This window comes from Mesorhizobium sp. M0159 (assembly GCF_040322295.1).
Taxonomy (GTDB): domain Bacteria; phylum Pseudomonadota; class Alphaproteobacteria; order Rhizobiales; family Rhizobiaceae; genus Mesorhizobium.
In genome coordinates, this window is the sequence record NZ_JAMYTF010000001.1 from 55,669 (window position 1) to 170,349 (window position 114,681).

Sequence of the window (114,681 nt, forward strand, 5' to 3'; positions counted from 1 at the left end):
ACCGCATTTTCGTGCCGCAGCCAGGTCGTCATTATGCGCGGCGACTAACACGGCCTCCGAAGGTCGCACCACCAGGATCTCCACTGCGCGGAGATAAGCCTGCGGCGCAGGCTTGTAGGTGCCGAACACATCCGAGCCAAGGACGGTGTCCCAAGGCAGGCCGGCGCGCTTGGCCATATCCAGCAACAGCCGGGTATTAGCCCCTGACAAGGGCACGATGATGAAGCGTTCCTTTAGCCTCGCAAGGCCTTTCAGCGAATCGGGCCACGGCTCCAGCCGGTGCCAGGCGAGGTTGAGTTCCTCAAGTTCGGCGGTCGGCAGCTCGGATGGGGCCAGCCCGAACTGGACGAGGGTGGCGTCCAGATTCTCCCTGTTGATCACGTCAAGTGAAACGAAAGGGCGGTGCCCCGTCCGCACCGCCTCGGTCGAGGCGTCATAGCGCGACGCCCACGCATCGGCGAATTCACCGGGATCGACCTGCTCTGCACCAACTCGCGCGAGGAAGGCGCCGGCCTCCCTTGCGATGCCGCTGCGCCAGTCAACGACGGTTCCCAGAACATCGAAGAATAGGACTCGAGTGGCGGTCATATTGAGCTTTCCGGTCGGGTTGCGGTGGCTGTCCTGCCGCATCAGTCGCGATAGGACGGATCGACCTCGTCGAGCTGCTGATCAGATAGTCGAAATGTTTAAAAGCCTGATCGCGAAGGTGGTTCCCCCGGGGCTCATTGAAACGTCGTCGATGCCAACCCATATGCAATTCGCGTCGGATGTTTCCTCCCATTCGTTCGGCGCGTTCCCCTCTGAAGGTTTCGACCTTCACATCTTGGCCGGGCTTTTCAGCCCGGCCTTTTTTCTAGGGTGGATCAGCGAGCCGAGATCACGGCGCAGGCGTGCCCAGCGTATCGATGCGTTTCGCCAGCTCCGCGGGATCGCCAAGCACGCGCAGCGTCTTCAGCCGAGCGGTGCCGCCGGCGACGATCGAGACGGCCGAAGCGGCCACGCCAAGCGCCTTGGCGACCAGCCTTTCCAGCGCTCGATTGGCGGCGCCGTTTTCCGGCACGGCGCGGACGCGAGCCTTCAGATGGCTTCGCCCATCCGCGGTCGTTTCGGGCCCCTCGAGCCTGTCCATCGCTGATTTCGGCGTCAGCCGGACGAACAGGTCGATGCCGTCGGCGCGAAGTCGAAAGAAACGGTTCGTCCCGTGACTCACATCGATCCGATACCGAACATCGGCTGAACGGTCGTGTCTAGGAACACGCTGATAAATGTCAGCGCAAGCAACAGGATGATCGGCGAGATATCGATCCCGCCAAGGTCCGGGAGGACGCGGCGGATCGGCCGCAATGCCGGCTCGGTCAGCCGATAAAGCATGTTGCCAAGAGAGTCGACAAGCTGGTTGCGCGAGTTGACGACGTTGAAGGCGTAAAGCCACGAGAAGATAGCCGCACCAATCACAATATACCAATAGATATTAATCGCGGCATGCAGCGTATAAAAGACTGCGATCATCGGTTGCTCCTTGCGAACGCCCGACATGTAGCCACTGTAGGTGAAAGCGGCAAGAGCCGCCTTCCGCCGCATGGCGAAGCCGGACGAACGGCCGAACGGCATTTCGGCAGCACGCGCAGCCTTGACAGGAAACCGCAGCGGCCGATAAAAGCCCCATCCGCTGGACGGGGCTGTAGCTCAGCTGGGAGAGCGCGTCGTTCGCAATGACGAGGTCAGGAGTTCGATCCTCCTCAGCTCCACCAGCGGATTTTTTCGCACCCTTTGCCTGGATGAATTCCAAGGAAATCCTCCTTGGTTCACGGCGTCTCTCAGATGAAGCTCGCGAACGCATTGCAGCCTGCTGGCGGCTTGGCACTATCGTTGCCGGGTGGATTCACATCGGCGACGTAAAGACCCTCTACACCAGTAGCGTATGCGGCCTATTGCCACTGCGCCTCGTCCTTGCCAGACTTGGTCCGTCTTCAAAACCGAGGGGAATTCACCATGACCAGCGCGACAAGGCGTGATTTTGTAGGTCTTACAGGAATGGCAGCGACTGCCCTGGCCGGTGCTGTTGCAACACGAGCTACCGCTGCGGAAAGCGACGTATCGCCATCGTTCGATGAGGTTCTTCAAGAGTACAATCAAAACAACACAGAAAGGACCAGATCAAAGCTGGCGATCTATGTGGTGCTTTCTCATCTGCACGCCAGCCTCGAGGACGAATTTAGTGACCTTGGGCTAGAGCTGCCTTTAGGAAAAAAGGCCTTGCCATCGAATCTGCCGGCCAATTTCGAGGACGCGCAGGTTGCACCCCTTCCTTGGCTCTTCAAGCCCTCGGAAGTTACCGACCACGAACGAAACGGCTATGCGGCGATTGCAATGCGAATGAACGCAGTGATGGCAAGACACACCGCCGACGTGAGTGTCGGGGTTTCGCATATCATGTCGCACAAGGGATAACCGCGACCTTGCCGGCGAGCACGGCACGTCAGGCGAGCACAACGCCGGCCGGCGATTTGTTGTTGCGGGCGAACCGATTACCTGTTTTCGCGAGGCGACTGCGCTGCGAGAGTCCTCACAATGGATAAATCCTTCCGGGACGCGCCGCGCGAGATAGCAAAGCTCTCGGCACCCCGGCCAGTGGGAATTGTCAGCCGTCCGCGCGTAGTGGCGCTGCTTTCGCAGGCCCTCGACAGTGGTGCATGCTGGCTGGCTGCGCCTGGTGGATACGGCAAGACGACCGCGGTGATCGACTTTCTGGAACACGGCGGGCTGGAACAAGGCGGCCTGAAGCAAGGCGAATCGGCGTATAACTGGTATCGGGTCGACACCGAGGACCAGGACGTTGCGCGCCTTTTCCACTATCTGACGCTGTCACTCGACGGCAGGCATGCCGGCATGCCGGTCTTTGGTCCGGAATATGCCGACAATTCCGACGATTTCGCGCGGCTGTTCTTCCGCACCTATTTCTCGCGGCTTGATCCGGGCACGATCCTGGTCCTCGACGATCTGCATCGTGCCGATGCGCCAGGCTTTCGCCGGACGCTGGCGATCCTGTTGCGCGAACGCCCCAACACCGTCCGCTGCATCTGCACATCGCGGATGCTGCCCGAGGGCGATGTCGCCGACCTCGTGCTGTCGGGACAGTTGCCGGTGCTCAACCAAACGCTGCTGGAGTTTTCGCCTGCGGAGGCTCGCAACCTCGTCACCGCCCGCTCGCAATCGCCGTCCGAGGTCGGCGACATTTCGGAGGCGCGCGGCTGGGCGGTGGGCCTTCTCCTGCTGGCCAACGCCGGAATGTACTACCCGCTTTCGCAGACCGGCCTTGCCGGAGGCGCCGGCCTTCGGGAGATTGTCGGACGTTATTTCCTGCGCGACATCGCGCCGGAGGACCAGGATCTGCTTATCAGGCTCAACGTTCTGCCGGAGATCAGCACGGAGCTTGCCGATGCGTTCCTGGGCTCGCCGCAGGCTGCTCGCCTGCTGGTGCGGCTGCAGCATCGCCAGCTGCTGATCACGCGCGACGGTCCGGGCGGCGCCGCCTTCCAGCTGCATGACTTGTTGCGCGAATACCTTGCCGGCCTACTGGACCGGCGCGTGACGGAAGCGGACCGTTCCAGGCTGCGCGAGCAGGCAGCAAAGGTCCTGCACGAGGCAGACAAAACCGACGCGGCAATCGTGCTGGCGTTGCAGGCGGGCGCCTGGCCGCTGGCACGCCAGCTCATTCTGGAGTGCGCTAACGGCGTTCTCTCGCAAGGGCGCAGGGCCAGCTTCGTCGAATGGTGCAACAGGCTGCCCCCCGACCAGATGGACGGGTGGGTCCATTATTGGCTGGGCGTCGCCTTCGCATCGGCCGATGCGAAGGCCGAACCGCACTTCTCCAAGGCATGGCAAGCATTCGAGAACACCGACATGCGCGGCCAATGCCTGACGGTCGCGCGGGCGGTCGTAGTCAAGACCGCCAGCTGGCGTACGCATGAGGGGCTGGCGGATTGGACGCGCCGAGCCTCACAGGTTCTTGCCAAGGGATTGCCGGAGTTGGATCCGGAGGAACTCATGATGGTCAGGCTCGGCATCCTGCGGGCCGTCGATTTCGCCGAACCTGGCGAATTCGACGCCCATGACGCGAAGCGCCTCGTGAATGATATCCAGCAGCGCCTGACACATCTGCCGATCGAGGATTCGGTCGAGTTGCGCCTGCTGGCAAGCGAAGCGCTCATCGACTACGCGACCTCGTCGGGGCAGCGCGACATTTTTGCCAATGCCGTGGACAGCGTTGCCGCCGATCTCGAACATCCGGATATCCCGCCGCTGGTGCTCGGCATGTGGCTGGTGTCCTTTGGCTCGGCCAGCGGCCGTTACTTCCCCTATTCGCGGCGCGGTTTTGTCTATGCCTCGGCCGAGGATGCGTTGCGACGCGCAACGGCGATAGGCGAGCAGCACGCCTTACGGGGCGTCGAGTTCAGCGCCCTCTATCAGCTTCAATTGCTGATGAAGCTTCACAACAGGTTCTCGGAATTCAATGCGCTCGTCTCCCGGCTGGGCGAGATCGCGGACAGCAGGTTCACAACCCAGGTCGCTGTAGTCGCCGACTGCCACGCGGCGATGCACACGCGCAACGGCGACTTCGTCAAGGCTTATCTCGACTGCGATGCCTTCATGGATGCGATCGAGCGGGCGAATGAGCCGATGATCGAACGCTGGCCGCATTACGTCACCAAATACCAGGTCCTGCTGGCCGATCGGCGTCCAGCGGAGGCCATTGCGCTACTCCAGGAGATCGTCGAAAGGCTGAGCGGCGGCCCTCGCCAGCGCGTCGAACTCAACATTCTGGCCGCTCAGGCCCTGGAGCAGAAGTGGAACGGCGGCGCGTCCTATGGCAGTCGTCTGGCTGAATTCATGGAGGCGTTGCGCCAGGTCAACCCCTCCGCAATCCTGCTCAACCTGCCGGACCTAGTGGCCGATCTGGTCGCCGATGCGCTGGAGCGAAAGATCGACGTCGATCTCTGCCGCCGCGTCGTTCGGGCGCGATATCTGGTCCCGCCCGCTGGCCGACCCGCCCAGTGGCCTTGGCCGCTCAGGATCCACTTGATGGGAGGCTTCCGCCTCGAGATCGATGGCGCCGAGGTCGCGCCCGGTGCCAAACCTACCCGCGCTCTCGACATATTGCGCATTATCTGCCTGTCGAGGGACCAGGTCTGTTCGGTGGAAACCCTGCAGGATTGGCTCTGGCCCGACCTCGACGGCGACCAGGCCAAAGCGGCCTTGGAGCAGGCGCTGCATCGTCTGCGCAAATTGCTCGGGCAAGGCGAACTCGTAACGCTGAGAGAAGGCCGTTTGCGGCTCGCTGCCGACAAGGTCTGGATCGATCTGCAGGATTGGGAAGACCGGCTGAAACCCGTTCTGTCGGGCCAAAGAGACAGCGCAATCGAGGAGCAGGAGATGCTGCTGGAAGGCTTTGTCGGCCCGCTTTTCTCGAATGGCCCGACGCCCGCCTGGTCGAACGCCGCGGCCGACCGGGTGCGGGACGGGTTGGTGGAGCTTGCCGTGCGGATCGCCAAACACTGGCAGAGCCAAGGCAACGCGGATCGGGCACGCCAGGCGTGCCGGCGTGCGCTCGATTTCTACCCGGAATCGGCCAAACTCCATGGCACGCTCATCCAGGAGAGCCTCTCCAGGAACGACCATGCCGGCGCCATCGAGGATTACCGGCGCTATGAACGCGCGCTCGCTTCGACCGGCGATGACGAGCCCTCGCCTTTGCTGCGTTCGCTCGTGCGCCCGTTTCTCTAGACCGGTTCATCGTTTCACGGAAACGCCGAACCGCTCTATCTCTTTATTTTTGCGCAATTCCGGACGGAAAACCGTTCCACACTTTTCCTGGAATTGCTCTGGCGCAGCTCGGAACTCCGTAAGCCGTCCGTAAGTCGCGGTCTGGGAACCTCGGCCCGTCGATCAAAACCGATCGCCGGAGGCCTGAAGCCCCCGATACCAACACTCACAGGAAGGAAAAGGTCATGCCGTATACTGCCAGAGCAACTTCGAGAATGCGTGCCGGCACCATCCGCGCTGGAGCCACAAGACTTTCCGACCAGCTCAGGATCGGGCCTTGGTCGCTCCTCTCGCCCGAAGCTGTCATACAGCAAAAGTACAACTCCCTTGGAGGCGCCGGCTTCGCCGAGATCGACAGGAAGGACACTGGAAAAGCCTGGTATCTCAAGTACGGCTCATGCATTTGTTACAACGATGCCATGCACGACGCCTTTGAGATCCATGGCGAAATCTACAGGAAGTGGATTGCGCTTGGCGGTCTCGCGTGGGGCATTCCCTGCACCGACGAAACCGGCACTCCCGACGGCGTCGGCCGATACAATCACTTCAACAACAATACCGCTTCGATCTACTGGACACCGAACACCGGTGCTCAAGCGATTTGGGGGGCAATTCGCGGCAAATGGGCAGCAATGGGCTGGGAGCGCTCGGTTCTCGGCTATCCGGTCACCGACGAAACCGGAACTCCCGACGGCGTCGGGCGCTACAACCATTTTGCCAATGCCGGCTCGATCTACTGGACACCGAACACAGGAGCCAACGTGGTGTACGGTGACATCCGCAAGAAGTGGGAGAGCCTGGGCTGGGAACAGTCATATCTGGGCTATCCCACGACCGACGAGACCGAATTTGCCGAAGGAGGCCGCGCCAATCTGTTTGAAAACGGCGGCATATACTGGTGGCCCGACACCGGCGCGATCGACCTTCGAGACGTCGTCGTCCACTATACCGGCCTCCATTGCTTCGGCGAGACCGACTGGGATCAGGGGCCGGGTGGTGCGGACGAGCCCTATGTCATCGTCAGCGTGGCAACGCCGCGGATCGCCGACACCAAGCGCAGCCAGGTCTATGGCGACGTCGATGCGGGAGATACGAGACCCGACCTGATGGAGGTCTATCGAGGTAAGCCCTACGGCATCAATATCGGTACGGTGCTGATGGAAAATGATTTCGGCGATCCGAACAAGTACAAGGACGAAGTGCAGAAGGTCGTGATGGGCGTCCATACGGCGGGTACGCTGGCTTTGGGCCTCATTCCGGTGGCAGGACCTATCATTGCCGCGATAGCCGGCCCGGCCCTGGGATCCTTGATGCCATCGATCGGCGGCGCCATCAGCGATCTCTTCGATTGGGGCGATGACAGGATCGGGAGCGCGACAGTGACCATCTCCGCAAAGCAGATGGTGTTGCTCGCGGCACGTACGAACAATACCACCTTCAGCGGGATTGGGTTCAAAGTGGAAACGCCCCTGATTTCCGGCGAGGGGGCTTCCTACAAAGCCTATTTTGGCTTTGTGCCTGCCTAGGCCAATCGCCCCGGCAAAAAAGCTTGCCGGGACAATCAACTTACCAGCCCCGCCTCCGTTGGCGGGGCTGACGTTCGCGACTGAGAGATTTATTTCCGTAGCGGTCGTCGCAAGGCGCGGTCCGGATGCGGCAGCGGCCGATCAGCATAGCGGGCAAGCTGTCGTTGCCTACCCCCGCACAGCCCGTAGCGCCGCCATGAACGCGGCTCCTTCGGCCGGAACGATGGAGACCGCATTAAGTGCAGTCACCTCAACGACGCGGCCGCAGCCAACGAGGCCGAACGGGACCGGCGGAAACCGGATCAGGCGGTGCGCAACCCGCCGCCATGACAGCCGAGATCAATCAGGATGGAAAGAGAACGGTGACAAGAGCGGGCATGCATCACACCAGCCCGCGCTTGGCCATCATCGCTTCCGGGGAAGGCATCTTGCCGCGGAAGGCGGTGTAGAGTTCTTCCGGGTCGTTTGAACCGCCGGCGGCGTAGATGTTCTTGCGCAGCCGCTCGGCCAGCGCCGGATTGAAGGGATCGCCTGTTTCCTCGAAGGCGGCGAACGCATCGGCGTCAAGCACTTCCGACCACATGTAGGAGTAATAGCCGGCAGAATAGCCATCGCCGGCAAAGATGTGGCCGAAATGCGGGGTGCGGTGACGCATGGCGATGGTGTCGGGCATGTTGAGCTTTTCGAGCGTTTCGGCTTCGAAACGAAGCGGCTGATCCGCCGCGTCCGGCCGCGCGTGATAGGCCATGTCGACCAACGCCGAGGCCGTGAACTCGACCGTGGCGAAACCGGCACCGAAGGTGCGCGCCGCCAGCATTTTGTCGACCAGCGCCTTTGGCATCGGCATGCCGGTCTTGACATGCAGCGCATGTTTTTCCAGCACCGCCGGCACCGTCAGCCAGTGCTCGTAAAGCTGCGAGGGCAGTTCGACGAAATCGCGGCTGACCGACGTGCCCGCGACCGACGGCCAAGTGACGTCGGTCAGCATGCCGTGCAGGGCATGACCGAATTCGTGGAACAGGGTCTTGGCCTCATCGACCGACAGCAAGGCGGCCTCGCCGGCCGGCGGCTTGGCGAAATTCATGATGTTGTAGATGACCGGCTTCGAGCCAGGGCCAAGCCTATAACCGGATTTCAGCGCGCTCATCCAGGCGCCGGAGCGCTTCGAGGGTCGCGCGAAATAATCGGCGAGGAACAGGCCGCGCTCGCTTCCGTCGGCATTCTTCACCACGAAAACCCGAGCGTCCGGGTGCCACGTGGCAATGCCCTTCTTTTCCTCGAAAAAAATGCCGAACAATCGTGTTGCAACGTCGAAACAGGCCTCGATGATGCGGTCGAGCTGCAGGTACGGCTTCAGCTCGGCCTCGTCGAAGGCGAATTTCTCTGCGCGCAGCTTCTCCTGATAGAAGCGCCAGTCCCAGGCAGCGAATTTCTCGTTGCTGCCGGCTTCGGCCGCCAGCCGCTGCAATTCGGTTTGGTCGCTTGCGGCCTTTTCCACCGCCTTTTCCCAGACCGGATCGAGCAGCGCGTGCACCGCCTCCGGCGTCTTGGCCATGGTATCGTCGAGCTTCAATGCGGCGTAGGAAGGATAGCCGAGCAGCTTCGCCTTCTCGGCGCGCAGGCGCAGCATGTCGCGCACCACTTCCGTGTTGTCGGTGGCGCCGCCATTCTGACCACGCATGATGAAGGCGCGAAACGCCGTCTCGCGCAGATCGCGGCGTTCTGAGAAGGTCGAGAACGGCTCGTAGATCGAACGCGACAAAGTGACGGCGTAGCGGCCCTTCTGGCCGCGCATCTCGGCGGCTTCCGCCATCGAGCTTTTCAGGAATTCCGGCAGGCCGGCAAGGTCGGCCTCGTCGAGGAACAACGCCCAGTCGCGCTCGTCGGCAAGCACGTTCTGGCCGAAATTGGTGCCGAGCGACGACAATTCCTCGTTGATCGAGGCCAGCCGCTTCTTGCCTTCGGCGTCGAGCCTGGCGCCGGAGCGGACGAAGTTTTTCCAGGTCTTTTCCAAGACCCGCAGCGTTTCGGCATCGAGCTTCAAAGCATCGCCGCGCTGATAGAGGTGGTCGATGCGGGCGAACAGGCGTTCGTTCATCGAGATTGCCGAGAAGTGCCGCGACATCTTTGGCGAGATGTCGCGCTCCAGCGCCTGGATCGCCTCATTGGTGTGGGCGCCGGCGCGGCACCAGAAGATCGAGGAGACATGGTCGAGCGCCTCGCCGGCAAGCTCGAGCGCGGCAAGTGTATTGTCGATGGTCGGCGTCCCGGTGTTGCCGGCAATCGCCTCGATCTCGGCCTCATGCGCCTTGAGGGCCGCGTCGAAGACCGGAGAAAAATCGCCGTCGCCGATGCGCGTGAAATCGGGCAGGCCGAGCGGCCCTTGCCATGCGGTCAGCGGATGGGCGGCGAGGTCGACGGTGGACGGCATGGGCAAACTTTCGCTGAGTGGCGGGAGGAGGCGGATCGTCACCGATGTAAGGCGCCGGCCGGTTGCGCGCAACAGCGCGGCTGGTTAACACTGATGCGTGCCCACGACTCGTATGCGAACCAGGATGCCCACTCGCGCGCAGCGCAGCAAAAAGTGCACTGTAACGGTAATTCCCATCTATAATAATCTAAAATCCATGGTCTCGTTGTAAAATTCAGGCATCATTTCGTTTCCGAGATAGATAACGCTTCCGTGACTATTTCTAATTTTATTTAGGTTAGATTTAGACAACTTGAAAACACGACTAAAGTATGCGTCGTATTCTTTCCTCATATCGCCTTCCGACCAGTCTAAATTATAGTACATTCTGCCAGGCAACATTACATCGCCGCGCCACAGATTTATATCATATTCAATTACCGGAGATAATCTTGAACTAACTTGCAAACATTTATTTTCAGCGTCACGCTCAAGGACTATGTTGTTTAAAAAATCCTTTGACGATATCAGAACTCTTCTGTTTTTAAAAGACCGTTCTTCTTCTCGGATGGGCTCCCAAAAAATGGGGGTATCGCCATCTTCGATGGACGGCTTGACGAATACTATATTCTCAACACCCTTGGACAAGGCATGGTTGAAAACGATTTCATCTCTGTGCGACAGGAAAAGATTGAATTGATTGCCCATCATTGCCCTCCAACACATAAGATTTCGAATTCCGGTAACAGTGCACTTTTGTAGGGCGCGACCGTCGTTGTGAGTGGATTGACCGCATGGCTTGTCGCATTGGCGTTCCCACCTGCGTAACCACGTGACGTGGACAGGTCCGAATTGACGCCGGCAATTCCAGCGCCTATCCCCCGAGAAGCTCAAGACCAAATTTCGTCAGTAGCCGTCGCAGTTTTCGGCGATCGCGGCTTGCGAACTGGCGCTGATCTGGTCGTTGGCGATCGCGAAAGTCTCCTGCATCAGCATGTCGTTACTGGGAAAATCATAGCAGGCGATCACAGTGGTGACGCCGCCCTCCGTCTTCTCGATCCGATGGCGGATTTCGGCCCCGGCGACGGCGTCCTGCCACTCGGCGATCGAGGCGATGAATTCCTGCTTGCTTTGCACGACGCCGAGGTCGTCGAGCTTGATGCGGACGTTGTCGGCAAGCAGGTCCGACAATTCGGTGCGGTCGGCGACCAGCAGTGCCGAATACCAGCGGTCTATGATCGCGCTATCGTCGGCGCGGGCGATATTTGCCGAGCACAGCAGCGCTGCCGCCGCGAACGCGAACCGAGCTCGCATCATGCCTCGTCTCCTACTCCGTCTCCGGCCGCTCGAAATCGCCTGTGTCCTTGTTCATCACCCAAAGCTCGCCGGTCGAAATATCGAACCAGGCACCGTGCAGTGACAGTCGCCCCTTGCCTTCGAGGATCGAAACACAAGGGAAGGTGCGCAGATTGGCTATGGAATAGCGGATCGAGATGCGCTCCAGCGCCGTCTGGCGCTCGGTCGCCGTCATGAAGGTGCTCGACGACACGGTCTCGGCCGCCGGCGCGATCAGGCTCATCCATTTGCCGATGAAATCGCCCGGCGACAATGGGGCGGCCGTGGTGTCGAGCGCTGCGCGGATGCCGCCGCAGCGGCCGTGGCCCATCACCACGATGTTCTTGACCTTGAGGCTCTGCACCGCAAATTCGAGCGCCGCCGATGTCGAGTGGAACTGATCGTCTGGCGCATAGGGCGGCACCAGATTGCCGACATTGCGCAGCACGAACAGCTCGCCCGGCCCGGCATCGAAGATCGCTTCGGGCGCGGCACGGGAATCGCAGCAGGCGACGATCATCGTTTCCGGTGCCTGGCCCTCTCGCGCCAGCGAGCGATAACGCCCGCTCTCGGTGAGATAGCGGCCATTCATGAAATTGCGGTAGCCGGTGAGAAGATGCTCGGGAAGATGGGGCATGGGCAGCGGTGGGAGCCTTTCCGGGTTAAAGGCACGGTTCAATCCCGAAAGGCTCTAGCGCATCGGCCTGAAAATCGGAACCGATTTTCGGAAGGCGGGATGGCGTGGTTTCGAGGTGGCAGCCCGTATTTTGACACAGGTGAACGAACGCCGCCATTAATCGGCCTCAGAACCGCAGATTGGCGCCGGCGCGCAGTAGGAGCCAGTAGAACAGGCCGGTCGCGCCAACCGCCAGCAGCATCGCCAGGAAGAAGCCGCTGGGACTCTCGGCAAATGGCAGTCCGCCTGTGTTCATGCCGAAAATGCCGACGATCAGGGTTCCTGGCAAAAGCAGCGCGCTCATCACCGCCAGCGCCTTGAGGCTACGGTTCGATTCGTCGGCAAGCTCAGCCGCAAGCTCCTCCTGCAGCAGCCTTGCCCGGTCGTTGATCATGACGACCTCGCGGTCGAGCCGTTCAAGGCGCGCAGCAAGCCGGCGCAGAACTTCATGTGCGCCGGCGGAAAGGTTCCAGGCGGAACGGTCTTCGTCCTGGAAAAGCGCTGCCAGGGCCGAGATCGGCCGATGCAGGGATACGGCAAGGCGGCGCACATCCTTCAGCTGCCGTTTTTCGTCGGCAAGCCGCTCGGTCACGAGATGATCCTCGACTGCATCCAGCCGCTTCGTTGCCGCGGCGAGCCGCAGGCTGGTGGTCTTGCAAAAAGCCATGACTAGCATTTCGAACAGCTCGAATGCCGTGGCCGGCCGCAGCCCCGCGGCAAGGGCCGTGTGCACTTCCTCCACTGCCGCCAGCGGATGCCGGCGGCCGGTGACCAGCAGCCGTTCCGAGACCGCAAAATGCAATCTGCCGATGGTCGTCGACTGATGGGTGATCTCGCCATGCAGATCGGCCGAAATGCCGTGGACGACGCCATTCTCATGCGCCAGCACTAGGCTGTCCTCATGTCCTTCGAGGATTGCATGAGCCGACGCCGGCAGCGCGCAGGCATGGCTGACCCAGGAATGGGCGCGCCGGTCGACAAGGTCGACATGCAGCCAGACCCAGCCGCCCGCTGAGGCCAGCGCGGCCTCTATGTCTCGGGGCGCCAGCGGTTCGGGAGCTTTGCCGGGAGCGGCATGATAGGCCCAGACCAGCCCGGGAGCATGATGCTGGTCGTCCGCGGCAAGCAATGTCAGATGCGATGCGTCATTCATGGCCGCCGCCGAAACGATGCACGTTCAGGTGATCAGGGCGGCGCCGGGGCCGGTGCCGCGACATTCTGGTCAAACCCTGCCCCCGCTCAGAACACCTGGCGGAAGATGACGAACAACACGAAGGCAAGACAGATGGAGACCGGAAGGGTCAGTATCCAGGCCATCAGCATGTTGCGCACCGTCGACCATTGCAGGCCCGAGCCGTTCGCCGCCATGGTGCCGGCAACGCCCGAGGACAGCACATGGGTGGTTGAGACCGGCAGGCCGAGATAGTCGGCCGATGCGATCGTCGCCATCGCGACAAGCTCGGCGGACGCACCCTGACCGTAGGTCAAATGGCTTTTGCCGATCTTCTCGCCGACGGTGACGACGATGCGCTTCCAGCCGACCATGGTGCCGAGGCCGAGCGCCAGCGCGATGGCGACCTTGACCCAGAGCGGGATGAACTTCGTCGCGTTGTCGACCGCCTTATGGTAGGTCGTCACCGCCTTCAGGTCGTCTGCCTCCATCGGCAGCAGCTTCTTCTTGTCGATCAGCTTCAGCGCTTCACCGATAAGATAGATGTTGTTGCGGGCGTTGCTGACCAGCGTTGTCGGCAGCTTTTCCACGGACGGATAGGGCGACAACATGGCGCTGGTGTCGTGGATGAAGCTCTGCAGGGCAGGCGTGGTCTCGTCCTTCCAGGTCTTGGTGCGAACGGCGTTGCCGACCACGGTTGCCGCATCGGTCACGGCGACGCCGGGCTTGACGTATTTGCCGAGTACCGTTTCGACCTGCGTCGCCGCCGATTTGTAAGCTTCGAGATAGTTCACGTCCGGTGTGCGGTTGAGCGCGAAGGCGGTCGGCACGACGCCGATCGGGATGAGCATGATGAGGCCCATGCCCTTTTGCCCGTCATTGGAGCCGTGGGCAAAGCTGACGCCGGTGCAGGTGAAAATAAGCAGCGCCCGAATCCACAGCGGCGGCGGCGCGCTCGACTTGGGCGCCTCGTAGAGCTCGCGGTTCCTGACCAGCAGCTTCATCACCAGAAGCAGCAGTGCAGCCAGGCCAAAACCGACCAGCGGCGAGATCAGGAGCGACAGGCCGACATTGGACGCCTGCGACCAGTCGACGCCGCTGGTGACGGAGCCGGCCGGGGCCATGAACTGGTTGGCGAGACCGACGCCGATGATCGAACCGATCAGCGTGTGCGAGCTCGAGGCCGGCAGGCCGAGATACCAGGTTCCGAGATTCCACATGATCGCTGCGACCAGCAGCGCGAAGACCATGGCCAGCCCCGCGCTCGATCCGACCTGAAGGATCAATTCGACCGGCAGCAGCGATATGATGCCGAAGGCGACCGCCCCGCTGGCGGTAAGCACGCCGAGGAAGTTGAAGAAGCCGGACCACATCACTGCAAGCTCGGCCGGCATGGAATGCGTGTAGATCACCGTTGCCACCGCATTGGCAGTGTCGTGAAAACCGTTGACGAATTCGAAGCCGAGCGCGATCAGCAGCGCCAGCCCAAGCAGGATCCACGGCACCGCGATGGTGCTGGTCAGGTCCTGGCTGAGCGCGTAGCCGACATAGGCAAGGCCGCCCAGAATGATGACGGCAAAGGCCGGCAGAAACCATTTACCGGTGTCGTTTGGCCGGTCAAGCGGATGCTCCGGCCTTGGAATTCCTGCCTCGCTTGAAACAATATCGACCACACCCCACTCCTCCTGCGTTGCAGCAAAGAATGGGAGGACGCTATGTCGGCACGATGAAGCCTGTGTGACGGCAGGCACTTTGGGTTGACGCAACGGGCGATCGACGCGACCGAGGCAGTTGAACCCGGCCAGCGCATTCCTAGACTATTCCGCGATCTCCAGCAGGGTCGATATCAGCAGCCGGCGCTCTTCGGCGGAGAGAATGTCCGAACCGAACAGGTTCATGCTGCGAAGCCCTTCGATGGCGAGATAGCAGACCAGCAGCGCCCTAAGGTTCGGCGTTTCCTGCTTCAGCCGCTCGAACAGCTGCCGCCTGAACGATTTTATCGGGGTCAGGAAATCGGGATCCTCGGCAATCGCCGAAAATATCCAGGATGCCGACGGTTTCGATTCCTCGGCATGCTCGGCCGACAGCTTGATATAAGTTGCAAGCGGGCTTTCGCCGTTGACGCCGGCCGTGCGGGCGGACTCCAGGGCCTGCTCGAAGGCGCGCAGGTAATCCTCTACCAGCGCCTGCATCAATTTCGCCTTGGTCGGGAAATTGTAGAGAAGACCACCCTTCGACACGCCGGCACGGCTGGCGACCGCATCCAGCGACAGGCTGCCAGGACCCGTCTCGCGCGCCACGGCGGCGGCGGCGGCGAGAATCTTCTCGCGCGAATTTGCTCTGCGGGCCTTCATCAAGCGTTCCCCATTCATTAGCTTAGGCGGAATTGACAAGACCGTCCAGACGGTACAGTAAGATCGCCGTCATTTGAAATTGGGACCAGTCACAGGTATGTGTTCCGGTCGTCCGACCGTTATGCTGGGCCGTGGCCGAGGGGACTGTTCGTGATCAAGCGCTTCATCATCGCCTTCATTCTGCTCGTGCTGGTGTGCGGCGGCATCGTCGGCTTCAACCTGTTTCACGACATGGCAACCAAACAGTTCTTCGCCAGCATGAAGCCGCCGGCCGCGACCGTGTCGACGGTCATCGTCAAACCGATGTCCTGGACGCCCGGCATCGAGGCGATCGGCACTGTCAGTGCCGTACGCGGCGTCGACCTCACCGTCGAAACCGCGGGCATCGTCAAGGACATCCTGTTCCATGCCAATCAGAAGGTCGCCGCCAACGCCGTGCTGCTTCAGCTCGACGATGAAGTCGAGCGAGCCGACCTCGTGGCATCGAAGGCGCAAGCCACATCCGACCAGACGACGCTGATGCGCGCTCTTGAGCTGCAGAAGCGCGGGGTCGGCACCGACGCTACGCTCGACACGGCGCAGGCAGCAGCATCGGTCTCCGCAGCGCAGGTAAACAAGCTGCAAGCGGTGCTCGACCAAAAGCAGTTGACGGCCCCTTTCAAGGGTACCGTCGGTATTCCGAAAATCGACCTTGGCCAGTATCTCACACCCGGCACCGCTGTGGTGACCTTGCAGGACATGGATACGATGCGTGTCGATTTCACCGTGCCGGAGCAGCAGCTTCCGCAGCTGAAGATCGGACAGACGGTGCGGTTGGGCGTCGGCGGCGGCGACATGCCGTTCACCGGCAGCATCCGCGGCATCGATCCGAAGATCGACCCGACCAGCCGGCTGGTGACCGTGAGGGCGGAGGTCGGCAATCCCGAAGGCAAGCTGACGCCCGGCCAGTTCGTCCAGGTGCGCGTCGAACTGCCCGAGGAGAACGACGTGCTGGCGCTGCCGCAGACGGCGCTGACTTCCAGCCTGTACGGCGACTTCGTCTTCGTGGTGCGCCCGGCCAAATCCGCCGAAGCCAACGGCGCGGCGCCCGAGGCAAAGCCGGAAGAAAAGCCGGCTGCAGATGCTGCCAAGCCCGCGGCCGAAGCACCCGCGGCAAAACCCGACGAAAAGCCGGCTGCTACCCCAGCCAAACCGGCAGAGGAGGCCAAGCCGGCAGCGGAAGAACAGAAGCCGCAGCTCGTGCTCGCCCAGGTGTTCGTCAAGCCAGGCCGCCGCAACGCCGGCCTGGTCGAGATCCTGGAGGGCATCGCGCCCGGCGACGAAGTCGTTACCGCCGGCCAGAACCGGCTCTCCAACGGCATGTCCGTTGCCGTCGACAACACGATCGATCCGAGCAAGCCGGGGAACCAGCAGGCAGCCCAGCAATGAGCTTTTCCGACCTCTTCATCCGCCGCCCGGTCCTTTCGACCGTGCTTGCCTGCATGATCCTGCTTCTGGGTTTCCAAGGCATCTTCAACCTTTCGATCCGGCAGTATCCAGAGGTTGAAGAAACGGCCATCACCATCACCACTGCCTATCCCGGCGCCAGCGCCGACCTGATCCAGGGGTTCATTTCCGCGCCGATCGCGCGTGCCGTCGCGTCGACCGAAAACATCGATTATGTCACGTCGGCGAGCCGGCCGTCATCCAGCACCGTGACAGTGCAGATGAAACTCGGCTCCGACCCTGACGTGGCGCTGAACGAAGTCTTGTCGAAGGTCCAGAGCGTGCGCGGCGATCTGCCGGACGAAACCAAAGACCCGGTGATCGTCAAGGGCACCGGCCAGCAGTTCGCGATGATGTACATCTCGATGCAGAACCCGAACATGACGCCGGAACAACTCACCGAATATATCGAGCGCGTCGTGCGGCCGCGTATCTCGACGGTCGAAGGTGTTGCCGACGTGCAGATTTTCGGCGCCGCCGAATACTCGATGCGTGTCTGGATCGACCCGATCAAACTGGCGGCGCGCGGCGTGACGGCGGCGGAAGTGCTGACCGCCATCAACGAATCGAATTTCCTCTCCGCGCCCGGCGATACCGAAAACGAATATGTGGCTTCCTCGATCACGGTTCGCTCGACCCTGCAGACGCCGGAGGCTTTCGCTGCCCTTCCGCTCCGCTCGAAGGACGGCAATGTGGTGAGACTGCGCGACGTGGCCCGCGTCGAGCTCGCCGCGGCGAACACCGACACCAGGGTCACCTTCAACGGCAAGCCCGGCATCTTTCTCGCCATCTTTCCGACGCCGGCCGCCAATCCGCTGACCACCGCGGCGGCAATCCACAAGATCGTGCCGACCATCCAGGAGACGCTGCCGCAAGGCATGACGATGGAGATCGTCTACGATTCAACCGAGCAGATCAGTGCGTCGATCGAGGAGGTGTTCAAGACCATCGGCGAGGCGGTCGCCATCGTCATCGTTGTTATCCTGCTCTTCCTCGGCTCGTTCCGCTCGGTGCTGATGCCGATCGTGACCATTCCGCTGTCGCTGATCGGCGTCTGTTTCCTGCTGTTTTCGGTGGGCTATTCGATCAATCTTTTGTCGTTGCTGGCCATGGTGCTGGCGATCGGCCTCGTCGTCGACGATGCCATCGTGGTGGTGGAAAACATCCACCGCCACATGGAGGAAGATGGCTTGTCACCGATGCAGGCAGCCTTCAACGGCATGCGGGAGATCTCTTCCGCCGTCGTCGCCATGACGATAACACTGGCCGCCGTGTTCGCGCCGCTGGCCTTCACCGGCGGCCTGACCGGCGCGCTGTTTCGCGAATTCGCGGTGACGCTTGCCGGCTCGGTGGTGCTTTCGGGTGTCGTCGCCCTCACCATCACACCGATGATGTCGGCACGTATCCTGAGGTCCGGGTCGCACAGCCGCTTCCAGCGCATTGTCGACAATACGTTCGGGCGCGTCGAACACATCTATGAGCGGCTCGTCACCGGTTCGTTGAACTATCGCCCGGTGACGCTGATGATCGTCCTCGCGCTGGTCGCCACGACCGGTTTCATGTTCACCAAGACCTCGAGCGAACTGGCGCCGGAAGAAGACCAGGGCTTCTTGCTATCTATTGTGAACGCGCCGCGCTATGCGACCTCGGACTACACCGAGACCTATGTGAACCAGATTCTCGGGCTGGTGAATGATATCCCCGAAACCAGGGCGCGGTTCTCCGCCGTCGCGTTCCAAGGCCCGACGAACAGCGCTTTCGTCGGCTTTGCGTTCAAGGACTGGGCCGAGCGCGCGCGCAGCTCGAAGGAACTTCAGGAAGACATCACTGCCCGCCTTGCCAAGGTGGCAGGCGTCGATGCTTTCGTCTTCGCGCCGCCGACGCTGCCCGGATCGGGCGGCGGCCTGCCAATCACAATGGTGGTGCGCTCGACCGGCGAGGCCTCCCGAGTGTACGAGGCGGCCGAGGACATCAAGAACAAGGCGCAGGCCTCCGGTCGCTTCCTCGCCGTGCAGAATTCAATGTCCTATGACGCGCCGCAAGTGACGGTGACGATCGACCGCGACCGCGCAGCCGCGCTCAACCTGCCGATCGCCGACATCGGCCGGACGCTGACGCTTCTGGTCGGTGGTGCCGAGGTGGCGCAGTTCGACCGCGAATCAAACAGCTACGACATCATCCCGCAGGTGCCGCAGAGCTTTCGCGACAACCCTGAAAAGCTGGGCGAGTATTTCGTGCGCAGTGTGTCTGGCGAGATGGTGCCGCTCTCGGCGGTGGTGAAGATCTCGACCAACGCGTCGCCTGCTGTGATCGAGCAGTTCAATCAGTTGAATTCCGCAACAATTTCCGCCCTGCCGCTGCCTGGTGTCACCACCGGCGACGGTTTGAAAGCAATCGAGGATATCGCCAAGGAGAGCCTGCCGGACACTTTCTTTATCGATTATTCCGGCCAATCGCGCCAAGAGAAGGAACAGGGCAACACCATCCTGATCGCCTTCGCGGCGGCGGTGCTGGTCATATACCTGGTGCTGGCCGCGCAGTTCGAAAGCTTCCGCGATCCGCTGATCATCATGATGTCGGTGCCGCTCTCGATCTTCGGCGCCATATTGCCGCTCAACATGATTCCGAATCTCAATTTGATTTTCATGATCAGCGGCTTGCAGTTCAGCATTCCACCCGCGACACTCAACATCTACACGCAGGTTGGCTTGATCACGCTGATCGGCCTCATCACCAAGCACGGCATCCTCCTGGTCGAGTTCGCCAACCAGCAGCGTGAAATGCACGGCATGCGGCGCCGCGATGCGATCATCGCGTCGGCGAGGGTGCGGCTGCGGCCGATCCTGATGACGACGGCGGCGATGGCGCTCGGCGTGGTGCCGCTGATCATCTCCAGCGGCGCGGGTGCCGCGGCACGCTATTCGATGGGCCTGGTGATCTTCACCGGCATCCTGGTCGGAACCATGTTCACGCTGTTCGTTGTGCCGATGTTCTACACCTTTATCGCCAGCAAGGACCTGCCGCATCACGCCGAAAAGCCGGATCCGAACCTGATGCCGGTGATGCCGGATTAGACTGCACTAATAAAGAGGGCCGGATTTCCGGCCTTTTTGTAAGTGATGAGAGCAGCATCGCTCACTTGACGATGACGATGCTGGTGTTGGCCGGGCCGAAGACCTCGACGAGCTGGTAGAAATCGGCGGCGTTGTCCGGATGCAGACGCACGCAGCCATGCGAGGCTGGCTGGCCGAGGCGCTTGATGGCGCTTGTCGCATGTACGGCGTAGCCGCCGCTGAAGAACACCGAATGCGGCATCGGGGCGTTGTCGTATTTCTTCGAATACCACATTTCATGCATGCGGGTCGGCTTGAACGAACCGGTCGGCGTGACGTGCGTCCTGTCGCCGGTCGAGACCTTCCAGGCGAATGTCGGCCGGCCGTCGACCAGGATTTCCATGGTCTGCTGCGATAGCGACACACGCGCGACGATCTTGTTGGCGGCGGCGTGGGCTGCGCCGTTGCCGGCACTGACAAGCAAGGCAGTACCGGTGATCACGGCGGCGGCGATGTTGATGAGCTTGGCGGAAATGGCAGTGTACATGATGTCTCCCCTATTCTGCCGGTCCGGGCCGGCTCAATTCGATGACCGGCTTATCGGGGCGTCATGTTTCAAGCCGATTTCGCTACGTGCTCGTTTGTGTTTCGATTCTGTTTCCTCTGGTTAACAGAAAAGGTCCGTGCAAAGCGGCTTGCAGTTGCACAACGTCGTCTTGGCGGTGGCGTGTTTGCCTAAGCAGATCGGCCAAACCGCGGCGCGAATACGCGATTGCCTTTCGTTTGATAGGAATTCACCTGACTGCGAAACCGAGCTGCAACAAAGCGCAGCCTCGGCGGCATGATCCGGATACAGCGAACAGGCAAAGTTGACCTAACGAAAACAGCGGTCAACGAACGATCGGAAGACAACACTGTTTTCGCTACGGTCTGGATTGGTCTGGACAGTTTCCAGCCTGCGCGTCGACCGGCTCAAGCCCCTCTGGCGGGGGCGGCTTAGGGCCGTTGAGGATGCGCGGCGCCTCCGGCAACTTGCAGCCGAGAGGACCGAAGGCCCGCGCCGCAACGGGGGGCTCCGCTGGCGGCGCGGGCGCTTCGGGGGTTCCCCTGAAGTGCCCGTAAATTCCAATTTTGAGGAACGAACAGGATGAAAACGAAATTCGCCGCTTCCGTGCTTTCCGCCCTGCTTTACGTCCAGGGCCTGCTCGGCATTGCCGGCCTCGCCACCGTGCTGCTGAAGGAACGTGCCCATGCCGGCGAGGTCAGTACGAACAGTGACATGCTGTCCGGCCCGTCGCTTCTCGTGGTGCGCTGAAGAGCATCGGACCCCAAAGTGGAAACCGGTTTTGGGAAAACCCGATGCTCAAGACAAAAGGGTGGCCGTCCTGCCTTCAATCGGCGAATTGCGTGGGCGGATCGAACCGGTAGCCCGCACCCCGTATGGTGGTGATGGTTTCGGTATCGAGCTTGCGGCGCAGCCTCACGATGCGCGAATCGATCGACCGATCGAAGGCTTCGGCATTTTCGGCGGGCGCGGCGGCGATGATGTCGTCCCGCGTCAGCACCTTGCGCGGGCTGGCCAGGAACAGCCTGAGCAGCGCCACCTGCCCGGGGGACAGCTGTTCTTCCGTGCCCGAGCGGTGCATGACGATGGCCGATCGGAGATCGACGGTCGCGTTCTCCAGCACGATCAGTTCCCCGGCGCTCCTGCCGCGCCGAGCCAGAAGGCCGCCTACGCGAGCGGCAAGCTCCCTGACATTGAGCGGGCTTTCGACGACGTCGGCGGCGCCGAGTTCGAGCGCCAAAACCTTGTCGACCAGATCGGCCGGGCGGCAGATCAGGATGAAATCCGGTCCACCTTCGCCGCCATGTCGCCTGAGCAGGTCGCGCCCCTCTGCCTGGCTGACGCTGTCGCCGACAACCACGACATCGATACCCTTTTCCGAAAGCAGCGATTCGGCCTCCCACGGCTGTCGCGCCGCGCGGACGTCATGACCGCGCCGCTCGAGATGATCGGCGAGATCGGTCGCAATTACTTCAGCGACGGAAACAAGCGCGATAACGGATCGTGCAGCCATGTTTTTCTACTCCGCATACGGCAACCCAAGAAGAGTGCTGGACATCATGTTTATACCCAATCTACTTTCCGCTGAAAGCGGGAGCGAAAGCATCGTGCGGGCACGAATTGTCATTGTCGAGGACGAGCCCGACCTGAGGGATGCGGTCGCCGAGTATCTCGGCGCCAGCGGCTATGATGTGGCCACGGCCGAAAGTGCGGCGGCGGCGCGCGACCTTTTGGAAACCCAGTCCTTCCATCTGGCCATTCTCGACATCGCCATGCCGGGCGAGGACGGCCTGTCGCTCGGCCGCTGGATGCGGTCGAAAATGCCGATCGGCATCATCTATGCGACGGCGGCCGGTACCGCGCTGGACCGCATCGTCGGACTGGAGCTCGGCGCTGACGACTACATCGTCAAGCCTTACGAATTGCGCGAAGTGCTGGCCAGGGTGCGCAGCGTGCTGCGCCGCGTTCCGGAGCCGACCGAGCCACAAAAGGCCAAGGCTGAAACATCCGGCGGCCGCCGGTCCGTGAGCTTCGGACCCTTTCACGCCGATCTCGACGGCAGGCTCGTCACCGGCGCCAACGGCGCGGTCATCGACATGGCCAAGAGCGAGTTCGACGTGCTGGAGGTGTTCCTGACGCGCGCCAACCGGCTGTTGACGCGGGCGGCGATCTCCGAGGCGATCGGTTTCGTCGAGGACCCGGAGTCGTCCCGCGCCGTCGACATCCGCATCATGCGGCTGAGAAAGAAGATCGAGGCGGATCCGGCCAATCCGAAATTCCTGCGCACGGTGCGCGGCGAAGGCTATATCTTCTCGCTGCCAGTCGGGGAAAACAACTAAGGCCCGGCGGCTTGAGCAAGCCACGGCCAGGAAATGACGGCTGACCATGACGGCTGAAACAACACGCGCGGACATGCAGGGCGCCAGGCAGGGCGCGGCGATGGCGGCCGTGCATGTGGTTCGCCGGCTGCGCGAAGCCGGCGACTGGCAACGCGAAATGGAGGGTATTCTCCAGACGCTTTGCGAAGCCATGGATTGTCACCGCGGCATCCTGTTTCGCCTGCGCGAACTGCCCGGCCAGGGCTTCGCCCAGTCGGTCGCCGCTTATTGGATCGCTCCCCGGTTTGGCGGCGAACTGGCGTCACCGACCGTCATCATGCAGTCGGTCGTCGATTCGGACCCATTGCTGGAACGGCTGGCGGAGGACGAGCGTCAAGGCAAGATCTTCGCCGGGCACACACGCGATCTCGAAGGCTTTCTGCGGACCGATTTCGAAAAGCAGAACATCAAGTCATTCCTGTCGGTGTCGGTCTTTTCGCACGGCAATTTGTGGGGCACGCTGGCGGTCAACGACTGCATCCACGAACGCGAATGGACCGACCAGGAAGAGGCGGCGCTGCACATGGTGGCACTCGCCATCGGCGATGCCATCGAACGGTCGCCCTCCGACGCGCATGCCAGCGACGTCATTCGCCGCACCATGCTGCAGGCCTCTCTCGACGCCATCATCGTCATCGACGAGACCGGCTCGATCATCGAATTCAATCCGGCCGCCGAAAAGATGTTCGGCTATCGGCGCAGCGATATCCTCGGCAAGGACCTGCTCGACACGGTCGTGCCGGAATATTACCGCAAGGGCTATGCGTCCGGCGCCGAATACATGTCGGGCCGCGGCGCGCCGATGGTCGGCCAGCGGCTCGAAACGGTCACCCAGAACGCCGCCGGCGAGGTTTTTCCGATCGAGCTGACGGCAACCGAGATGCGGGTCGCCGATCGCCAGCTGATCTTCGGCTCTATCCGCGACCTGCGCGACAGATTGCGCGCCGAGGAGGAAATCAACCGCCAGCGCGAAAAACTGCACCAGAACGAGAAGATGGCGGCAATGGGCTCGCTGCTTGCCGGCGTTTCGCACGAGCTCAACAATCCGCTGGCCGTGGTTGTCGCCCAGTCGACGCTGCTGCACGAATTCGCCGCCGATCCGCAGACCAAGGTGCGCGCCGAAAAGGTGCGTGCCGCTGCCGAGCGCTGCGGCCGTATCGTCAAGAGCTTCCTGTCGATGGTCCGCCTGCACCCGGCCGCACAGGCCGAAACCGACCTCAACCAGGTGATCCGCGCCGCACTCGAAGTGACCGCCTATGGCGCACGGTCGAGCGGCATCATCATCGACACCGATTTCGCCAGCGGCCCGCTGCTGGCCATGGCAGATGCCGACCACGTGACGCAGGTGGCCGCCAACTTCCTCATCAACAGCCAGCACGCCTTGGCCGGCGTTGCCGGCGACCGTCGGATCAAGGTCCGGACGTTTCGCAGCGACCGCGGCAATCCCGGATTCTCGGTCGAGGACAACGGGCCAGGCGTGCCGGAAGCGATACGCTCACGCATATTCGAATCCTATTTCACCACCAAGCCGGTCGGTGTCGGTACCGGCATCGGCCTGTCGATCTCGAAATCGATCATCGAGCGGCACAATGGCAATATCTGGTTCGAGGAGGTTTCGCCGAGAGGTGTGCGTTTTGTCGTGCAGCTGCCGGCGATCGCTGCCGGCGCGGCCGCCGCCGGCGAAGCTCCGTCGCGGTCGAGCGGCTTGCGTCACGCGCTGATCATAGACGATGAGCCGGATGTCGCCGCGTCGCTGTCCGATATTCTGGAGCTGATGGGCATCAAGTCGCGGGTCGTGCCGGCCTGGGTCTCGGCCGCCGCGACGCTGAGCGGCCATGTGCCGCCGGACATCGTGTTTTCCGATTTGCGCATGCCCGGCACCAGCGGCATAGCCGCCTATCGCGAGCTACTCGCCGAAATGCCGGGTGTGGCGCGGCGCTTCGTGCTTGTCACCGGCGATCTGATCGGCGCGAAAGGCGAGATCGAAGCGCTGCCGGCGCAGCAGCGACCGCCGATCCTCGAAAAACCGTTCAGCACGCTGGATGTGCGCGGCGTGCTCTCGGCCATTGCCGAGCAGGCCGCTCTGGGCGGCTAGACTCCGCGATCTCGCCCCGGAAGAAAAAGGCTCCCGGCCGACATTGCGGCGGGAGCCTGACTGGAGTGCTGGAGGGCGCTCGCAAAAAAATCAAAAAACGTTCGGCGTATCAGCCAGCGGGGCGGCATTGGCGATCATGCGGACCGGTCGTGCCTTGCCCGACTGGGCAGCGATGACGCGTAGGCATTCCAGGCTCTCGGCGCCCCAGGCCTGCCCCTTGCAGGCAAAATCGATCTCCGGAATCGGCAGGCGCGCCGTCTTGGTGGTGGTCGTCGCGCCATCGATGAGGTTGGCCGGCGGGTTCAGTGAGGCGAAGGCCGGACCGACCGTCGGCGTCAACGCCATGCCGGCAAATGCGGCAGCCGCCAGCAGCATGAACATCGCCATTGGATGATCACTGGCGCGCTGGCGCAGCGCCAGCTTCGGGCGCCGGTCGTTACGCTGGGGACCCTGCTGGCGAAGGTCGGTATCGGTGATCTGGATTTTCGTACGCATCGTCGTTTCCTTCGGTCTTCTTCTTTTCTCTGTTGAAACGAACCTAATCGCACCTTGTAACCGGCCAACGATGATGAATTAACGATTGTGTAACCGGCATGAAACCAAGCCCGCAGCCATTCCTGGGCAAACCGATCAGGCGTAGCTGGCAGCACCGGTGGCATTCTCGTTTTCCGCTACCCACGGCACCAGATCCACGTCGCTTTTCCAGGCCCACAGAGCGTCGGGCGCTCAACACGTGTAAGGGGATTAACGTCTGGAATTCCCGGGATTTTCCCGGCTTCGATCATTCGGACTGGGCTCTCGAATCCCGCTCGATTTCCCGTAAAGAATTCGCCCCATTTTCCCAAGCCATTGCATTTCAACGGAAAATATGCTTTTATTGAACGAGCATTCAATAAATAAAGAGCCTTTTATGAACCCGCATCTGCGTGACGTGGCAATCCCCAACGATTGGGATCGGCGGGGGCTGCCGGGCTGGAGCTATCATTCCGACGCCTTGCTCGAACTCGAGAAAGAGCACGTCTTCCGCAACCATTGGCAGATCGCCGGCCATGTCTGCGACGTGCCGAACGCCGGCGACTATCTGACGATGGATGTGGTCGGCGAGCGGGCGCTGATCGTGCGCGGCAAGGATGGCGTTGTGCGCGCCTTCAACAATATGTGCCGCCACCGCGGCAGTCGCGTCGTTGCCGACAGCCAGGGCACTTGCAAGAATGCGCTGGTCTGCCCCTTTCATGGCTGGGTCTACAATCTCGACGGCACGCTGCGCGGTGCTGCCCGCCCCCGTTCCTTCCCCGACCTCGACAAGACCGAATTCGGCCTGATGCCGCTCGAGCTCGAAATCTGGATGGGCTTCATCTTCATCCGTTTCCGCAAGGGTGGGCCGCAGCCATCGGTGGCCGAGCTGTTGAAGCCGATCGAAGCCGAGATTGCCCATTACGGCGTCGCCGAGATGGTGCCGTCCTGGGGCATCTGGACCCAAAAGACGCCGGTCAACTGGAAATCGGTGAGCGATGTCGACAATGAAGGCTACCACGTCGCCATGGCGCATCCGGCGCTGCAGGACCTTTACGGTGCGACCTATTTCGACGAGCCGTTCGTCAACGGCGTGTCGCGCTCGTTCGCCACCTACAATCCGTATGCCGGACGGCGCTGGAGCGTCGCGCAATACATCAAGCTCGCACCCGAGGCGAAGCACCTGCCGGAACACCTGCGCAAGGCCTGGATCTACTACGGCATCTTCCCGAACAACGCGCTGTCGATCATGCCGGAATCGGTGCAGTTCTATCAGGAATTTCCGCTGTCGACGGGTGAGACGCTGCTGCGCGGCGCCATCTACCGCTATAGCGACGAGACCAGGCGACAGGCGGCAGCCCGCTACCTATCCTACCGCATCGACCGCGACACGTTGGCCGAGGACGTACAGCTTTCGATATGGTCCAACGAATCCATGCTGTCCGAAGCCTTCGGAGGTTTTTACCTCTCCGATCTCGAATATGGCGTGCGCACCCACCACGACCATTTGCGCAAGCAAGTTCCCGTGCTCGGATTGGAGACCGCGCCCGAGGAGAAGGATATGTGGGCACTCAACGAGGCGCTCAGATCACGCTCCTGACGCATGCCGCCCAAAATGTTGGCCCTGGTCCTCAGGCCCAGATGGCGACGGGAATGCCGAAACGATCGGCGAGGGGCGGATCCGGAAACGGCATTGCCTCGCCTTTGACGATGCGGCCGGCAACCAGCATCATCGCAGCGGCATCGAGGAAATCGTCGGCGGCCGCGCCGCGCGGCGGCGTCTGGTCGAGAAAATCCTCGCTATAGCCATGCCGGGCAAGCAGCGCCTTGCGTTCGGCCATGCCGGCCGGATTGATGTTGCCCCTGATCTTCTTTGGCAGGCGCATCGCCCGGTCGCCGTTCAGTTTGCAGAAGGCAACTTCCGGATGCGATTCGAACACGCGGCTGCGTAGTTCGGGGCGCGCGATCAGCAGCGAATCGATCTCACGGATCTTGGCGAAGATGCCGAAGGCCTGGATCGAGACACCGCGCGGCGGATCTGAGGTCGTCTTGGCTACCTCACTTGCCTTGCGATGTGCGGCGTACCAGGCGTCGACCGTGGTGAAGGCTTCGATCTCCGCGTAGAGCGCGGCGCGGGAGGGGATGGCAAAGACACTGGACTGCCGGGCCCCAAGCAGCGGCCGCACCAGCGTCTCCGGGCCGCGACCGCCTCTTTGGGAGAAATCGGGCAGGCCGATTGGCATATCGACCGCTACCAACGAGTCGGCGGGCAGTCGGTCGAGCAACGCCGCGAAGCTTGGGAAAACGGCTGTCGACGGTGCCGCACCGGGATCGCGGCGGACGGCTATCCAGCCGGCCTTGCAACCGTCGACGCCGACAAGCACAACATCCCAGGGCATAACATCGTCTGGCGCAACATCCTTGGGCGCATCATCCTGGGGCACGGCGTCTTCGGCCTGCTTCACGCCCGGCGGTCCCGTTCCGGATGCAGGAGATGGCGAAGCTGCACCATCGCCATCGGGTGCGACAGGCTCTGGGCATCGGTCTCGAGCTGCAACTCGTCGCCGCCGCGCTTGGCGGTCCGCGCCAGGATCTCGTAGACCGCCGCCGTGGTCGATTGCAGCGCCTTGGCGGCCGGCTGGCCGGACAGGATCCGCGCCAGGTAGACGGCCGCCGTTAGGTCGCCGAGCCCATTCGGCGGCTTGTCGATGAGCCGGTGTTCGGCAAGCAGTGCCTCTCTGCCGGCGAGCAGTAAATTGCCGGTGCCGCCGGCCATCATCGCCGGCGCCGATGTGACCAGCATGGCCGGTGGGCCGGCCTGCAGGGCTGCAGCCATTGCCGATTTCAAGTCGGGCAGCGGCGCTCCGGCCATCCATTCCAGCTCGTAGCGGTTGGGCGTGGCGATATCGGCGATCGGCATCAGCCGGTCGCGCATGGCGATTGCGGTCGGCTCAGGTACGTAGAGCCCGCCCGAATCGCCCATCACCGGATCGCAGATATAGAGGGCGTCCGGCGTCTTCGCCTTGACCGCGCCGACCAGCGAAGCGACGGCTTCGGCCTGGCCAGCCTCGCCGAGATAGCCGGACAGCACGGCGCCGACCTCGCCCAGCCACGGCGCGCGCTCGAGGTCGGCCATCAGCGCCTTGAACTGGTCCAGCGGCGGCACGATGCGGGTGGCCCGGCCATGGCCCGGATGCCAGGGCAGGATGACAGTCGGCACCGCCCAAACCGGAAAGCCGAGCGTCTCCAGCGCAAAGACAGCGGCACGGTTGCCGACCGAGCCACGGGCGACATGGCTGGAGACGACGATGACCGCGCGCGGCGCGTCGGTTTTTTCGGCACTCATTGATTTTCCTAACTGCCCCTGGTGACGAAAAGCACGAGCCAGATCAACAGGCCGATGGCAATAAGCAAGCCCGCTGCCCGACCGATGCGGGTGCCCCAATATTCGATCGGGTCCGACCGGTCGGCATCGGCCGCGGTGACGTGGTCGCGCGCGCCTTTAGTGGTTCGTGCAAGGAACGAGGTGCCCCCCGGGTCGGTCTCGCGCGCCACCCGTTCGATGATGCGGCGCGATTCCGCGTCGCTGTCGTGGCGTTTCGCCATGGTGATGTCCCGTTTTATGCTGAGCTTAACCCGTTCGCCTCGTCTGTCACAGGGCCCGACGGCGAATGGCAGAAACCAGTAACACTTCTCGGCCGAAGTCATTTTCTTACGCAAGGATTGTGCTAATGCTTCGCCTGCCAATGCTATCGAGGGGACTTATCATGCTTGCCCAGCGCCTTTCTTCGCCGCCAATCTTTCGTAATCTAGCTACGTTCCTGGTCATGGCCGTCATGCTGCCGCTGCTTGCCGGCTGCGGCTACAACACCATTCCGACGGCTGAGGAAAACGCCAAGGCCGCATGGAGCGAGGTGTTGAATCAATACCAGCGCCGCGCCGATCTCATCCCCAATCTGGTCAACACGGTCAAGGGCTACGCCGCGCACGAGAAGGACACGCTCGATGCCGTGGTCGAAGCACGCGCCAAGGCGACGCAGGTGACCGTGACGCCGGAAACGCTGAACAATCCGGAAGCCTTCAAGAAATTCCAGGACAGCCAGGCCGGCCTGACCAGCGCGCTGTCGCGCCTGCTGGCGGTGGTGGAGAACTATCCCGATCTCAAGGCCAACCAGAACTTTCTGGCGCTGCAAGCACAACTCGAAGGCACCGAGAACCGGATCACGGTCGCCCGCCGCGACTATATCCAGGCAGTGAGAGAGTACAATCTGACGCTGAGGACCTTCCCGTCGGTGATCTGGGCGACCTTGTGGTTCCGCGGCAACCAGCCGTTTGCGAATTTCACCATCGAGGAGGATAAGATGCAGCCGCCGAAGGTCGATTTCGGCACCAACACCACGCAAGGCGGGTGAACGGCGCCTGTTGAGCCTGGGCCTGTTGGCCTTGTATTCCGTCGCGCCCCCCTCTGTCCTGCCGGACATCTCCCCCTCAAGGGGGGAGATTGGCAGCTTTGGCCTCACCGCCCATCCTGCAACGTTGGAGATTGGCGAAAACAGCCGTGACAGCCGATCTCCCCCCTTGAGGGGGAGATGTCCGGCAGGACAGAGGGGGGCGCGACAGAACGCCAGCCTGGCCTTCCTGCTCGTCTTCCAAAGCCTTCTCCTCCTCCCTCTCATCGCCTTCGCCGCCGACCTGCCAACCCTCACCGGACGGGTCGTCGACAATGCAGGCATCATCGATGCCGCGACCGAGGCGGCGCTGACGCAGAAGCTTGCCGCGTTCGAGACCAAAGGCTCCGACCAGATCGTCGTCGCGACCATCCCCAGCCTCGACGGCGAGGAGATCGAGCCTTACGCCAACCGGCTGTTCCGCGCCTGGAAACTGGGCCAGGCGAAGGAGAACAACGGCGTCCTGCTTCTGGTGGCGCCGAACGACCGCAAGATGCGCATCGAGGTCGGCTATGGGCTGGAAGGCACGCTGACCGACCTGCACACCAAGCTGATTATCGAAAACGACATGGTGCCGGCCTTCCGTGCCGGCGATTTCTCAGGCGGCATCAGCAAGGCCGTCGACGACATGATCATGGTGCTGGAAGGCAATCCCGAAGAACTGGAGGCGCGCGGCGAACGCAACCAGCAGCCGCCGTTCAACAGCGACGATCTGTTCTTCACGATCTTCATAGCCATCTGGGCAATCATCTTTTTCGGCGGCCTCGCAGCCTCCATCCTGCCGCCGATCTTCGGCCAGAAGATCGGTCCCGGCCGCTATCGCTGGCTGGGCATGACCTTCGAGCCAAACCGGCGGTCGTCCGGCGGCTGGTCGGGAGGTTCCGGCGGGGGATGGTCGTCGGGTTCAAGCGGTGGCGGGTTTTCCGGCGGCGGCGGTTCGTCCGGCGGCGGCGGCTCCTCGGGAAGTTGGTGACGAGATGACAAGACACGCCATCAGCCCGGTGGAATCCGGCCGTTTCATCAAAATGATCGGCACCGCGCTGTTCGCCATGGCGGTGCTGCTGGTCGGCTTCGCGGCCTTCGCCGCCGCACTGCCGGCGCTGACCGGACGGGTCGTCGACAATGCCGGCATCATCGATGCCGCGACCGAGGCGGCGCTGACGCAGAAGCTTGCCGAGTTCGAGACGAAAGGGTCCGACCAGATCGTCGTCGCGACCATCCCCAGCCTCGACGGCGAGGAGATCGAGCCTTACGCCAACCGGCTGTTCCGCGCCTGGAAACTCGGCCAGGCGAAGGAGAACAACGGCGTCCTGCTTCTGGTGGCGCCGAACGACCGCAAGATGCGCATCGAGGTCGGCTATGGGCTGGAAGGCACGCTGACCGACCTGCACACCAAGCTGATCATCGAAAACGACATGGTGCCGGCCTTCCGTGCCGGCGATTTCTCCGGCGGCATCAGCAAGGCCGTCGACGACATGATCATGGTGCTGGAAGGCAATCCCGAAGAACTGGAGGCGCGCGGCAAGCGCAATCCGGCGAATGACAATCCTGTCGATCCCATCTTCATGCTGTTCATTGTCCTGTGGGCGACGATGTTCTTCGGCGGCTTGGCAATGGCGTTCCTGCCGCCGATCTTCGGCACGAAACTGTCGCCGGGCGTGTACAAGTGGCTGGGCATGACGTTTCGCTACGGCCGTGGGCCAGCTTCGTCATCCTCCGGTGGCGGTGGCTGGACGTCGGGGACCTCGTCCGGCAGTGGCTGGTCGTCTGGAAGTTCCGGCAGCAGTTGGTCGTCCGGAAGTTCCGGCGGCGGGTTTTCAGGCGGCGGCGGTTCGTCCGGCGGCGGCGGTTCTTCAGGAAGCTGGTGAGACATCAATCATGGCAACACGACCGATCAGCCCCGAGGATCATGAGCGCATCGCCGATGCGATCCGCGCTGCCGAATCAAAGACCGACGGCGAGATCTACTGCGTCGTGGCGCATGCCAGCGACGGCTATTTCTTTCCGGCCGCTTTCATGGCGATGCTCGGCATGCTCGTCGTCAGCCTCGCCGTCGGTTATGGGCTGGAAGCCTGGTGGCTGTCGATCCGCTTGCCGCATTTCGTCATCGCCGAGCTTCTGGCGCTTGCCAGTGTGCTCATCCTGTTGTGGGCATTGCCGGCATTGCGCATCCATTTGGTGCCGAGGCGGCTGCGCTACCAGGCCGCCCACGCCAATGCGATGAAGCAGTTCCTCGCCCGCAACGTCCACCGCACCACGGCGCGCACTGGCGTGCTGGTGTTCGTCTCGATTGCCGAGCGCTACGCCGAGGTGGTCGCCGACAGCGGGATCGATTCTTGTGTCGGCCAGCATGTCTGGGACGGTGTCGTCCGCGACCTTACGGCGCATGCCGGCGACGATCGGCTTGCCGAGGGGTTCGTCAAGGCGATCCAAGCAGTCGGTGCGGTACTGGCCGAGCATTTTCCGGTCTCGACCGGCGACAGCAACGAACTGGACGACCATCTGGTCGAGATTTGATCTCGCCAAAGGCGGTTTCGCAGCGTCTCAAGGACGCACCGTCCGGCTGTGTGAAAGCATCGCGGCGGTTGACCGGACTCTTGCAATCGGGCGCAGCGGGTTTATGGTTAACCAATCATGAATACGCTGAGCATCGACATCAGGAAAGCCGAACCGCGCGATGCAGCCGCCATCGCCGACGTGCATCTCGAGGCCTGGCGCGGCGCCTATTCGGGCATCATCCCGCACCGCACGCTGACATCGATGATCAACCGCCGCGGCGCCGACTGGTGGGCGAATGCCATTCGCCGCGCTGCCACCGTCCTGGTCGTCGAAATCGGCGGCAAAATTGCCGGCTATGCGACGATCGGCAAGAACCGCGCCCGCGAACTCAGGCAGCAGGGCGAGATCTACGAACTTTACCTGCGGCCGGAATATCAAGGCATCGGGCTCGGCAGCCGGCTGTTCTCGGCCGCGCGGGCACGGCTGGCCGACCATGGCCTGAAAGGCATGGTGGTCTGGGCGCTGGAAGACAATCAGAACGCACTTGCCTTCTATGCCGGCGCCGGTGGCCGCGATGTTGCCGAAGGCGTCGAGATATTCGAGCAGAAGGCGCTGAAGAAGGTCGCTTTCGTCTGGGAATGACGGCCAGCGCATGATCCGGCCGTTTTTCGGTTCGGACGATCTCCCGTACCATTCGCCGCATTGCACCATTCGCCGTCGCCCGCTATCGATCTCCAATCGAGAGAGGGATAAAGCGATGCGTATCGAAGCGATTGCCAGCGGAAAGAACCCGCCCGAGGACGTCAACGTCATTATCGAGGTGCCGATCGGCGGCGAGCCGATCAAGTACGAGATGGACAAGGAAGCCGGCACCCTGTTCGTCGACCGCTTCCTTCACACTTCGATGCGCTATCCCGGCAATTACGGTTTCGTACCGCACACGCTGTCGGGCGACGGCGACCCGATCGACGTGCTAGTCTGCAACACGCGCGCGCTGGTGCCAGGCTGCGTCATCAATGTGCGGCCGATCGGCGTGCTGGTGATGGAGGACAATGCGGGCCAGGACGAGAAGGTGATCGCGGTGCCTTCGCCCAAGCTGACCTTGCGTTACGAGGACGTCCACGAATACACGCAATTGCCCGACATCACCCGCCAGCAAGTGCAGCACTTTTTCGAGCACTACAAGGATCTCGAACCCGGCAAATGGGTCAAGATCGAAGGCTGGTACGATGCGGCCTATGCCAAGAAGATGATCGTCGAGGCAATCGAGCGGGCCAGGCGCAAGTAATTGTCGGGCGCAAATAATCAGTTGTCGACGCGGCCGAAAGCGGGCGCGTCGCCAAGCACCTCACGCTTGTCCTTGCCGCAGGCGAAGGTGCGTGCCTTCTCGTCGGCAAGCTTGCGCGCCTGATCGTTGGCGGCGGGATTGCCGGTGGCGAGCACAAGGCCGATCGTGCAGCCTTCGTGGGCGTCAGGCTGGGCAACCTTGGCGACGATCAGCACTTCCGTCGACTTGTTCTCGCCCTCGGTATCGCTGATCGAGCGACGATGAATGACGGCGAAGGGAATGGCAGTTTTGCCGTTGGTTTCGATCCGCCATTCGACTTTGGGTCCAGCCGAATTGAGGCCGGAAAAGCTTTCCCAGACCGTGGTCATATCGCCAGGTGGAAAGCCGTAGAACAGCGATTCCCGCGCATCGTCGTAGGAAACCAGCACCGGGTAACCGCGGTAGCCCGAACAGGCGAGATCGGCCCAGTCCCCGTCGCCTTCTTCCGCGTGGGCATAGGTGACGCAGTCCTTCTCCCAATCGAGATCGGTATAGACGCTGGATATGTCGCCGGCCCGGGCCGCCTGGCAGAAACCGGCGAGGGCAAGCGGGATCCAGAGAGCGCGCATGGCGGAACAACTCAGTTCGGGGGGCGCAGCGTACCGTCAAATTTAGCAGCAGCCTAGAGGAAGTCAGGCTGCGCACAGTGGTCTGGTAAAACGGAACACTATCTCTTCAAACTTGCCTCTATCAGAAGATCGGCGTTGCGGGCCACCGACTGCGCCGGTCCGCCGGCACCGAACAGCTGGCCGCTGATATAGGCGCCCTCGATCAGCAGCAGCAGCCCGTCGCCCAGCGTCTCGGCGTCGCCGGCGCCCATCGCCGCCGCCATGGCACGCAAGCGCCGGCGCAATTCCTGCTTGTTGGCCTCGCTCACGACGCGGGCCGGATGGCCAGGTTCGGGATATTCGACCGCGGCATTGGTCATGCCGCAGCCGCGATAGTCGGGCTTTTGCGTGCGCTTGCCGACACGCGTCAGGAAAGCGACGATCTGCGCGCGCGGATCGCCGGGATGGGCATCCACCGCCTCGTCGAAACGCTCCCAGAATTCGAGGTCATAGTGCCGGAGGTAGGATGCGGCCAGCTCGTCCTTGGACGGAAAGCTGCGGTAGAGGCTGGGCTTGGTGACGCCGGCACGCCGCACGATCTCGTCGACGCCGATCGCCCTGATGCCTTGCCGGTAGAACAGGTCGCGCGCGACCTGGAGAATCCGTTCGGCGGCGCGAGGCGGCGGTGCGTCATTCGCCTTGATCGTTGGTTCAATGCTTTTCATGCCTGGTCTGCCGGTTAGCTGGTTGACAATGTTACCGGTCGGTACGTATGTTTCGCGCTCCTGCAACGTACCGGTCAGTAACATGATAGCTCAATCCCGCCCGTTTGGCCAGCGCTACGCTTTCGTCGTGGTCGCCGTCATCTTCCTCTGCCTGCTGATCGCAGCGGGCCTGCGTTCGGCGCCGGCAGTCATGATGCTGCCGCTGGAGAACAGTTTCGGCTGGCGGCGCGACGTGGTGTCGCTGGCGGCGGCCACCGGCATCTTCCTCTACGGCCTGACCGGGCCGTTTGCCGCGGCGCTGATGGAGCGGATCGGGCTGCGCCGCACCTTGCTTGCCGCGCTGCTGTTGATGTCGGGATCGACCGCGCTCAGCCTGTTGATGACCAAACCGTGGCATCTGCTCCTCACCTGGGGCGTGTTTTCCGGCGTCAGCTCGGGCGCCGTCGCCACCGTGCTCGGCGCGACCATCGTCAACCGCTGGTTCAAGACCAATCGCGGCCTGGTGATGGGACTGATGTCGGCGTCCAGTGCCACCGGGCTGCTGGTCTTCCTGCCGCTGCTCGCCTCGCTCGCCCAGTCGGGCGGCTGGAGGCCGATTGTCATCGCGGTCTCGGTTGCCACCGCCTGCCTGCTGCCGCTGGTCTGGCTGCTGGTGCCGGAGCGGCCGGCCTCCATCGGCATGGTGCGCTATGGCGCCGAGCTCGACGACGTGCCGCCGTCACCACCTGCCGCGCAAGGCAATTTCCTCGCGCATACGATGAGCACGCTGCGCCGCGCCGCCGGCACGCGCGTCTTTTGGTATCTGTTCGCCACCTTCTTCGTTTGCGGCTTCACCACCAACGGGTTGGTTGGCACGCACCTGATCGCCTTTTGCGGCGATATGGGCATCGGCGAAGTGCAGGCTGCAGGCCTGCTCTCGATGATGGGCATCTTCGATCTTATCGGCACAACGCTGTCGGGCTGGCTCACCGACCGTTTCGACCCGCGCAAGCTGCTCGGCGTCTATTACGGTATTCGCGGCCTGTCGCTGATCTATTTGCCCTATTCCGGCTTCTCGGCGACCAGCCTGATCATCTTCGCCGTGTTTTACGGACTGGACTGGATCGCGACGGTGCCGCCGACGCTCAGGCTTTCCAACGAGGCGTTCGGCGACCGCAGCGGGCCGATCGTCTTCGGCTGGATCGTCGCCGGCCATCAGGTGGGTGCGGCAACCGCCGCTGCCTTCGGTGGCACCATGCGTGAGCTTCAGGGCAACTATCAGCTTGCCTTCCTGATCGCCGGCATGACGGCAATAGCCGCCGCCTGCATCTCGCTGCTGATCAACACCAGCCGCCCGGCGTTTGATCCGGAACCGCAGGCGGCGTAGGGCGCAATCGGCCGTGCTAATCTCCCCCCTTGAGGGAGATGGCCGCGAAGCGGCCAGAGGGGGTCGGTCCGACTGGGCTCGGCCCCTTATCGCCGATGCAAGAGGTCGGTGCTCCATGCGAGACGACCCCCTTCTGTCGCCTTCGGCGACATCTCCCCCTCAAGGAGGGAGATTCGCCAGCCTGTTCACTGTTATCAAACCTTCATCGTTTCGAAATTTGCCTGAAACATTGAAGCTGGAGCTTGGCGGCGACGTTCAATGCCATCCAGGAGACAGCCATGAACAAGATTTCGATGACGCGACGCGCTTTCGTCACGTCGGCCAGCGCCGTTGGCCTGGTCGGCGCCTCGGGCCTCGCCCTTCCCTATTACTCGCGCGCCAATCAGCGCCCGGCTTTCACCCATGGCATCCAGTCCGGCGACGTCGACGCCACCAGCGGCATGGTCTGGACACGCACCGACCGGCCGTCGCGCGTCATGTTCGAGGTGTCGCCGACCGAAAGCTTCACCAATGCCGTCCGCCTGGCGCCGCTCGATACCTCGCCGGCCAGCGATTATACGGTGAAGCGGCTGCTTACCGATCTCGCCTCCGACCAGGACATCTTCTACCGCATGGTCGCGGCCGATCTTGCCGACATCAACGCCGTTTCCGAGCCGGTCGTCGGCCGCTTCCGCACGGCACCTGCCTCGAAGCGCGACATTCGCTTTGCCTGGTCGGGCGACACCGCCGGCCAAGGCTGGGGCATCGACGAGACCGGCATGAAGACCTACGCCACCATTGCCAAGCACACGCCCGACTTCTTCCTGCATTCGGGCGATACGATCTATGCCGATGGTGCGATGAAGGACGAGGTCGACCTGCCCAACGGCGGCAAGTGGAAAAACAAAGTGCTGATCGACGAGAAGCGCAAGGTTGCCGAGACGCTGAACGAATACCGGGCGCAGTGGAAATACAACATGATGGACAGGCATTTGCTGGCGCTCAGCGCCATCTGTCCGACCTTCTATCAGTGGGATGACCACGAGGTGCTGAACAACTGGTCGGAATCGAAGGACCTGAGCGCCGACGATCGCTACACTGAAAAATCCATCCATGTGCTGGCGGCACGTGCGGCGCGCGCCTTCCACGAAATGACGACGATCCGTTACGAGCCGTCGGAGCCGGGCCGCGTCTACCGCAAGATCGCCTATGGTCCGCTGCTCGACGTGTTCTTCCTCGACATGCGTTCCTACCGCGGCCCCAACGGTCCGGATATGCAGGAGACGATGACGCCGCAATCGCGCATCCTCGGTGAACAGCAGATCAAGTGGCTGAAGCGTGAACTGGCGAATTCCAACGCAACCTGGAAAATCATCGCCGCCGACATGCCGCTCGGCCTCGTCGTCTGGAACGACGGCACCAAGAAGGTAGGGGCCGAGGCGGTCAGCAATGGCGACAATGGCCCGGCCAAAGGGCGTGAGCTGGAAATTGCCGACCTTCTTCGCTATATAAAGAATGCGGGTATCAGCAACACTGTCTGGCTCACCGCAGACGTGCATTACACAGCCGCGCATTACTACAATCCGGACAAGGCGCAGTTCCAGGACTTCAATCCGTTTTGGGAATTCGTTTCGGGTCCGATCCATTCCGGCACGTTCGGGCCTAATGGTTTCGATATGACATTCGGCCCGGAGCTGAAGTTCATAAAGGCACCAACTGCCGAACAGGGTCAAAACCTGGCGCCTTCGGCCGGCCTGCAGTTCTTCGGGCTCGTCGAAATCGATGGCGCCACCGAGCAGTTGACGGTGCGGCTGATGGATCGCGACGACAGCGAACTCTACAAGGTCACGCTCGATCCGGTGCGGTCGGCGTGAGCGACGGCGCCACTACCCTCGGGCCAGCCCGAGGGTAGGACGTATATCAATCGGGATAGCAGACGACGGGAATGTTGGGCCAGACGGCGCTGTCGCATCCGGCATTTTGCTGCCGCTGCTTGAAGGCGGCGCTGACCGGCCCGGTCACCACCGGATCGACGCCATCGGGAGCATCGGCAAAAAGCTGCTCCGCCGACGGCTTGTCGGACGGCAAAGCAGACCGCGTCTCCTTGAACGACGCCGCCGACTGCGCCGCGCCGGCCGCGAGGAGGACGGCGAGCGCGGTACATGCCAAAATCGGCCGGAGTTTGATGCCTATCTCGATCATGAAATTCGAACTGTCCGGACCATGAAAGGTTCCGCCTTGGTTAATAATTCCACTTCACACCAAGACATTTAAGATTTGGTGACTTTATTTGGTGGCTCGCCTCCTCTTTCGCAATTGCGAAAAACCCTGTATGAGCCGCCCAACCGAAAGAGGCAGCGCCTTTTGGCCTGCTGCCTGCAACGCTCCCGAGACCGAAACATGAAAATCCGCAATATCGCGATCATCGCGCACGTCGACCATGGAAAAACCACCCTCGTCGACCAGCTTCTGAAACAGTCTGGCTCGTTCCGCGACAACCAGCGCGTCGCCGAGCGCGCCATGGATTCGAACGACCTCGAAAAGGAACGCGGCATCACCATCCTGGCCAAGGCGACCTCGGTCGACTGGAAGGACACCCGCATCAACATCGTCGACACGCCCGGCCACGCCGACTTCGGCGGCGAGGTCGAGCGCATTCTGTCGATGGTGGATTCGGCCATCGTGCTGGTCGACGCCGCCGAGGGGCCGATGCCGCAGACCAAATTCGTGGTCGGCAAGGCACTCAAGGTTGGACTGAAGCCGATCGTCGTCATCAACAAGATCGACCGGCCAGATGCCCGCCACGTCGAAGTGGTCAACGAGGTGTTCGATCTTTTTGCAGCACTTGACGCTACCGACGAGCAGCTCGACTTCCCTATCCTTTACGGTTCAGGCCGCGACGGCTGGGTCTCGGAAAACCCCGAAGGTCCGAAGGACCAGGCTCTGGCGCCGCTGTTCGACCTCGTCATCAAGCACGTGCCAGCGCCGACCGTTCATCCCGGCCCGTTCCGCATGATCGGCACCATCCTGGAAGCCAATCCGTTCCTCGGCCGCATCATCACCGGCCGTATCGAATCCGGCACGCTGAAATCCAACCAGGCGGTCAAGGTGCTGCACCATGACGGCACCCAGGTCGAAACCGGCCGAATCTCGAAGATCCTCGCTTTCCGCGGGCTCGAGCGCCAGCCCATCGACGAGGCGCAGGCGGGCGACATCGTCGCTATTGCCGGTCTGTCGAAGGGCACCGTCGCCGACACGTTCTGCGACCCGTCGGTGACGGAACCGCTGCATGCGCAGCCGATCGATCCGCCGACCGTGACGATGTCGTTCCTGGTCAATGATTCCCCGCTGGCCGGCACCGAAGGCGACAAGGTGACCAGCCGCGTCATCCGCGACCGCCTGCTGCGCGAGGCCGAAGGCAATGTCGCGCTGAAGATCGAGGAATCGCCGGACAAGGATTCGTTCTTCGTCTCCGGCCGCGGCGAATTGCAGCTGGCCGTGCTGATCGAGACGATGCGCCGCGAAGGTTTTGAGATCGCCGTGTCGCGGCCGCGCGTCGTCATGCAGAAGGGCGACAGCGGCGAATTGCTGGAGCCGGTCGAGGAAGTCGTCATCGACGTCGACGAGGAGCATGCCGGCGTCGTCGTGCAGAAGATGTCGGAGCGCAAGGCCGAGATGGTCGAGCTTCGCCCTTCGGGCGGCAATCGCCAGCGCATCGTCTTTCACGCACCGACGCGCGGCCTGATCGGCTACCAGTCGGAACTGTTGACCGACACGCGCGGCACCGCTGTGATGAACCGGCTGTTCCATGCCTATGAACCTTACAAGGGTGAGCTGCCGGGCCGTACCAACGGCGTGCTGATCTCCAATGAACAGGGTGAATCGGTGGCGTACGCCATGTGGAACCTGGAAGACCGCGGCCCGATGGTCATCGACCCCGGCGTCAAGGTCTATCAGGGCATGATCATCGGCATCCATTCCAGGGACAACGACCTCGAAGTCAACGTGCTCAAGGGCAAGAAGCTGACCAACATCCGCGCCGCCGGCAAGGACGAGGCGGTGAAGCTGACACCGCCGATCCGCATGACGCTGGAACGCGCGCTGGCCTGGATCCAGGACGACGAGCTGGTCGAAGTGACGCCGAAGACCATCCGCCTGCGCAAGCTCTATCTCGATCCGAACGAGCGCAAGCGTTTTGAGAAGTCGGCGAAAGTGGTCGGCGCGGCATAAAGGGCAATACCGCGCAATGAGCGGTAAACTCGTCACGGCTGGCATATACGACAATCGACCCGAGGCCGAAGTTTGCGTGTCGATGCTCGACGCGTATGGAATTTATGCTCTCGCGAATTATCTTCTCGACACGGGCAGGCTTGGCTTGATCCATGTGCAAGTCGCCGACAGCGATCTCGATGCGGCCAAGGGTTTGATTGGCTCGGCCTCCAAAGAGGGCGACTGACCCTGGCCGTAACTGTCTCTGATTACGGATTCCCTTGCCGTCGCCTCATCCACCGGCAGCCGAGATGATGGCTTCCCGGTCGGGCTCGCCGACGAGATAGACGCGGATCGTCGTTCCCGCTCGAGCCGGCTTGCGCAAGGCTTTGCCCCCGTCCGGACCAATGACCAGCAATCGTTTCTCTTCCCAAACCTGAAGCCGCGATCGCGAGACACCGAGTTCGTTGGCGAGCAACCGGTCGAGCCGCAGCGTTGTCGGCATTTCGAGCCAGAGCTGAAGTTCGAGAGCGCTGGTATTTTCCGGCCTGTCCCCGAGCACCTGCTTATGAACGACGGCTTCAGGAAACGCCTCGACGCGCCCGATCCTGCTTCGCAATGCGGCAACATCGAAAGCATGGCGCCGCGCCAGGACCGGATCATTGCTTTCGAGCGCCTGCAATATTGCCGGTTCGATATCGCGGCGGCTTGAGCGCTCCAGAATGCCGAAATTCCAGGAATTGTCGCAGTCGATGCAGCGGTAGATCAACCAGGCGTCAATGCGCTTGCCGTTGGCATTGACCCGGAATTTGCCGCTGCAGCGATAGGCTTTCAGGCCGCCGCAGCGATTGCAGTTGAGGTGAGGTCGAGGTGCGGTCTTGGATGTGATCGCCCAGCGGATACGCAATATCGAAGGCATGCCGAAAAGCCCTTCCCGTCGGGAAGTTCGTCAGATCGGCGATATCGAGAACCCTTGCGGGCACGGCGTGGCGAGAGACTGCGGCAGTTGGAAATCAGGTGTCGCGGGTGGTTATGCGCGACAGCGGTTCAGCAGTGCCAAACCGGTCTCGAACCGCCACCCGAGGAACACATGATGTGAAAACAGGCATCGCGACTGCGACGCCCTGCTCTGTGTTGGGGGAGTTGACGAGACCGGCGGTTACGTAGGCAAAGTGAAGCTCGGAAAGGATTTCGGAACGACATCTCTAGCCGTGAGGTGCCTGGCCGACAAGCCTTCTTTCGGTAGACGCTACCGTCGCCGGAACAGTTGGGTTATGTTGAACGACCCAAACATGTCAAACGAGACCGCGTCATGCATTTCACGTCGCTGCTGATTTTTGCCGGCGCCCTGCTTGTTGCAGCCGGCTCGCCCGGCCCATCGATCGCCGCTCTTGTGGCGCGGGTCATCTCGAAAGGGTTTCGCGACGTGTTTCCGTTCCTGCTTGCGATGTGGATCGGCGAAGCGATCTGGCTGTCCCTGGCGGTGTTTGGCCTCGCCGTGGTGGCGCAGACGTTCCATTTTGCCTTTGTCGTCGTGAAATGGGTTGGCGTTGCTTATCTCGCCTGGCTGGCCTGGAAGATGTGGACGGCGCCGGTCGAGGCAAAAGAAGGTTCGCTGCCGCGCGAAGATTCGCCCGTCAAGCTGTTCTTTGCCGGCATGGCGGTGACGCTCGGCAACCCGAAGATCATGATGTTCTACCTGGCGCTGCTGCCGACCATCATCGACCTCGGTTCGGTCAGCATGATCGGCTGGGTCGAGCTGACCGCGACCATGGCCGTTGTCCTGGTCGCTATCGATTTGACCTGGGTGCTCGCCGCATCACAGGCGCGCAAGCTGCTCAAAAGCAAGCGGGCGATGAAGATCGCCAACCGCGTCAGCGCCGGAACCATGGCCGGCGCTGCGGCGGCTATCGCGGCGCGGTCCTGAGCCGGCGCGTCAACCCATTTCGATTATCGGCGCAATCTCGACGCTGAAACCCGGGTCCGTCAGGATAGGACAATCCTTGGCTTTGCCGACGGCATCGTCGATGTCTTTCGCTTCGATGATGGTGTAACCGGCGGTCGGATTGCTACCGCCATTGTTCTCGACCTTGCCGCCGGGCAGCAGGGTCTTCGACATGCCGACTGGATTGCCACCGTCGACCACGGCTGAGCCAAGCTTGCCGTACCAGCCGTTCCAGGCATCCATCGCTGCCTTCCGTTCGGCCTCCTCGGTCGGCATCTTGCCCGAGCCGTGATAGACGTAGAGAAATTTCGCCATGTTCTCCTCCTTTGATCGGCGGCATCGAACCGGCATGCGGTCATGCCGCATGCCGATCATCGGACCAAACCGGCAAACAAGCAACGAGAATGCGAAGTAGCTAATATAATGTGTGGTTGGCTCGCAACGGCGGTGCCTATCGCGCCATCGCATGGTATTCATCGTTCGGCCGCATGTCGATTGCCGATGCCAGCCGGTTCGACATGTTGAAGAACGCCGCGGTCGAGGCGACGTCCCAGATGTCGCGGTCGGAAAAGCCGACTTGCCGCAGCGCCGCCCGGTCCGCTTCGACGATCTTTGCCGGCTGCCCGGTCAGCTTCACCGCGAATTCGAGCATGGCGCGTTGCCTGTCCGACAGCTCGGCGGCGCGAAAATTCATCACCATCATCTCGCCGAAGGCCGGGTCGCCGGAAAGCTGGCGCACCGCCGCGCCATGCGCGACCAGGCAATAGTAGCAATGGTTGATCGACGAGACGGCCACCGCGATCATCTCGCGCTCGAGTTTCGACAGGCCGGATTCACCCAGCATCAAATCATTGTACATGTCGGTGAAAGCGCGCAGCTTCTTCTCGTCGAAGGCATAGGCGAGCAGCACATTGGGAACGAGGCCGAGCTTCTCCCGGCACTTGGCGAAATAGGCCTTGGTCGCGTCGCTCAGCTCCGCCGGTGCCAGGTCAAGCGCGGTAATTTTCTCCGTCAAGGCGGATTTCTCCTCGTTTTCGCCAGGCTGCCGGTGAATTTCGACATTTCGTCGCAAGCCGTCAAACCTTTGTCGCCAAATACCCGTCATCTGTTAGCATAGCCGCAAAAACATGTGACGGGAGGGACTCATGGCCAGCGTAAAGTCAGCGAGCCGGTTGAAAAAAGCCGGCGTGACGAGGGGTGAAGCCGCGGGTGGCGAAAAGCCCGGCAGGCTTGCCGACTACTTGCTGGCCCGAGCTCCGGCCGAAGATGTCGCCGCCTACGACGTCATCGATCTCGAACGCGCTGCCGAACTCGCCGGCCGCGCAGTGGCCAGGCACAAGAAGGACGACTGCGTCGTTGCTATAGACGTTGATTCCGGTGTCGTCCGCCAGCGCCGGCCGATGACGGTGATCACCGTCGTCAACGACAACATGCCGTTCCTGTTCGATTCCGTCCTCGGCGAGATTACAGAAAGCGCCGGCGAGCCGCTGCTGGTTACCCATCCGGTCATAGTCGTCAGGCACGGCAAGAACGGCGTCGAGGAAATCCTCGGCGATGGCGGTTATGCCAAGGGCGACCACAGCCATGACCGACTGAGCGTCATCCATGTCCATATCGGCCGCCTTTCGGCCGAGCAGGCCGAAGGCCTGGCCGCACGCCTGACGAAGCTGCTCGGCCAGGTGCGAGCCGCCGTCACCGACTGGAAGCCGATGCTTGCCCGCCTCGACCAGGCGATCTCGGAATTCCGCTACTCGCCAGTGCCGCTCGACAAGGCCCATGTCACCGAGGCGATCGCCTTCCTCGAATGGCTGCGCGACGACAATTTCACCTTTCTCGGCATGCGCGAATTCAACTACACCGGCGGCGAGACGAGCGGCATGCTCGAGCGCGCCGAAAAGCCCGGCCTCGGCATCCTTTCCGATCCCGACGTGCTGGTGCTCAGGCGCGGCACCGAAGCGGTGAGCACGACGCCGGAAATCCGTGCCTTCCTGCATGGGCCGGAACCGCTGATCGTCACCAAGGCCAACGCCAAGTCATCGGTGCACCGCCGCATCTACCTCGACTACATTGGCGTCAAGACCTACACCGGCAAAGGCGTGCTTTCAGGCGAGCTCCGTATCGTCGGCCTGTTCACCTCGACTGCCTATACGCGCTCGGTGATGAAGATCCCCTACCTGCGCTCGAAGGCGGAAACCGTCATTGCCAAATCCGGCTTCAATCCAAGCGACCATTCCGGCAAAGCTTTGATCAACGTGCTGGAGAGCTATCCGCGCGACGAGCTGTTCCAGGTTCCGGTGCCGATCCTGCGCAAGCATGCCGAAGCCATACTGGGCTTGATCGAGCGACCGCGCGTCAGGGCATTGGTGCGTGTCGACCAGTTCGACCGCTTCGTCTCCGTGCTCGTCTTCGTGCCGCGCGACCGCTACGACAGCGTCGTGCGCGAGAAGATCGGCACCTATCTGAAGACCGTCTTCGAAGGCCGGCTGTCGGCCTATTATCCGGCCTTCCCGGAAGGCGGGCTGGCGCGCGTCCATTTCATCATCGGCCGCTCCGGCGGCAAGACGCCGAAGGTCGAGCAGGCGACGATCGAGGCGGCGATCCGCGACATCGTACGGACCTGGGACGATGCACTGCGCGAGACCGCGACAGAGACCGGCGCCGATGCGAGACTCACGGCCATCGCCTCGCGTTTTTCGGAAAGTTATCGCGACAGTTTTCCGCCGGCCGTGGCGCTTGCCGACGCCAGGCGCATCGCCAAGCTCGATGCGTCAAATCCGATCGCCATCGACTATTACCGTCACACCGTCCAGAAGCCGCATCAGGCGGCGCTGAAGATCTATCACCATGGCAGCCCGGTGGCGCTGTCGCGGCGCGTGCCCGTGCTGGAAAACATCGGTTTCCGCGTCATCAGCGAGCGCACTTTCGAGGTCGGCGACATTCAATCCGGCATGATCAATAGTGATCAGCCCGGCATGGTCTTCATCCACGACATGGAACTCGAGAACAGCTACGGCAGGCCGATCGACCTCGGCAATGGCGGCGCGCTGTTCGAGGATGCGTTCCTTTCCGTCTGGCGCGGCGATGTCGACAATGACGGCTATAACGGCCTTGCCCAGACCGCCGGCCTGTGGTCGGGCGAGATCACCGTCCTGCGCGCCTATGGCCGCTATCTGCAGCAGGCCGGCATCCCGCAGAGCCAGGATTTCATCGCCGCCGCACTCAACCGTTATCCCGAGATCGCCCGCGGCCTGCATGCGCTGTTTGTCGCCCGCCTCAGCCCGACGGCCGAGACGGAAGGCGTCGTTCAGGCCAAACATCTGAAAGCCAAGATCACGGATGCGCTGGAAGACGTTCCCAACATTGACGACGACACCATCATCCGCCGTTATCTGAACCTGATCGAAGCCTCGCTGCGCACCAATCATTTCGTTTCCGATACGAAACAGAAAGGCCAATCGCTGGCGATCAAGCTCGATTCGCAATCGGTCGACGGGCTGCCGGCGCCGCGGCCATGGCGGGAGATCTTCGTCTACGGCTCCGAGGTCGAGGGTGTGCATCTGCGCTTCGGCCCGGTCGCGCGTGGCGGCCTGCGCTGGTCGGACCGTGCGCAGGACTATCGCACCGAGGTGCTCGGCCTGGTCAAGGCACAGCAGGTCAAGAATGCGGTGATCGTGCCGGTTGGCGCCAAGGGCGGCTTCTACCCGAAAAAGCTGCCGATGAGCGCCGGGCGCGACGCAATTTTCGAGGCCGGCACGGCCGCCTACAAGAATTACGTTTCCAGCCTGTTGTCGATCACCGACAATATCGGGCTGGACGGCGTCATCCCGCCAGCCGGCGTCGTGCGGCGCGATCAGGATGATCCGTATTTCGTCGTCGCCGCGGACAAGGGCACGGCGACCTTCTCGGACATCGCCAACGCCATCAGCGAAAGGCACGGCTTCTGGCTCGACGACGCTTTCGCCAGCGGCGGTTCGGCCGGCTACGACCACAAGAAGATGGGCATCACCGCCAAGGGCGCCTGGGAAGCGGTCAAGCGGCATTTCCGCGAGATGAACCGCGACATCCAAACCACGCCGTTCACCGCCATCGGCGTTGGCGACATGTCAGGTGACGTGTTCGGCAACGGCATGCTGCTGTCGGAGCAGACCCGGCTGATCGCCGCCTTCGATCATCGCGACATCTTCATCGATCCCGATCCCGACATGGCGGCTTCGATGGCCGAGCGCCGGCGTATGTTCGCTCTCGCCCGCTCAAGCTGGCAGGATTACGACAAGACGAAGCTGTCCGAAGGCGGCATCATCGTCTCGCGCAGCCAGAAGTCGATCACCTTGCCGGCCGCCGCGGCTGCAGCTATCGGCCTCGGCAAGACAACGGCCACGCCGGTCGAGATCATGAGTGCCATCCTCAAGGCGCCGGCAGATCTTTTGTGGTTCGGCGGCATCGGCACCTATGTCAGGGCATCGGGCGAGACCAACCAGGACGTCGGCGACCGTGCCAATGACGCGATCCGCATCACCGCGCTCGACCTGCGTGCCAAGGTCATCGGTGAAGGCGCCAATCTCGGCGTCACGCAGCGGGCGCGCATCGAATTCGGATTGAATGGCGGCCGCTGCAACTCAGATGCGATCGACAATTCGGGCGGCGTGAACTGCTCAGACGTCGAGGTCAACATCAAGATCGCGCTGGCTTCCGCCATGCGAAAGGGATCGCTGACGCGGCCGTCGCGCAACAAATTGCTGGCCGAGATGACCGACGAGGTCAGCGCCCTGGTGCTGTCCAACAATTACCAGCAGACGCTGGCGCTGTCCCTTGCTCGCAAGCGCGGCCTTGCCGACATTGCCCATCAGAGCCGCTTCATGGAGGCGCTCGAGGCGCGCGGGCTGCTCGACCGTGCCGTTGAGACGCTGCCGTCGCCGGCGGCTGTTGCCGAGCGCGAAGCGCGCGGCGAGCCGCTCACCCGGGCCGAGCTCGGCGTGCTGCTTGCCTATGCCAAGATCGTGCTGTTTTCCGATATCGTCGCCAGCGACGTGCCGGACGATCCGCATTTCGACCGCGACCTGATGGGTTACTTTCCCGACGGCATGGCAAAGAAATATGCGGCGGAAATCCACGGCCATCGCCTGCGCCGCGAGATCATCGCCCGTGTCGTCGCCAATGATCTGGTCAATCGCGGCGGCCCGTCCTTCGTCAACAGGCTGCAGGAAGCGACCGGGCGCAGTGCCGCCGATGTCGTGCGCACCTTCGCCGTGGTGCGGGATGGCTTTGCACTGCCGGCGCTCTATCGCCAGATCGACGCGCTCGACAACCAGATCGACGGACAGATCCAGCTCGACCTCTATCAGGCGGTCAGCCGGCTGATCTATGTGACCAGCGGCTGGTACCTGAAGAACGATGCCGACACTGCACTGCTCGGGCAGCGGATTGCCGAGTTGCAGGATGCGCGCAAGGCGCTGGAGCCGAAGCTCGTTTCGCTGCTGCCGGCCTTCTCGCGCGAGCGGATCGAGGAGCGGCGGCACAGCCTGTCGAAGGGCGGCGCGCCCGAGAGCCTTGCCGAGCAACTGGCGTTGACCGATGTGGCGGAACTCATCCCCGACATAGCGCTGACGGCGCGGACGGCAAATGCCGGCATCGTCGCTGCCGCCAAGGCGTTTTTTGCAGTCAGCGATGTCTTCCGCATCCCGCGCGTCGAAGATGCGGCGCGCTCGATCACGCCCTCGGATTATTACGATCAACTGGCGCTTTCCCGCGCCACCGACACGATCGGCGCGGCCAGGCGCGGCATCGCGGTGGCGGCGCTGACCGGCCATGCCGAGGCGGCGGATCCGGTGACGGCATGGTTGGAGGCCGGCGGCGAACGGGTCGGACGCATCCGCGAGCGGTTGCAGGCTCTGACCGAGGGCGGCGACATCACCGTGTCGCGGCTGTCGGTGGCATCCGGCCTGATGAGTGATCTGACGCAGCTGTGAGACGTCTTCCATATCGCGCGGGATTGCCGGCAAGAACCGCGCTATAGAGCAAACGGCGCGCTGCTTTGGGGGGCGCCGGACCATGATCCCAAAAAGTGACGATCGGCTTTTGGACAAGATCGTGCTCAACAAGAAGACGGAGCATCATTCCGATTCGATCGGCATGGAGCAAGCTCCAGCGGAGGGACATGGCTGAGATGGCAGTGCAGCGGGCATCGGGACGCGGCATCTGGGGATGGATGCTGTTCGACTGGGCGGCACAGCCGTTTTTCACGGTCGTTACCACCTTCATCTTCGGTCCTTATTTCGTCTCGCGTATGGCCAGCAATCCGGAGACCGGGCAAGCGGCCTGGGGCTACGGCATTGCCGCCGCCGGCCTCGTCATTGCCGTTTTGTCGCCGGTCCTCGGCTCGATCGCCGATCAGACCGGACCACGCAAACCGTGGATAGCCTTCTTCGCCGCGGTCAAGATCACCTGCCTCACCCTGCTGTGGTTTGCCGCGCCCGGCTCTGATCTTTTTCTGGTCGTGGCGTTGTTCTCGCTGGCGTCGGTCGCGGCGGAATTCTCGACCGTGTTCAATGATTCGATGATGCCCCGCCTGGTGCCGAAGAGCGACATCGGCAGGATCTCGAACATGGCCTGGGGACTCGGCTATCTCGGCGGCATGATCGCACTGATCTTCGTCGTTACCGTCATGGCCGGCTCGCCTGAAACCGGCAAGACCGTCGTTGGGCTCGACCCGATCTTCGGCCTCGACCCCAGGCTCGGCGAGGACGCGCGCGCTACCGGGCCGTTGTCGGCGGGCTGGTATTTCCTGTTCATCCTGCCGATGTTCTTCTTCACGCCTGATGCGATCAAAGGCATTCCAATCGGGCCGGCGGTGCGCGAAGGCCTGTCGGAACTGAAGTCGACGCTGGCCGAAGTGCGCAAGCGCAGCGGCATTTTTCGCTTTCTCGTCGCCCGTATGATCTATCAGGACGGCGTCAATGCACTGCTGGCGCTGGGCGGAACGTTTGCGGCGGCAATGTTCCATTGGTCGATTACCGAGATCGGCCTGTTCGGCATCATCCTCAACGTCGTTGCCATCGTCGGCTGCCTGGTTGCCGCACGCCTCGACACAGCGCTGGGTTCCAAGACCATAGTGATGATTTCGCTGGTCATGCTGAGCATTGCCACGATCGGCATCGTTTCGACCGGACCGGGCTATACGCTGTTCGGCGCCTGGGTGATGCCCGGACTGGATGGTGGCGGATTGTTCGGCACGGCGGCGGAAAAAGCCTACATTTTCTACGGCCTGCTGATCGGGCTTGCTTTCGGCCCGGTGCAGGCATCGTCGCGCTCCTACATGGCGCGCAGCGTCTCCGCTGCCGAATCGGGCCGCTATTTCGGCATCTATGCGCTGGCCGGCCGGGCAACCAGTTTTGCCGCACCCTTCATGGTGGCCACGATCACCCTGGCCAGCGGCTCGGCGCGGCTCGGCATGGCGGCGATCGTGCTGTTCCTTGGCGCCGGCATGGCGATCCTGATCGGCACGCCCTATCCGGCAGATCGGCCGGCGGAGTGAGCTGCTCTTGCCTTCTCCCACAGCGGGAGGGTAACGCGTTCAATGCCGGAAATGCCTCACTCCGGTGAAGACCATGGCAATGCCGTGAGCGTCGGCGGCGGCGATGACATCGTCGTCGCGCATCGAGCCGCCGGGCTGGATGACGGCGGTGGCGCCGGCTTCGATTGCCGACAAAAGCCCGTCCGCGAACGGGAAAAAGGCATCCGAGGCGACGACCGAGCCCCTGGTCAAAGGCTCCGTCAGGCCGGCAGCCTCGGCCGCGTCGAGCGCCTTGCGCGCCGCGATGCGCGAGGAATCGACCCGGCTCATCTGGCCGGCGCCGATGCCGACTGTAGCGCCATCCCTGGCATAGACGATGGCGTTCGACTTGACGTGCTTTGCCACGCGAAAAGCGAATTTCAGATCGGCCAATTCGGCCGGCGTCGGAGCGCGCCTGGTCACCACTTTCAGCTCGAGGTCATCCACCACCGCGTTGTCGCGGCCCTGGACCAGCAAACCGCCGGCAACCGATTTCAAGCCAAGGCCCGCCGCGCGCGGGTCGGGCAGGCCGCCGGTGACCAGCAGGCGTAGGTTCTTCTTGGCGGCAATGATGCGGACTGCTTCTTCGGACGCCTCCGGTGCGATGATCACTTCGGTAAAGGTCTTGACGATCTCTTCGGCGGTTCCGGCATCGAGGATGCGGTTCATGGCGACGATGCCGCCGAAGGCCGAGACCGGGTCGCAGGCCAGCGCCTTGGCATAGGCCGCCTGCAGCGAAGCGTCCTCAGCGACGCCGCACGGGTTGGCGTGCTTGATGATGGCAATTGCTGCGGAGCGCGACGGGTCGAACTCGCCGACCAGCTCGAAGGCAGCGTCGGTGTCGTTGATGTTGTTGTAGGAAAGCTGCTTGCCCTGAAGCTGGCGCGCCGTGGCGACGCCCGGCCGCCTGTCGCCGTTGACATAGAAGCCGGCGCCCTGATGCGGGTTTTCGCCATAGCGCATCACCGACTGCAGCTTGCCGCCGAAGGCGCGCCATGTCGGATGCTCGATCTCAAGCGCCTCGGCGAACCATCCCGAGATTGCCGCATCGTAGGTGGCGGTGCGGGCAAAGGCCTTGGCTGCCAGCTTCTTGCGGAAATCCAGCGACAACGACCCGAAATTCATCTCCAGCGCGTTGAGCACCGAGGCATAGTCATCGGGATCGGTGACGATGCCGACATAGGCGTGGTTCTTGGCCGAGGCACGGATCATCGCCGGGCCGCCGATGTCGATGTTCTCGACGATCGCCGCGTAGTCGGCGCCGGAGCGACGCACCTCTTCGAACGGATAGAGATTGGAGATGACGAGATCGATCGGCTCGATGCCGTGGTCGCGCATCGCTGCGGCGTGCTCGGGATCGTCGCGCACGCCAAGCAGTGCGCCATGCACCGACGGGTGCAGCGTCTTGACGCGGCCGTCCATGATCTCGGGAAAGCCGGTGAGCTCGGACACGTCGCGCACCGCCATGCCCGCCTCGGCAAGGGCCCTTGCGGTGCCGCCGGTCGAGACTAGCTCGACGCCGGCCGAAGCCAGCGCCCTGGCGAAATCGATCAGGCCGGTCTTATCAAAGACGGAAAGGAGCGCGCGACGGATGGGTACAAGGTCGGGCGCGGGAATGTTCTTGGCGGCGACGGCCATGGGCTGGCGGCCTTTCCAGTTCTGGTTGGGAGCGTCCGCGGGCCGTAGCATATGAGGCCCGGAAATCAAGCCGCAAGACTTGATCAGTGTCTGCCGTTGCCACCGGCTTCAGCTTTTTCCGGACGGCCGGCGATGATGGTGCGCGTCAATTGCCAGTGGACCTCGGAAATTTCCGAGGCCTTGAACGCAAGCACGATCTGGCGGCTGCGGCGCGGGCCGCCAAGCCCTGCGAAATAGATCGATTCCTCGACCTCGGGCACCACTTCGGTAGAGGTAAACACCCAGGTGTCGGCATGGTCGGCGGCCAGCACCAGACGGTCATGCTCATCCTGGAGCAGGCTTATATCGGGATGGACATGGAAACGCACCGTGACGAAGTCACGGCCATTGTTGCGGATAGAAGCGCCGCCCGGGCGCAGGAAACGGTCCCTGCCGGCAAGCACATTGCCGTCGGTCGATAATTTCAGCTCGCGCTCATGCAGGAAGCCGAAGCGCGCCACATAGCCGTCATGGCGGGCGATGAAGCCCTGGCTGCCCTTCTGGTCGGTGCGCTTGCAAGGCACATGCTGCGGCCCGCCGATCAAAGGCGTGCCGAGCAGGTCGTTGACGCGCAAGGAGTGATTGAAGCGCGCCGACGACGTGTCGTTGATGGTGGCGGTCGAGTGGGCGGCGGTGGCGCGGGCAAGCGGCCGGAACTCGGCGGCGCCATAAGTGTCTATTCCGGCGTTGACGATATAGTGCTGGCGGCCCGACGACAATTCGAAGGCGAGGCATCCGGCGTGAGCGGCATTGGATACGTCGACGAGGGGCGGCGGGCCGGTATCGGCGATCACAGTGACACCGCCCATCGACAGGCGCTCATAACCCGAATGCGGCGCGTGCAGCAACGGTGCGCCGGCGGTGTCGTCGTGATGCAGGATGCTGGCGATACGGTCGTGAATGGTGGCGCCCATGCCGTTGAAGCGGGCAAGGCTGCCGTCCTGATGGCGAAAGAAGCGCAGTGCCGGCAGCATCCGGTCGATGGCGCCGATCAGGGCGGCCGGCGGCGTCTCGGCCTGATTGGCGTATGTCTGGCGCAACGGCAGAAGGTCGGCGAGGATTTCAAGCACGGTCATCGGATTACGCGAGATATGGCCGCCGTCAGGCAGGATCTGGCGGTCGAGCTCCTCGGCGAGATTGCGGGTAGCACCGCGTAGCGCCGAGGCCGGCGCCGGCAGCGACAAAGCGGCAAAGGCCAGCGCAATGCGGGCGCGCAGCCTGTCCTTGCCGTCCGGCATCTCGCGCACCATGGCGCGCAGATAGCGGATCTGGACGGCGAGCGATTTCAAGAACGCGCGGTAGAACGGAAATTCGGCGCCCTGCAACACGATCGAGGAATGCTGCAGCCAGGCAATGACACGCTTGGCCGTCGTGCCGGGCTCCCAGGCGACGCCGGAAATATGGCTGCCATGGATTGCAATCCAGTCGGAAACCAACGCCCGCGCGTTGGCGGCGGCGAGCTCGGTACCGGCGGCACGCATATGGCGCAGCCAGCGAAAGCCATGCAGCGTTTTTTGCCAGCCGGGATTGGGCACGTCGATCTGGAAGGGCGATTTGCCGCCGGTCTCGACCAGATGCCCCGAAAGCGGATAGCGGCCGTAATAGATCTCGAGCGCGATCTGAGGATCGGCGAGCCGCAGGTCCGGTGGGGCGATCAGGACGCGCTCCGGCGTGCGGCCTGAGTAGCGCCAGCGATAGAGTGGCCCGGCGCGCAAGCGCCGGCGCGTCTTGCGCCAGAACTCCCTCGCGACAAGCGTCCACAGACGCGTCGTGTTACCGGCAGCGATTGCCAAAACCCCTCCTGATCGTCCTCACCCAAGCACAAGTTTATATGATTCAAGAACTTGTGCGAAGGCGAATTCCGCGGCAGTGGGGCCGTTCAGCCTGTTTTCCATGCCTCCTCGCCCCAAGAAGCCGGACGGCGCTTCAAGATCGGCCCTTAGCCGGCTCTGCGCATGCGGGCGGCGAAGAAGCCGTCCAGCCCGGAGCGGCCCGGCGAGCCTAGCTCCAGATCGGCAGGCGTGGTGCGCAACGTGCCTTGCGGCGTCAGAAACGGGTCGATGCCGGCGATCTCACCCGGCCGAAGCGGGTCGTCGACAATCTCCGCATTGCCGGCGAGAAAGTCGCGATAGAGCTCTTCGCCTTCCATCGGATCGAGCGAACAGTTGGAAAAGACGATGCGTCCACCAGGCTTGACCAGGGTGACGGCGCGGGCAAGCAGCCGGCGTTGCAGGTCGGCCAGTTTTTCGACGTCGGCCGCCGTCTTCGTCCAGGGAACGTCGGGATGCCGCCGCACCGTGCCGGTCGAAGAGCAAGGTGGGTCGAGGAGGACGGCGTCGAAGAGGTCCTTCGGCTCGTATTTGAGCAGATCGGTCTGGACGATCTCGGCGGCCAGACCGAGCCGTTCGAGGTTCTGCGTCAGCCGTGCCAGCCGCGTTTTGGACATGTCGAGCGCGGTGACGTGGGCGCCGGCGAGGATCAGCTGGGCGGTCTTGCCGCCCGGCGCGGCACAGAGGTCGGCGATTCGCAAACCATTGATGTCGCCGAACAGCCGGGCCGGCAGGCTGGCCGCTGCATCCTGAACCCACCAGGCGCCTTCCCCAAAGCCGGGCAGTTCGGTCACGGAAGCGCTGAGCTTTTCCACCCGCACCGTGCCGGTCGGCAAGACAAAGCCGCCGAGCCGTTCGGCCCACAGCGCCGGGTCCGACTTGACCGAGAAATCGACCGGTGCCTCATGGCGATGGGCGAGCAGTATCTGCCTGGCCTTGTCGAGGCCGTAGACCGTTTTCAAACGGTCGGAAAACCATTTTGGCGCCTCGTCGGTAGCGGCAAGTGCTGCCGCGAGCTCGTCCTGCTTGGCCCGCGCCAGCGTGCGCAGCACGCCATTGACGAGGCCGGAAAAGCGCGCCGTGCGCGGATCGGACTTGGCGTGTGTCACGGCGAGGTCGACGGCGGCGCTGTCGGGAACATCGAGGAACAGGATCTGCGCTGCCGCCACATGCAAAATGTGCGAAAGCGCCGTGGCGTTGGGCGGCAGCGGCTTTTCCAGGCGACGGGCCAAAAGGCCTGATATGGTCATGCGGTAGCGCAGGGCGGTGACCAGAATGGCGCGCACCAAGGCGCGGTCGCGCAGGTCGAGCGCCTTGTATTGTGGATGGCCGTTTTCATGGTCGGTCAGCCCGTCGAGCGGCGTTTTCGCGTCAATGACGGCGGCAAGCAGGCGCGCAGCTGCCTTGCGCGCGGCGAGACCGCGAGCTTCTGAAGCCTCACTGTGAGTTGGCCTCATTGTGTCGGCGATCGGTTGACTAGTTTAAATATGGCGCTGACAAAATCTTCTTTGCTTCCTAGGGGGGAGATCACCTGAATGTAGTCTTTCTCAACCGTGCCGACATAGTCCGCGACTTGCTTTGGAGATGCACCATCCCCGACAAGTCGGACGATGTGGCGAAGATAGGTGTCATATTCATCTTCAGGAAGTGGGCGAAAGCCCAGGTCACTTGATGTTGCTATGCTCGCCATCGGTATTCCGATAGGGTTCCAGTGCCTTGCACAAAGATCGCGCATTTCCGCCAGCGAGATCCCGCCTTTTTTGTCTGTCGCGCTCGTCACGACCACGGACCTTTGGGTCCGGTCGGATTGCGTCCCCAGGGATTGGGTCTCGGCTTGGCCGGCTCAGGCGGCCTCTCGGGCCGCACGGCCCTGTCCCACGGACCAGACGGCTGCTGCCCGGTCCCTTCCGGCGCCGGCCTTGGCGTCGCGGCCTCTTCGGGTGCGCCGGCCATTTCGCTCGCCATCCTCTGCAACGCGGCGATGCGGTTTTCTGTGCTCGGGTGAGTGGAAAACAAACTGTCCATGCGCTCGCCGGAAAGAGGATTGATGATGAAGAGATGGGCGGTTGCCGGATTGCGCTCGGCATCCGGGTTGCGGATGCGTTCGGCGCCCCGCGCGATCTTGTCAAGTGCCGAGGCGAGCCACAGCGGGTGTCCACAGATTTCGGCACCGCGCCGGTCGGCCTCATATTCGCGGGTGCGGCTCACCGCCATCTGCACGATCATGGCGGCCAGGGGCGCGACTATCATCGCCACCAGCACGCCGACGATGCCAAAGGAATTGTTATTGTCGCGGTTGCCGCCGAAAAAGAAGGCGAAATTGCCGAGCATCGAAATTGCGCCGGCAAAGGTGGCGACGATCGTCATGGTCAGCGTATCGCGGTGCTGCACATGGGCGAGCTCGTGTGCCATCACCGCCGCGACTTCTTCATGCGATAGCCGCTCGAGCAGGCCGGTGCTGGCGGCGACAGCGGCATTTTGCGGATTGCGGCCGGTGGCGAAGGCATTGGGCTGCGGATTGTCGATGAGATAGGTTCTCGGCATCGGCAGGCCGGCACGTTGCGCGAGACCCTTCACGATGGCGTAATATTCAGGCGCGTTGCGTTCGTCGACTTCGATCGCACGGTGCATCGACAGCACCATCTTGTCGGCGTTCCAATAGCTGAACAAATTGGTGCCGGCGGCGATCAGCAAGGCAATCATCATGCCGCCGGATCCGCCGATGAGATAGCCGACGCCCATGAACAGGGCCGTCATTGCGGCCAAAAGCATGGCGGTGCGAAGGGTGTTCATCGTCTGCTCCATTTTGGCCCAACAAAGGGGTCGATCCTTGTGGGCCCATCGCTATATGATGGGAAACAGCGGTTCCCGTTTCAATCGGGGCCTGTTTCAATCTAGCGGAAGATCGCATGATCGACAAAACCAGCCAAACGCATGCTAACGGCTCGCCGCAAAAGCCGCTGACCCCGGCAGCCAGGCGCGCCTTGGTCGAGGCCGAGGCCCGGCGGGAGAAATATCGCGAGCAGGAAGCCACGCTGCCGAGGGAGATCGGCGGGCGCGGCGGCAAGGAGCCTGGCCGCTATGGCGACTGGGAGGTCAAGGGCCTGACCAGCGACTTTTAGCGCAAGCAGGGTGCTAGTTAAGCAGGCTGTGCGGTCCGTTCCGCTTCGATGGCAATCCAGCCGTTGTCATCGACGGCGATGCCGATCGCGCCATAGCCGGTGATGGCGGCATGCGGCGTCTCCAACGGATGCCGGTGCGTGGCGCTGATCACCACGATTGCAGCGCCCGCGGCTTCGGCCGCCGCTATGCCGGCCGGCGCGTCCTCGAAGACGAGGCAGTCGCCCACATCGACGCCGAGCCGTTCGGCCGCCAGCCGGAAGCAGTCGGGCGCCGGCTTGCCGCGCGATACATCCTCCGCCGCAACAATCACGGCGGGAGCCGGAATACCCGCGGCCTGCAGGCGCAGCAGGGCGAGCTCGCGCGGTGCCGAAGTGGCGATCGCCCAGCTTCCAGGCGGCAGCGACGCCAGGAAGGCCGCGGCGCCGGCAATCGGGCGAATGCCCTCGACATCGGCCGCCTCGGCCTGCAAAAGCGAATCGGCTTCGCGGGCAGGATCGACGCCTGGGAGCGCCAGCCGGCCGATGGTCTCGATCGCCCGCACGCCGTGGATGGTCGGCAGGAATGCGGCGACATCAAGACCTTGCCGATGCGCCCACGCTGCCCAGACCCTTTCCGCCGCGGCGATCGAATTGAGAATCGTGCCGTCCATATCGAACAGGAAGGCCGCGAATTTTCTGCCTGCAAACATCGGTTTCCCGGGGTTATCTTGGAGGGATTATTTCGAAAGACGCGTGTCAATCGACCGTAACGTTGCCGCGTCCGTATGGGAAGCCGCGAGGCGTCGTTTTTGACGACCACAAGGAACCGCCACGCACTGTCCCGCGTTGATCGGCACTATCTTCCATGACGATCGTAGGGGAGGGCGATGCTGATTCGGCTCGGCTATGAAATTGCCATTGAATGCGTTGCAGCAACGCCGGTCGTTTCATTGCTCGATATCCACAGGGATCGCCAGGCCGACATCAAGCGGCAGACGCGCGTGCTGACCTCGCCGTCGGTCCCGACCAGGGTCTACCACGACCTTTTCGGCAATAGCTGCCGCCGCTTCACGGCGCCGGCCGGAAGCTTTCGCATCCTCTATGACGCGGTGGTCGAGGACAGCGGCGAGACGGACGAAGTCAACACGCTGGCGAGAGAAGTCCCGGTTGCCGAATTGCCGGACGAGGTGCTCGGCTATCTGCTCGGCAGCCGTTACTGCGAGACCGACCATCTCGGCGACCTGGCCTGGCAACTTTTCGGCCAGCTTCCGCCGGGCTGGGCGCGGGTGCAGGCCATCGTCGACTATGTCCACAACCGCCTGTCCTTTGGCTACGGCTATGCGCGCTCGACCCGCACGGCGGCGCAGGCGCATGAGGAACGCGTCGGCGTCTGCCGCGACTTTGCCCATCTGGCGATCACGCTCTGCCGCTGCATGAACATCCCGGCCCGCTACGTGAACGGCTATCTCGGCGATATCGGCGTGCCCGCCGATCCGGCGCCGATGGATTTCTCGGCGTGGGTGGAAGTGTTCCTCGACGGCAGGTGGTACACTTTCGATCCTCGCCACAATGTGCCGAGGATCGGCCGCGTCGTCATCGCCCGCGGCCGCGACGCCACCGACGTGCCGCTGCTGCACAGTTTTGGCCCGCATCGGCTCACCCTGTTCAAGGTCTGGACGCACGAGCAGGAAGGTAATCTGTTCAAGCCGCCTTGTCGTGGCGTCGACAAGACGGTCAGCGCACGGATGCTGGCCTAGTCTTTCGGGACACATTCACAGTCCGTGTTTCCATTTCCCGCCACCGCGATCGTGCTGAACCGGTTCGATACATCTCGTCTGTACCGGATTGGGACGCAGTCCAGTCGTCCTGAATTGCGAGCCTGTTCGTGGTAAGCGCTTTGTCAACAAAGCCGTGCCGGCGCAGCTTTCGTTTACCCGCTGTTTACCCTGCCGCCGCTCGAAACCGTTTGGAAACAATGACCTGATCGCGGGCCGGTCGCTTTCCCGGGCCTGGCGGCGCGATCCGGCCGGATTCCTGCAATGCACGTTCGGACAGCTGCAGGCTGTAGCGAATGGAGGCGGAAGGAATGCGGCGTTTCGGGGGTCTTGTTCAGACGATCGGCGGCTTTGCCGGGGATCGCAGCGGAAATTTCGCGGTCCTGTTTGGGATAATCGGCTCAGTGCTGGCACTGAGTGTCGGCTTTGCGGTCAACGTGCCCCAACTCTACAATGTAAAATCGAGCCTGCAAGGCGTGGTCGATGCAGCGGTCACCTCGACGGCCCGCGACCTGACAACCGGCGTCATCAGCGAGGCCGACGCCAGCAAATCGGTGCAGGCCTTTCTCGATGCCAACAGCACGGCGGGTATCCTCCAGGACAACCAGATCGTCCTCGACAATCTGGTTGTCGACAGGACAGCCAAGACTGTCCAGGCGGACGTCCATGTCAACGTCAACTACTATTTCCCGCTTTTCAGCACGGTTGGCATGCAACGCGTCCCCGCATCGACGACGGCGCTCTATTCGGACAAGCAGATCGAAGTCGCGATGATGCTGGACGTGACCGGGTCGATGGCCGGCCAGAAAATCATCGATCTACGGGCGGCCGCGGCGAATGCTGTCGACAGCTTCCTGGGCGGCCAGGACCCCTCCAAGCCACGTGTGCGGGTTGCCATCGTGCCTTATGCCAATTCGGTGAATGCAGGTACACTTGCCGCCAGCAGCGTCTATGTGGAAACCACCGCCAGTCAACGCAAACAGGCGCCGGCCAATGACGCCGTGCAGTATGTCTCGGGCTTTATCCGTCCCGATAATTGCGCCACCGAGCGCAAGGGGATCTATCAATATTCGGACGCAGGCCCCGACGCCAGCATGGTCAACCGCGACTACCTGCTGTCGTCCTTCGCCTGGCAGACCGGCACCGCCGCCTGCCCGATCGCCGCGCTGATGCCGCTGACAGCGGATGCGACGGCGCTCAAGACGGTCATCAAGAATTTCGTCGCCTCCGGCGGCACCGCCGGCCATATCGGCGTGCAGTGGACCTGGTACATGCTTTCGGAAAACTGGGGCAGTGTGATGAAAGCCTCGGAACGGCCGGCCAAGATGGATCCAAAGAAGGTTGCCAAGATCGCGATCCTGATGACCGATGGCGAATTCAACCTGTCCTACTTCGATGCGAGCACGGTCAGCGACGTCTACAATGACGCCGGCAAGGAGCCGACCCGCACGGCCGCCAAGAAACTTTGCGCTGCCATGCGCGACAAGGGCATCGAGGTCTTCACCATTGGGTTTGACCTAAACGAAACGAATGCCAAGGCGACGCTCCAGGATTGCGCGAGCCCGGACACCGCCAAGATCAAGCACTTTTATCAGGCGGCCAATGGAACGGAACTCAACCAGGCTTTCCAGGATATAGCGCGCAACGTCGAGATGTTAACCGTAACCAAATAGGGACAACAGCCCAAAAAGGAAAAGGCCGCCGCTTCTCGCGAAGCCGGCGGCCTTCCGTGTTTCCGTCCATGGCGCGGCTCCTGGCGGCGACCCTGGTCGCCAGCCGCGCATCTCGCGCCTTAGCGGGAAGACTGCTTCCCGAAAGTGCGATCCGCTGAGGCCACGTTCTGGAAAACGAAATCACTCGACATCGGATCACCTCCTTTCGATTTGTTGAACACTCCCTCATGATGGGGTGTCATCCGGCAAATGGCAAGGCGCGGCACCCGAAAATCCTGAACAAGCCTGCTTGTGCACTCGGGCGGCTTGCGGCCGGCCGATCGGGCAGGCAAGATCGAGCCGCTATTGTTCCGGGCCACTATTTTGCCGGGTAAGGGAGGACGGGGATGGAGGCAGCCGAGAGAGCGGCCCGGATTGTTCGGACGGTCATCGAGACGCTGAAGCCGGGTTTTGCGGTGAGGCTGTGGACAGGCGAGCGGATCGGCCCGGCTGCCGGCCCGGTGCTCACCATCAACGACCAGGACATCGTCTGGCAGATCGTACGTCGGCCCTCTTTATCGACGCTGATCGAGATGTGGATTGCCAAGGCGGTCGACGTCGAAGACGGATCGCTGTTCGATTTCTACGCCTTGCCCACGCACGGCAAGCTCAGGACGAAGCTCAAGACATTGCCGAAGCTGGCGATCCTGCGCGACCTGCCGGCGGTGCTGTTTTCGCGAAAACAGATGACGACGCGAACCGATCTTTCCGGCCGCAATCCTTTCGTCAGCGGTTCGAGCAAGGAGGCGATCCAGCATCATTACGACATTTCCAACGCATTCTACCGGCTCTTCCTCGACGAGCGCATGGTCTATAGCTGCGGCTACTTCAAGGATTTCGCCAACGATATCGATCAGGCCCAGAGAGACAAGCTCGACCATATCTGCCGCAAGCTTCGGCTGAAGCCCGGCGATAGATTGCTCGACATCGGCTGCGGCTGGGGAGCGATGCTCATCCATGCGGTGAAGAATTATGGCGTCGTCGGCCACGGCGTTTCGCTATCGGAAGCACAGACCGAGCTCGCCCGTGAACGCATCCGCGCCGAGGGGCTGGAGGACCGCATCACCATCGAGATAAAGTCCTATGCCGAGCTGTCCGGCTCCTTCGACAAGATCTCGTCGATCGGCATGTTCGAGCATCTGGGGCTTGCCAACCATGCGGCCTATTTCTCGAGGATCCATCGCCTGCTCAAGCCGGGCGGCATCTATCTGCACCACGCCATCACCCGGCGCGACAAGGGCAGCTTGAAGAAGACGCTGCGCAAGGGGCCGGAATTCAAGGCGCTGATCAAATACATTTTTCCGGGCGGCGAACTCGATACGATCGGCATGACGCTCGGCAATCTCGAGGCGCACGGCTTCCTCGTCTACGACGTCGAAAATTTGCGCGAGCACTATGCGCGCACCTGCAGGCTATGGGCCGAGCGCCTCCACGCACGCTTCGACGAAGCTATCGCCGAGGTCGGCGAAGCCAAGGCGCGGCTCTGGCTGCTTTATCTCACCGGCTGCTCGATTACCTTCGAACGCGCCTCGGCGCAGGTTTTCCAGACCGTCGCCACAAGGCGCGCGCGTGGGCCGAGCGGCCTGCCGCCGACGCGGGCGGATTTGTACCGATAGCTACAGGAGGCGCATCGTGGCGCCGATCTCGACGCGGGCCGGTCGATCGACGGTGCAGTAGACGCCGAGGTTATGGGCGTTGTGGCGGACCAGGCTGCGCAGGATTGCCGGGTCGTGGTCGAACCCGTCCTGGCCAATGATGGTGAAGCCGCAGCGGCGGCACGGCTCGGAGATGGTCAGGAGCAGGTCGCCGATCGCCAGCTTGCGCCCGATCCATTCCGTCTCGGGGAACGACCCCTCGACCTCCGGCACATCGACGACGATGTTGGGGCGGAAGCGGCGCGCGTCGGCGGTGCCCTTTGGATGCAGCACTTTCAAACGCGCCAGTGAGGCGGTGGTCAGCAGATGAATAGGGGCTTTGACGTAGCGTTCCGTCAGCAGAGGGCCGGCGTAATCCGGAGCCGCATTTTCCCGACGGAACGGCCGGATGGAAGCCGCAAAGCCGAGATAGGCGCAAATGGCGCGATCACTTTGCGCGCCAGGTGCCGAAAGCCAGCGTCCGTCGGGGATGGCGACCTCCAGCCTGCCGGCCTGCGACAGCCGGGTGCGGATGCGGGGCACCTTGTGCCATTTCGCTTCGCGGTCGGGCCGTGCGATTTCATCGGTCGAGGTATCGACAAGACCAAACAGGCGGTCGCCTTCGACGGTATGCCAGTCGACGGAGATCGCCTGCTGAAACTCGCCGGCGAGCGAGCTCGCGGGATAGCGCCAAAGCTCGGTGACGGCGCCCAATGCGGGTTGCATCAGCCCTTCTTGTTTTGCCGGTTGGCGATAAGGTCGTCGACGACCGCCGGATCGGCCAGCGTCGAGGTATCGCCGAGCGCGGCAAAATCATCCTCGGCGATCTTGCGCAGGATGCGTCGCATGATCTTGCCGGAACGGGTCTTCGGCAGGCCGGGCGCGAACTGGATCTTGTCGGGCGAAGCGATGGCGCCGATCTCCTTGCGGACATGGGCGACGAGTTCCTGGCGCAATTCCTCGCTTGGCGTTTCGCCGGCCATCAGCGTGACATAGCAGTAGATGCCCTGGCCCTTGATATCGTGCGGGTAGCCGACGACGGCGGCCTCCGAGACCTTCTCATGCGAAACCAGCGCCGATTCGACCTCGGCGGTGCCCATGCGGTGGCCGGAGACGTTGATGACGTCGTCGACGCGGCCGGTGATCCAGTAGTAGCCGTCAGCATCGCGGCGGCAGCCGTCGCCGGTGAAGTATCTGCCCTTGTAGGTCGAGAAATAGGTCTGCACGAAGCGGTCGTGATCGCCATAGACGGTGCGCGTCTGGCCCGGCCATGAGTCGGCAATACAAAGATTGCCGCTGGCTTCGCCTTCGAGCACCTTGCCGTCGGTATCGACCAGCTGCGGCTTGACGCCAAAGAAGGGCCGCGTCGCTGAACCCGCCTTGAGGTGGGTGGCGCCCGGAACCGGCGTGATCATGATGCCGCCGGTCTCGGTCTGCCACCAGGTATCGACGATCGGCACCTTGCCGTTGCCTACGACTTTGAAATACCACTCCCAGGCTTCCGGATTGATCGGCTCACCGACGGTGCCGAGCACGCGCAGCGACTTGCGCGACGTTTTGGTGACATGGGCATCGCCGGCGCCCATCAGCGCGCGCAACGCCGTCGGCGCCGTGTAGAAGATGTTGACCTTGTGCTTGTCGATCACGTCCCAGAAACGCGACTGCGACGGGTAGTTCGGCACGCCTTCGAACATCAGCGTGGTGGCGCCGTTGGCGAGCGGCCCGTAGACGATGTAGCTGTGGCCGGTGACCCAGCCGACATCGGCGGTGCACCAGTAGATATCGCCGTCATGATAGTCGAAGACATATTGGTGGGTCATCGAGACATAGACGAGATAGCCGGCGGTGGTGTGCAGCACACCTTTCGGCTTGCCGGTCGAGCCGGATGTGTAGAGGATGAACAACGGGTCCTCGGCGTTCATCTTCTCGGGCTTGCATTCGGCCTTAACCGTCGCGACCTCGTCATGGTACCAGACGTCGCGCCCGGCGGCCCAGCCGGTCTTGCCGCCAGTGCGGCGCACTACCAAGACCTTTTCGACTTTCGTTCCGGCCTTGGCGGCGATCTCGATCGCCTTGTCCGTGTTCTCCTTTAGCGGGATCGGCTTGCCGCCGCGCAGGCCTTCGTCGGCGGTGATGACGAAGGTCGACTTGCAGTCATCGATGCGTCCGGCCAGCGCATCCGGCGAAAAGCCGCCGAAGACGACCGAATGAATGGCGCCGATGCGCGTGCAGGCGAGCATCGCATAAGCGGCCTCCGGGATCATCGGCATGTAGATGGTTACGCGGTCGCCCTTCTTGACGCCGTGCTTTTTCATCACATTGGCGAGGCGGCAGACATGCGCGTAAAGCTCGTTATAGGTGATCTTCCTGTCGTCGTAGGGATTGTCGCCTTCCCAGATGATGGCGGTCTGTTCGCCGCGCTTCTTCAGATGCCGGTCGATGCAGTTCCAGGAAACGTTGGTCTGGCCATCCTCGAACCATTTGATTGAGACCTGGCCGTCGAAGGACGTGTTCTTGACCTTGCTGTACGGCTTGAACCAGTCGATGCGCTTGCCGTGCTTGCCCCAGAACTTGTCCGGGTTCTTGACGCTGTCGGCGTACCATTTCAGGTAGGTGTCATTGTCAATCAGCGCGTTCTTCTTCCACGCCGGCTGGACGCGATGGACATGAACATCGGACATTTCTTCGCCTTCCTCCCCAAAACCAAACCGCCGGCTTGACCGCCGGCAGGATCGCAGCGATGCGGCCGCGAATTCGCGCGCATTATTAACAGTTCGGCCGCGACGGCAACATTAGACGTTGGATTCGCGCGGCGGGATGCCGCAGGCGCCTTACCAGGCGGTGTCAGCACTCTCGTGAGTCGGCTGCTAAGCGCATGTTTTTGCGGAAGTAATCTGGTTCGATCATAGAAATATCAATAGACGATTAAGCAAATGGGGTGCACAATTTCAGCCTGGGAGGAAGGAGAATCAACCAGGGGACCGCAATGCGCGACCATTCCGAAATGGACCTGATGCTCAAGGGCTATGGCTTGACCACGGCCAAGATTCTTTATCACTTTCCAGATCATCCGCATCTGCTGCAGAGCTTCATCTGGCAGGATTACGACATCGCCCCGAAATTTCCCGTGCTGATCCGTTTCATCGAGTTCTGGAAGGCCAAGCTCGAAGGCCCGCTGCATTCGGTCAGCTACACGCACCAGAAGCTGATCGCGCCGAACGAATGGCGCAAGGTCGACGGCGAGTTCGTTCTGCATTAGCCGGGCGGGCGGCAGCCTGGGAGCCGCCGCCCAGCTTTTGGAGCGTCAGACTGCGGGCGGGTTCAGCCGGGCAAAACCCTCCTGCCGGCGATAGGGAAAATACGGATAGGGTGCGGTGACCTCACTTGCCGTGTCGAGCTTCTTCATCTGCTCGGCTGTCAACGACCAGCCGACGGCGCCGAGATTCTGGCGCAACTGCTCCTCGTTGCGCGCGCCGACGATGACGGAGGCGACGGTCGGCCGCTGCAGCAGCCAATTGATGGCGATCTGCGGTATGGTCTTGCCGGTTTCCTCGGCGACAACATCAAGCGCGTCGACGACCCGATAGAGATGCTCATCCTCGACGGGCGGTCCGAAGCTTGCCGTGTCGTGCAGCCGGCTTTTCTCAGGCAGCTTCTGGCCACGGCGGATCTTGCCGGTCAGGCGGCCCCAGCCGAGCGGGCTCCACACCAGCGCACCGACACCCTGGTCGAGGCCGAGCGGCATCAACTCCCATTCATAGTCGCGTCCGACCAGCGAGTAATAGACCTGATGGGCGACGTATCGGGGATAGCCGTATCTGCCCGCCAGGCCGAGCGATTTCATCACTTGCCAGCCGGAAAAATTGGAGACGCCGACATAACGCAGTTTGCCGGCGCGCACGAGACTGTCCAGTGTCGACAGCACCTCCTCGATCGGTGTTGCTGCGTCGAAGGCGTGCAGTTGCAGCAGGTCGATGTAGTCGGTGCCAAGGCGCCCCAGCGCGTCTTCGACGGCCTTGATCAGGCGTGAACGTGACGATCCGGCATCGTTGGGACCGTCGCCCATCGGCAGCGAGGTCTTGGTCGAGATCAGCACGGCGTCGCGGCGGCCCTTGATGGCAGCGCCGAGCACTTGTTCGGAAGCGCCATTCGAATAGACGTCGGCGGTGTCGAACAGGTTGACGCCGGCCTCAAGGCAGATGTCGACCAGCCGCCGTGCTTCCGTCGCATCGCTGTTGCCCCAGGCGCCGAACAGCGGGCCTGAACCGCCGAAGGTTCCAGCGCCGAACGAGAGCGCCGGGACCTTCAGGCCTGATGCGCCAAGATTTCGATAATCCATGGGTTTGCTCCTTGTGGAAGGATGGCTGTTTCAAAGATTGGTTGAGGTTTGCCGTTCTATGACCGCGCGATTTCCGGTGTGGCGAGGACAGGATCTCGGTCGAGGCGCAGCGCAAACGCCGCCACGGCAAGCGCTGAAAGCGGCAACAGGGCCGCGACCCAGGTGACGGCATCGAGGCCGGGACCATGGGCGATGACCACGCCGCCGAGCCAGGCGCCGGCAGCATTGCCGAGGTTGAAGGCGGCGATGTTGAAGGATGAGGCGAGGCTCTGGCCGGCGCCTTGTGCCTTCTGCAACACCCATAACTGTAGCGGCGCGACGGTGGCGAAGGCGGCGGCGCCGAGCAGGCCGACATAGATAACGGCCATGACCTGGCTGTGCAGGGCGAAGGTCATGGTGCCGAGCACCATCGCCAGGACGACGAGACTGCCGAGAACGGACGGTACCAACCAGCGGTCGGCGAACTTGCCGCCGGCGAGGTTGCCGGCAATGAGGCCGCCGCCGAAGACCAGCAGGATCGGCGACACCGCTGCTTCATCAAAACCGGTGATCTCGGTCAGCAACGGGGCGATGTAGGTGAAGACGGCGAAGACGCCGGCATAGCCAAGCACGGTGGTAGCAAAGCCAAGCAGGACCGGCGTGCGGCCGAGCACGGCGAGATCGGCGCGCAAATTGCTCTTCTCAGGCTCTGTTCGGCTGCCCGGCACCAGCAGCAGAATGATGGTAAAGGCGGCGATGCCGACCAGGGTCACCGCCCAGAAGGTCGCGCGCCAGCCGAAGGCTTGGCCGAGCCATGTGCCGAAGGGCACGCCGAGGATGTTGGCGATGGTCAGGCCGGTGAACATCAGGGCGATCGCCGAGGCTTTCTTGTTGGGCGCCACCAGTCCGGTCGCCACGACCGAGCCGACGCCGAAGAAGGTGCCGTGGGCGAAGGCGGTCAGTACGCGCGCACCCATCAGCGTCCAGTAGTCTGGGGCAAGCGCACAAGCGAGGTTGCCCAGCGTGAAGATCGCCATCAGCGCCAGAAGCACGGTTTTGCGCGGCCAACGGCCGGTTGCGATCGTCAGCAGCGGCGCGCCGATGACAACGCCCAGCGCATAGCCGGAAATCAGCTGGCCGGCAGCCGAGATCGAGACGTCGAGATCGGTGCTGACGTCGAGCAGCAGGCCCATGATGACGAATTCGGTGACGCCGATGCCGAACGCACCGGCGGCAAGAGCGTAAAGAGCAAGGGGCATGGCGGTTCCCACTTCGATGACGACCAGTTTTGACGACGGGCGCCGTGTCCTCCCACGCCCCGATCCGGAAGATCGTGCCGCGATGTGCTGTGAACCAGCCTTGCATCGGGCACATCGTCTGTGAAATAGATTCACCAATGGCCAGGCCCGACATCAATCGCTCCGGCGAGATCGAAGTGTTCGTCCGCGTCGTCGAGGCGGGCAGCTTTTCAGCCGCTGCCCGCGCGTTGCGGATGACGCCGTCGGCGGTGAGCAAGCTGATCGCGCGGCTGGAGGCGCGGCTTGGTGCGCGGCTGGTCAGCCGTTCGACGCGCAAGCTGCAACTGACGCCGGAGGGGGCGGCGTTCTTCGACAGCGGCGTGCGCGTCCTGGCCGACATGGCGGCGGCCGAGCGCGAGGCAGCGGCGGGTGCCGCGCCGCGTGGCCGGCTGCGGATCAACAGCTACGTGCCTTTCGGGCAGCATCGGCTGATCCCGCTTTTGCCGCGTTTCCTAGAACGCTACCCCGAAATCTCGGTCGATCTGGTGTTGACCGACGATGTCATCGACCTGATGGAGGAGCGCGCTGACGTCGCCATCCGCGCCGGACCGCTCGGCGAATCACGGCTGGTGGCGCGCAAGCTCGGGCAGAGCCGGGTGGTCGTCGTTGCGGCGCCATCGTATCTCGAAGCGCGTGGCACGCCCAAGACGCCCGCCGATCTCGATCGTCACAACCGGATGGGCTTCCGTTTCGTACGTCACCTCGAGGGCTGGCCTTTTATCGACGCGGCCGGCAAGCCGATCACCCTGTCGATCATCGGAAATACGCTAGTCAGCGACGGCGAGGCGATGCGGCTGATGGCGCTCTCGGGGGCGGGCCTCGCCCGGCTGGCACGCTGGCATGTGGAGGCCGACATTGCCGCCGGCCGGCTTCTGCCGCTGCTGGAAGAGTTCAACCCCGGCGACGAGGAACTCACCCACGCCGTCTATGTCGGCCAAGGCAAGCATTTGCCGGCGCGGGTGCGGGCGTTTTTGGACTTTTTGGTCGAGACGGTCCGGCTGACCTGAGCCCAAAAAAGATCGGGAGCCTGCCGGCTCCCGAAGCATCGAATCGAAGGTGAGATTGAGTTACGTTTTCGGCACAACGGGCGCCGGACGCCGGCCGGCAGCCTGACGTTCCAGCATCCAGCCGGGGTATTCGGCGGGCAGGGCACTGACTTCGTCGAGGCGAACGAGATCATCGGCATCGAGCTTCAACTCGGTGGCTGCAAGGTTCTGTTCCAGCTGCTCCATGCGGCTGGCGCCGATGATGACGCTCATCACGAATGGCTTGGCCAGGACATAGCCGAGCGCCACCGTGGCGACGCTGACGCCGTGCTTGACGGCGATCTCGCGCATGACGGCGACTGCTGCCCAGGCACGGTCCTCATTGACCGGCGGGAAATTGAAGCTGGCGCGGCGGCCCTCGCCATTGCCGGGGGCGCCCGGTCCGTATTTGCCGGAGAGCAGGCCGCCAGCCATCGGCGACCAGACCATCAGCCCGAGCTTCTCCTCGTTGAGCAGCGGCACGATTTCGCGCTCGAGATCGCGGCCGGCGATCGAGTAGTACGACTGCACGGTCTCGAAGCGGGCAAATCCCTTGCGCTCGGCAATACCCAGCGCCTTGGCAACGCGCCAGGCCTGCCAGTTCGAGACGCCGACATAGCGGACCGTGCCGGCGGCAACGAGGTCGTCGAGCGCCCGCAGTGTCTCGTCGATCGGCGTCACCGTGTCGGTGCCGTGCAGCTGGTAGAGATCGATGTGATCGAGCTGCAGCCGCTCGAGGCTGCCTTCGACCGAATCCATGATGTGGCCGCGCGAGGAACCACGCTGGTTCGGGCCCCCGCCCATGGCGCCATGGACCTTGGTGGCGATGATCACGTCCTGTCGGTTGACGCCAAGATTCCTGAGCGACTGGCCGAGAAGCCGTTCCGAGGCGCCGAAGGAATAGACATCCGCCGTGTCGAAGAAATTGACGCCGGCGGCGAGCGAGCGGGCAACGATCTCGTCGACGCCCTTCTGGTCGAGGCTGGCGATCAGGCCCCATTGGGCATTCTCGCCGGCCGCGCCGAACGTCATCGTGCCGAGGCAAAGTTCGGAGACGAACATCCCCGTATTTCCAAGTTGATTGTAACGCATGGGTGGCTCCAGACGGGTTGAGAATAACTCGACCCATATAGGAACGAAACGTTCCGTTTCTATACGCTGGCGCAGTCAATGTCAGCCTGTGGCCTAAGGTCGGCTGCGCCTCATCTGGCGCCGAAAATTGCCGATCCAACCCTGACACTGGTCGCGCCGAAGGCGATCGCGGTTTCGTAGTCGCCGGACATGCCCATGGAGAGCTTGTCGACGCCGGCCTCAAGCCCAAGCTTTTCCAGCAGCGCGAAATGCGGACCGGGGTTCTCGTCGGCCGGCGGAATGCACATCAGCCCTTCGATGGCGAGGGCGTGAACCGAGCGGCAGCGGGCCACGAAGGCGACAGCCTCGCGCGGCTCGATGCCGGCCTTTTGCGGCTCGGAGCCGGTGTTGACCTGGACATAGAGCCTTGGTGACCGGCCTTGCCTGGCGATCTCCTTGGCCAGCTCTGCGGCGATCTTTTCACGGTCGACGGTTTCGATGACATCGAACAATGCCACCGCTTCCTTGGCCTTGTTCGATTGCAGCGGACCGATCAGATGCAGCTCGATGTCGGAAAATGCCTCCTTCAGCACCGGCCATTTCGCTTGTGCTTCCTGGACGCGGTTTTCGCCGAAGACGCGCTGGCCGGCCTCGATAATCGGGCGGATATCGGCGGCGTCGAAGGTTTTCGAGACTGCGACCAGCGTCACCGCTCCGGCCTCACGGCCTGCCTCGCGCTCGGCGGCAGCGATCCTTGCCTTGACCGTGAAAAGCTGTTCGACGGCGCTCGCCATGCCTATATCCTGCCTGTGTTTGGCTTTTCGCCGGATCGCCGCAGTTGACGGGTCCGGCAATCCATGGTGAACACCGCGACGACATTTCCTGAGCCGCCCGGGCATTGTCCGGCGGCTCGCGCATGCTTTTAAGTGAAAAACACCCGATGGCAACCGAACGATACAATCCGCGCGCGTCAGAGCCCAAATGGCAGAACGCCTGGGACGCCAAGAAGCTGTTCGAAGCCGACAATGACGACCCGCGCCCGAAATACTACGTGCTGGAGATGTTCCCGTATCCGTCGGGGCGCATCCATATCGGCCATACCCGCAACTATACGATGGGCGACGTGGTGGCGCGCTACAAGCGGGCCAAGGGTTTCAACGTGCTGCACCCGATGGGCTGGGACGCCTTTGGCATGCCAGCCGAAAACGCGGCGATGCAGAACAAGGTCCATCCCAAGGACTGGACCTATCAGAACATCGCCGCCATGCGCGAGCAGCTCAAGGTCATGGGCCTGTCGCTCGATTGGGCCCGCGAGTTCGCCACCTGCGACGTCGACTACTATCACCGCCAGCAGATGCTGTTCCTCGATTTCGTCGAGAAGGGGCTGGTGACGCGCAAATCCTCCAAGGTCAACTGGGATCCGGAGGACATGACGGTGCTTGCCAACGAGCAGGTCATCGACGGACGCGGCTGGCGCTCAGGCGCGCTGGTGGAACAGCGCGAGCTGACGCAGTGGTTCTTCAAGATCACCGATTACGCGCAGGATCTGCTGGATTCGCTCGACCAACTCGACGACTGGCCGGAAAAAGTGAAGCTGATGCAGGCGAACTGGATCGGCCGTTCGGAAGGGCTGCTGATCCGCTGGCCGCTGGCCAAGCCAGTCGCCGGCGAGCATGAGCTCGAAGTCTATACGACCAGGCCCGACACCATCTTCGGCGCGTCCTTCATGGCGATTGCGGCCGACCATCCGCTGGCCAAAAAGGCCGCCGAGGACAATCCGGCGCTGGCAAAGTTCATCGACGAAGTCCGCCATATGGGCACTTCGGCGGCGGCATTGGAGACGGCCGAGAAGAAGGGTTTCGATACCGGCATTCGCGTTGTCCATCCGTTCGACGAGAGGTGGACGCTGCCCGTCTACGTCGCCAATTTCGTGCTGATGGACTATGGCACCGGCGCCATCTTCGGCTGCCCGGCACATGACCAGCGCGACCTCGACTTCGCCAACAGATACGGCCTTCCGGTCATTCCGGTGGTGATGCCGGAAGGCGAGAATCAAGGAAGCTTCCAGGTCATCGACGAGGCTTATGTCGATGATGGCGCGATGATCAATTCGCGCTTCCTCGACGGCATGAAGCCGGATCAGGCATTCGACGAGGTGGCGAAGCTGCTGGAACAAAGGACCATCGGCAACCGGCCGATGGCCGAGCGCAAGGTGAATTTCCGCCTGCGCGACTGGGGCATTTCGCGCCAGCGCTATTGGGGCTGCCCGATCCCGATGATCCATTGCGAGGATTGCGGCGTGGTGCCGGTGCCGAAGGCCGACCTGCCGGTCAAGCTGCCGGACGACATCGAGTTCGACCGGCCGGGCAATCCGCTCGATCGCCATCCGACATGGCGGCACGTCAAATGCCCGCGTTGCGGCAAGGATGCGCGGCGCGAAACCGACACGATGGACACATTTGTCGATTCTTCTTGGTATTTCGCTCGCTTCACCGCGCCGTGGGCAAACGATCCGACCGATCCCAAGGCCGCGACTGAATGGCTGCCGGTCGACCAGTATATTGGCGGCATTGAGCATGCGATCCTGCATTTGCTCTATTCGCGCTTTTTCACCCGCGCCATGCGCGAGACCGGCCATGTCGATCTCGCCGAGCCGTTCAGGGGCCTGTTCACGCAAGGCATGGTGGTGCACGAGACCTATCGGGTTGGCGGCGCCTCGAACGGCCGCTGGCTTGCGCCTAGCGAGGTCAGGCTGGAAGACGCCGACGGCAAGCGCCGCGCCTTCGAAATCGCCACCGGCGAAGAGGCGGTGATCGGTCCGCTCGAAAAAATGTCGAAGTCGAAGAAGAATACGGTGAGTCCGGAAGAGATCACCGACGGCTACGGCGCCGATACGGCGCGCTGGTTCATGCTGTCGGACTCGCCGCCCGAGCGCGATGTCGAATGGACCGACGAGGGTGCGGCCGGCGCGCATCGCTTCATCCAGCGCATCTGGCGCCTGGTGTCGACGGCTGCCGAATCGCTCGCCGGAGTCCGGCCAGAGGCGGCGAAGGACGGCGAGGCCGGGACAGTGTCCAAGGCCGCGCACAAGATCTTGAAGTCGGTCGGCGAGGATATCGAAAAGCTCGCCTTCAACCGCGCCATCGCCCGCATCTACGAGCTCGCCAATGCCTTGACCGTACCGCTCAACGAGGCGGCAGAGGGCAGGGCCGGTCCGGCGCTGCAAGCGGCCTGCCGTGAGGCCGTCGAGATCCTGGTGCACCTGATCGCGCCGGTCATGCCGCATCTGGCCGAGGAGTGCTGGCAGACGCTCGGCGGCACCGACCTTGTCGCCGGACGGCCCTGGCCGGATTACGATCGCTCGCTTGTCGTCGACGCCGAGATCGTGCTGCCGGTCCAGGTCAACGGCAAGAAACGCGGCGATTTGACAATTGCCCGTGACGCGGATCAAGGTGCGGTCGAAAAGGCGGTTCTGGCTCTCGACTTCGTGCAGAAAGCGCTCGAAGGTAAGGCGCCGCGCAAGGTGATCATAGTGCCGCAGAGGATCGTCAATGTCGTTGCCTGATCCGCGAAAGACAGAGTTGACGCTGCGCCGTATCGTGCTTTACGGGCTGCTCGCCTCGGTGGCGCTGGTTTCCGCCTGCACGGTGCGGCCGCTCTATTCGAGCGCGCCGCTGATCGCCGGCTCGCAGGTCGGCGCTGCTGCCGAACTGGCATCGATCTCGGTCAAGCCGGTCAAGACCCGCTACGCCCAGCAGGTCCGCAACAATTTGATCTTCGCGCTCGGCCAGGGCGCCGGCGAGCCGGCTTCGCCGGTCTATTCGCTTGATCTCGGCGTCTCCGAACTCGTCGAATCGGCGGCAATCGAGCAGGTCACGACCGACGAAGACGAGCCGACCGCCGGCACTGTGACGCTGACTGCCAACTATGTGCTCAGCGATGCCAAGACGGGCACGGTCATAGCGAGGGGCAAGCGCTCGATTCCGTCGTCATACGACAGGCCGCGCCAGGAATTCGCGTCATACCGGGCCCAGATCGACGCCGAGAACCGTGCGGCGCGCGAGCTGGCAGATGTGCTGCGGCTGTCGATTGCCCAGGATCTGATCAAGCACGGCAAGCCGGCGGCAAGCTAGGTCTTTCCAGAGTGCGCAATCTGCAAAAAAGGCCGATTGCTCGGCTTTTTTTGTTCGTAGGATAGTCGCTTCAGCCGATCTTCTGCCCGGTCTTTGCCCAGTCGGCGAGGAACAGTTCCAGGCCCTTGTCGGTCAGCGGGTGCTTGACCAGCGCCTTGAGCGTCGCCGGCGGCGCGGTGATGACATCGGCACCGATCAGCGCCGCCTGCTTGACATGGTTCACGGTACGCACCGAAGCGGTCAGGATTTCAGTCTGGAAGTCATAATTGTCGTAGATGGTGCGGATATCGGCAATCAGCTCCATGCCGTCCCAGCCGCTATCGTCGATGCGGCCGACGAAGGGCGAGATGAAGGAGGCGCCGGCCTTGGCGGCGAGCAGCGCCTGGGTGGCCGAGAAGCACAGCGTGACGTTGACCATGCGGCCGTCCGACCGGATGTCCTTGCAGGCTCTCAGGCCGTCGAGCGTCAGCGGCACCTTGATGCAGACATTGTCGGCGATCCTGGCCAGGATCTTGGCCTCCGCCATCATGTCCTTGTATTCGGTGGCGACGACTTCGGCCGAGACTGGGCCCTTGACGATCTCGCAGATCTCTCTTGTGACGTCGGCGATCTTGCCGCCGGATTTCAGGATCAGCGACGGATTGGTGGTTACGCCGTCGAGCAGCCCCAAATCGTTCAGCTCGCGGATTTCCTTGACATCGGCGGTGTCGACAAAAAATTTCATGGCGGTCTCCTGAAGATTTTTCATGTGCACGTCATGCACATTTGGGGTCGGACTTTGATCTAGACCAAAGTCGGGGCAAGGTCACGCCTCATGATCGAAGATTCGCCCTTTGTCGCGGCCGCACCGGTGCTGGTGCCGATGCCCGCCGAGCGCCCCTACACCTATGCCGTGCCGGCTGGCATGCGCGTGGTGCCGGGCTCGATCGTGCGCGTTCCGCTTGGGCCCCGCCAGGTCGCCGGCATCGTCTGGGACGGCGCCGTCGAAAAGGTCGACGCGAAGAAATTGCGGCCGATCGAGCAGGTTTTCGACTGCCCGCCGATCGACCGCGCGATGCGGCGTTTTGTCGATTGGGTGGCGCAGTACACGCTGTCGCCGCCCGGCATGGTGGCGCGCATGCTGCTCAGGGCGCCGGAGGCGTTCGACCCGGAGCCGTGGATCGAAGGGCTGCAGCGCACGTTCGCCAAGCCCGACCGGATGACGGAGGCGAGGACGCGCGTGCTGGAGACGGCCGAAGGCGGACTTGCCTGGACGCGATCCGGCCTGGCGCATGCGGCAGGCGTGTCGTCGACGGTGGTGGACGGGCTGCGGGTGCAGGGCGTATTCCAGACGGTGATGATCCCGCCGCGGCCGGTGGTCGCAGCACCCGATCCCGGCTACGCCGTGCCTTCACTGATGCCCGACCAGAGCGATGCCGCCGAGACGCTGCGCGCCAATGTCGCGACCGGTACATTCGGCGTCACCCTGCTCGACGGTGTAACCGGATCCGGCAAGACGGAGGTCTATTTCGAGGCGGTCGCGGCCGCGCTCGATCGCGGCAAGCAGGTGCTGATCCTGCTGCCGGAAATCGCGCTGACCCACGCCTTCCTCGAACGCTTCCAGGAGCGGTTCGGCGCCAAGCCGGCGGAGTGGCACTCGGACCTGCCGCCAAGGATGCGCGAAAAGGTCTGGCGGCAGGTAGCGGAAGGCGGCGTGCGGGTCGTCGCAGGCGCGCGCTCGGCGCTGTTCCTGCCATTCAGGGAGCTTGGACTGATCGTCGTCGACGAAGAGCACGATCCCGCCTACAAGCAGGAGGATCGCGTCTTTTACAACGCGCGCGACATGGCCGTGGTGCGCAGCCATATCGGCGGCTTTCCGGTCGTGCTCGCCTCGGCGACACCGTCGGTCGAAAGCCGGGTCAATGCCAGCCAGGGCCGCTACAGCAGGGCGGTGCTTTCGGCGCGCTTTGCCGAGGCGGCACTTCCCGATCTCAAGACGATCGACATGCGCCGCGCGCCGCCGGCACGCGGCGGCTTCCTGTCGCCTGTACTGCTCGGCCATATACGGCAGACGCTGGAAAGAAAGGAACAGTCGCTGCTGTTCCTCAACCGGCGCGGCTATGCGCCGCTGACGCTCTGCCGGGTCTGCGGCCACCGCTTCGGCTGTCCGGTCTGCTCGGCCTGGCTGGTCGAGCACCGCTTTCGCGGCCAGCTCGTCTGCCACCACTGCGGGCACAATGAACGCCGGCCCGAAGCCTGTCCGGAATGCGGCACGCTCGATCATCTGGTCGCCTGCGGGCCAGGCGTCGAGCGCATCGCCGAGGAGGTCGTCGCGCATTTCCCCGATGCCCGCACCATCGTCTTGTCGTCCGACCTGATGGGCGGCGTGCGGCGGCTGCGGCTCGAGCTTGAAGCCATCGCCAATGGCGAGGCCGACATCGTCATCGGCACACAACTCGTCGCCAAGGGCCATAATTTCCCCAACATGACGCTGGTCGGTGTGGTCGATGCCGATCTCGGCCTTGCCAATGGCGACCCGCGCGCCGCCGAGCGCACCTTCCAACTGCTCAGCCAGGTGACCGGCCGCGCCGGCCGCACCGGCAAGAAAAGCCTCGGCCTGCTGCAGACCTTCCAACCCGACCACCCGGTGATGCGCGCGATCGTCTCAGGCGATGCCGAGGCCTTCTACGAGCGCGAGATCGCCGAGCGTGAGCGGGCGGGGCTGCCGCCCTTCGGCAGGCTCGCCGGCGTCATCGTCAGCGCGGCGACACGGGCCGAAGCCGAAGGGCACGCCCGTGCCCTGCGTCGCGCCGCGCCGCAGGCCAGCGACCTGTTCGTGCTCGGCCCGGCCGAGGCGCCGCTGTCGTTGATCGGCGGCCGCCATCGCTTTCGCCTGCTGATCCAGGGCGAACGGCGCGCCGACATGCAAGGGTTCATTCGCACCATGCTGGCCGAGGGACCGAAGATAAGGGGCTCGGTGCGAGTCCAGGTCGACATCGACCCGCAGAGCTTTTTGTGAAGGGGCTCAGAGGACAGGCTTCCGTAAATTGCCGATGCCCATCTGGCGTATGTCTCTTGCTTCGTTAGAATGCCCGAAATTTTGAATATCCATTTACGAGGGGACAACATGGAATTTGCGTTTCCGTGGCCGATGAGCCAGGGCGAGTGGCTGGCATGGTCGAGCGCCGTGGTGACCTTGCTGTTCGGCCTGCTGCTGTTCCTGGCGCCAGGATTGGCCTTCCGGATCCTGCGGCTGCAGGTCAGACCGGAGAAGGCAGCGGCGATCGCCGAGGGGCGCGGCCGGATGTCGGGCTTCTATCTCGGCCTCAGCCTGTGCTGCATCCTCCTGGCGCAGCCGCTGCTCTATATGGCGCTCGGCTTCTCCTGGCTGTTCACCGCCTTCGGCCGGCTGCTGTCGATGATGTCGGACGGCGCCAACACGCCGTTCAACTGGGCATCCATCGTCGTCGAGCTGGTGCTGGCGGCGCTGCCTCTGGCCTTCGCCTTCGGCTTTTTGCCCTGAATCAGGGATCAATCCGGGGTTGGTTGCTGAACTCGGCCGGCGGATGCGACAATAGTGCCTGAAAACCATGCCGGACGACGCATTGCGGTCTGAAAATGCCTGTGCTAGACGGCAATCGACTTTCGACCGGGGATAGCGGAAGCCGCGCCTCCGTGCTTGGAAAAATGCAGTAAGGTCAAAGATTTAGCCAGAGTTTTTGCTCGCGCCAACAATCTGCGGCCTGTCAGACAAGAGAAAAGACGGTCCGTGGCCCAATCGTCATCGCCAATCTCAGGTGTCGCAGAACGCTATGCGGGTTCGCTGTTCGAACTCGCGCTGCAGGCCAATTCGGTCGCCAGCGTCGAGGCCGACCTCAATAGGTTCGAAACGATGCTCGAAGGCAGCGCTGACCTTTCGCGGCTGATCAGGAGCCCTGTCTTCTCCAGCGAGGACCAGGCCAAGGCGATCGCCGCGATCGCCGACAAAGCGGGGATCACCGGCCTCACCGGCAATTTCCTGCGCGTCGTTGCCCAGAATCGCCGGCTATTTGCCGTGCCCGGCATGATCAAGGCGTTCCGCCAGATCGCCGCCGAACACCGCGGCGAGACCGCCGCCGAGGTTACCTCGGCGCATGCGCTGACGCCTGCCCAGGAAACCGAGCTGAAGGCAGCGCTGAAAAGTGTCGCCGGCAAGGATGTGGCGATCACGGTCACCGTCGATCCGTCGCTGCTCGGCGGACTGGTGGTCAAGATCGGCTCGCGCCAGATCGATACGTCGCTCAAAACCAAACTCAATTCGCTCAAGCTTGCACTGAAAGAGGTCGGCTGATGGACATCCGCGCCGCGGAAATTTCCGCAATTCTGAAAGACCAGATCAAGAATTTCGGCAAGGAGGCCGAGGTCTCCGAAGTCGGCCAGGTGCTGTCCGTCGGTGACGGTATCGCCCGCGTCTACGGCCTCGACAATGTCCAGGCCGGCGAGATGGTCGAGTTCCCCGGCGGCATCCGCGGCATGGCGCTCAACCTCGAAGCCGACAATGTCGGCGTTGTCATCTTCGGCGCCGACCGCGACATCAAGGAAGGCGACACCGTCAAGCGCACCGGCGCCATCGTCGATGCGCCCGTCGGCATGGGCCTGCTCGGCCGCGTCGTCGACGCGCTCGGCAACCCGATTGATGGCAAAGGCCCGATCCAGGCCACCGAACGCAAGCGCGTCGACGTCAAAGCGCCCGGCATCATCCCGCGCAAATCGGTGAACGAGCCGATGTCGACCGGCCTCAAGGCCATCGACGCGCTGATCCCGGTCGGCCGCGGCCAGCGCGAACTGGTCATCGGCGACCGCCAGACCGGCAAGACCGCGATCATCCTCGACACCATGCTCAACCAGAAATCGGTGCACGACAACGGCCCTGAGAAGGAAAAGCTGTACTGCGTCTATGTCGCCGTCGGCCAGAAGCGCTCGACGGTGGCGCAGTTCGTCAAGGTCCTGGAAGAGCGCGGCGCGCTCGACTATTCGATCATCGTCGCCGCGACCGCCTCCGATCCGGCGCCAATGCAGTTCCTGGCGCCGTTCACCGCCTGCACCATGGGCGAATATTTCCGTGACAACGGCATGCACGCGCTGATCAGCTACGACGACCTGTCGAAGCAGGCCGTCGCCTATCGCCAGATGTCGCTGCTGCTGCGCCGTCCGCCGGGCCGCGAAGCCTATCCCGGCGACGTTTTCTACCTGCACTCGCGCCTGCTCGAGCGCGCCGCCAAGCTCAATGACGAAAACGGCGGTGGGTCGCTGACGGCGCTGCCGATCATCGAAACGCAGGCCAACGACGTGTCGGCCTATATCCCGACCAACGTCATCTCGATCACCGACGGCCAGATCTTCCTGGAAACCAATCTGTTCTTCCAGGGCGTGCGCCCGGCGGTCAATGTCGGCCTTTCGGTGTCGCGCGTCGGCTCCTCGGCGCAGATCAAGGCGATGAAGCAGGTTGCCGGGTCGATCAAGGGCGAGCTCGCGCAGTACCGCGAAATGGCTGCTTTCGCGCAGTTCGGCTCCGATCTCGACGCCGCCACGCAACGCCTGCTCAACCGCGGCTCGCGTCTGACCGAGCTGTTGAAGCAGCCGCAATTCTCGCCGCTCAAAGTCGAGGAGCAGGTCGCGGTGATCTTCGCCGGCGTCAACGGCTATCTCGACAAGCTGGCGGTCAACCAGGTCGGCAAGTTCGAGCATGGTCTGCTGTCGCATATGCGCTCGGCCGGCAAGGACGTGCTCGACGGCATCCGCAAGGAGAAGGCGCTGTCCGACGATCTGCGCGCCAGGCTGAAGGCAGAAATCGACGCCTTCGCCAAGACCTTTGCTTGAGCAGGACGGACGGGATCAGGTTTGAAGCATGCCTTCGTTAAAAGACCTTCGTAACCGTATCGCCTCGGTCAAGGCGACGCAGAAGATCACCAAGGCGATGCAGATGGTCGCCGCGGCGAAGCTGCGTCGCGCGCAGGAAGCGGCGGAAGCGGCGCGTCCCTATTCGGAGCGCATGGGCGCGGTGCTGGCCAATATCACCCAGGCGATCGGCGGCGGCGGCGATGCCCCGGCGCTGATGACCGGCACCGGCAAGGACGACGTGCATCTGCTTGTCGTCTGCACGGCCGAACGCGGTCTGTGCGGCGGTTTCAATTCGCAGATCGCCCGCTTTGCCCGCGACCACATCCGCAAGCTTCTGGCCGACGGCAAGCAGGTCAAGATCATCTGCGTCGGCAAGAAGGGGTTCGACATATTGCGCCGCGACTACGGGGCGCTGATCATCGAGCGTGTCGACCTGCGCGAGGTCAAGACGCTGGGCTTCGTCAATGCCGATGCCATCGCCAAGAAGGTGATCCACCTGTTCAACGAAGGCGGCTTCGACATCTGCACGCTGTTCTATTCGCAGTTCAAGTCGGTGATCAGCCAGATCCCGACGGCGCAGCAAATTGTCCCGGCGGGCGCGCCTGCGGCTGGCGCGGAAGTGAAGGACGGCGGCAGCGCCGTCTACGAATACGAGCCGGAGCCGGGCGAGATCCTCTCCGATCTCATCCCACGCAACATTTCCGTGCAGGTTTTTCGCGCGCTGCTCGAGAATGCTGCCGGCGAGATGGGCGCCAAGATGAGCGCCATGGACAATGCGACGCGCAACGCCGGCGACATGATCAACAAATTGTCGATCACCTACAACCGCCAGCGGCAGGCGCAGATCACCAAGGAATTGATCGAAATCATTTCGGGCGCCGAGGCGCTCTAGGCACGCCCACAAGGAGGTCATCGACCTCAAGCGTGTGAGAAACAAAGAGACGAAAAGGGTAAAGACGATGGCGAAAGCAGCGACCCCGAAGACGGCAGCCCCTAAGGCCGCGGCACCAGCGAAGGCTCCGGCAGCAGCAAAGGCCGCTCCGGCCAAGAAGGCGGCAGCAACCAAGGCCGCCGCTGTGAATACGCCGGCCGCCACCATCAAGAAAACCGGCCTGGCAGGCAAGGTTCGCCAGGTCATCGGCGCCGTTGTCGACGTCCAGTTTGGCGAACATCTGCCGGCGATCCTGAACGCGCTTGAGACGATCAACGTCGGCAATCGCCTGGTGCTAGAGGTGGCCCAGCATCTCGGCGAAAACACCGTGCGCTGCATCGCCATGGACTCGACCGAAGGTCTGGTCCGCGGCCAGGACGTCTATGACACCGGTGCACCGATTACCGTGCCGGTCGGCCCGGGCATGCTCGGCCGCATCATCAACGTCATCGGCGAGCCGGTCGACGAGGCAGGCCCGGTCGACGGCATCGAGATGCGCTCGATCCACCAGCCGGCGCCGACCTATGTCGAGCAGTCGACGGAAGCGCAGATCCTGGTCACCGGCATCAAGGTGCTCGACCTGCTGGCCCCCTATGCCCGCGGCGGCAAGATCGGCCTGTTCGGCGGCGCCGGCGTCGGCAAAACGGTGCTGATCCAGGAACTGATCAACAACGTCGCCAAGGCGCATGGCGGCTTCTCGGTGTTCGCCGGCGTCGGCGAGCGCACCCGCGAAGGCAACGACCTCTATCACGAGTTCATCGAGTCCGGCGTCAACAAGAAGGGCGGCGGCGAAGGCTCCAAGGCCGCGCTCGTCTATGGCCAGATGAACGAGCCGCCGGGCGCCCGCGCCCGCGTCGGCCTGACCGGCTTGACGGTTGCCGAATATTTCCGCGACCAGGGCCAGGACGTGCTGTTCTTCGTAGACAACATCTTCCGCTTCACGCAGGCGGGCTCGGAAGTGTCGGCGCTGCTCGGCCGCATTCCTTCGGCCGTGGGCTACCAGCCGACGCTGGCTACCGACATGGGCGCGCTGCAGGAGCGTATCACCACGACGACCAAGGGTTCGATCACCTCGGTGCAGGCGATCTATGTGCCGGCCGACGACCTGACCGACCCGGCACCGGCGACCTCGTTCGCCCACCTCGACGCGACGACCGTGCTCAACCGCGCGATTTCGGAAAAGGGCATCTATCCGGCCGTCGATCCGCTCGATTCGACCTCGCGCATGCTCGACCCGATGGTTGTCGGCGAAGAGCATTACCAGGTCGCCCGCCAGGTGCAGTCGATCCTTCAGCGTTACAAGTCGCTGCAGGACATCATCGCCATCCTGGGCATGGACGAGCTGTCGGAAGAGGATAAGCAGACCGTGGCCCGCGCCCGCAAGATCGAGCGCTTCCTGTCGCAACCCTTCTTCGTCGCCGAAGTGTTCACCGGCGCACCGGGCAAGCTGGTCGACCTCGCCGACACCATCAAGGGCTTCAAGGGCCTTTGCAACGGCGATTACGACCATCTGCCGGAGGCCGCCTTCTACATGGTCGGCGGCATCGAGGAAGCGGTCGAGAAGGCACAGCGCCTGGCCGCCGAAGCGGCCTGATGGTGAATGGTCAATAGTGAATTGTGAATGGGGAGTAGCGGATAGGAAATCGGGGCTGAGTGAAGGTCATTCTTTCTGACCGTTCACCATTCACCATTCACCAGTCGCTAAACTGATCATGCCTGAAGCTTTCAAATTCGAACTGGTCTCGCCGGAGCGCCTCTTGGTTTCCGAGCAGGTCGAATCCGTCGTCATTCCGGGCGCCGAAGGCGAGATGACTGTCATGGCGCATCACGCGCCGGTCATGACCACAATCAAGCCGGGCGTCGTTACGCTGAAGACCGCGCAAGGCAAGGAAGAGCGCTATGTGGTGTTCGGCGGCTTTGCCGACATCGTTCCGGCCGGCTGCACGCTTCTGGCGGAATCGGCGGTAGCCGTCGGCGACATCGACCGCGCCGACCTTGCCCGCCGCATCCAGGAGGCCAGGGAAGACGCCGCCGACGCCAAGGACGACCAGACCCGCAGCAAGGCCGAGCAGTTCCTCAACCAGCTTACGACGCTTGAAGGTGCGCTGTTGCCGGCGTGAGTTCCGGTCAAATGACTAACTGAAAAAGCGGGCTTGCCCCGCTTTTTTGTTTGGTGGACAGTCTGGCTGCCTTGGCGTGGGGGTGGCCGATGACAGAACAAGCAGTGCAACAAGAAACTATCTCGCGATCCAGATGGTCGACGGCCCTGGTTTCGGCCTATGGCGGCCCGTTTGGCGGGTTCCTCTGGATCGGCAGCGGCAAACTGGCGGTCGCCAGCCTGGTGGTGATCAGCGTCGTCGTTTTCGCGCTTATTTACATTGGCTTTCCGGTATTGCCTGGCGTCGATCTTGCTTGGTGGGCCAATTTTTCAGGGATCGGTTTGATGGCCCTGTGGGCAGCGATCGTTGTTCCCTTCGCGCACCGGTTCAAGCCGGACAGATGGTACGCGCGTGGGCTTTCGGTGCTGGTGCTCGTCTTTCTGACCTCGTATCCGGCTGCATTCGCAATACGCGCGTTCCTGCTCCAGCCTTTTTCGATTCCCTCCAGCAGCATGGTGCCGACGTTGCAGGAAGGCGACTATCTCTTCGTCTCCAAAATGGCATACGGCTACAGCCGCTACAGCGTGCCGTTCAACTTGCTTCCCGTTGATGGACGTATATTCGGCGCGGAACCCAAAAGGGGAGATGTGGTTGTCTTCAAGTTCCCGCCCGATCCGAGCGTGGACTACATCCAGCGGATTGTCGGCCTTCCCGGCGAGAAGATCCAGATCATCGACGGGGTGCTTCACATCAACGATGTCGCGGTGGGACTCGACGATATTGGTACTTTTTCGTCCGACGAGTTCTCGAGAGCCAAGCTCCAAAGCGAAACCTTGCCGGGGGGTGTCACCCATTCCGTTCTCAACCTCACCGACAACTCGATCGGCGACAATACGCGCGTGTTTGAGGTGCCCGCAGGCCACTACTTCGTGCTTGGCGACAACCGCGACAATGCCTCCGACAGCCGGTTCAGTGTCGCGTTTGTTCCCTATGAAAATCTGGTCGGCAAGGCCCTGCGGCTGTTCTGGAATTCCAAAGGTACCGATTATTCGTCTCGACAGACGCTGAACGGCCAGGCGAGCAAGTAGCTCAAACTGTCAGTGCCTCTACTGCGCGCATGACGCCGCGCAGTTCGGCGAGGCCCTTCAGGCGGCCGATGCAGGAATAGCCGGGGTTCACCTTCTTGCCGATGTCGTCGATGATGGCGTGGCCATGGTCGGGACGCATCGGCATCTGCCAGTCCGCCCTGCCGGCTGCCTTGCGTCGCCGTTCTTCGCCAATCAGCGCCGACACGACCGCCACCATGTCGGTGTCGCCGTCGAGGTGCTCGGCTTCGTGGAAAGAGCCGTCTGGCTCCTTGGTGACGTTGCGCAGATGGGCGAAATGGATGTTTTCGGCGAAGGCCTTGGCCATCGTCGGCAGATCGTTCTGCGCGCCCGCACCGTAGGAGCCGGTGCACAGCGTCAGCCCGTTAGCCGGCGAAGCGACCGCGTCGAGCAGCGCGCGGGCATCGGCTGCCTTGGAAACGATGCGCGGCAGGCCAAACAACGAAAAAGGCGGATCGTCGGGGTGGATCGCCATTCTGACTCCGGCCTCTTCGGCGATCGGCACGATCTCGCGCAGGAAAGCAAACAGGTTTTCGCGCAGTCCTTCGGTGGAGACGTCCTTGTAGAGGTCGAGGGCGCGGCGAAAGCTTGCCCGATCGAAGATGAATTCGCGCGCCGGCACCCAGCCGATCAGGTTGCGCTCCAGCCTTGCCTTGTCGCTGTCGCTCATCCCTTGCAGCCGCGCACGCGCGGCCTCGATACGGGCCGGTGGGTGATCGGCCTCCGCCCCTTCTCGCTCAAGGATGAAGACGTCATAGGCGCAGAGCTCGACGACATCGAAGCGCAGCGCCGTGCCGCCATGCGGCATCGGGTAATCGAGGTCCGTCCGCGTCCAGTCGGTGATCGCCATGAAATTATAGCAGACGGTGTTGATACCGGCGGCGGCGACGGCGCGGATCGAGGCCTTGTAATTGTCGATCAGGCTGCGCCAGTCGCCGCTGCGGGTCTTGATGTCCTCGTGCACGACGATGCTTTCGACCACGTCCCAGGTCAGCCCTGCTGCCTCGATCTCGGCCTTGCGCCTGGCGATCTCGTCTGCCGGCCAGGCGCGGCCGTCGTTGAGGTGGTGCAGCGCGCTGACGATGCCGACGGCGCCGGCCTGACGGACATGGGCAAGCGTCACCGGATCGTCCGGCCCGAACCAGCGCCAGGTCTGTCTCATGGCTTCTCACTCCCTATGCCAAGCGCCGCCAAAGCTGCGGCAGTGCCGCCCCGCCGCAGGCGCTCGAGATGGGCTGCCGTCAGATCGATCAGTGTCATGCGGTGGGAATGGTCCTTGGCGAAGCCGGCGAGATCGAATATCGCTGTCACCGTCTCATCAGCCGGCCGGCTGCCGAGCGCCGTAAGCCGAGCGTCGATCGGGTCGGCAAAATGGGCTTCCGGCAAGGTTTTGCCGCGCGCCTCGCAAGCGGCGATCCAGGCCGCCACCACCAGCATGAGATGCGCGGGCGGGTCACCGGCGCCCAGTCGATCGAGGGCCGAGGCGACGATGCGCTGCGGCAGCTTCTGGCTGCCGTCATTGGCGATCTGCGCCGTGCGATGGGCGAGCGCCGTGTTCGAATAGCGTTCGGCGAGCTGGGCCGTGTAGCCGGCCGTATCGAGCCCGGCGTCCTGCGGCAGCGTCGGGATCGCCTCGGCCCATAGTCCGTCGACGAATTGCCGGATCGCCGGATCGGCAAAGGCGCGGTCGACCGTGTCGTCGCCGCTGAGCAGGCCGAGATAGGCGATTGCCGAATGCGAGCCGTTGAGCAGCCGCAGCTTCATGTCCTCGAAGGGCCCGACGTCGCCGACCATGGTGACGCCGAACTTTTCCCAGGCCGGCCTGCCAGCCGGGAAATCGTCTTCGACCACCCATTGGCAGAACGGCTCGGTCATCACCGGCCAGGCATCCTCGACGCCGAGCTCGACGGCGATACGCGCTCGGTCGGCGTCGGTGGTCGCCGGCACGATACGGTCGACCATGCTCGACGGAAACGCGACGCCGTCGGCAATGTGTGCGGCGAGCCTGGCATCGCCTGAAGCGGCGAGCCTGGCATCGCCTGAAGTGGCGAGCCTGGAATCGCGCAGCGCGGCGAATTCGACCAGCAGGCGGTGCAGCGTGGCGCCATTGGCCGGAAGGTTGTCGCAGCAGAGCACGGTGAAAGGCTGGATGCCGGCGGCACGGCGGCGCGACAGCGCCTCGGTCAGGAAACCATGCGCCGTCCGTGGCATTTGCGGGTTGGCCAGATCATGGACGATGTCGGGGTGGGTATTGTCGAGGCCGCCGCCGGCTGCCCTCAAATAGGCCTTTTCGGTGATCGTCAGCGTGACGATGCGGGTGCGCGGATCGGTCAGGGCGGCGAGCACCGCAGCCGGATCTTCCGGCGCCACCAGCAGCGACAGGATCGAGCCGACGACGCGCAGCTCTTCGCCGATGCTGCTCCTGATCGCCAGCGTGTAGAGGCCATCCTGCGGCTCCAGTGCGTCGCGCGTGTCAGGACTGCGCAAGGACACGCCGACAATGCCCCAGTCCGCCTCTCCCGCCGCCAGGCAGTCGTCGACATAGGCCGCCTGGTGGGCGCGATGGAAGGCACCGACACCGAGATGGACGATGCCCGGTGCGCCGCCGCCGCGGGCGTAGCGCGGAACCGTGACCGAAGCCGGCAGTGCCTTCAGCGTGCTGTTGGAAAGGCGTCTATTGGTCATTGCGCCACGTGTCTGATCGAGATTGTTGGGTCACTGCTGTCAGGCGGCGTAACACCCGATGCCGTCACGCACAATGGGCAATGGCCGACGAAAAGTCATCATACAACAACCCAGTTTTTGTATGTTGACATTATTTCTTTCCAACCCTACCGATGTCCGGATTGGGAGGATTTGCGTGGCCGCATTGACGGATCCGGATTTGCTGTTTGCCGCCGAGGCGCGCCCGCGTTCGCTGGCCCGTGATCTCTACGCCGCGGTCAAGGACCTGCCGATCGTCAGCCCGCACGGCCACACCGATCCGCGCTGGTATGCGCTCAACGAGGCGTTTCCCGATCCGGCGCAGTTGCTGATCGTGCCGGACCACTACATTTTCCGCATGCTGTTCAGCCAGGGCGTTCGGCTTGAGGAGCTTGGGGTGCCGACGCTTGACGGCTCGCCGGTGGAAACCGACGGCAGAACGATCTGGCGGCGCTTCGCCGAGCATTATTACCTGTTCCGGGGTACGCCGACCCGGCTGTGGTTCGACCATGTGCTTGCCCATCTGTTCGGCATCGACGAGCCGCTGACGGCCGCAACCGCCGACCGCCATTACGATATGATCTCGACCTTGCTGCAGTGGGAGAATTTTCGCCCGCGAGCGCTGTTCGAGCGCTTCAACATTGAAGTCATCGCAACGACCGAAGGCGCGCTCGACGATCTCAGATGGCACCAGATGATCCGCGACAGCGGCTGGGAGGGCCGCGTCATCACCGCCTATCGGCCGGATGCGATCGTCGATCCCGACTTCGAAGGGTTCTCGGCCAATCTCGACCGGCTTGGCGAGATCACCGGGTGCGATACCGGCAATTGGACAGGCTATCTCGAGGCGCACCGCCAGCGGCGCGCCTTCTTCAAGAGTTTCGGTGCGACTTCCTCCGATCACGGCCATCCGACGGCCGAAACCGCCAATCTCTCGGATGCCGCCGCGCAGGAGCTGTTCAACCGCATCCGCCGGGGCTCGGACGACGAGCGCGAGCGAAAGCTGTTCCGCGCCCAGATGCTGACCGAGATGGCCAAGATGAGCCGCGACGACGGGCTGGTCCTGCAGATCCATCCCGGCTCCTGGCGCAATCATTCGCCGGCTATCTTTCACAAGTTCGGCAGGGACAAAGGCTTCGATATTCCGACCCGAACCGACTATGTGACGGCGCTGAAGCCGCTGCTCGACTGCGTCGGGCTGGAGCGCGACCTCACCATCATCCTCTTCACGCTCGACGAGACCAGCTATGCGCGCGAGCTGGCGCCGCTCGCCGGCGTCTACCCGGCATTGAAGCTCGGCCCGGCCTGGTGGTTCCACGACAGCCCCGAAGGCATGCGCCGGTTCCGTGAGATGACCACCGAAACGGCCGGTTTCTACAACACCGTCGGTTTCAACGACGACACCCGCGCCTTTCCATCCATACCGGCCCGCCATGATGTGGCGCGCCGGGTCGATTGCGCATATCTGGCGCGTCTCGTCGCCGAGCATCGGCTCGGCGAGGACGAGGCGCACGAGCTGGCGCAGGAACTTGCCTATACGCTCGCGAAAAAGGCGTACCGGCTCTAACGGCGCTTGCCGCCATCGTTCAAACGGGAGGAAACCAATGCTGCATTTTTCAAGACTGGCGGGAGCTACGCTACTTGCCGCCGCACTGCTGGCCGGATCGGCAAGCGCCCAGACGGTCCTGCGCTCGTCCGACACGCACCCGGACGGCTATCCGACGGTCGAGGCGGTCAAATATTTCGGCGAGCTGGTGAAGGAGCGCACGGCCGGCCGCTATGTGGTCGAGATCTATCCTTCCGCGCAACTCGGCGAGGAAAAGGACACGATCGAGCAGGTGCGTACCGGCGTGATCGATCTCAACCGCGTCTCGATGGCGCCGTTCAACGGGCTCATCCCGGAGACCACCGTGCCCTCGCTGCCCTACATCTTCCGTTCGGAAGAGCATATGCACAAGGTCATGGACGGGGCGATCGGCGACCAGATCGCGGCGGCGTTCGACCAGGTCGGGCTGGTGCTGCTCGCCTTTTACGACGGCGGCTCGCGCTCCTTCTACAATTCGAAGAAGCCGATCAACACCGTGGCCGACATGGCCGGGATGAAGTTCCGCGTCATCCAGTCCGACATCTTCGTCGACATGGTGGCGGCACTCGGCGCCAACGCGACGCCGATGCCGTATGGCGAGGTGTATTCGGCGATCGAGACCGGAGTCATCGACGGCGCGGAGAACAATTTTCCGAGCTACGACACCGCCAAGCATGCGGAAGTCGCCAAGTACTATTCGCTCGACGAGCACACGATGGTGCCGGAAGCCTTCGTCATGGCGAAGTCGAGCTGGGACAAGCTGACGCCGGAAGACCAGGCGATCTTCAAGGCGGCCGCCAAGGAAAGCGTCGCCAAGCAGCGCGAGCTGTGGACCGCCAAGGTCAAGGAATCGCGCGCCAAGGTCGAGGCGGCCGGTTCGCAGATCACGACGCCGGACAAGCAGCCCTTCATCGACGCGATGGGGCCGGTCTACGAGAAGCACGTCAAGGACGACAAGCTGAAGGCCATGGTCGAAGCCATCAAGGCCGTGCAGTGATCAAGCGGCGGCGCGGACATTCGGTGCCGCCATCCTCCTGGGGAGAAAACCGGTGACTTCCAGCCCAAGACCAACACCGCTCCTGTCCGGCGTCGCGCAAGTGATGTCGCGCGTCAGCACGGCGGCGCTGTCGATCGCCGGCATCGGGCTGGTGCTGATGACCGCCTTCGTCGCCTGGCAGGTGTTCGGCCGCTATGTTCTGAACCGCTCGCCGAGCTGGACCGAGCCGGGCTCGGTGATGCTGATGAGCTGGTTCATTTTCCTCGGCGCTGCCGTCGGTGTGCGCGAGAACTACCATCTTGGCTTCGACGTACTGCTCTACGTGCTGCCGAAAGGCGGCAAGCGCTGGCTGCGGATGATTTCGGATCTTGTCGCGCTCGCCTTCGGCATCGGCATGATCTGGTATGGCAGCCAGCTGGTCGCATTGACCTGGGGCTCCGTCTTGCCGTCACTCGGCATATCGGGGGGCTGGGACTACGTCCCGCTTGTCGCGGGAGGCGCGCTCATCGTGCTCTTCACGCTGGAGCGCATCGTGCTTCGCCTCTCCGGCGCGCCGATCGACGATGCCCTCGATGAACTGCCGCCGGCCGAAGTCGCGGCCGAACTCGACACCGCCAACGTGAAGGTCTGACGCCATGGAACTGTGGATTCTCTTCGGCGTCTTCACCCTGCTGATGCTTATCGGCACGCCGATCGCTTTCTGCTTGGGCGTCGCAAGCCTCGCCACCGTCCTCTATATGGGCCTGCCGCCGCTCATCGTGTTCCAGCGCCTGAATTCCGGCATGAGCGTCTTTTCGCTGCTGGCCATTCCGTTTTTCATCTACGCCGGCGACTTGATGGTGCGCGGCGGCATCGCCAGCAAGATCGTTGCCTTCGCCGGCTCGCTCGTCGGCCATTTGCGCGGCGGCCTCGGCCAGGTCAACATTGCAACCGCTACACTGTTCGGCGGCATTTCCGGCTCAGCGGTTGCGGAGGCAGCGGCGGTAGGCGGCCTGATGATCCCGCAGATGAAGGCGCGCGGCTATGGAGCGGACTACGCCGTCAACGTCACGTCGATGGCGGCACTGATCGCGCTGCTGCTGCCGCCGTCGCACAACATGATCATCTACTCGATCTCGGCAGGCGGAAAGATCTCCATCGCCGATCTGTTCACGGCCGGTATCATCCCGGGCCTGCTGCTGGCCCTGTCGCTGATGGTCACCGCCTATATCGTGGCGCGCTCCCGCGGCTATCCGACCGAGGCGTTTCCGGGCTTCACCGCGGTCGCGCATCTTTTCGCCGTCGCCGTGCCCGGCCTGCTGCTGATCGCGATCATCTTCGGCGGCGTGCGATCGGGCGTCTTCACCGCCACCGAGAGTTCCTGTATCGCCGTCATCTATGCGCTGCTCGTGACCGTCTTCGTTTACCGGCAGATGACCTGGGAAGGGTTCGTTCATGCCACCCATGGCGCCGTGCGCACCACGGCCATGGTGCTGCTCATCATCGGCATGGCGGCGGCGTTCTCCTGGCTGATGGCCTTCCTGAAAGTGCCGGCAGCGCTCATCGCCTCCATGAATGCGATCTCGGACGATCCGCTGGTCGTGCTTCTGCTGCTCAACCTCTTGATGCTGTTCCTCGGCACGTTCATGGACATGGGGCCGACGATCATCATTTGCACGCCGATCTTCCTGCCCGTGGCGCAGGCCTACGGTGTCGATCCGGTGCATTTCGGCGTCATCATGATCCTCAATTTCGGCATCGGGCTGAACACGCCGCCGGTGGGCGCAGTTCAGTTCGTGGCGTGTGCCGTGGGCAAGATATCCGTCTGGGAATCGATGCGCTCGATCTGGCCATTCTATGGCGCAGGCCTCGTGGTGCTGGCGCTCGTCACTTACATTCCGGCCATTTCGCTATGGCTGCCGAGCGTCTTCAAATAGGGGGTGCGACATGGCATCGGACACTGCCGTCGGGCTCCGCGTCGAACGAAGACCGAAGCTTTCGGAAACCGTCGTCGCGGCGATCCGCAAGCAGCTGCAGGCGGGCGAGATCCAGCCTGGGCAAAAGCTGCCGACCGAGGGCCAGCTGACGGAAACCTTCGGGGTCAGCCGCACCGTGATACGCGAGGCGCTGGCCAAGCTTGCCGCGGACGGCCTGGTCGAGCCGCGCCAAGGCGCCGGCGTTTTCGTCACCGAACATATCTCGACAGCGTTTGGTGCTCTGGCAGCGGAGATGGGCAGCAAGGATTCGATTGCCCTCAACGTGCTCGAAGTCAGGTTGGCGATCGAGATCGAATCCGCCGGGCTCGCCGCCATCCGGCGCAACGCCGCGCAGGAAGCGGCAATCCAGGAAGCCTTCTTCGAGTTCGAACGGCTGCTCCTCAACAGCGAGCCAACTGGACCGGCCGACCTTGCCTTCCACCGCGCAATCGCCAGCGCCACCAACAATCCGTTCTATGTCGAGATGCTCGACGTGCTCGGCCGGCGCGCCATTCCTTGCGATGTGACCTCGCCCTGGTCGACCGAGTTCGCGCAGTCCGACGCCTACCAGCGCGGCCTGCAGCGCGAACACCTGATGATCCTCAACGCCATCTCGGCAGGCGATGCCGAGGCGGCGCGGGAGGCGATGCGCGGGCATCTCGGTGCCAGCCAGCAGCGCTATCGCGAGCGCCTGCACGCGCGCCAGGTTTTTTATGCCGACTCGGTCAAGGCCGCGGCAACTGAATAAGCAATTGAGGCAGCCCCATGGGACAGCAATGAATCACACTGACAATCATACGGATTTCACCTCCCGCTTCGCCATCGATCCTGTTTCTGCCGCAGCCATGGGAACGGACGAGCTGCGACACAATTTCCTGATCGAGGACTTGTTCCAGCCCGGCCGCATCGGCCTGACCTACACCCATTACGACCGCATGATCGTCGGCGGCGCTATGCCCGCCGGTACACCGCTGCCGCTGCAGGCGATCAAGCCGACCGGGACCAAGAATTTTCTCGACCGCCGTGAGATGATCATCGTCAACATCGCCGGTGCAGGCGTCGTCAAAGCCGGCGGCCAATCCTACGAGCTGCAGGCACGCGACATGCTCTATCTCGGCATGGGCACCGATGAGGTGTCGTTCGCTGCGACCAATCCGGCTGAGCCGGCTAAGTTCTACCTGCTCAGCGCGCCGGCGCATCAGAGCCATCCCAACCGGCTGATCCGCATCGGCGATGCCAAGCGGCTCGATCTCGGCAGCCAGGCAACCTCCAACGAGCGCTCGATCTTCCAGTTCATCCATGCCGATGGGGTAAAGACCTGTCAGCTTGTCGTCGGCATGACGCAGCTTGCCCCCGGTTCCGTCTGGAACACCATGCCATGCCATGTGCATGACCGGCGCATGGAGGCCTATCTCTATTTCGACCTGCCGGAGGCGGCGCGGGTGTTTCACTTCATGGGCGAACCGGACGAAACGCGCCATCTCGTCATGCGCAACGAGGAGGCGGTGCTGTCGCCGGGATGGTCGATCCATTCGGGCGCCGGCACCTCGAACTACGCCTTCATCTGGGCGATGGCCGGCGACAATGTCGACTATACCGATGTCGACCTGGTGGCGATGGAGGAGCTCAAGTGAGCGACCTCTCTGCGTTCAGCCTTGCCGGCAAGCGCATCCTCGTTACCGGCGCCAATACCGGCATCGGCCAGGGCATCGCCGTGTCGATCGCGCGCGCCGGTGGCGCGGTGGTCGGCGTCGGCCGGTCGGCGATGGACGAGACGGCGGAGAGGATTGAAGCGGCCGGCGGGCGCTTCGAGGCGGTCCGCTGCGACCTTGGCGACGATGCCGCCGCCCAGGCGATGCTTGACCGCGTCTGGGACGACACCGGGCCGCTCGACGGCCTGGTCAACAATGCGGGCATCATCCGGCGTGCCGATGCGGTCGACCTCACCGAAGCCGACTGGGATGACGTCATCGGCGTCAATCTGAAGACGGTGTTCTTCCTCAGCCAGAGTTTTGCCAGGCGCGTGCTTGCCGAATCTGGACGGCGCGGCAAGATCGTCAACATAGCTTCGGTGCTGAGTTTCCAGGGCGGCATCCGCGTCGCCTCCTACACCGCCTCCAAACATGGCGTGCTCGGCATCACACGGCTGCTGGCGTGCGAATGGGCGGCAAAGGGGATCAACGTCAACGGCATTGCGCCCGGCTATATCGAGACCAACAACACCGAGGCGCTGCGCACCGATCCCGACCGCAGCGCTTCGATCCTGGCGCGCATTCCGGCCGGCCGCTGGGGCGCGCCGGAAGACATCGGCGACGCAGCCGTCTTCCTGCTGGCGCCAGCGTCCAACTACATGCACGGCGCGGTGGTGCCGGTGGACGGCGGCTGGCTGGCACGATGAACAACAAAAGGTGAGAGTTTGGCGATGACCGGAACCAAAATCTTCTCGCATGCCGGCGAGGCTGCGTGGACGCCGACGCCGGATGGCAACCGCAGGCGCGTGCTCCTGCACACGGATGAACTGATGATGGTCGAATTCGGTTTCGACAAGGGTGGTGTCGGTGCATTGCACTCGCACCCGCATGTCCAGGCGAGCTACGTCGCCGAAGGTCGCTTCGAAGTCACCATCGACGGCAGGACCGAGGTCCTGGAAACCGGCAGCAGCTTCATCGTTCCTTCCAACCTTGTCCATGGCGTCAAGGCGCTGCAGGCGGGACGGCTGGTCGACAGCTTCACGCCACACCGCGCCGATTTCCTCGACTGAGCTGCGGGCCCGAAGATCAGGCAGCCGGTTCTCAGAAAAAAACCCGCGCCTCCGGAGAGACGCGGGCGTGTTGCCTGGGCGCTTGTGGCGCCGCGGTACTCAAAACATCACCGCAGAACCTGAACCTGCCGAATGATAGTGAAGATAGGATTAACCGCTCCGAGGCGGTGCGATATTCACAGCCAAAGCGAATAGGGGCTGGAACGACGGCCTCATATCGGCCAATGAGAGAGAAGTTCGCCTCAGGCGGTGCCGCGGACAGGACCAGAGGGGTCGATAAATGTTCGAATCTGCTGTCCAGGCAATCACCTGGCGATTCGCCGGGGAATTTCGGCAGGTCGTATCCCCGAAAGTTCTGTAATGCAGGTAGCAGCGAGCATCCCGGCAGAGGATTCCAAGCGGCGCGTCCTGAAGGATGTATTCGGCTTCGATGATTTTCGTCTCGGCCAGGCGGCCGTGATGGAGGCGCTGCTGGCCGGGCATCATGTGCTGGCTGTCATGCCGACCGGCGCCGGCAAATCGCTCTGCTACCAGGTCCCGGCGCTGGTGCTGGGCGGGCTCACCATTGTCGTTTCGCCGCTGGTGGCCCTGATGCAGGATCAGGTCGCCGCATTGCGCCTTGCCGGCGTGGCGGCCGATACGATCAATTCCTCGCTCGACCGCGACGCCAATGTCGCTGCATGGCGCCGTGTCGCGGCAGGCCAGACGCGCCTGCTCTATCTTGCACCGGAGCGGCTAATGACGGTGCGAATGCTCGAGGCGTTGACCAAGCTCGATGTCCGGCTGATCGCCATCGACGAGGCACATTGCATCTCCCAATGGGGACCGGCGTTCCGGCGCGAATACGAAGAATTGTCGAGACTACGTGATATCTTCCCGAAAGTGCCGATCATTGCGTTGACGGCGACGGCGGACGAGACGACGCGCACCGACATTGCCGCGCAACTGTTCGACGGGCGCGTCGATACCGTGGTGCTCGGCTTCGACCGGCCGAACATCAAGCTAAGCATTGAGCCCAAGCAGGACAGCAAGCGCCAACTGCTCGGCTTCGTGCAGCGCCATGCGGGCCGCAGCGGGATCGTCTATTGCCTGTCACGCAAAAAGACCGAAGAGATGGCGGCGTTCCTCGAGCGGAACGGCGTACGCGCGCTCGCCTATCATGCCGGCATGAGCAAGGACGCGCGTGAAGCGAATCAAAACGCTTTCATGACCTTGTCCGGCGTGGTGATGGTGGCGACCATCGCCTTCGGCATGGGGATCGACAAGCCGGATGTCGCCTATGTCTTCCACACCGACCTGCCGGGCAGCTTGGAGGCCTATTATCAGGAAATCGGGCGGGCGGGCCGCGACGGGCGGGCGGCCGAGGCACATATGCTGTTCGGTCTCGGCGATATCCGCATGCGGCGGCTTTTCATCGAAGACGAGGATGCGCCGGCTGAGCACAAAAGGCGCGCGCATGGCCGACTCGATACGCTGATCGGTTATTGCGAGACGACGCAGTGCCGCCGTCAGATCCTGCTTGGCTATTTCGGCGAAAGTGCTTCGCCTTGCGGCAATTGCGACAACTGCCTCGACCAGGCGCCGCATGCGGATGGCGAGGCGGAGGCGCGGATCATCCTGGCGGCGATCGCACAGACCGGCGAGCGCTTCGGCGTCGCCCATGTCGTCGATGTGCTGCTCGGCCATGAGACCGAGAAGGTCCTGGACAGGAACCACCACAGGCTTGCCAGCTTCGGCACCGGTGTGGCGCATAAAAGGAGTTTCTTGCTGTCGCTGCTCCGCCAACTCGTCGCGGGAGGGTTCCTGACATTGGACTCAGCCGGCCATGGCGGCCTCGCCATTGCCGAGAAGGGCCGTGCGCTGGCTCGGGGCGAGGCTTCATTCCGGTATCGCGTGGACGCGCGCCAGTCATCGCGAGGCAAGATACGTCCTGAGGATACCGCAGCAGGCACGGAAGGTCTGGATTCGGCGCTGCTGGCCGCGCTCAAGGCTGTACGGCTGCGTCTTGCCCGGGAACGCCAGGTGCCGGCCTTCGTGATCTTTTCGGATCGTACACTGATCGATATGGCCGAACGCTGCCCGCGTGATCTGGACGCCTTCGCCGCGGTCAACGGCGTCGGCGCCGCCAAGCTCAAGGATTTCGGCGAGATATTCCTCGGCGCGATCGCTGCGCATCAATCCGCTGGATCGGCGTGAGGGTAGCCAAAAATCAAACTCGCAATTGCGCGACACTGCAACAGGTTAGTTTGCCAGGCAGCATTTCTTTGCTTTCTTGCCGCTTCCACAGGGACACGGATCATTGCGTCCGACATGGCGCCAAGGATTTGTGACCGGCGCTGTCAATCTCGACAACTCGTCGAGCCAAGTTTGTTCCGGCAAGGGCGATTGCCAATCTTCCTCGCCAAAATACTCAAGGTGGCTGGTCCATTCCAACGCTTCAAGCACGTCGTCGATATAGCCGAGAGCGGCGCGCTCGAATCGATCCATGTCGTTTGGGCTTTGCTCGGCGGCCAGGAGATCGTCTTCGAAATCGCGGCGGTCGATTACCCCTTCGGGGATGCGGCCGTCGTCCCATGCGCTGTGAACAAGTGACGCCAGATCGCGCAAGCCAAGCAGGGCGATCGCCCCCAGCCAGGCGATCCAGGCGAAATCGTCGTCATCGGCCAGCCTCTCGGTGTGGAATCGCTCGAGAAAATCTCGCATTCGGTCACGCTCGATGCGGCCTTCCCAGGTCAGGAAGGTCGCTGCGCCCAAAACTGCATCGCGGACGAATTCATCGACGGAGCGGTCGCTGATCAAACTGAACAAAGCGTCGGCGTCGCCATCAAATACGCCGGCGACGATACGCGCCATGCTCTCGGTCACCACGTCGCCGAGCAGGTCATCGAGGTCGCGTCCCGGCCGGCGCAGCAGGCGCAACAAGGGCCCGAACGTTCTAGTGTCGCGAGCGCCGCCCAGAATGTAGATGCCTCGCAAGAGCAGCATCTGATCATCCCGCGACAGAGCCTCTCCTTCGGCCGCTCTTGTGACGACGGCACGCAGCGCGGGAGCCGATTCTTCAATCCTCGCTATGCAGTGAATGATTGCGACATCCGGCAATTGCTGCTCGTTTGCCACGGCATGTAGTTGATCTTCTATCGGACCGAGATCGAAGCCGGGCTTGCCCCGGCCAAGGACGGAGTCCAGTGCTTCTTTCTTCATGGCATCCTCGCTGCCGTTCGCGCTTGCCAAATCTACGACAGGCCGGCTGCCTTTCAACAGTTCATCCGCACAAACGGCAAATTCCTGTGCAGAAAGTACCAGACGGGGCGAGTTCGATCTCGACACAGCTCTATCCTGAACTGACCTGTGGGGGACGAGGATCGGCCAGCAGCCAAGCAACCATGAGCGAATATCAATACTACGAGTTTCGGGCGGTCGACCGCCCACTCAGCGAAGCGGATCGCCGGGACTTGCGCGATGTGTCGACGCGGGCGCGGATTACGGCCACGAGCTTCACGAATTTCTACGAGTGGGGCGACTTTAAAGGCGATCCGGTCGCGTTGATGCGGCGTTGGTTCGATCTTCATCTCTATTTGGCGAATTGGGGCACCCACCGGCTGATGATCCGGTTTCCAGCGCGATTAATCGACCGGCAGCGTCTCGAGGGATTCCTGCATGCGGTCGATTGCCTCGAGATCAGCACGTCCGGCGAGAACCTGATCGTCGACATCCTGTGCGAAGAACTGGAACCTGCGGACGATTGGGATAATTGGGACGACGACTCGCACTGGCTCGAAGCACTGGCGCCGCTGCGCGCCGACGTGCTCGGCGGCGATCTGAGGCTTTTCTACCTGCTGTGGCTGAAGGCGGCCGAGATCGGTTCCGTCAAGCCGGACGAGGCGGAGCCTTTGCCGGGGATCGGCCCGATGACGCCCGCGCTCGACGCTTTCGCGCGCTTCTTTCAGCTCGACGCCGACCTCGTCGCTGAGGCGGCCGAGCGTCCCGCCGGCACGACAACGGAATTGTCGCCGGATATGGTCCGGCGTTCAGTCGGCGCCTTGTCCGATCATGAAAAGACGACGCTGCTCGTTCGTCTCGTCGACGGCGATCGGCATGTTGAAAACGAGCTTCGGGCGTTCGTCCGGAATCGCTCGATGTTGAAAGTCTCTGTTGGAAGCCCCATGGCCACTGTTCCGCGCTCGGCCGGCGAACTGCGAGCCCGTGCCGAGGCGATCCGTCAGGCCCGCGAGCGCGCGCAGGAGGAGCAACGAGAGGCTGAAAGAAAACGGCAGGCGGCGGAAGAGGCGCGCGCTCGCCGTATTCGGCTCGATGCGCTCTCGCGACGCGGCGAAAGCGTCTGGCGTGAGGTGGAGAGCGAGATCGAACGCCGCAACCCTCCCGGCTACGATGAGGCCGCCAGCCTTCTGCTCGACCTCAAGGCAATCGCCGAGGAATGTGGCACGACCCACGATTTTGCTCGCAGGCTGCAGGCGATCCGCGATCGGCATATCCATAAGAGGCGTTTTATCGAACGGCTAAGAGACGATTAGCACCGGCTTCGTCTCGCCGCGGCAATCGCAGCCTCCTGCTGCCGCAAGCGCTCGATCTTCGCACTCTGGCGGGCAGCCACGGTCGAGGCGACACGCTGCCCTCCCAGCAGCCAGCCCGGAATGTTGGTGTGGACGACTTTGCCACGAGCGATGGCTGTCGCCGACATTTCGTCGGCGACAGCGCCGATCGCCACGTTGAGCTCGACGCAACTCATCTTGTCGTATTTCGCAGCATCAAAGGATGCCGGCAAAGGCGATGCGCAACTTCCGACAAACATGAGGCTGCATATCAGAGGCGTGGACGTGGAGATCGCCTTCATTCCCTTATCAAGCACATTGATGCCGGACGGGCGGATTTTCGGAGGGTTCTCGATCTAGGGCCGCGAAGCACTCGCGAGGTTCCGCGTAACTGAAGCATGTGACCTCTACAATACTCTGTGCTGACCGACCTGTTTGTCTTCAAAGAATTCCGAGAGAGCCGCTGCCGTCTTGTCGGGGTGCTCTTCCGGGAAAAAGTGCCCGCCTTGGACAGCGCATCCTGCCACTCTGTCGGCCCATTTCCTCCAGATGGCCAGCGGCCCGCCTTCTTGCGCATACCAGTTCTCCAGGGCGCCTTCGCCACTCCATAGCGCCAGTAGCGGACAGTCGATGCGACGACCGTTTGCGCGGTCCAGCGCGTCATGTTCACGATCGATCGTCGCAGCGGCGCGATACTCTTCGCAGATGGCATGAATATGCGCGGGATCGCGAAGCGCATCAACATAGGCGTTCCTGACCTCTTTGGAGACCATTTTCGCCGACGATCCCCAGTGCGTAATTGCATCGTCGACGACAGCATCGGGAGCCGCGCCGATCAGACGCTCCGGCAGGGGCTCCGGCTGCGCAAGAAGGCTCCAGGGCCAGAAGCCGAGCGCCAGTCTGGCATCCGCCCGATCCCACGTTGCGGCGGTGGGGATGATGTCGAGGACGGCGATTTTGAGCACTTTGTCGGGATGGTCGAGCGCCAGGCGATAGGTAACCCGCCCGCCGCGATCATGCCCGGCAACCATGAACCGCTCAAACCCCAGCTGCTTCATGGCCTGAACCATGTCGCCGGCCATGGCGCGTTTGGCGTATGGGCTATGATCGGCAGAGGAAATCGGACATCCGCTTTGCCCATAGCCTCGAAGGTCGGCGGCGACCACCGTGAAGCGGAGCGCCAAGGCTGCGGCGATATCCCTCCACATCAGATGCGTTTCTGGAAAACCGTGAAGAAGCAGCAGCGGCGGACCGGTGCCTCCGACCCTTGCGAAAATCGTCGTATCGTCCAGTCGTAGGCTGGTGGCTCTGAACCCTGCAAACACCGTCAGCTTCCTCCGCGCCCTTAGGAAAGCTCCCTAAGGGCGCTAACGGCCGCCTGGGGCGAAAACCCCGGCCGCGATGGCCAGGGTTCAAGCCGGCCAGTTGCTAGAATCGAAACCAGACCCAGACGCGCCTGCGGAAGCACCGCCTGCGCCGATAGCCGTTTCGCCAGTAAACGCGACAGACCCTTCTCCAAGCGCGCCGGCGGCGCCGGCGCGGCCGGTGCCACCGGCGATGATAGACTGGTTGCAACTCTGCTTGAGTTTCATCGTCGTCGAAGGTCTCGACATCCGGCGCCTCGAGTTCATCGAGAATGCCGCTTCTGGCAGTTGGAACGCCGGCCACTGCGTTGATTGGCCGAACTGTGCTTGCAAGGGCCGCGGCCCCGGCAATGCCAAACATTCCTGTCAAAAATAGTCGCCGATCCATGGAAACCTCCCAGTCTTCAACCAGCGATAGAACAAGCTAACGATGGTGAGATAGCGCAGTCGGTGCAAACGCCTAGTGCCGCACGGCGATTGGCGGTGGTCCGGTCGGCCGGAGGGTGTTGCCTCGTCCTCGAAGTGGGATGGCTACCTCGATCGACAAACACCGGAGCTGTCTGAATGGATGGCGGGCCGAGATCAATTAAGATCGAATGACGTCTACGCCATAGCCACGCAATTTCACGCTACTCGCGTTGCAAGGAGGCTTGACTGCCATCCTACCAGAAGGTAGGTAAAAGCATGAGCAACTTGTCTACCACCTCTGATGACATCCTGGCTTGTGCACGTTCACTGATCGTCGCTGGCGGCTACAACGGTTTCAGTTATGCCGACATTGCTGATGTGGTCGGGATCCGTAAGGCGAGCATCCATCACCATTTCCCAAGCAAGGTCGATCTGGTTCGGACGCTGGTTGCGCGGTATCGCGAAGAAACTGAAGCTGGGATGGCAAATGTCGAACTTCACGAATCCGATCCGCTCGAACAGTTGCGGATCTATGCCGGGTATTGGGAAGCCTGCATCGCGAACGCCAGCGCCCCGTTTTGTATCTGCGCGCTGTTGGCAAGCGAGCTCCCCGTGCTGCCCGAGGAAGTTGGCCTTGAGGTCCGGGCGCATTTCCGCTCGCTGTCGGCTTGGCTGACATCGGTGATGGAGCGCGGTGCGCGGCACGGCCAATTTCGACTGATGAGCACCCCTCGTGCCGAGGCTGAAGCGTTCATGGCGACCGTTCACGGCGCGATGCTTTCAGCACGGGCCTATGGCGATCCGAAGATATTCGCCGTCGTGACGGGCCCGCTCCTGGAGCGGCTCCGCGCTTCCCCCCGGATGCGGGCCTAGATCTCAACTAACCATACTAGCAATCACTCTGCGACGTTCGTCGAGAGTCCCTACCTACTAGTCGAAAGGACAATCCAATGACGGTTTACAGTGGCGATCTTTCCCGCTCCAGCCAAGAACAATGGCTCAAGCTCTATTACTTCGCTCGGACGGCGTTCTCGGCTGTCTGGGTGGCGGCTGCCTTTACGGTGGGACAGCATTCCGGGGTGGTCGCGGCGGTGTTACTCGTGGCTTATCCTGCATGGGATGCCTTGGCCAATTTTGTCGACGCATCGCGCAGCGGAGGATTGGGACAGAATCGCACCCAGACCATCAACGTCGTGGTCAGTGTGGCGACAACGCTCGCGGTCATTGTTGCGCTGAAGATGAGCATGAATTGGGTGCTCGGCGTGTTCGGCCTATGGGCGATCCTGTCCGGCCGCTTCAACTCGGCACCGCCGTCCGCCGTTGGAAGAGCTCTGGTGCGCAGTGGGCGATGATCCTGAGCGGAGGGCAATCAGCACTGGCAGGCACGTTTTTCATCGTGCAGACGCGGATGCCGATGCCGCCATCGATCTCCAACGTGGCCGGCTATGCCGCAGTAGGCGCCCTCTACTTCCTGGTTTCGGCGGTGTGGCTGAGCGTGAGCCAATTGCGGCGGAAGGCTGCATAGGCCCGCGATCTTAAGCCATTACCGGCGCGATGAGAGATGCTGTTACCTATGGGTCCGGAATGGACCATTCCGAAGTGGCGGAGAGGGAGGGATTCGAACCCCCGATGGGCTTGCACCCATGCCGCATTTCGAGTGCGGTGCATTCGACCACTCTGCCACCTCTCCGCGGTCATGGTCCGCCGTTGCCGGCGCGGCGCACTAGATAACGGCTGGACAGGCAGGTTACAAGGGCCAATCTGCCCCGGCGCCGCAGCTTCTGTCCGTGCTTCCTTCGAGGCTCCGGTAGCCGCTGCTCGATATTTGCAAGGACTGGGCTCAACCCGTTTGCAGCTTGCCCGCGGCGCTTGCCTTGACTCAAGCCGAACCTTCGGTTAGGGACAGCGCGCAATCGGCGTGGAGGGATCTTCCGCGCCGCTTGTTTTTTGAACCCGCAGACTGACAAAAAGACGGCCGAACCGCCTGAGGCGGTTCATCAAGGCCGACCGAACAGCGAAAGGCAAAAAATGTTCGCAGTCATCAAAACGGGCGGCAAGCAGTATCGCGTTGCCGCCAACGATCTCCTGAAGATCGAAAAACTCGAAGCCAATGTCGGCGACATCGTCGAGATCGGTAGCGTGCTCGCGCATGGCGAAGGCGAGAACGTCACGTTCGGCGCGCCGTTCGTCGATGGTGCGATGGTCACCGCCGAAGTCGTCGAGCAGGGCAAGAACCGTACCGTCATCGCCTTCAAGAAGCGCCGTCGGCAGAATTCGCGCCGCAAGATCGGCCATCGCCAGCTTTTGACCACCGTCAGGATTGCCGAGATCCTGCTGGGTGGCGCCAAGCCGGCGAAGAAGGCCGCCGCCAAGACCGAAGCGAAGGCCGAAGTTGCAGCCAAGACCGAGGCGAAGGCTGAAGCCGCGCCGAAGGCAGCAGCGAAGGCAGAGGCTGCGCCGAAGAAGGAAGCCAAGGCCGAGACGACCGAGGACAAGGCTGCCGAAGCCGCCGCGCCGTTGTTCAAGGCGCCGAAGGGCGAGCCGGACGACCTGACCGTGATCAAGGGCATCGGCCCGGTCGCCGCCGGCCAGCTCAACGAACAGGGCATCACCACCTTTGCCCAGATCGCCAAGCTGTCCGACAAGGACGTCGCCAAGATCGACGAGCACATGCCGTTCAGCGCCGACCAGATCAAGGACTGGCGCGAGCAGGCCAAGGAATTGGCGAAGAAGTAGAACGAACCGGCGCAATCGGCGCCGGATCGGACTTGAAACGGAACGCGAACGCGTTCATAAGATCGTTTAGGCGCCTCGCGGCGCATCGGAGTAGTTAGATGGCACACAAGAAAGCTGGCGGATCGTCGCGCAATGGTCGCGACTCCCATTCCAAGCGGCTCGGCGTGAAGAAGTTCGGTGGCGAAGCCGTGATTCCGGGCAACATCATCATTCGTCAGCGTGGCACGACGTGGCATCCCGGCACCAATGTCGGCATTGGCACGGACCACACGCTGTTTGCGCTCGAAGCTGGCGCAGTCACCTTCAACAAAAAAGCCAATGGCCGAACCTACGTATCGGTGAACCCGATGACGAAGGCAGCGGAGTAGCCGGTTCCGCACGAGAACACCGGCACCCATCTCGGGACCGGTGTCTGGCCAAGCCAGGAAATGGATCAGGGGAGATGGGTTTCCATCTCCCCTTTTTCTTGTGCCTGGAGGACTTTGATATGGTTGCCGAAGCGGAAGCGACAGACGACGAAAGTTACACGATAGATTGCCCGGTGCTCGCGACCGAGCGGCTGGTCATGCGGCCCCCGGGTGAGAGCGACATCGAGCAATTGGTGGCGCTCGCCGACAACCGCCACGTCGCGGAAATGCTGGCTCGCATGCCGCATCCCTATGGCGAGGCGGAGGCACGCGCTTTCCTGGCCATGACGGCATCGCGCCGGGCCGGAATCGCCTATGCGTTGACGCTGGCCGGCACCGAGACCTTCGTCGGCTGTGCCGGGCTCAACACTACGGATCGTGGGCTGGAGCTCGGCTACTGGATCGGCGAGCCGTACTGGAAACGCGGCTACGCGACGGAAGCAGCGCACGCACTGGTCGACCTTGCCTTCCAGAGAACCACGATCCAGGTGCTGCACGCCTCGACGCGGGTTATCAATCCGGCCTCGCGCCGGGTCATCCACAAATGCGGCTTCCAGTATGCCGGCCAGGGCATGCTGAACTCGATCGTTGCAGGCCAGGTGCCGGTCGAGCGCTACCGCCTCGATCGCAAGACCTGGACCAGCCTGCGGAACTGGGTGCATTTTTGATGGATGCGGCTCACGTCATCTCGAGCCAGACCGGCAAGTGATCCGAACCGGCCGCTTGCCGGTCGACCCACAGGCGCCTCAGCGATTTGGCAAGCGAGGCGCTGGTGAAGATGTAGTCGATGCGCTTGTAGCGGCTGGTATCGCCCGGCCGCTTGGGGTCGACCCAGGTGACGAGATCGGCGCCGGCGGCGCCGAGGCGCGTGGCGGCATCGACGGCGAGGTCGGCGGTCACCGGCATGCCGAATTCATGGTCAGCCTGGCCGGCGAGTTCGACATGTTCCGGCGATCCGGCCAGCATGTTGAAGTCGCCCATGACGACGAAGGCTTCGGGACAAGGCAGCTCCGGCAAGCCGATCTCGGCGACGCCGGAGAGCCCGCCGCCCTCGAGCGAGTATTTCAACAGACGCTGGCGCAGAAAGCGGATCTGGCTCAGCCGTTCAACCGGGCTGCGATGGTCGAGATGGGTGGAATAGAAGCGGATCGGACCAAGCGGCGTTTCGATCAGCGCCTCCAGCGCGCCGCGCTGGAAGTTCATCGCCTCGACACTGCGGCTGCGCGGCAAAAGGAGATTGCGCGACAGATGGATCGGCGTCCTCGACAGCACCATGTTGCCGAGCTGGAAGGTGGTCGTGATGGCGCGGCCGTTCTCCAGGCGCGAGCCGGCGTCGGCTTCGAAATTGCTGCCGTAGACGGCAAAATAGTCGGGCAGCGCCTTGCCGAGGTCGGCCACCATGTCGCGGCCGCCATTCTTCGGGTTGGCGCGGGTGACCTCCTGCAGCGCGATCACGTCGGCGCCGCGCACGGCATCGGCGATACGGCCGACATCGTACCGGCCGTCGAGACCGACGCCGTAGTGGATATTGTAAGTTACCAGCTTCATTCCGACATCTCGCGCTTGGAAAGCCGAAGATCGATTTTCGGCAAGGGTCAACCAAATGGTACGCGTCCAGAGCTACGCGCGACGTTACAGTAGCAAAAACGGCCCTCGCCCTTCGACCCGCCTTGGTTTAGAGCAATCCCGCAAAGCCAATAGCAGAAACCATACAATCCGATGAAATTTCTCGATCAAGCCAAGGTCTACATCCGCTCCGGCGACGGCGGCGCCGGTTCGGTGTCGTTCCGGCGCGAAAAGTTCATCGAGTTCGGCGGCCCGGACGGCGGCGACGGCGGTCGCGGCGGCGATGTATGGGTCGAGGCGGTCGATGGGCTGAACACGCTGATCGACTATCGTTACCAGCAGCATTTCAAGGCCAAGACCGGGACGCACGGCATGGGCCGCAACATGACCGGCGCCAAGGGTGCCGACGTAACGCTGAAAGTGCCGGCTGGAACACAGGTCTTTGCCGAGGACAATGAGACGCTGATCTGCGATCTGACGGTCGTCGGCCAGCGCTTTCTGTTGGCCAAGGGCGGCAATGGCGGTTTCGGCAACCAGCACTTCAAGACCTCGACCAACCAGGCGCCGCGCCGCGCCAATCCCGGACTGCCGGGCGAAGAGCTCAACATCTGGCTCAGGCTGAAGCTGATCGCCGATGCCGGCCTTGTCGGGCTGCCCAACGCCGGCAAGTCGACCTTCCTGGCGGCGGTCACCGCGGCCAAGCCGAAGATCGCCGACTATCCCTTCACCACGCTGCATCCGGGCCTTGGCGTGGCCCGCATCGACGGTCGCGAATTCGTCATTGCCGATATTCCGGGCCTGATCGAAGGCGCGCATGAAGGTGTCGGCATCGGCGACCGCTTCCTTGGCCATGTCGAGCGCACGCGTGTCCTTCTGCATCTTGTCTCGGCGCAGGAAGAAAATCCGGCCAATGCCTACAAGACCGTGCGTGCCGAGCTCGAAGCCTACGGCAATGGGCTGACCGACAAGGTCGAAATCGTCGCGCTTTCCCAGGTCGACATACTCGATGCCGACGCACGCAAGAAAAAGACCGCCTCGCTGAAACGTGCCGCCGGCCGCGCGCCGATGCTGCTTTCGGCGGTCACCGGCGAAGGCGTCGAGGCGGTGTTGCGCGCGCTGATCGCTGTGGTGGCCGATGCACGCGAGGCTGCCGCTGCGCCGGTCGAGACGCGCTGGAACACATAGCCATGGCCGCGCAATCGCTGAAAAATTATCGGCGCATTGCCGTCAAGATCGGCTCGGCGCTGCTTGTCGACCGCACGACGGGCCTGAAGCGCGACTGGCTGGCCTCGCTTGCCGACGACATCGCCGTGCTGGCCAATGGCGGCGCCGAAATTCTCGTCGTGTCTTCGGGCGCGATTGCACTTGGCCGCACCATTCTCGGCCTCGGCAAGCGGGCGCTGAAGCTCGAGGAGAGTCAGGCGGCGGCCGCCGTCGGGCAAATCGCGCTGGCCGGCGCCTGGTCGGATGCGCTCGGCAAGAATGGCTTGAAATCGGGCCAGATCCTGCTGACGCTCGGCGACACCGAAGAGCGCCGCCGCTATCTCAACGCGCGGGCGACGATTTCGACACTGCTCAAGATGAAGGCGGTGCCGGTCATCAACGAGAACGATACGGTGGCCACCTCCGAAATCCGCTATGGCGACAACGACCGGCTGGCGGCGCGTGTCGCCACCATGATGGGCGCCGACCTTTTGGTGCTGCTCTCCGACGTTGACGGGCTCTACACGGCACCGCCGGCGCGTGACCCGCAAGCCCGGTTCATTCAGGTCGTCGACCGCATCACCCCCGACATCGAAGCGATGGCGGGTGCCGCTGCTTCGGAATTGTCGCGCGGCGGCATGCGCACCAAGCTCGACGCCGGCAAGATCGCGACCGCCGCCGGCACCGCCATGATCATCACATCGGGCACGCGGCTGTCGCCGCTGCTGGCAATCGAGCGCGGCGAGCGTGCCACCTTCTTCCGGCCGAGCGCCAATCCGGTCAAGGGCTACAAGACCTGGATCGCCGGGCAGCTCGAACCGGCCGGCCGGCTGACCGTCGATGCCGGCGCCATCGGCGCGCTGCTCTCCGGCAAGTCGCTGCTGCCGGCCGGCGTCAAACTGGTCAGCGGCAATTTTGCGCGTGGCGACACGGTGGCGATCCTGTCGCCCGAGGGCCGCGAGATCGCGCGCGGGCTGGTTGCCTATGATGCCGCCGATGCCGTAAGGATCGCTGGGCTGAGGACGACAGAGATCGAAACCGTGCTCGGCTACGAGGCGCGTTCGGCGATGATCCACCGCGACGACCTTGTGGTGAGCCATGCCGGTGGTGAGCAAGTAGTCGGTGACCAGGTTACATAGCGGAGGATGAGCCATGCTGACGCTGCATGAAAAATCCCGGGATGATACCGTGGCGCTGATGGCCGATATCGGCCGCCGCGCGCGTGCCGCGGCCCGCCCGCTGGCCATAGCTGCGGCCGAGCGCAAGCACGCGGCGCTGATCGGCATGGCTCAGGCGATCCTTCGGCATGAGCAGGACATCCTCGACGCCAATGCCATCGACATCAGAAATGGCAGGGAGGCTGGCCTATCGGCAGCGTCGATGGATCGGCTGAAGCTCGATCCCGCCCGCATCCGCGCCATGGCAGACGGTATCAGCGAGATCGCCGGGTTACGCGATCCGGTCGGCGATGTCATTGCCGCATGGGACCGGCCGAACGGGTTGCATATCGAACGGGTGCGCACGCCGCTCGGCGTCGTCGGCGTCATCTATGAGAGCCGGCCTAACGTGACCGCCGATGCCGGCGCGCTCTGCCTCAAGGCGGGCAATCCGGTGATCCTGCGCGGCGGCTCGGATTCGGCGAATTCTTCCGCCGCTATCCATGCCTGCCTGGTCGAGGGGCTGAAGCCAGCCGGGCTGCCGGAGGATGCCATACAATTGGTGCCGACCACCGATCGCGCCGCCGTCGGCGAAATGCTGAAAGGACTTTCCGGCAATCTCGAGGTCATCATTCCGCGCGGCGGCCGCAGCCTGGTCGAGCGTGTGCAGAACGAGGCACGGGTGCCGGTCTTCGCGCATCTCGAGGGCATCTGCCATCTCTATATCGACCGATCGGCCGATCTCGACATGGCGGTCAAGATCGCGGTCAATGCCAAGATGCGGCGCACCGGGGTGTGCGGTGCTGCCGAGACGCTGCTGGTCGACCGTGCCGCCGCCGGCACGCACCTGGTGCCGATCCTCGAGGCCCTGCGGGCGGCGGGCTGCGAGATCCATGCCGATGCCGAGGCGCTGAGGCTTTATGCCGATGCCCAGCCCGCGACCGATGCAGACTGGGTGACCGAGTATCTCGATGCCATCATTGCGGTGAAGCTGGTCGACGGCATTGGCGGCGCCATCGAGCATATCGAGACGTTTTCCTCGCATCACACCGAGGCGATCATCGCCGAGGACGCCACAGCGGTCGACCGGTTCTTCAACGAGGTCGATTCGGCGATTCTTCTGCACAACGCCTCGACCCAGTTTGCCGATGGCGGCGAGTTCGGCATGGGCGCCGAGATCGGCATCGCCACCGGCAAGATGCATGCACGCGGGCCGGTCGGCGTCGAGCAACTGACCTCGTTCAAATATCGCGTGCGCGGGTCGGGACAGGTGAGGCCTTGAATCCGTCCACAGTCCGAGCCTGAGAGGCGTGCGCCCAGCCACCCCCCTCTGTCCTGCCGGACATCTCCCCCTCAAGGGGGGAGATCGGATGTCGCATAGACTTTCGCCAATCTTCGATGTCGCACTAAGGGCGCCAGGGATGAAGCTGACAATCTCCCCCCTTGAGGGGGAGATGCCCGGCGCGGCAGAGGGGGGTGCCTGACGCATGCTTGCCTTGTCCGAACATGCCATATCCTCCCGCTATCTCAAGATGCCGCATGCCGGGAAAGGCGTGGCGGTCGGGCTGTTCGGCGGTTCGTTCAACCCGCCGCATGCCGGCCATGCGCTGGTCGCCGAGATCGCACTCAGACGCCTTGCGCTCGATCAGCTGTGGTGGATGGTGACGCCCGGCAATCCGCTCAAGAATGCCGGAGACCTGGCGCCGCTGGCCGAGCGGCTGCAGCTATCCGAAAAGATCGCGAAGAACCCGAAGATCAAGGTCACCGCATTCGAGGCGGCCCACCGCGTCCGCTTCACCGCCGACACGCTGGCGCTGGTCAAGGCGCGTAACCCGGGCGTCGATTTTGTCTGGATCATGGGCGCCGACTCGCTTCGCGACTTCCACCGCTGGCAGCGCTGGCGCCGCATCGTCATGACGTTCCCGATCGCGGTGGTCGACCGGCCAGGCGCGACGCTGTCGTTCCTGTCGTCGGTGGTCGCCAAGACCTTCGACTATGCCCGCGTCGACGAGGGCGACGCACCGCGGCTCGCCCGCATGACGGCGCCGGCCTGGACCTTCATCCACGGCCCGCGTTCGTCGCTGTCGTCGAGCGCGATCCGCAAGGTGGCAAAGGGCTGAACCGGCGCGGAAGGCAAGTCCGGTGATGTCGCTTTTGCCGCTGCCTTGACCTGCTTGATGGGCGATCCTCGGTCATGACGATTCTCGAGCGCGACCAGGACAAGAACGGTCTAGGGCAGCCGGCGCCGTCGATCGCCATTGCCAGCATCCTTTTGTCGATGGCGCTGATCGCCGTCGGCAATGGGCTGATGTTCGCCTATATCCCAGTCCGGCTCGGCGCCGAGGGCTTCGATCCGACATGGGCGGGGCTGATCGTCACCGGCCTTTCGGCTGGCGGCCTCGCCGGCTGCATCCTGACCGGGCCGCTGGTGCGGCGTGTCGGCCATGCCCGCGTGTTCATGGTGCTGTCGGCGCTGATCGTGCTGTCCAACGCCGCGGTCGGCGCGGGGCCGCACCCATTGCCATGGATCGCTGCACGGGCACTCTACGGCTTTGCCATATGCGGCCTGTTCATTGTCGCGCAGAGCTGGCTGAACGATGTCGTCGCCAACGCCATCCGCGGCCGGGTCATGGCTATCTTCTACGTTGCCTACGTCGCCGGGCTCGGCGTCGGCTACTCGACGCTGGCGTTGATCGATATCCGCGCGGCCGACGCGCCGCTGATCGGCATTGCCTTCACCGCGCTGTCGATCCTTCCCGTCGGGCTGACGCGGCTTGCGCAGCCGCCGGCGCCGCAAGCGGCGTCCGTGGCGCTCGGCCGCGCCTGGCGGATCTCCCCGGTCGGCGTTGCCGGTATGCTTGCCGTCGGCGGCCTGTCGATGACGATCTCGGGTTTTGCGCCGATCCATGCCACGGCCAAGGGCTACAGCCAGGCCGACGTCGCCTTGCTGCTTTCGGCAATGCCGGTCGGCACGCTGATCCTGCAGATTCCGCTCGGCTGGATTTCCGACCGCACCGACCGGCGCTTTGTGCTGATCGCGGCGTCGGCGCTTGCCGCCGCGGCGGGCCTGTTTGCCCTCGGTTTCGACGGCGGCGCGCTGGCGGTGCTGCTCGTCATCTATGTGGTCTGGGACGGCGCCTCGGAATCGATCTATTCGCTTGCCAGCGCCCATGCCGGCGACCGCGCCGGCAAGGACGACATGGTGGCGTTGTCGAGCTCGCTTTTGTTTGCCTGGTCGCTGTCCGGCTTCGTCGTACCCGGCATTGTGACCGGACTTTCCGCCGTCTACGGCACGCAGGCCTTCATCTATGTGGCAATCGTCATTGCCACAGCCTACTGCCTGTTCGTTCTCTGGCGCGTCGTCATGGTTCGGCCGGTGCCCGCCACCGAGACCGGCAGTTTCGCGCCAATGACGGCGCAGGCGCCGTTGCCTGTCGATCTCGCCTTCGCGCCCGAAGATCAGCGCGGGCGCGGAGAGCTTTGAGGGCCATCTGCCGGCCGGGTTCAAATGCTCTATTGCTGCGTGGCTGAGGCCTCCGGCTGCGGCACTTGCGGCGCCGGCGCCGGGATTGAAAGGCCTTCGGCATCGAACGCCTGCTTGACGCTCTTGGTGAGGTCGATCTGGGCGGCGAAGAAATCGGCAGCCGCCGTCCAGTAGCGCAAGGTGATGGCGACGGTGCTGTCGCCGACAGTCGCGACAAAGGCGATCGGCGCCGGCTGCCGCCTGACGCGTCGGTCGGCGGCGGCGACACCGAGCATGGTCTTCTGCGCAAAATCGATGTCGTTCCAGGAGCCGATGCTGAGCGTGATGTCGCCGCGGCGCACACCGTTGCGGGTGAAATTGCGGACCGGCTGGTTCCACAGGGTCGAGTTGGGTGCAAGCACGTAGACGCCTTCGACCGTCCTCAGCGTTGTGGCAAACAGCCCGATCTCCTCGACGGTGCCGGATATCGCGCCGACTTCGACATATTCGCCGATGCGGAACGGCCGCAGCGCCAGGAGCATGATGCCGGCGGCAATGTTCTGCAGCGTGCCTTGCAGCGCCAGGCCGATGGCCAGGCCGGCGGCACCGATAGCGGCAATGATCGAAGCCGTCTGCACGCCGAACTGGCCGAGAACCATGATTACGACCAGTCCCAGGATGGCGTAGCGGACGACCTGCGAGAAGAAATGGCGGAGCGTTTCGTCGAAGCCGCTGATATGGCCGAGGCCGGCATAGATCGAACGCTCGGCGAGGCCGGCGACGATGTAGCCGATGACCAGCAGGATGACGGCGCCGACCGCCGAAAGCGAGTAGGAGACGATCAGCGTGCTGAGTTGCGCCAGGCCGGATTGCACGGTGAGGAGAGCGTTCTGGGGATCGATCGGCATGTCGGGATTCCGGTTCGTGGATGAGCCGATAACCGCTGCGGGGCGAGGCGGTTCCGATTTTCTGGCCCGAAAAGCCGGATATTCGGCCGCTGCCGGGTGCCTGCTTGCGAGCGGTGTCTTGAAACTGCAACCTAACTCTGCCTATCTAAGCAGTGTCACCTGATTTCAGAGGTGATTTGGTTGTTCTTGCTGCGAAAGGAAATACACTGAGAACAGCACTGCGGAAGAAGGCCGACATCGTGCCTTCGCCGGCCGGGATCAGCGTAAACGACGCCGTGTCCCGCGCCATCAAGACAGTCCTTGCCAGTCTGGAAGACTCCAAGGCCGAAAACATCGTCTCAATCGACATTCAGGGGAAATCGAGCCTCGGCGACTACATGGTCGTCGCGTCGGGCCGATCGCACCGTCATGTCTCGGCTGTTGCCGATCATCTCCTCAAGGCGCTGAAGGATGCCGGGCTCGGCACTGCACGCGTCGAGGGGCTGGCTGGCGCCGACTGGGTCCTGATCGATTCGGGCGACATCATCGTCCATGTCTTCCGTCCCGAGGTCCGCGACTTCTACAATCTCGAAAAGATGTGGCAGGCGCCCGATCTCGAGGAGGAGACCCTCCACTGAGCCGTATTCGTCTTGATGCATGTCGTCGTCCGACATGCATCAGCGGCTCTTCGAGGCAGGGATGAAGATTACGGTTCATGCCGTGGGCCGAATGAAAGCCGGCCCCGAGAAGCAGTTGGCCGACCGCTATTTCGAGCGTTTTGCCAGGAGCGGTCCTGCCGTGGGCCTCGAATTCGCCGGGATCGTCGAGATTGCCGAAGGTCGCGCGCAGACGGCCAATGAGCGCCGGCGCGAGGAAGGCCAGAAACTGCAGACGCACTTGCAACCGGGCACGGCGCTGATGCTGCTGGATGAGCGCGGCAAGAACCTTTCCTCCGAGGATTTCGCCGGTCGCATAGGTTCGCTGCGCGATGGCGGGCGCAAGGCGCTGGTGATCGCCATTGGCGGCGCCGACGGCCATGACCAGTCACTGCGCGACCTGGCTGATCTGACGGTGTCGCTCGGCGCGCTGACCTGGCCGCATCAGCTGGTCCGCGTGATGCTGGGCGAGCAGCTTTACCGGGCGGCCACGATCCTTTCCGGTCACCCCTACCATCGTTCATGAAGTCGGCTCCGTCGGCGAATTGATGCCAGCCGCCCGGATTTTTGCCCCAATGCTCATCGACAGTTTGGGCTCATGGGGTTTGTCGATGACGGCCGGGGCTCGAACATGGTTGATGGTTCGTTAACGAAGCCGCGCATAGAGTTGGGCTTCAATGTCTGAAGACTGGAAATCACGAACGGGCTCCTGGCGCGTGCGCTACGGCATCGCCGTGGCGACGATCGCGCTTTCGCTCGGCGTCGCGCGGGCCGAGAACACGCTCGACCTGGCGCCCGACCCGGACCAGAGCCGCGCCGAATACGAAAAAGTATCGAAAGAGATCACGCTGTCGTCCGAGCGGCTGGCCAAGCTCGCCGCTGACATAGCGGCTGTCAAGAAGGACCACGCCTCGATCACCGCGGCGCTGATCCAGTCGGCGATGACCGAGCAGAAGCTCGGCCAGGACATCGAGGACATTGGCGGCAAGCTGGAAGGGCTGAAGGCGCAGGGGCAGAAGATCCGCGCCTCACTGGCCGCCAGACGCGACGTTCTGGCCGAAGTGCTCGGCGCGCTGCAGCGCATGGGGCTCAATCCGCCGCCGGCGATCCTGGTCAAGCCGGAGGACGCATTGTCGTCGGTGCGCAGCGCCATCCTGCTCGGTGCCGTGGTGCCGGAACTGCGCCACCAGACCGACATGTTGCTGGCCGACCTCAAGGAGCAGTCGCGGGTGACGGCCTCGATCGAGGCCGAGCGGGCGCGGCTGACGGCAGCTGTCGGCGAGCAGGCGGCGGAAAAAAAGCGGCTCGGCATGCTGCTCGAAGCCAAGCAGAAGCTCGCCGCCGATACGCAAACCGCGCTGGCCGCCGAAAAGCAGCGGTCCGCGACGCTGGCGGCCAAGGCCGGCAGCCTGAAAGAACTGATCGCCTCGCTCGAGGCCGACAGAGCCCGCAAGGCGGCGGATGCGGCCAAGGCAGCCGAGCAAAAGACGGCCGACGCCGACAAGGGCCCGGCATCGGCTGCGGCGCCGACGGAATTGGCCTCGCTGCCGGTGCCGGAGAGCAACAGGCTCACCGCTGCCGCGCCGTTTTCCGCGCTTCAAGGGCAGATCGCGCTGCCGGTCACCGGCAGGATCAAGCGGCGCTTCGGGGCCGACGACGGTAACGGCGCGGTGATGCTCGGTGACATGGTTGCGACACAATCGGGAGCCATCGTCACAGCGCCGGCGGATGGAAATGTGCTTTATGCGGGGCCTTTCCGCTCTTACGGTCAACTCTTGATCCTGAATGCGGGTGACGGCTATCATGTCGTCCTGGCGGGGATGAGCAGAATCAGCGTCGCGTCTGGCCAGTCGGTGCTCGCAGGTGAGCCGGTCGGCGCGATGGGAGAGGCCCGGGTGGCGAGCACCTCGGCATCGAAGAATGGAAATGCCACACCGGAGCTCTATGTCGAGTTCCGCAAGGATGGAAAACCCGTCGATCCGGCCCCATGGTGGGCGGACCGTTTTTCTGGAAGGACGTGAATGATGCGGAAACTGTCGCTTCTGTTTGCCGGTGCGCTGATGGGTGCATCGGCGATGAGCCTGGTCTATGGCGCGCCCGGCTCGACAGCGAAGGCTGCGGGCTCCGAGACCTATAAGCAACTGGCCATCTTCGGCGATATCTTCGAACGGGTAAGGGCGAATTATGTGACGCCGCCCGACGACAAGTCGCTGGTTGAAAATGCCATCAACGGCATGCTGTCGTCGCTCGACCCACACTCCTCCTACATGAATGCCGAAGAAGCGCAGGACATGCGCGTGCAGACCAAGGGCGAATTCGGCGGCCTCGGCATCGAGGTCACCATGGAGAACGACCTGGTCAAGGTGATCACGCCGATCGACGATACGCCGGCCGCCAAGGCAGGCGTGCTCGCCGGCGACTATATCGCCAAGATCGACGGCGAGGAGGTCCGCGGCCTGACCCTCAACGACGCCGTCGAGAAGATGCGCGGGCTGGTCAATACGCCGATCAAGCTCACCATCCTGCGCCAGGGCGCCGACAAGCCGATCGAACTGACCGTCGTGCGCGATATCATCAAGGTCAAGGCGGTCAAGTTCCGGGTCGAAAACGACATCGGCTACATGAAGATCACCTCCTTTACCGAAAAGACCTATGACGACCTCGAGAATGCCATCGACACCATCAAGAAGCAGGTGCCGAACGACAAGCTCAAGGGCTACGTGCTCGACCTGCGCC

Annotated in this window: 103 protein-coding genes, 2 tRNA genes and 1 pseudogene (2 of these 106 cut by a window edge); 63 read left to right on the forward strand and 43 right to left on the reverse strand. The window is 63.0% G+C overall.

The annotated features are described in order from the left end of the window. The 3 genes from NKJ32_RS00275 to NKJ32_RS00285 all read right to left on the reverse strand — a co-directional run. A protein-coding gene (locus tag NKJ32_RS00275) for a haloacid dehalogenase type II (RefSeq protein ID WP_352796409.1) crosses the window boundary here: on the reverse strand, positions 1-588 show its 5' portion. 126 nt of this gene lie to the left of the window's left edge; the window shows 588 of its 714 coding nt (coding positions 1-588); the start codon lies at positions 586-588; its stop codon lies off the left edge, out of view. A 289-nt stretch (positions 589-877) separates the two neighbouring features. Beyond that, positions 878-1,210 carry a DUF167 family protein gene (locus NKJ32_RS00280; protein ID WP_352796412.1) on the reverse strand — a complete coding sequence of 111 codons (333 nt, stop codon included), beginning with the start codon at positions 1,208-1,210 and terminating at the stop codon, positions 878-880. Then, complete coding sequence (locus NKJ32_RS00285; protein ID WP_352796414.1) at positions 1,207-1,509, reverse strand: YggT family protein; 303 nt, start codon at positions 1,507-1,509, stop codon at positions 1,207-1,209. The genes NKJ32_RS00280 and NKJ32_RS00285 overlap by 4 nt, the downstream gene beginning before the upstream one ends. Before the next feature lie 166 nt (positions 1,510-1,675). Here NKJ32_RS00285 and NKJ32_RS00290 point away from each other — a divergent pair. The 4 genes from NKJ32_RS00290 to NKJ32_RS00305 all read left to right on the forward strand — a co-directional run bounded on the left by NKJ32_RS00290 (position 1,676) and on the right by NKJ32_RS00305 (position 7,349). Then, positions 1,676-1,751, forward strand: a tRNA-Ala gene (locus tag NKJ32_RS00290). A 241-nt stretch (positions 1,752-1,992) separates the two neighbouring features. After that, positions 1,993-2,451: a hypothetical protein gene (locus tag NKJ32_RS00295; protein WP_352782342.1), complete on the forward strand. Its 459-nt coding sequence runs from the start codon at positions 1,993-1,995 to the stop codon at positions 2,449-2,451. 120 nt (positions 2,452-2,571) lie between these two features. After that, entirely contained in the window at positions 2,572-5,784 is a 3,213-nt protein-coding gene (locus NKJ32_RS00300) for an AfsR/SARP family transcriptional regulator (protein WP_352826630.1), read from the forward strand. A 224-nt stretch (positions 5,785-6,008) separates the two neighbouring features. Beyond that, positions 6,009-7,349 (forward strand): LGFP repeat-containing protein, encoded by a 1,341-nt coding sequence (locus tag NKJ32_RS00305; RefSeq protein WP_352796419.1) that lies wholly within the window; start codon positions 6,009-6,011, stop codon positions 7,347-7,349. Between the two features lie 382 nt (positions 7,350-7,731). Here the strand turns inward: NKJ32_RS00305 and NKJ32_RS00310 are convergent, their stop codons facing one another. The 7 genes from NKJ32_RS00310 to NKJ32_RS00340 form a co-directional block, all read right to left on the reverse strand. Then, positions 7,732-9,786 carry a M3 family metallopeptidase gene (locus NKJ32_RS00310; RefSeq protein ID WP_352826703.1) on the reverse strand — a complete coding sequence of 685 codons (2,055 nt, stop codon included), beginning with the start codon at positions 9,784-9,786 and terminating at the stop codon, positions 7,732-7,734. A 171-nt stretch (positions 9,787-9,957) separates the two neighbouring features. Continuing rightward, positions 9,958-10,467 (reverse strand): hypothetical protein, encoded by a 510-nt coding sequence (locus NKJ32_RS00315; protein WP_352782955.1) that lies wholly within the window; start codon positions 10,465-10,467, stop codon positions 9,958-9,960. Positions 10,468-10,665: 198 nt separating this feature from the next. Beyond that, positions 10,666-11,073 (reverse strand): nuclear transport factor 2 family protein, encoded by a 408-nt coding sequence (locus tag NKJ32_RS00320; protein WP_352574921.1) that lies wholly within the window; start codon positions 11,071-11,073, stop codon positions 10,666-10,668. A gap of 13 nt (positions 11,074-11,086) precedes the next feature. After that, positions 11,087-11,731, reverse strand: coding sequence for a carbonic anhydrase (locus tag NKJ32_RS00325; RefSeq protein WP_352458100.1), 645 nt, complete (start codon positions 11,729-11,731; stop codon positions 11,087-11,089). A 166-nt stretch (positions 11,732-11,897) separates the two neighbouring features. Beyond that, a complete protein-coding gene (locus NKJ32_RS00330) occupies positions 11,898-12,923 on the reverse strand; it encodes a transporter (RefSeq protein ID WP_352594108.1) in 1,026 nt (341 codons plus the stop codon). Positions 12,924-13,009: 86 nt separating this feature from the next. Next, the gene (locus NKJ32_RS00335; RefSeq protein WP_352724371.1) at positions 13,010-14,614 is read right to left on the reverse strand and encodes an inorganic phosphate transporter; all 1,605 of its coding nucleotides are present in this window, start codon (positions 14,612-14,614) and stop codon (positions 13,010-13,012) included. A gap of 144 nt (positions 14,615-14,758) precedes the next feature. Then, positions 14,759-15,295, reverse strand: a complete 537-nt coding sequence (locus NKJ32_RS00340) for a TetR/AcrR family transcriptional regulator (RefSeq protein WP_352724370.1) — start codon at positions 15,293-15,295, stop codon at positions 14,759-14,761. Positions 15,296-15,445: 150 nt separating this feature from the next. On the opposite strand from NKJ32_RS00340, the gene NKJ32_RS00345 reads away from it, so the two are divergent. Both NKJ32_RS00345 and NKJ32_RS00350 read left to right on the forward strand, forming a co-directional pair. Further along, positions 15,446-16,723, forward strand: a complete 1,278-nt coding sequence (locus NKJ32_RS00345) for an efflux RND transporter periplasmic adaptor subunit (protein ID WP_502894513.1) — start codon at positions 15,446-15,448, stop codon at positions 16,721-16,723. Continuing rightward, positions 16,720-19,854 carry an efflux RND transporter permease subunit gene (locus NKJ32_RS00350; RefSeq protein ID WP_352696926.1) on the forward strand — a complete coding sequence of 1,045 codons (3,135 nt, stop codon included), beginning with the start codon at positions 16,720-16,722 and terminating at the stop codon, positions 19,852-19,854. Before NKJ32_RS00345 ends, NKJ32_RS00350 begins: the two co-directional genes overlap by 4 nt. Positions 19,855-19,915: 61 nt before the next feature. On the opposite strand, the gene NKJ32_RS00355 is transcribed toward NKJ32_RS00350, so the two are convergent. Beyond that, a complete protein-coding gene (locus NKJ32_RS00355) occupies positions 19,916-20,380 on the reverse strand; it encodes a L,D-transpeptidase (protein ID WP_352458095.1) in 465 nt (154 codons plus the stop codon). A gap of 600 nt (positions 20,381-20,980) precedes the next feature. Here NKJ32_RS00355 and NKJ32_RS00360 point away from each other — a divergent pair. Continuing rightward, positions 20,981-21,148: a hypothetical protein gene (locus tag NKJ32_RS00360; protein WP_352451255.1), complete on the forward strand. Its 168-nt coding sequence runs from the start codon at positions 20,981-20,983 to the stop codon at positions 21,146-21,148. 76 nt (positions 21,149-21,224) lie between these two features. Here NKJ32_RS00360 and NKJ32_RS00365 read toward each other — a convergent pair whose 3' ends face one another. After that, positions 21,225-21,911 (reverse strand): response regulator transcription factor, encoded by a 687-nt coding sequence (locus NKJ32_RS00365; protein WP_292663715.1) that lies wholly within the window; start codon positions 21,909-21,911, stop codon positions 21,225-21,227. Between the two features lie 46 nt (positions 21,912-21,957). Between NKJ32_RS00365 and NKJ32_RS00370 the strand changes: the two genes are divergently transcribed. Together NKJ32_RS00370 and NKJ32_RS00375 are read left to right on the forward strand one after the other, a co-directional pair. Then, positions 21,958-22,737: a response regulator gene (locus NKJ32_RS00370; protein ID WP_198023578.1), complete on the forward strand. Its 780-nt coding sequence runs from the start codon at positions 21,958-21,960 to the stop codon at positions 22,735-22,737. 46 nt (positions 22,738-22,783) lie between these two features. Then, the gene (locus NKJ32_RS00375) at positions 22,784-24,871 is read left to right on the forward strand and encodes a PAS domain S-box protein (RefSeq protein ID WP_352623023.1); all 2,088 of its coding nucleotides are present in this window, start codon (positions 22,784-22,786) and stop codon (positions 24,869-24,871) included. Between the two features lie 90 nt (positions 24,872-24,961). Here NKJ32_RS00375 and NKJ32_RS00380 read toward each other — a convergent pair whose 3' ends face one another. Then, positions 24,962-25,366, reverse strand: a complete 405-nt coding sequence (locus NKJ32_RS00380) for a hypothetical protein (RefSeq protein ID WP_352754690.1) — start codon at positions 25,364-25,366, stop codon at positions 24,962-24,964. A 415-nt stretch (positions 25,367-25,781) separates the two neighbouring features. On the opposite strand from NKJ32_RS00380, the gene NKJ32_RS00385 reads away from it, so the two are divergent. Then, entirely contained in the window at positions 25,782-26,984 is a 1,203-nt protein-coding gene (locus NKJ32_RS00385; protein WP_352826633.1) for an aromatic ring-hydroxylating oxygenase subunit alpha, read from the forward strand. A gap of 31 nt (positions 26,985-27,015) precedes the next feature. Here NKJ32_RS00385 and NKJ32_RS00390 read toward each other — a convergent pair whose 3' ends face one another. From NKJ32_RS00390 to NKJ32_RS00400, 3 genes are all read right to left on the reverse strand, one after another. Then, positions 27,016-27,783, reverse strand: coding sequence for a DUF429 domain-containing protein (locus NKJ32_RS00390; RefSeq protein WP_352754720.1), 768 nt, complete (start codon positions 27,781-27,783; stop codon positions 27,016-27,018). 62 nt (positions 27,784-27,845) lie between these two features. After that, on the reverse strand, positions 27,846-28,730 hold the full coding sequence (gene pdxY / locus NKJ32_RS00395) for a pyridoxal kinase PdxY (RefSeq protein WP_352470715.1): 885 nt from the start codon (positions 28,728-28,730) through the stop codon (positions 27,846-27,848). Positions 28,731-28,738: 8 nt separating this feature from the next. Continuing rightward, complete coding sequence (locus NKJ32_RS00400; protein ID WP_023678142.1) at positions 28,739-28,990, reverse strand: hypothetical protein; 252 nt, start codon at positions 28,988-28,990, stop codon at positions 28,739-28,741. A 161-nt stretch (positions 28,991-29,151) separates the two neighbouring features. Between NKJ32_RS00400 and NKJ32_RS00405 the strand changes: the two genes are divergently transcribed. The 6 genes from NKJ32_RS00405 to ppa all read left to right on the forward strand — a co-directional run bounded on the left by NKJ32_RS00405 (position 29,152) and on the right by ppa (position 33,619). Next, positions 29,152-29,796, forward strand: coding sequence for a LemA family protein (locus NKJ32_RS00405; protein WP_352569494.1), 645 nt, complete (start codon positions 29,152-29,154; stop codon positions 29,794-29,796). A gap of 166 nt (positions 29,797-29,962) precedes the next feature. Beyond that, complete coding sequence (locus NKJ32_RS00410) at positions 29,963-30,805, forward strand: TPM domain-containing protein (RefSeq protein ID WP_352569495.1); 843 nt, start codon at positions 29,963-29,965, stop codon at positions 30,803-30,805. A gap of 52 nt (positions 30,806-30,857) precedes the next feature. After that, on the forward strand, positions 30,858-31,700 hold the full coding sequence (locus NKJ32_RS00415) for a TPM domain-containing protein (RefSeq protein WP_352569621.1): 843 nt from the start codon (positions 30,858-30,860) through the stop codon (positions 31,698-31,700). Positions 31,701-31,710: 10 nt separating this feature from the next. After that, positions 31,711-32,349: a TPM domain-containing protein gene (locus NKJ32_RS00420; RefSeq protein ID WP_352569496.1), complete on the forward strand. Its 639-nt coding sequence runs from the start codon at positions 31,711-31,713 to the stop codon at positions 32,347-32,349. A 117-nt stretch (positions 32,350-32,466) separates the two neighbouring features. Next, complete coding sequence (locus NKJ32_RS00425; protein WP_023678138.1) at positions 32,467-32,973, forward strand: GNAT family N-acetyltransferase; 507 nt, start codon at positions 32,467-32,469, stop codon at positions 32,971-32,973. A 115-nt stretch (positions 32,974-33,088) separates the two neighbouring features. Further along, on the forward strand, positions 33,089-33,619 hold the full coding sequence (gene ppa, locus NKJ32_RS00430) for an inorganic diphosphatase (protein ID WP_352451245.1): 531 nt from the start codon (positions 33,089-33,091) through the stop codon (positions 33,617-33,619). A 17-nt stretch (positions 33,620-33,636) separates the two neighbouring features. On the opposite strand, the gene NKJ32_RS00435 is transcribed toward ppa, so the two are convergent. Together NKJ32_RS00435 and NKJ32_RS00440 are read right to left on the reverse strand one after the other, a co-directional pair. After that, positions 33,637-34,227 carry a hypothetical protein gene (locus NKJ32_RS00435; RefSeq protein ID WP_352754688.1) on the reverse strand — a complete coding sequence of 197 codons (591 nt, stop codon included), beginning with the start codon at positions 34,225-34,227 and terminating at the stop codon, positions 33,637-33,639. Between the two features lie 98 nt (positions 34,228-34,325). Beyond that, positions 34,326-34,931, reverse strand: a complete 606-nt coding sequence (locus NKJ32_RS00440; RefSeq protein ID WP_352594383.1) for a TetR/AcrR family transcriptional regulator — start codon at positions 34,929-34,931, stop codon at positions 34,326-34,328. Between the two features lie 82 nt (positions 34,932-35,013). Here NKJ32_RS00440 and NKJ32_RS00445 point away from each other — a divergent pair, with 82 nt between their 5' ends. Together NKJ32_RS00445 and NKJ32_RS00450 are read left to right on the forward strand one after the other, a co-directional pair. Continuing rightward, positions 35,014-36,297 carry an MFS transporter gene (locus NKJ32_RS00445; protein ID WP_352754686.1) on the forward strand — a complete coding sequence of 428 codons (1,284 nt, stop codon included), beginning with the start codon at positions 35,014-35,016 and terminating at the stop codon, positions 36,295-36,297. A gap of 278 nt (positions 36,298-36,575) precedes the next feature. Continuing rightward, positions 36,576-38,150, forward strand: coding sequence for an alkaline phosphatase D family protein (locus tag NKJ32_RS00450; RefSeq protein ID WP_352826634.1), 1,575 nt, complete (start codon positions 36,576-36,578; stop codon positions 38,148-38,150). A 46-nt stretch (positions 38,151-38,196) separates the two neighbouring features. Here the strand turns inward: NKJ32_RS00450 and NKJ32_RS00455 are convergent, their stop codons facing one another. Continuing rightward, positions 38,197-38,478: a hypothetical protein gene (locus tag NKJ32_RS00455; protein WP_352451242.1), complete on the reverse strand. Its 282-nt coding sequence runs from the start codon at positions 38,476-38,478 to the stop codon at positions 38,197-38,199. A 198-nt stretch (positions 38,479-38,676) separates the two neighbouring features. Here NKJ32_RS00455 and typA point away from each other — a divergent pair, with 198 nt between their 5' ends. Beyond that, entirely contained in the window at positions 38,677-40,506 is a 1,830-nt protein-coding gene (gene typA / locus NKJ32_RS00460) for a translational GTPase TypA (RefSeq protein WP_023678130.1), read from the forward strand. 16 nt (positions 40,507-40,522) lie between these two features. Then, the gene (locus NKJ32_RS00465; RefSeq protein WP_352458081.1) at positions 40,523-40,732 is read left to right on the forward strand and encodes a hypothetical protein; all 210 of its coding nucleotides are present in this window, start codon (positions 40,523-40,525) and stop codon (positions 40,730-40,732) included. 45 nt (positions 40,733-40,777) lie between these two features. Here NKJ32_RS00465 and NKJ32_RS00470 read toward each other — a convergent pair whose 3' ends face one another. Beyond that, complete coding sequence (locus tag NKJ32_RS00470; protein ID WP_352754683.1) at positions 40,778-41,404, reverse strand: DUF1062 domain-containing protein; 627 nt, start codon at positions 41,402-41,404, stop codon at positions 40,778-40,780. 393 nt (positions 41,405-41,797) lie between these two features. On the opposite strand from NKJ32_RS00470, the gene NKJ32_RS00475 reads away from it, so the two are divergent. Beyond that, the gene (locus tag NKJ32_RS00475; RefSeq protein WP_352623030.1) at positions 41,798-42,412 is read left to right on the forward strand and encodes a LysE family translocator; all 615 of its coding nucleotides are present in this window, start codon (positions 41,798-41,800) and stop codon (positions 42,410-42,412) included. Between the two features lie 9 nt (positions 42,413-42,421). On the opposite strand, the gene NKJ32_RS00480 is transcribed toward NKJ32_RS00475, so the two are convergent. Then, positions 42,422-42,745, reverse strand: coding sequence for a YciI family protein (locus tag NKJ32_RS00480; protein ID WP_023678126.1), 324 nt, complete (start codon positions 42,743-42,745; stop codon positions 42,422-42,424). Positions 42,746-42,881: 136 nt separating this feature from the next. Further along, the gene (locus NKJ32_RS00485) at positions 42,882-43,445 is read right to left on the reverse strand and encodes a peroxidase-related enzyme (RefSeq protein ID WP_023678125.1); all 564 of its coding nucleotides are present in this window, start codon (positions 43,443-43,445) and stop codon (positions 42,882-42,884) included. A 130-nt stretch (positions 43,446-43,575) separates the two neighbouring features. Here NKJ32_RS00485 and NKJ32_RS00490 point away from each other — a divergent pair, with 130 nt between their 5' ends. Together NKJ32_RS00490 and NKJ32_RS00495 are read left to right on the forward strand one after the other, a co-directional pair. Next, a complete protein-coding gene (locus tag NKJ32_RS00490; RefSeq protein ID WP_352754682.1) occupies positions 43,576-48,396 on the forward strand; it encodes an NAD-glutamate dehydrogenase in 4,821 nt (1,606 codons plus the stop codon). A 188-nt stretch (positions 48,397-48,584) separates the two neighbouring features. Next, positions 48,585-49,961 carry an MFS transporter gene (locus NKJ32_RS00495; RefSeq protein WP_023678123.1) on the forward strand — a complete coding sequence of 459 codons (1,377 nt, stop codon included), beginning with the start codon at positions 48,585-48,587 and terminating at the stop codon, positions 49,959-49,961. 39 nt (positions 49,962-50,000) lie between these two features. Here NKJ32_RS00495 and purH read toward each other — a convergent pair whose 3' ends face one another. The 5 genes from purH to htpX form a co-directional block, all read right to left on the reverse strand. Continuing rightward, a complete protein-coding gene (purH, locus tag NKJ32_RS00500; RefSeq protein ID WP_352569505.1) occupies positions 50,001-51,617 on the reverse strand; it encodes a bifunctional phosphoribosylaminoimidazolecarboxamide formyltransferase/IMP cyclohydrolase in 1,617 nt (538 codons plus the stop codon). 83 nt (positions 51,618-51,700) lie between these two features. Beyond that, positions 51,701-53,449: a heparinase II/III family protein gene (locus NKJ32_RS00505; protein ID WP_352569506.1), complete on the reverse strand. Its 1,749-nt coding sequence runs from the start codon at positions 53,447-53,449 to the stop codon at positions 51,701-51,703. 146 nt (positions 53,450-53,595) lie between these two features. Next, entirely contained in the window at positions 53,596-54,942 is a 1,347-nt protein-coding gene (locus NKJ32_RS00510; RefSeq protein WP_352569507.1) for an RsmB/NOP family class I SAM-dependent RNA methyltransferase, read from the reverse strand. Next, a complete protein-coding gene (locus tag NKJ32_RS00515) occupies positions 54,939-55,271 on the reverse strand; it encodes a hypothetical protein (RefSeq protein WP_352826636.1) in 333 nt (110 codons plus the stop codon). Before NKJ32_RS00515 ends, NKJ32_RS00510 begins: the two co-directional genes overlap by 4 nt. Continuing rightward, positions 55,262-56,278: a zinc metalloprotease HtpX gene (gene htpX / locus NKJ32_RS00520; RefSeq protein ID WP_352569508.1), complete on the reverse strand. Its 1,017-nt coding sequence runs from the start codon at positions 56,276-56,278 to the stop codon at positions 55,262-55,264. Before htpX ends, NKJ32_RS00515 begins: the two co-directional genes overlap by 10 nt. A 116-nt stretch (positions 56,279-56,394) precedes the next feature. On the opposite strand from htpX, the gene NKJ32_RS00525 reads away from it, so the two are divergent. Next, the gene (locus NKJ32_RS00525; RefSeq protein WP_352451229.1) at positions 56,395-56,607 is read left to right on the forward strand and encodes a DUF1674 domain-containing protein; all 213 of its coding nucleotides are present in this window, start codon (positions 56,395-56,397) and stop codon (positions 56,605-56,607) included. Positions 56,608-56,624: 17 nt separating this feature from the next. Here the strand turns inward: NKJ32_RS00525 and NKJ32_RS00530 are convergent, their stop codons facing one another. Continuing rightward, complete coding sequence (locus tag NKJ32_RS00530) at positions 56,625-57,296, reverse strand: HAD-IA family hydrolase (protein WP_352569509.1); 672 nt, start codon at positions 57,294-57,296, stop codon at positions 56,625-56,627. 177 nt (positions 57,297-57,473) lie between these two features. Here NKJ32_RS00530 and NKJ32_RS00535 point away from each other — a divergent pair, with 177 nt between their 5' ends. The 3 genes from NKJ32_RS00535 (at position 57,474) to NKJ32_RS00545 (ending at position 61,689) form a co-directional block, all read left to right on the forward strand. Next, positions 57,474-58,343, forward strand: coding sequence for a transglutaminase-like domain-containing protein (locus NKJ32_RS00535; protein ID WP_352455019.1), 870 nt, complete (start codon positions 57,474-57,476; stop codon positions 58,341-58,343). A gap of 329 nt (positions 58,344-58,672) precedes the next feature. Next, positions 58,673-60,034 carry a vWA domain-containing protein gene (locus NKJ32_RS00540; RefSeq protein ID WP_352569510.1) on the forward strand — a complete coding sequence of 454 codons (1,362 nt, stop codon included), beginning with the start codon at positions 58,673-58,675 and terminating at the stop codon, positions 60,032-60,034. 386 nt (positions 60,035-60,420) lie between these two features. Then, a complete protein-coding gene (locus NKJ32_RS00545; RefSeq protein ID WP_352569511.1) occupies positions 60,421-61,689 on the forward strand; it encodes a class I SAM-dependent methyltransferase in 1,269 nt (422 codons plus the stop codon). Here the strand turns inward: NKJ32_RS00545 and NKJ32_RS00550 are convergent, their stop codons facing one another. Next, positions 61,690-62,433, reverse strand: coding sequence for an MOSC domain-containing protein (locus tag NKJ32_RS00550; protein WP_352826637.1), 744 nt, complete (start codon positions 62,431-62,433; stop codon positions 61,690-61,692). It lies immediately after the preceding gene. Continuing rightward, complete coding sequence (gene acs, locus NKJ32_RS00555) at positions 62,433-64,388, reverse strand: acetate--CoA ligase (protein WP_352754673.1); 1,956 nt, start codon at positions 64,386-64,388, stop codon at positions 62,433-62,435. The genes NKJ32_RS00550 and acs overlap by 1 nt, the downstream gene beginning before the upstream one ends. 305 nt (positions 64,389-64,693) lie before the next feature. Here acs and NKJ32_RS00560 point away from each other — a divergent pair, with 305 nt between their 5' ends. Next, entirely contained in the window at positions 64,694-64,966 is a 273-nt protein-coding gene (locus NKJ32_RS00560) for an usg protein (protein WP_023678111.1), read from the forward strand. Between the two features lie 45 nt (positions 64,967-65,011). Here NKJ32_RS00560 and NKJ32_RS00565 read toward each other — a convergent pair whose 3' ends face one another. Further along, on the reverse strand, positions 65,012-66,046 hold the full coding sequence (locus NKJ32_RS00565) for an aldo/keto reductase (protein WP_352574608.1): 1,035 nt from the start codon (positions 66,044-66,046) through the stop codon (positions 65,012-65,014). A 56-nt stretch (positions 66,047-66,102) separates the two neighbouring features. Next, positions 66,103-67,284, reverse strand: a complete 1,182-nt coding sequence (locus tag NKJ32_RS00570; RefSeq protein ID WP_352569514.1) for an MFS transporter — start codon at positions 67,282-67,284, stop codon at positions 66,103-66,105. 137 nt (positions 67,285-67,421) lie between these two features. On the opposite strand from NKJ32_RS00570, the gene NKJ32_RS00575 reads away from it, so the two are divergent. Then, positions 67,422-68,330 (forward strand): LysR family transcriptional regulator, encoded by a 909-nt coding sequence (locus tag NKJ32_RS00575; protein ID WP_023678108.1) that lies wholly within the window; start codon positions 67,422-67,424, stop codon positions 68,328-68,330. 60 nt (positions 68,331-68,390) lie between these two features. On the opposite strand, the gene NKJ32_RS00580 is transcribed toward NKJ32_RS00575, so the two are convergent. After that, entirely contained in the window at positions 68,391-69,440 is a 1,050-nt protein-coding gene (locus tag NKJ32_RS00580) for an aldo/keto reductase (protein WP_023678107.1), read from the reverse strand. A 110-nt stretch (positions 69,441-69,550) separates the two neighbouring features. Beyond that, the gene (locus NKJ32_RS00585; RefSeq protein WP_023678106.1) at positions 69,551-70,213 is read right to left on the reverse strand and encodes a YggS family pyridoxal phosphate-dependent enzyme; all 663 of its coding nucleotides are present in this window, start codon (positions 70,211-70,213) and stop codon (positions 69,551-69,553) included. Positions 70,214-70,359: 146 nt separating this feature from the next. Here NKJ32_RS00585 and leuS point away from each other — a divergent pair, with 146 nt between their 5' ends. Next, positions 70,360-72,984: a leucine--tRNA ligase gene (gene leuS / locus NKJ32_RS00590; RefSeq protein WP_352826638.1), complete on the forward strand. Its 2,625-nt coding sequence runs from the start codon at positions 70,360-70,362 to the stop codon at positions 72,982-72,984. Continuing rightward, positions 72,971-73,552, forward strand: a complete 582-nt coding sequence (locus NKJ32_RS00595) for an LPS assembly lipoprotein LptE (RefSeq protein WP_352826639.1) — start codon at positions 72,971-72,973, stop codon at positions 73,550-73,552. Before leuS ends, NKJ32_RS00595 begins: the two co-directional genes overlap by 14 nt. A 70-nt stretch (positions 73,553-73,622) precedes the next feature. Here NKJ32_RS00595 and fsa read toward each other — a convergent pair whose 3' ends face one another. Next, a complete protein-coding gene (gene fsa, locus NKJ32_RS00600; protein WP_023678103.1) occupies positions 73,623-74,276 on the reverse strand; it encodes a fructose-6-phosphate aldolase in 654 nt (217 codons plus the stop codon). A 90-nt stretch (positions 74,277-74,366) separates the two neighbouring features. Between fsa and NKJ32_RS00605 the strand changes: the two genes are divergently transcribed. The 8 genes from NKJ32_RS00605 (at position 74,367) to lepB (ending at position 83,529) form a co-directional block, all read left to right on the forward strand. Further along, entirely contained in the window at positions 74,367-76,550 is a 2,184-nt protein-coding gene (locus NKJ32_RS00605) for a primosomal protein N' (RefSeq protein WP_352826640.1), read from the forward strand. A gap of 108 nt (positions 76,551-76,658) precedes the next feature. Beyond that, positions 76,659-77,054, forward strand: a complete 396-nt coding sequence (locus NKJ32_RS00610) for an AGROH133_08824 family phage infection protein (protein ID WP_023678101.1) — start codon at positions 76,659-76,661, stop codon at positions 77,052-77,054. A gap of 246 nt (positions 77,055-77,300) precedes the next feature. Further along, entirely contained in the window at positions 77,301-77,861 is a 561-nt protein-coding gene (locus NKJ32_RS00615) for a F0F1 ATP synthase subunit delta (RefSeq protein ID WP_023678100.1), read from the forward strand. Further along, positions 77,861-79,390 (forward strand): F0F1 ATP synthase subunit alpha, encoded by a 1,530-nt coding sequence (gene atpA, locus NKJ32_RS00620; protein WP_023678099.1) that lies wholly within the window; start codon positions 77,861-77,863, stop codon positions 79,388-79,390. The genes NKJ32_RS00615 and atpA overlap by 1 nt, the downstream gene beginning before the upstream one ends. Positions 79,391-79,418: 28 nt before the next feature. Then, positions 79,419-80,303, forward strand: a complete 885-nt coding sequence (locus NKJ32_RS00625; protein ID WP_023678098.1) for a F0F1 ATP synthase subunit gamma — start codon at positions 79,419-79,421, stop codon at positions 80,301-80,303. Positions 80,304-80,370: 67 nt separating this feature from the next. Then, on the forward strand, positions 80,371-81,936 hold the full coding sequence (gene atpD, locus NKJ32_RS00630; protein ID WP_023678097.1) for a F0F1 ATP synthase subunit beta: 1,566 nt from the start codon (positions 80,371-80,373) through the stop codon (positions 81,934-81,936). 118 nt (positions 81,937-82,054) lie between these two features. Next, a complete protein-coding gene (locus NKJ32_RS00635; protein ID WP_023678096.1) occupies positions 82,055-82,462 on the forward strand; it encodes a F0F1 ATP synthase subunit epsilon in 408 nt (135 codons plus the stop codon). A gap of 89 nt (positions 82,463-82,551) precedes the next feature. Then, complete coding sequence (gene lepB / locus NKJ32_RS00640) at positions 82,552-83,529, forward strand: signal peptidase I (RefSeq protein ID WP_502901084.1); 978 nt, start codon at positions 82,552-82,554, stop codon at positions 83,527-83,529. Position 83,530: 1 nt separating this feature from the next. Here the strand turns inward: lepB and uxuA are convergent, their stop codons facing one another. Both uxuA and NKJ32_RS00650 read right to left on the reverse strand, forming a co-directional pair. After that, the gene (uxuA, locus tag NKJ32_RS00645) at positions 83,531-84,709 is read right to left on the reverse strand and encodes a mannonate dehydratase (RefSeq protein ID WP_352826641.1); all 1,179 of its coding nucleotides are present in this window, start codon (positions 84,707-84,709) and stop codon (positions 83,531-83,533) included. Next, positions 84,706-86,232 (reverse strand): mannitol dehydrogenase family protein, encoded by a 1,527-nt coding sequence (locus NKJ32_RS00650; RefSeq protein WP_352826642.1) that lies wholly within the window; start codon positions 86,230-86,232, stop codon positions 84,706-84,708. The genes uxuA and NKJ32_RS00650 overlap by 4 nt, the downstream gene beginning before the upstream one ends. A gap of 175 nt (positions 86,233-86,407) precedes the next feature. Here NKJ32_RS00650 and uxaC point away from each other — a divergent pair, with 175 nt between their 5' ends. The 9 genes from uxaC to recQ all read left to right on the forward strand — a co-directional run bounded on the left by uxaC (position 86,408) and on the right by recQ (position 95,744). Next, entirely contained in the window at positions 86,408-87,817 is a 1,410-nt protein-coding gene (gene uxaC, locus NKJ32_RS00655; RefSeq protein WP_352636902.1) for a glucuronate isomerase, read from the forward strand. A 37-nt stretch (positions 87,818-87,854) separates the two neighbouring features. Further along, the gene (locus NKJ32_RS00660) at positions 87,855-88,832 is read left to right on the forward strand and encodes a TRAP transporter substrate-binding protein (RefSeq protein WP_023678091.1); all 978 of its coding nucleotides are present in this window, start codon (positions 87,855-87,857) and stop codon (positions 88,830-88,832) included. A gap of 103 nt (positions 88,833-88,935) precedes the next feature. Further along, positions 88,936-89,463, forward strand: a complete 528-nt coding sequence (locus NKJ32_RS00665; protein WP_023719697.1) for a TRAP transporter small permease — start codon at positions 88,936-88,938, stop codon at positions 89,461-89,463. Positions 89,464-89,467: 4 nt separating this feature from the next. After that, complete coding sequence (locus tag NKJ32_RS00670) at positions 89,468-90,748, forward strand: TRAP transporter large permease (RefSeq protein WP_023678089.1); 1,281 nt, start codon at positions 89,468-89,470, stop codon at positions 90,746-90,748. Between the two features lie 10 nt (positions 90,749-90,758). Next, positions 90,759-91,535, forward strand: coding sequence for a FadR/GntR family transcriptional regulator (locus NKJ32_RS00675; protein ID WP_023678088.1), 777 nt, complete (start codon positions 90,759-90,761; stop codon positions 91,533-91,535). A 28-nt stretch (positions 91,536-91,563) separates the two neighbouring features. Continuing rightward, a complete protein-coding gene (gene kduI / locus NKJ32_RS00680) occupies positions 91,564-92,421 on the forward strand; it encodes a 5-dehydro-4-deoxy-D-glucuronate isomerase (RefSeq protein WP_352826644.1) in 858 nt (285 codons plus the stop codon). Next, complete coding sequence (gene kduD, locus NKJ32_RS00685) at positions 92,418-93,185, forward strand: 2-dehydro-3-deoxy-D-gluconate 5-dehydrogenase KduD (protein ID WP_352644661.1); 768 nt, start codon at positions 92,418-92,420, stop codon at positions 93,183-93,185. Before kduI ends, kduD begins: the two co-directional genes overlap by 4 nt. Positions 93,186-93,209: 24 nt before the next feature. Beyond that, on the forward strand, positions 93,210-93,548 hold the full coding sequence (locus NKJ32_RS00690; protein ID WP_352636897.1) for a cupin domain-containing protein: 339 nt from the start codon (positions 93,210-93,212) through the stop codon (positions 93,546-93,548). Between the two features lie 360 nt (positions 93,549-93,908). After that, the gene (gene recQ, locus NKJ32_RS00695; protein WP_352826646.1) at positions 93,909-95,744 is read left to right on the forward strand and encodes a DNA helicase RecQ; all 1,836 of its coding nucleotides are present in this window, start codon (positions 93,909-93,911) and stop codon (positions 95,742-95,744) included. Between the two features lie 45 nt (positions 95,745-95,789). Here recQ and NKJ32_RS00700 read toward each other — a convergent pair whose 3' ends face one another. Continuing rightward, positions 95,790-96,875, reverse strand: coding sequence for a DUF1186 domain-containing protein (locus tag NKJ32_RS00700; RefSeq protein WP_352594359.1), 1,086 nt, complete (start codon positions 96,873-96,875; stop codon positions 95,790-95,792). Positions 96,876-96,931: 56 nt separating this feature from the next. Between NKJ32_RS00700 and NKJ32_RS00705 the strand changes: the two genes are divergently transcribed. After that, positions 96,932-98,080: a hypothetical protein gene (locus NKJ32_RS00705; RefSeq protein WP_352454999.1), complete on the forward strand. Its 1,149-nt coding sequence runs from the start codon at positions 96,932-96,934 to the stop codon at positions 98,078-98,080. Here NKJ32_RS00705 and NKJ32_RS00710 read toward each other — a convergent pair. Together NKJ32_RS00710 and NKJ32_RS00715 are read right to left on the reverse strand one after the other, a co-directional pair. Continuing rightward, positions 98,077-98,331, reverse strand: a complete 255-nt coding sequence (locus NKJ32_RS00710; protein WP_352594357.1) for a hypothetical protein — start codon at positions 98,329-98,331, stop codon at positions 98,077-98,079. The two genes, NKJ32_RS00705 and NKJ32_RS00710, sit on opposite strands and share 4 nt — an antisense overlap. Before the next feature lie 174 nt (positions 98,332-98,505). Further along, complete coding sequence (locus NKJ32_RS00715; protein WP_352569543.1) at positions 98,506-99,423, reverse strand: alpha/beta fold hydrolase; 918 nt, start codon at positions 99,421-99,423, stop codon at positions 98,506-98,508. Positions 99,424-100,146: 723 nt separating this feature from the next. Between NKJ32_RS00715 and NKJ32_RS00720 the strand changes: the two genes are divergently transcribed. Both NKJ32_RS00720 and NKJ32_RS00725 read left to right on the forward strand, forming a co-directional pair. Continuing rightward, positions 100,147-100,743: a TetR/AcrR family transcriptional regulator gene (locus NKJ32_RS00720; RefSeq protein ID WP_352754663.1), complete on the forward strand. Its 597-nt coding sequence runs from the start codon at positions 100,147-100,149 to the stop codon at positions 100,741-100,743. 77 nt (positions 100,744-100,820) lie between these two features. After that, a pseudogene (locus NKJ32_RS00725) lies at positions 100,821-101,395 on the forward strand (DUF308 domain-containing protein). Between the two features lie 75 nt (positions 101,396-101,470). Here NKJ32_RS00725 and NKJ32_RS00730 read toward each other — a convergent pair. Further along, positions 101,471-101,560 (reverse strand) — tRNA-Ser (locus tag NKJ32_RS00730). A 338-nt stretch (positions 101,561-101,898) separates the two neighbouring features. On the opposite strand from NKJ32_RS00730, the gene NKJ32_RS00735 reads away from it, so the two are divergent. The 3 genes from NKJ32_RS00735 (at position 101,899) to NKJ32_RS00745 (ending at position 103,681) form a co-directional block, all read left to right on the forward strand. After that, positions 101,899-102,606 (forward strand): 50S ribosomal protein L21, encoded by a 708-nt coding sequence (locus tag NKJ32_RS00735; RefSeq protein ID WP_352471261.1) that lies wholly within the window; start codon positions 101,899-101,901, stop codon positions 102,604-102,606. Between the two features lie 98 nt (positions 102,607-102,704). Then, positions 102,705-102,974, forward strand: coding sequence for a 50S ribosomal protein L27 (rpmA, locus tag NKJ32_RS00740; protein WP_023678077.1), 270 nt, complete (start codon positions 102,705-102,707; stop codon positions 102,972-102,974). A 119-nt stretch (positions 102,975-103,093) separates the two neighbouring features. Further along, entirely contained in the window at positions 103,094-103,681 is a 588-nt protein-coding gene (locus tag NKJ32_RS00745; RefSeq protein WP_352569546.1) for a GNAT family N-acetyltransferase, read from the forward strand. A 10-nt stretch (positions 103,682-103,691) separates the two neighbouring features. On the opposite strand, the gene NKJ32_RS00750 is transcribed toward NKJ32_RS00745, so the two are convergent. Further along, positions 103,692-104,561, reverse strand: a complete 870-nt coding sequence (locus tag NKJ32_RS00750; protein WP_352569548.1) for an endonuclease/exonuclease/phosphatase family protein — start codon at positions 104,559-104,561, stop codon at positions 103,692-103,694. 171 nt (positions 104,562-104,732) lie between these two features. Here NKJ32_RS00750 and obgE point away from each other — a divergent pair, with 171 nt between their 5' ends. From obgE to NKJ32_RS00775, 5 genes are all read left to right on the forward strand, one after another. Then, positions 104,733-105,764: a GTPase ObgE gene (gene obgE / locus NKJ32_RS00755; protein WP_352569549.1), complete on the forward strand. Its 1,032-nt coding sequence runs from the start codon at positions 104,733-104,735 to the stop codon at positions 105,762-105,764. A gap of 2 nt (positions 105,765-105,766) precedes the next feature. Next, a complete protein-coding gene (proB, locus tag NKJ32_RS00760) occupies positions 105,767-106,921 on the forward strand; it encodes a glutamate 5-kinase (RefSeq protein WP_023678073.1) in 1,155 nt (384 codons plus the stop codon). Between the two features lie 13 nt (positions 106,922-106,934). After that, positions 106,935-108,221, forward strand: coding sequence for a glutamate-5-semialdehyde dehydrogenase (locus NKJ32_RS00765; protein ID WP_352569550.1), 1,287 nt, complete (start codon positions 106,935-106,937; stop codon positions 108,219-108,221). 250 nt (positions 108,222-108,471) lie between these two features. After that, positions 108,472-109,059: a nicotinate-nucleotide adenylyltransferase gene (locus NKJ32_RS00770; protein WP_031212055.1), complete on the forward strand. Its 588-nt coding sequence runs from the start codon at positions 108,472-108,474 to the stop codon at positions 109,057-109,059. A gap of 74 nt (positions 109,060-109,133) precedes the next feature. Then, positions 109,134-110,423, forward strand: a complete 1,290-nt coding sequence (locus NKJ32_RS00775) for an MFS transporter (protein ID WP_023678070.1) — start codon at positions 109,134-109,136, stop codon at positions 110,421-110,423. Positions 110,424-110,452: 29 nt separating this feature from the next. On the opposite strand, the gene NKJ32_RS00780 is transcribed toward NKJ32_RS00775, so the two are convergent. Continuing rightward, positions 110,453-111,310 (reverse strand): mechanosensitive ion channel family protein, encoded by an 858-nt coding sequence (locus tag NKJ32_RS00780; RefSeq protein WP_023678069.1) that lies wholly within the window; start codon positions 111,308-111,310, stop codon positions 110,453-110,455. Between the two features lie 239 nt (positions 111,311-111,549). On the opposite strand from NKJ32_RS00780, the gene rsfS reads away from it, so the two are divergent. From rsfS to NKJ32_RS00800, 4 genes are all read left to right on the forward strand, one after another. Continuing rightward, a complete protein-coding gene (gene rsfS, locus NKJ32_RS00785) occupies positions 111,550-111,927 on the forward strand; it encodes a ribosome silencing factor (RefSeq protein WP_023678068.1) in 378 nt (125 codons plus the stop codon). 61 nt (positions 111,928-111,988) lie between these two features. After that, positions 111,989-112,471, forward strand: coding sequence for a 23S rRNA (pseudouridine(1915)-N(3))-methyltransferase RlmH (rlmH, locus tag NKJ32_RS00790; RefSeq protein WP_023678067.1), 483 nt, complete (start codon positions 111,989-111,991; stop codon positions 112,469-112,471). Between the two features lie 151 nt (positions 112,472-112,622). After that, positions 112,623-113,966 carry a murein hydrolase activator EnvC family protein gene (locus NKJ32_RS00795; protein ID WP_023678066.1) on the forward strand — a complete coding sequence of 448 codons (1,344 nt, stop codon included), beginning with the start codon at positions 112,623-112,625 and terminating at the stop codon, positions 113,964-113,966. Beyond that, positions 113,967-114,681: the 5' portion of a S41 family peptidase gene (locus tag NKJ32_RS00800; RefSeq protein WP_023678065.1), read on the forward strand. Its footprint extends 611 nt past the window's final position; 715 of the gene's 1,326 nt are visible here — the first part of the coding sequence; it begins with the start codon at positions 113,967-113,969; the stop codon falls past the right edge of the window. It begins immediately after the preceding gene.

Coding starts and splice junctions, on each gene's coding strand:
- NKJ32_RS00465 (WP_352458081.1), top strand. CDS start 40,523: ATGAGCGGTAAACTCGTCACGGCTGGCATATACGACAATCGACCCGAG.
- NKJ32_RS00300 (WP_352826630.1), top strand. CDS start 2,572: ATGGATAAATCCTTCCGGGACGCGCCGCGCGAGATAGCAAAGCTCTCG.
- NKJ32_RS00470 (WP_352754683.1), bottom strand. CDS start 41,404: ATGCCTTCGATATTGCGTATCCGCTGGGCGATCACATCCAAGACCGCA.
- NKJ32_RS00550 (WP_352826637.1), bottom strand. CDS start 62,433: ATGCAACCCGCATTGGGCGCCGTCACCGAGCTTTGGCGCTATCCCGCG.
- NKJ32_RS00705 (WP_352454999.1), top strand. CDS start 96,932: ATGAGCGAATATCAATACTACGAGTTTCGGGCGGTCGACCGCCCACTC.
- NKJ32_RS00595 (WP_352826639.1), top strand. CDS start 72,971: ATGTCGTTGCCTGATCCGCGAAAGACAGAGTTGACGCTGCGCCGTATC.
- rlmH (WP_023678067.1), top strand. CDS start 111,989: ATGAAGATTACGGTTCATGCCGTGGGCCGAATGAAAGCCGGCCCCGAG.
- NKJ32_RS00415 (WP_352569621.1), top strand. CDS start 30,858: ATGATCGGCACCGCGCTGTTCGCCATGGCGGTGCTGCTGGTCGGCTTC.
- NKJ32_RS00570 (WP_352569514.1), bottom strand. CDS start 67,284: ATGCCCCTTGCTCTTTACGCTCTTGCCGCCGGTGCGTTCGGCATCGGC.
- NKJ32_RS00775 (WP_023678070.1), top strand. CDS start 109,134: ATGACGATTCTCGAGCGCGACCAGGACAAGAACGGTCTAGGGCAGCCG.
- recQ (WP_352826646.1), top strand. CDS start 93,909: ATGCAGGTAGCAGCGAGCATCCCGGCAGAGGATTCCAAGCGGCGCGTC.
- lepB (WP_502901084.1), top strand. CDS start 82,552: ATGACAGAACAAGCAGTGCAACAAGAAACTATCTCGCGATCCAGATGG.
- NKJ32_RS00315 (WP_352782955.1), bottom strand. CDS start 10,467: ATGGGCAATCAATTCAATCTTTTCCTGTCGCACAGAGATGAAATCGTT.
- leuS (WP_352826638.1), top strand. CDS start 70,360: ATGGCAACCGAACGATACAATCCGCGCGCGTCAGAGCCCAAATGGCAG.
- NKJ32_RS00330 (WP_352594108.1), bottom strand. CDS start 12,923: ATGAATGACGCATCGCATCTGACATTGCTTGCCGCGGACGACCAGCAT.
- purH (WP_352569505.1), bottom strand. CDS start 51,617: ATGGCCGTCGCCGCCAAGAACATTCCCGCGCCCGACCTTGTACCCATC.
- NKJ32_RS00530 (WP_352569509.1), bottom strand. CDS start 57,296: ATGTTTGCAGGCAGAAAATTCGCGGCCTTCCTGTTCGATATGGACGGC.
- NKJ32_RS00455 (WP_352451242.1), bottom strand. CDS start 38,478: ATGATCGAGATAGGCATCAAACTCCGGCCGATTTTGGCATGTACCGCG.
- NKJ32_RS00670 (WP_023678089.1), top strand. CDS start 89,468: ATGGAACTGTGGATTCTCTTCGGCGTCTTCACCCTGCTGATGCTTATC.
- NKJ32_RS00480 (WP_023678126.1), bottom strand. CDS start 42,745: ATGGCGAAATTTCTCTACGTCTATCACGGCTCGGGCAAGATGCCGACC.
- NKJ32_RS00525 (WP_352451229.1), top strand. CDS start 56,395: ATGATCGACAAAACCAGCCAAACGCATGCTAACGGCTCGCCGCAAAAG.
- NKJ32_RS00605 (WP_352826640.1), top strand. CDS start 74,367: ATGATCGAAGATTCGCCCTTTGTCGCGGCCGCACCGGTGCTGGTGCCG.
- acs (WP_352754673.1), bottom strand. CDS start 64,388: ATGTCCGATGTTCATGTCCATCGCGTCCAGCCGGCGTGGAAGAAGAAC.
- fsa (WP_023678103.1), bottom strand. CDS start 74,276: ATGAAATTTTTTGTCGACACCGCCGATGTCAAGGAAATCCGCGAGCTG.
- NKJ32_RS00690 (WP_352636897.1), top strand. CDS start 93,210: ATGACCGGAACCAAAATCTTCTCGCATGCCGGCGAGGCTGCGTGGACG.
- NKJ32_RS00420 (WP_352569496.1), top strand. CDS start 31,711: ATGGCAACACGACCGATCAGCCCCGAGGATCATGAGCGCATCGCCGAT.
- NKJ32_RS00545 (WP_352569511.1), top strand. CDS start 60,421: ATGGAGGCAGCCGAGAGAGCGGCCCGGATTGTTCGGACGGTCATCGAG.
- NKJ32_RS00720 (WP_352754663.1), top strand. CDS start 100,147: ATGAGCAACTTGTCTACCACCTCTGATGACATCCTGGCTTGTGCACGT.
- obgE (WP_352569549.1), top strand. CDS start 104,733: ATGAAATTTCTCGATCAAGCCAAGGTCTACATCCGCTCCGGCGACGGC.
- pdxY (WP_352470715.1), bottom strand. CDS start 28,730: ATGAGTGCCGAAAAAACCGACGCGCCGCGCGCGGTCATCGTCGTCTCC.
- NKJ32_RS00580 (WP_023678107.1), bottom strand. CDS start 69,440: ATGCGTTACAATCAACTTGGAAATACGGGGATGTTCGTCTCCGAACTT.
- NKJ32_RS00565 (WP_352574608.1), bottom strand. CDS start 66,046: ATGGATTATCGAAATCTTGGCGCATCAGGCCTGAAGGTCCCGGCGCTC.
- NKJ32_RS00635 (WP_023678096.1), top strand. CDS start 82,055: ATGCCTGAAGCTTTCAAATTCGAACTGGTCTCGCCGGAGCGCCTCTTG.
- htpX (WP_352569508.1), bottom strand. CDS start 56,278: ATGAACACCCTTCGCACCGCCATGCTTTTGGCCGCAATGACGGCCCTG.
- NKJ32_RS00795 (WP_023678066.1), top strand. CDS start 112,623: ATGTCTGAAGACTGGAAATCACGAACGGGCTCCTGGCGCGTGCGCTAC.
- NKJ32_RS00440 (WP_352594383.1), bottom strand. CDS start 34,931: ATGAAAAGCATTGAACCAACGATCAAGGCGAATGACGCACCGCCGCCT.
- NKJ32_RS00675 (WP_023678088.1), top strand. CDS start 90,759: ATGGCATCGGACACTGCCGTCGGGCTCCGCGTCGAACGAAGACCGAAG.
- NKJ32_RS00445 (WP_352754686.1), top strand. CDS start 35,014: ATGATAGCTCAATCCCGCCCGTTTGGCCAGCGCTACGCTTTCGTCGTG.
- NKJ32_RS00405 (WP_352569494.1), top strand. CDS start 29,152: ATGCTTGCCCAGCGCCTTTCTTCGCCGCCAATCTTTCGTAATCTAGCT.
- NKJ32_RS00350 (WP_352696926.1), top strand. CDS start 16,720: ATGAGCTTTTCCGACCTCTTCATCCGCCGCCCGGTCCTTTCGACCGTG.
- NKJ32_RS00370 (WP_198023578.1), top strand. CDS start 21,958: ATGTTTATACCCAATCTACTTTCCGCTGAAAGCGGGAGCGAAAGCATC.
- NKJ32_RS00425 (WP_023678138.1), top strand. CDS start 32,467: ATGAATACGCTGAGCATCGACATCAGGAAAGCCGAACCGCGCGATGCA.
- NKJ32_RS00340 (WP_352724370.1), bottom strand. CDS start 15,295: ATGAAGGCCCGCAGAGCAAATTCGCGCGAGAAGATTCTCGCCGCCGCC.
- NKJ32_RS00400 (WP_023678142.1), bottom strand. CDS start 28,990: ATGGCGAAACGCCACGACAGCGACGCGGAATCGCGCCGCATCATCGAA.
- typA (WP_023678130.1), top strand. CDS start 38,677: ATGAAAATCCGCAATATCGCGATCATCGCGCACGTCGACCATGGAAAA.
- NKJ32_RS00435 (WP_352754688.1), bottom strand. CDS start 34,227: ATGCGCGCTCTCTGGATCCCGCTTGCCCTCGCCGGTTTCTGCCAGGCG.
- NKJ32_RS00320 (WP_352574921.1), bottom strand. CDS start 11,073: ATGCGAGCTCGGTTCGCGTTCGCGGCGGCAGCGCTGCTGTGCTCGGCA.
- rpmA (WP_023678077.1), top strand. CDS start 102,705: ATGGCACACAAGAAAGCTGGCGGATCGTCGCGCAATGGTCGCGACTCC.
- NKJ32_RS00495 (WP_023678123.1), top strand. CDS start 48,585: ATGGCTGAGATGGCAGTGCAGCGGGCATCGGGACGCGGCATCTGGGGA.
- NKJ32_RS00540 (WP_352569510.1), top strand. CDS start 58,673: ATGCGGCGTTTCGGGGGTCTTGTTCAGACGATCGGCGGCTTTGCCGGG.
- NKJ32_RS00475 (WP_352623030.1), top strand. CDS start 41,798: ATGCATTTCACGTCGCTGCTGATTTTTGCCGGCGCCCTGCTTGTTGCA.
- NKJ32_RS00360 (WP_352451255.1), top strand. CDS start 20,981: ATGAAAACGAAATTCGCCGCTTCCGTGCTTTCCGCCCTGCTTTACGTC.
- NKJ32_RS00780 (WP_023678069.1), bottom strand. CDS start 111,310: ATGCCGATCGATCCCCAGAACGCTCTCCTCACCGTGCAATCCGGCCTG.
- ppa (WP_352451245.1), top strand. CDS start 33,089: ATGCGTATCGAAGCGATTGCCAGCGGAAAGAACCCGCCCGAGGACGTC.
- uxuA (WP_352826641.1), bottom strand. CDS start 84,709: ATGAGACAGACCTGGCGCTGGTTCGGGCCGGACGATCCGGTGACGCTT.
- NKJ32_RS00450 (WP_352826634.1), top strand. CDS start 36,576: ATGAACAAGATTTCGATGACGCGACGCGCTTTCGTCACGTCGGCCAGC.
- NKJ32_RS00510 (WP_352569507.1), bottom strand. CDS start 54,942: ATGAGGCCAACTCACAGTGAGGCTTCAGAAGCTCGCGGTCTCGCCGCG.
- NKJ32_RS00380 (WP_352754690.1), bottom strand. CDS start 25,366: ATGCGTACGAAAATCCAGATCACCGATACCGACCTTCGCCAGCAGGGT.
- NKJ32_RS00745 (WP_352569546.1), top strand. CDS start 103,094: ATGGTTGCCGAAGCGGAAGCGACAGACGACGAAAGTTACACGATAGAT.
- NKJ32_RS00610 (WP_023678101.1), top strand. CDS start 76,659: ATGGAATTTGCGTTTCCGTGGCCGATGAGCCAGGGCGAGTGGCTGGCA.
- kduI (WP_352826644.1), top strand. CDS start 91,564: ATGAATCACACTGACAATCATACGGATTTCACCTCCCGCTTCGCCATC.
- NKJ32_RS00285 (WP_352796414.1), bottom strand. CDS start 1,509: ATGATCGCAGTCTTTTATACGCTGCATGCCGCGATTAATATCTATTGG.
- NKJ32_RS00295 (WP_352782342.1), top strand. CDS start 1,993: ATGACCAGCGCGACAAGGCGTGATTTTGTAGGTCTTACAGGAATGGCA.
- NKJ32_RS00490 (WP_352754682.1), top strand. CDS start 43,576: ATGGCCAGCGTAAAGTCAGCGAGCCGGTTGAAAAAAGCCGGCGTGACG.
- atpD (WP_023678097.1), top strand. CDS start 80,371: ATGGCGAAAGCAGCGACCCCGAAGACGGCAGCCCCTAAGGCCGCGGCA.
- NKJ32_RS00625 (WP_023678098.1), top strand. CDS start 79,419: ATGCCTTCGTTAAAAGACCTTCGTAACCGTATCGCCTCGGTCAAGGCG.
- NKJ32_RS00305 (WP_352796419.1), top strand. CDS start 6,009: ATGCCGTATACTGCCAGAGCAACTTCGAGAATGCGTGCCGGCACCATC.
- NKJ32_RS00650 (WP_352826642.1), bottom strand. CDS start 86,232: ATGACCAATAGACGCCTTTCCAACAGCACGCTGAAGGCACTGCCGGCT.
- NKJ32_RS00665 (WP_023719697.1), top strand. CDS start 88,936: ATGTCGCGCGTCAGCACGGCGGCGCTGTCGATCGCCGGCATCGGGCTG.
- NKJ32_RS00585 (WP_023678106.1), bottom strand. CDS start 70,213: ATGGCGAGCGCCGTCGAACAGCTTTTCACGGTCAAGGCAAGGATCGCT.
- NKJ32_RS00765 (WP_352569550.1), top strand. CDS start 106,935: ATGCTGACGCTGCATGAAAAATCCCGGGATGATACCGTGGCGCTGATG.
- NKJ32_RS00355 (WP_352458095.1), bottom strand. CDS start 20,380: ATGTACACTGCCATTTCCGCCAAGCTCATCAACATCGCCGCCGCCGTG.
- proB (WP_023678073.1), top strand. CDS start 105,767: ATGGCCGCGCAATCGCTGAAAAATTATCGGCGCATTGCCGTCAAGATC.
- NKJ32_RS00735 (WP_352471261.1), top strand. CDS start 101,899: ATGTTCGCAGTCATCAAAACGGGCGGCAAGCAGTATCGCGTTGCCGCC.
- NKJ32_RS00660 (WP_023678091.1), top strand. CDS start 87,855: ATGCTGCATTTTTCAAGACTGGCGGGAGCTACGCTACTTGCCGCCGCA.
- NKJ32_RS00365 (WP_292663715.1), bottom strand. CDS start 21,911: ATGGCTGCACGATCCGTTATCGCGCTTGTTTCCGTCGCTGAAGTAATT.
- NKJ32_RS00385 (WP_352826633.1), top strand. CDS start 25,782: ATGAACCCGCATCTGCGTGACGTGGCAATCCCCAACGATTGGGATCGG.
- NKJ32_RS00390 (WP_352754720.1), bottom strand. CDS start 27,783: ATGCCCTGGGATGTTGTGCTTGTCGGCGTCGACGGTTGCAAGGCCGGC.
- NKJ32_RS00560 (WP_023678111.1), top strand. CDS start 64,694: ATGCGCGACCATTCCGAAATGGACCTGATGCTCAAGGGCTATGGCTTG.
- NKJ32_RS00325 (WP_352458100.1), bottom strand. CDS start 11,731: ATGCCCCATCTTCCCGAGCATCTTCTCACCGGCTACCGCAATTTCATG.
- NKJ32_RS00750 (WP_352569548.1), bottom strand. CDS start 104,561: ATGAAGCTGGTAACTTACAATATCCACTACGGCGTCGGTCTCGACGGC.
- atpA (WP_023678099.1), top strand. CDS start 77,861: ATGGACATCCGCGCCGCGGAAATTTCCGCAATTCTGAAAGACCAGATC.
- NKJ32_RS00575 (WP_023678108.1), top strand. CDS start 67,422: ATGGCCAGGCCCGACATCAATCGCTCCGGCGAGATCGAAGTGTTCGTC.
- NKJ32_RS00375 (WP_352623023.1), top strand. CDS start 22,784: ATGACGGCTGAAACAACACGCGCGGACATGCAGGGCGCCAGGCAGGGC.
- NKJ32_RS00535 (WP_352455019.1), top strand. CDS start 57,474: ATGCTGATTCGGCTCGGCTATGAAATTGCCATTGAATGCGTTGCAGCA.
- NKJ32_RS00770 (WP_031212055.1), top strand. CDS start 108,472: ATGCCGCATGCCGGGAAAGGCGTGGCGGTCGGGCTGTTCGGCGGTTCG.